At 65.9% G+C, this 115,343-nt stretch carries 106 protein-coding genes, 1 tRNA gene and 5 pseudogenes (2 of these 112 running past the window's edge); 59 read left to right on the forward strand and 53 right to left on the reverse strand.

The genetic code is table 11. The features are described 5' to 3' along the window. From pknB to ACZYZ9_RS11040, 7 genes are all read right to left on the reverse strand, one after another. On the reverse strand, positions 1-1,193 hold the 5' portion of the coding sequence (gene pknB, locus ACZYZ9_RS11010) for a Stk1 family PASTA domain-containing Ser/Thr kinase (protein WP_463826289.1). It extends 688 nt beyond the left edge of the window; 1,193 of the gene's 1,881 nt are visible here — the first part of the coding sequence; the start codon lies at positions 1,191-1,193; its stop codon lies off the left edge, out of view. Next, entirely contained in the window at positions 1,190-2,413 is a 1,224-nt protein-coding gene (locus tag ACZYZ9_RS11015; RefSeq protein WP_463826290.1) for a serine/threonine-protein kinase, read from the reverse strand. The genes pknB and ACZYZ9_RS11015 overlap by 4 nt, the downstream gene beginning before the upstream one ends. Then, positions 2,410-3,888 carry a D,D-transpeptidase PbpA gene (gene pbpA, locus ACZYZ9_RS11020; RefSeq protein ID WP_463826291.1) on the reverse strand — a complete coding sequence of 493 codons (1,479 nt, stop codon included), beginning with the start codon at positions 3,886-3,888 and terminating at the stop codon, positions 2,410-2,412. Before pbpA ends, ACZYZ9_RS11015 begins: the two co-directional genes overlap by 4 nt. Beyond that, entirely contained in the window at positions 3,885-5,297 is a 1,413-nt protein-coding gene (locus tag ACZYZ9_RS11025) for an FtsW/RodA/SpoVE family cell cycle protein (protein WP_463826292.1), read from the reverse strand. The genes pbpA and ACZYZ9_RS11025 overlap by 4 nt, the downstream gene beginning before the upstream one ends. After that, positions 5,294-6,796, reverse strand: coding sequence for a PP2C family protein-serine/threonine phosphatase (locus ACZYZ9_RS11030; RefSeq protein ID WP_463826293.1), 1,503 nt, complete (start codon positions 6,794-6,796; stop codon positions 5,294-5,296). The genes ACZYZ9_RS11025 and ACZYZ9_RS11030 overlap by 4 nt, the downstream gene beginning before the upstream one ends. Next, positions 6,793-7,260, reverse strand: a complete 468-nt coding sequence (locus tag ACZYZ9_RS11035; RefSeq protein WP_463826294.1) for an FHA domain-containing protein FhaB/FipA — start codon at positions 7,258-7,260, stop codon at positions 6,793-6,795. Before ACZYZ9_RS11035 ends, ACZYZ9_RS11030 begins: the two co-directional genes overlap by 4 nt. A gap of 123 nt (positions 7,261-7,383) precedes the next feature. After that, on the reverse strand, positions 7,384-9,066 hold the full coding sequence (locus ACZYZ9_RS11040; protein ID WP_463826295.1) for a DUF3662 and FHA domain-containing protein: 1,683 nt from the start codon (positions 9,064-9,066) through the stop codon (positions 7,384-7,386). Between the two features lie 224 nt (positions 9,067-9,290). On the opposite strand from ACZYZ9_RS11040, the gene ACZYZ9_RS11045 reads away from it, so the two are divergent. Next, a tRNA-Leu gene (locus tag ACZYZ9_RS11045) sits at positions 9,291-9,373 on the forward strand. 370 nt (positions 9,374-9,743) lie between these two features. Here the strand turns inward: ACZYZ9_RS11045 and ACZYZ9_RS11050 are convergent. The 6 genes from ACZYZ9_RS11050 to ACZYZ9_RS11075 all read right to left on the reverse strand — a co-directional run bounded on the left by ACZYZ9_RS11050 (position 9,744) and on the right by ACZYZ9_RS11075 (position 18,179). Continuing rightward, entirely contained in the window at positions 9,744-11,621 is a 1,878-nt protein-coding gene (locus ACZYZ9_RS11050; protein WP_463826296.1) for a UvrD-helicase domain-containing protein, read from the reverse strand. Then, on the reverse strand, positions 11,618-13,825 hold the full coding sequence (locus ACZYZ9_RS11055) for an AAA family ATPase (protein ID WP_463826297.1): 2,208 nt from the start codon (positions 13,823-13,825) through the stop codon (positions 11,618-11,620). The genes ACZYZ9_RS11050 and ACZYZ9_RS11055 overlap by 4 nt, the downstream gene beginning before the upstream one ends. A 376-nt stretch (positions 13,826-14,201) precedes the next feature. Further along, a complete protein-coding gene (locus ACZYZ9_RS11060; RefSeq protein ID WP_463826298.1) occupies positions 14,202-15,662 on the reverse strand; it encodes an SAVED domain-containing protein in 1,461 nt (486 codons plus the stop codon). Then, complete coding sequence (locus ACZYZ9_RS11065; RefSeq protein ID WP_463826299.1) at positions 15,659-16,597, reverse strand: AAA family ATPase; 939 nt, start codon at positions 16,595-16,597, stop codon at positions 15,659-15,661. The genes ACZYZ9_RS11060 and ACZYZ9_RS11065 overlap by 4 nt, the downstream gene beginning before the upstream one ends. A gap of 75 nt (positions 16,598-16,672) precedes the next feature. Beyond that, entirely contained in the window at positions 16,673-17,176 is a 504-nt protein-coding gene (locus ACZYZ9_RS11070) for an HORMA-1 domain-containing protein (RefSeq protein WP_463826300.1), read from the reverse strand. Between the two features lies 1 nt (position 17,177). Then, on the reverse strand, positions 17,178-18,179 hold the full coding sequence (locus ACZYZ9_RS11075; RefSeq protein ID WP_463826301.1) for a CBASS oligonucleotide cyclase: 1,002 nt from the start codon (positions 18,177-18,179) through the stop codon (positions 17,178-17,180). A gap of 557 nt (positions 18,180-18,736) precedes the next feature. Between ACZYZ9_RS11075 and ACZYZ9_RS11080 the strand changes: the two genes are divergently transcribed. Then, entirely contained in the window at positions 18,737-19,177 is a 441-nt protein-coding gene (locus ACZYZ9_RS11080; RefSeq protein WP_463826302.1) for a hypothetical protein, read from the forward strand. Between the two features lie 259 nt (positions 19,178-19,436). Here ACZYZ9_RS11080 and ACZYZ9_RS11085 read toward each other — a convergent pair whose 3' ends face one another. The 3 genes from ACZYZ9_RS11085 to ACZYZ9_RS11095 form a co-directional block, all read right to left on the reverse strand. Then, positions 19,437-20,534, reverse strand: a complete 1,098-nt coding sequence (locus ACZYZ9_RS11085; RefSeq protein ID WP_463826303.1) for a hypothetical protein — start codon at positions 20,532-20,534, stop codon at positions 19,437-19,439. A 63-nt stretch (positions 20,535-20,597) separates the two neighbouring features. Further along, a complete protein-coding gene (locus tag ACZYZ9_RS11090) occupies positions 20,598-21,224 on the reverse strand; it encodes a GTP pyrophosphokinase (protein ID WP_463826304.1) in 627 nt (208 codons plus the stop codon). Then, positions 21,217-22,092 carry a hypothetical protein gene (locus tag ACZYZ9_RS11095; protein ID WP_463826305.1) on the reverse strand — a complete coding sequence of 292 codons (876 nt, stop codon included), beginning with the start codon at positions 22,090-22,092 and terminating at the stop codon, positions 21,217-21,219. Before ACZYZ9_RS11095 ends, ACZYZ9_RS11090 begins: the two co-directional genes overlap by 8 nt. A 370-nt stretch (positions 22,093-22,462) precedes the next feature. Between ACZYZ9_RS11095 and ACZYZ9_RS11100 the strand changes: the two genes are divergently transcribed. Continuing rightward, positions 22,463-23,131, forward strand: a complete 669-nt coding sequence (locus tag ACZYZ9_RS11100; protein WP_463826306.1) for a uracil-DNA glycosylase family protein — start codon at positions 22,463-22,465, stop codon at positions 23,129-23,131. 479 nt (positions 23,132-23,610) lie between these two features. Then, a complete protein-coding gene (locus ACZYZ9_RS11105; protein WP_463826307.1) occupies positions 23,611-23,895 on the forward strand; it encodes a hypothetical protein in 285 nt (94 codons plus the stop codon). Between the two features lie 61 nt (positions 23,896-23,956). Here ACZYZ9_RS11105 and ACZYZ9_RS11110 read toward each other — a convergent pair whose 3' ends face one another. Further along, complete coding sequence (locus tag ACZYZ9_RS11110) at positions 23,957-25,324, reverse strand: DUF6308 family protein (protein ID WP_463826308.1); 1,368 nt, start codon at positions 25,322-25,324, stop codon at positions 23,957-23,959. A gap of 523 nt (positions 25,325-25,847) precedes the next feature. Here ACZYZ9_RS11110 and ACZYZ9_RS11115 point away from each other — a divergent pair. From ACZYZ9_RS11115 to ACZYZ9_RS11125, 3 genes are all read left to right on the forward strand, one after another. Then, positions 25,848-25,994 carry a hypothetical protein gene (locus ACZYZ9_RS11115; RefSeq protein WP_463826309.1) on the forward strand — a complete coding sequence of 49 codons (147 nt, stop codon included), beginning with the start codon at positions 25,848-25,850 and terminating at the stop codon, positions 25,992-25,994. Between the two features lie 293 nt (positions 25,995-26,287). Further along, positions 26,288-27,364 carry a hypothetical protein gene (locus ACZYZ9_RS11120; protein ID WP_463826310.1) on the forward strand — a complete coding sequence of 359 codons (1,077 nt, stop codon included), beginning with the start codon at positions 26,288-26,290 and terminating at the stop codon, positions 27,362-27,364. Continuing rightward, entirely contained in the window at positions 27,361-29,142 is a 1,782-nt protein-coding gene (locus tag ACZYZ9_RS11125; RefSeq protein ID WP_463826311.1) for a hypothetical protein, read from the forward strand. Before ACZYZ9_RS11120 ends, ACZYZ9_RS11125 begins: the two co-directional genes overlap by 4 nt. Positions 29,143-29,547: 405 nt before the next feature. Here ACZYZ9_RS11125 and ACZYZ9_RS11130 read toward each other — a convergent pair whose 3' ends face one another. After that, positions 29,548-30,540 carry a hypothetical protein gene (locus ACZYZ9_RS11130; RefSeq protein WP_463826312.1) on the reverse strand — a complete coding sequence of 331 codons (993 nt, stop codon included), beginning with the start codon at positions 30,538-30,540 and terminating at the stop codon, positions 29,548-29,550. A gap of 212 nt (positions 30,541-30,752) precedes the next feature. On the opposite strand from ACZYZ9_RS11130, the gene ACZYZ9_RS11135 reads away from it, so the two are divergent. From ACZYZ9_RS11135 to ACZYZ9_RS11145, 3 genes are all read left to right on the forward strand, one after another. Beyond that, positions 30,753-32,000 (forward strand): ammonium transporter, encoded by a 1,248-nt coding sequence (locus ACZYZ9_RS11135; protein ID WP_463826432.1) that lies wholly within the window; start codon positions 30,753-30,755, stop codon positions 31,998-32,000. A 79-nt stretch (positions 32,001-32,079) separates the two neighbouring features. After that, a complete protein-coding gene (locus ACZYZ9_RS11140; RefSeq protein WP_463826313.1) occupies positions 32,080-32,346 on the forward strand; it encodes a YdeI/OmpD-associated family protein in 267 nt (88 codons plus the stop codon). 88 nt (positions 32,347-32,434) lie between these two features. Beyond that, positions 32,435-33,916, forward strand: a complete 1,482-nt coding sequence (locus ACZYZ9_RS11145; protein ID WP_463826314.1) for a PPE domain-containing protein — start codon at positions 32,435-32,437, stop codon at positions 33,914-33,916. 9 nt (positions 33,917-33,925) lie between these two features. Here ACZYZ9_RS11145 and ACZYZ9_RS11150 read toward each other — a convergent pair whose 3' ends face one another. From ACZYZ9_RS11150 to ACZYZ9_RS11165, 4 genes and pseudogenes are all read right to left on the reverse strand, one after another. Next, entirely contained in the window at positions 33,926-34,267 is a 342-nt protein-coding gene (locus ACZYZ9_RS11150) for a GNAT family N-acetyltransferase (RefSeq protein WP_463826315.1), read from the reverse strand. Beyond that, a complete protein-coding gene (locus tag ACZYZ9_RS11155; protein WP_463826316.1) occupies positions 34,264-35,256 on the reverse strand; it encodes a pirin family protein in 993 nt (330 codons plus the stop codon). The genes ACZYZ9_RS11150 and ACZYZ9_RS11155 overlap by 4 nt, the downstream gene beginning before the upstream one ends. A 22-nt stretch (positions 35,257-35,278) precedes the next feature. Next, positions 35,279-36,661 (reverse strand): acyl-CoA dehydrogenase family protein, encoded by a 1,383-nt coding sequence (locus ACZYZ9_RS11160; RefSeq protein ID WP_463826317.1) that lies wholly within the window; start codon positions 36,659-36,661, stop codon positions 35,279-35,281. Between the two features lie 88 nt (positions 36,662-36,749). Continuing rightward, positions 36,750-36,980 (reverse strand): annotated as a pseudogene (locus tag ACZYZ9_RS11165) (transcriptional regulator); the annotation flags it as partial. 100 nt (positions 36,981-37,080) lie between these two features. Between ACZYZ9_RS11165 and ACZYZ9_RS11170 the strand changes: the two are divergent. After that, the gene (locus ACZYZ9_RS11170) at positions 37,081-37,716 is read left to right on the forward strand and encodes a hypothetical protein (protein ID WP_463826318.1); all 636 of its coding nucleotides are present in this window, start codon (positions 37,081-37,083) and stop codon (positions 37,714-37,716) included. Positions 37,717-37,782: 66 nt separating this feature from the next. On the opposite strand, the gene ACZYZ9_RS11175 is transcribed toward ACZYZ9_RS11170, so the two are convergent. Together ACZYZ9_RS11175 and ACZYZ9_RS11180 are read right to left on the reverse strand one after the other, a co-directional pair. Further along, a complete protein-coding gene (locus tag ACZYZ9_RS11175; RefSeq protein WP_463826319.1) occupies positions 37,783-38,556 on the reverse strand; it encodes a TIGR03084 family metal-binding protein in 774 nt (257 codons plus the stop codon). A gap of 13 nt (positions 38,557-38,569) precedes the next feature. Further along, entirely contained in the window at positions 38,570-39,898 is a 1,329-nt protein-coding gene (locus ACZYZ9_RS11180) for an MFS transporter (RefSeq protein WP_463826320.1), read from the reverse strand. A 95-nt stretch (positions 39,899-39,993) separates the two neighbouring features. Here ACZYZ9_RS11180 and ACZYZ9_RS11185 point away from each other — a divergent pair, with 95 nt between their 5' ends. Beyond that, on the forward strand, positions 39,994-40,602 hold the full coding sequence (locus ACZYZ9_RS11185) for a YqgE/AlgH family protein (RefSeq protein WP_463826321.1): 609 nt from the start codon (positions 39,994-39,996) through the stop codon (positions 40,600-40,602). A 23-nt stretch (positions 40,603-40,625) separates the two neighbouring features. Here the strand turns inward: ACZYZ9_RS11185 and ACZYZ9_RS11190 are convergent, their stop codons facing one another. Together ACZYZ9_RS11190 and ACZYZ9_RS11195 are read right to left on the reverse strand one after the other, a co-directional pair. Beyond that, the gene (locus tag ACZYZ9_RS11190) at positions 40,626-40,973 is read right to left on the reverse strand and encodes a hypothetical protein (protein WP_463826322.1); all 348 of its coding nucleotides are present in this window, start codon (positions 40,971-40,973) and stop codon (positions 40,626-40,628) included. Positions 40,974-41,028: 55 nt separating this feature from the next. Continuing rightward, entirely contained in the window at positions 41,029-42,162 is a 1,134-nt protein-coding gene (locus tag ACZYZ9_RS11195) for an LpqN/LpqT family lipoprotein (protein WP_463826323.1), read from the reverse strand. 195 nt (positions 42,163-42,357) lie between these two features. On the opposite strand from ACZYZ9_RS11195, the gene leuS reads away from it, so the two are divergent. After that, positions 42,358-45,252: a leucine--tRNA ligase gene (leuS, locus tag ACZYZ9_RS11200; protein WP_463826324.1), complete on the forward strand. Its 2,895-nt coding sequence runs from the start codon at positions 42,358-42,360 to the stop codon at positions 45,250-45,252. Between the two features lie 97 nt (positions 45,253-45,349). Here the strand turns inward: leuS and ACZYZ9_RS11205 are convergent, their stop codons facing one another. The 9 genes from ACZYZ9_RS11205 to ACZYZ9_RS11245 all read right to left on the reverse strand — a co-directional run bounded on the left by ACZYZ9_RS11205 (position 45,350) and on the right by ACZYZ9_RS11245 (position 53,637). Further along, positions 45,350-46,015 carry an SDR family oxidoreductase gene (locus ACZYZ9_RS11205; protein ID WP_463826325.1) on the reverse strand — a complete coding sequence of 222 codons (666 nt, stop codon included), beginning with the start codon at positions 46,013-46,015 and terminating at the stop codon, positions 45,350-45,352. Between the two features lies 1 nt (position 46,016). After that, the gene (locus ACZYZ9_RS11210) at positions 46,017-46,520 is read right to left on the reverse strand and encodes a MarR family winged helix-turn-helix transcriptional regulator (RefSeq protein WP_463826326.1); all 504 of its coding nucleotides are present in this window, start codon (positions 46,518-46,520) and stop codon (positions 46,017-46,019) included. 67 nt (positions 46,521-46,587) lie between these two features. Beyond that, the gene (locus ACZYZ9_RS11215) at positions 46,588-47,316 is read right to left on the reverse strand and encodes an amino acid ABC transporter ATP-binding protein (protein ID WP_463826433.1); all 729 of its coding nucleotides are present in this window, start codon (positions 47,314-47,316) and stop codon (positions 46,588-46,590) included. Further along, the gene (locus ACZYZ9_RS11220; RefSeq protein ID WP_463826434.1) at positions 47,316-49,127 is read right to left on the reverse strand and encodes an ABC transporter substrate-binding protein/permease; all 1,812 of its coding nucleotides are present in this window, start codon (positions 49,125-49,127) and stop codon (positions 47,316-47,318) included. Before ACZYZ9_RS11220 ends, ACZYZ9_RS11215 begins: the two co-directional genes overlap by 1 nt. Before the next feature lie 52 nt (positions 49,128-49,179). Then, the gene (locus tag ACZYZ9_RS11225; RefSeq protein WP_463826327.1) at positions 49,180-49,980 is read right to left on the reverse strand and encodes an LLM class F420-dependent oxidoreductase; all 801 of its coding nucleotides are present in this window, start codon (positions 49,978-49,980) and stop codon (positions 49,180-49,182) included. Positions 49,981-49,997: 17 nt separating this feature from the next. Next, positions 49,998-50,891: an alpha/beta fold hydrolase gene (locus ACZYZ9_RS11230; protein ID WP_463826328.1), complete on the reverse strand. Its 894-nt coding sequence runs from the start codon at positions 50,889-50,891 to the stop codon at positions 49,998-50,000. Positions 50,892-50,939: 48 nt separating this feature from the next. Further along, positions 50,940-52,034, reverse strand: coding sequence for an inositol-3-phosphate synthase (locus tag ACZYZ9_RS11235; RefSeq protein ID WP_463826329.1), 1,095 nt, complete (start codon positions 52,032-52,034; stop codon positions 50,940-50,942). An 81-nt stretch (positions 52,035-52,115) separates the two neighbouring features. Beyond that, positions 52,116-52,658 carry a PadR family transcriptional regulator gene (locus ACZYZ9_RS11240; protein WP_463826330.1) on the reverse strand — a complete coding sequence of 181 codons (543 nt, stop codon included), beginning with the start codon at positions 52,656-52,658 and terminating at the stop codon, positions 52,116-52,118. 124 nt (positions 52,659-52,782) lie between these two features. Beyond that, positions 52,783-53,637 carry a DUF1707 SHOCT-like domain-containing protein gene (locus ACZYZ9_RS11245; protein WP_463826331.1) on the reverse strand — a complete coding sequence of 285 codons (855 nt, stop codon included), beginning with the start codon at positions 53,635-53,637 and terminating at the stop codon, positions 52,783-52,785. Between the two features lie 110 nt (positions 53,638-53,747). Between ACZYZ9_RS11245 and ACZYZ9_RS11250 the strand changes: the two genes are divergently transcribed. The 14 genes and pseudogenes from ACZYZ9_RS11250 (at position 53,748) to ACZYZ9_RS11315 (ending at position 66,932) form a co-directional block, all read left to right on the forward strand. Beyond that, on the forward strand, positions 53,748-54,179 hold the full coding sequence (locus ACZYZ9_RS11250) for a DUF5318 family protein (protein WP_463826332.1): 432 nt from the start codon (positions 53,748-53,750) through the stop codon (positions 54,177-54,179). Further along, positions 54,172-56,631 carry a transglycosylase domain-containing protein gene (locus ACZYZ9_RS11255; protein ID WP_463826333.1) on the forward strand — a complete coding sequence of 820 codons (2,460 nt, stop codon included), beginning with the start codon at positions 54,172-54,174 and terminating at the stop codon, positions 56,629-56,631. The genes ACZYZ9_RS11250 and ACZYZ9_RS11255 overlap by 8 nt, the downstream gene beginning before the upstream one ends. Continuing rightward, on the forward strand, positions 56,628-58,280 hold the full coding sequence (locus ACZYZ9_RS11260; RefSeq protein ID WP_463826334.1) for a glycosyltransferase family 87 protein: 1,653 nt from the start codon (positions 56,628-56,630) through the stop codon (positions 58,278-58,280). Before ACZYZ9_RS11255 ends, ACZYZ9_RS11260 begins: the two co-directional genes overlap by 4 nt. Then, on the forward strand, positions 58,280-58,918 hold the full coding sequence (locus tag ACZYZ9_RS11265; protein WP_463826335.1) for a DJ-1/PfpI family protein: 639 nt from the start codon (positions 58,280-58,282) through the stop codon (positions 58,916-58,918). The genes ACZYZ9_RS11260 and ACZYZ9_RS11265 overlap by 1 nt, the downstream gene beginning before the upstream one ends. Positions 58,919-59,030: 112 nt before the next feature. After that, positions 59,031-59,321, forward strand: coding sequence for a 30S ribosomal protein S6 (gene rpsF, locus ACZYZ9_RS11270; protein ID WP_067415006.1), 291 nt, complete (start codon positions 59,031-59,033; stop codon positions 59,319-59,321). Positions 59,322-59,392: 71 nt separating this feature from the next. Continuing rightward, positions 59,393-59,908: a single-stranded DNA-binding protein gene (locus ACZYZ9_RS11275; protein WP_463826336.1), complete on the forward strand. Its 516-nt coding sequence runs from the start codon at positions 59,393-59,395 to the stop codon at positions 59,906-59,908. A 41-nt stretch (positions 59,909-59,949) separates the two neighbouring features. Continuing rightward, entirely contained in the window at positions 59,950-60,204 is a 255-nt protein-coding gene (gene rpsR, locus ACZYZ9_RS11280; RefSeq protein WP_463826337.1) for a 30S ribosomal protein S18, read from the forward strand. A 29-nt stretch (positions 60,205-60,233) separates the two neighbouring features. Further along, positions 60,234-60,692: a 50S ribosomal protein L9 gene (gene rplI / locus ACZYZ9_RS11285; RefSeq protein WP_463826338.1), complete on the forward strand. Its 459-nt coding sequence runs from the start codon at positions 60,234-60,236 to the stop codon at positions 60,690-60,692. Between the two features lie 497 nt (positions 60,693-61,189). Beyond that, positions 61,190-64,267, forward strand: a complete 3,078-nt coding sequence (locus ACZYZ9_RS11290; RefSeq protein WP_463826339.1) for a replicative DNA helicase — start codon at positions 61,190-61,192, stop codon at positions 64,265-64,267. A 468-nt stretch (positions 64,268-64,735) separates the two neighbouring features. After that, positions 64,736-65,599 carry a phytanoyl-CoA dioxygenase family protein gene (locus ACZYZ9_RS11295; protein WP_463826340.1) on the forward strand — a complete coding sequence of 288 codons (864 nt, stop codon included), beginning with the start codon at positions 64,736-64,738 and terminating at the stop codon, positions 65,597-65,599. Positions 65,600-65,775: 176 nt separating this feature from the next. After that, positions 65,776-65,820 (forward strand): annotated as a pseudogene (locus ACZYZ9_RS11300) (hypothetical protein); the annotation flags it as partial. Position 65,821: 1 nt separating this feature from the next. Beyond that, the gene (locus ACZYZ9_RS11305) at positions 65,822-66,130 is read left to right on the forward strand and encodes an alcohol dehydrogenase catalytic domain-containing protein (RefSeq protein ID WP_463826435.1); all 309 of its coding nucleotides are present in this window, start codon (positions 65,822-65,824) and stop codon (positions 66,128-66,130) included. Continuing rightward, entirely contained in the window at positions 66,039-66,305 is a 267-nt protein-coding gene (locus ACZYZ9_RS11310; RefSeq protein WP_463826341.1) for a zinc-binding dehydrogenase, read from the forward strand. Before ACZYZ9_RS11305 ends, ACZYZ9_RS11310 begins: the two co-directional genes overlap by 92 nt. A 396-nt stretch (positions 66,306-66,701) precedes the next feature. Then, entirely contained in the window at positions 66,702-66,932 is a 231-nt protein-coding gene (locus tag ACZYZ9_RS11315) for an aminotransferase class III-fold pyridoxal phosphate-dependent enzyme (RefSeq protein WP_463826436.1), read from the forward strand. Positions 66,933-67,141: 209 nt separating this feature from the next. On the opposite strand, the gene ACZYZ9_RS11320 is transcribed toward ACZYZ9_RS11315, so the two are convergent. Then, entirely contained in the window at positions 67,142-67,831 is a 690-nt protein-coding gene (locus tag ACZYZ9_RS11320; protein WP_463826342.1) for a transporter, read from the reverse strand. A 251-nt stretch (positions 67,832-68,082) separates the two neighbouring features. Between ACZYZ9_RS11320 and ACZYZ9_RS11325 the strand changes: the two genes are divergently transcribed. The 4 genes from ACZYZ9_RS11325 to ACZYZ9_RS11340 all read left to right on the forward strand — a co-directional run bounded on the left by ACZYZ9_RS11325 (position 68,083) and on the right by ACZYZ9_RS11340 (position 73,149). Further along, positions 68,083-69,594, forward strand: coding sequence for a flavin-containing monooxygenase (locus ACZYZ9_RS11325; protein WP_463826343.1), 1,512 nt, complete (start codon positions 68,083-68,085; stop codon positions 69,592-69,594). Further along, positions 69,587-70,504, forward strand: a complete 918-nt coding sequence (locus ACZYZ9_RS11330; RefSeq protein ID WP_463826344.1) for an alpha/beta fold hydrolase — start codon at positions 69,587-69,589, stop codon at positions 70,502-70,504. The genes ACZYZ9_RS11325 and ACZYZ9_RS11330 overlap by 8 nt, the downstream gene beginning before the upstream one ends. Further along, on the forward strand, positions 70,488-71,876 hold the full coding sequence (locus ACZYZ9_RS11335; RefSeq protein ID WP_463826345.1) for a flavin monoamine oxidase family protein: 1,389 nt from the start codon (positions 70,488-70,490) through the stop codon (positions 71,874-71,876). Before ACZYZ9_RS11330 ends, ACZYZ9_RS11335 begins: the two co-directional genes overlap by 17 nt. A gap of 124 nt (positions 71,877-72,000) precedes the next feature. After that, positions 72,001-73,149 carry a PucR family transcriptional regulator gene (locus ACZYZ9_RS11340; RefSeq protein WP_463826346.1) on the forward strand — a complete coding sequence of 383 codons (1,149 nt, stop codon included), beginning with the start codon at positions 72,001-72,003 and terminating at the stop codon, positions 73,147-73,149. A 221-nt stretch (positions 73,150-73,370) separates the two neighbouring features. On the opposite strand, the gene ACZYZ9_RS11345 is transcribed toward ACZYZ9_RS11340, so the two are convergent. Together ACZYZ9_RS11345 and ACZYZ9_RS11350 are read right to left on the reverse strand one after the other, a co-directional pair. Beyond that, positions 73,371-74,513, reverse strand: coding sequence for an acyl-CoA dehydrogenase family protein (locus tag ACZYZ9_RS11345; RefSeq protein WP_463826347.1), 1,143 nt, complete (start codon positions 74,511-74,513; stop codon positions 73,371-73,373). Between the two features lie 50 nt (positions 74,514-74,563). Then, entirely contained in the window at positions 74,564-75,199 is a 636-nt protein-coding gene (locus ACZYZ9_RS11350; RefSeq protein ID WP_463826348.1) for a TetR/AcrR family transcriptional regulator, read from the reverse strand. A 125-nt stretch (positions 75,200-75,324) separates the two neighbouring features. Between ACZYZ9_RS11350 and ACZYZ9_RS11355 the strand changes: the two genes are divergently transcribed. From ACZYZ9_RS11355 to ACZYZ9_RS11370, 4 genes are all read left to right on the forward strand, one after another. Next, positions 75,325-76,407 (forward strand): alpha/beta hydrolase, encoded by a 1,083-nt coding sequence (locus tag ACZYZ9_RS11355; protein ID WP_463826349.1) that lies wholly within the window; start codon positions 75,325-75,327, stop codon positions 76,405-76,407. A gap of 153 nt (positions 76,408-76,560) precedes the next feature. Beyond that, entirely contained in the window at positions 76,561-77,481 is a 921-nt protein-coding gene (locus tag ACZYZ9_RS11360) for a ferritin-like domain-containing protein (RefSeq protein WP_463826350.1), read from the forward strand. A 14-nt stretch (positions 77,482-77,495) separates the two neighbouring features. Continuing rightward, positions 77,496-78,977, forward strand: a complete 1,482-nt coding sequence (locus ACZYZ9_RS11365) for a flavin-containing monooxygenase (protein ID WP_463826351.1) — start codon at positions 77,496-77,498, stop codon at positions 78,975-78,977. Between the two features lie 9 nt (positions 78,978-78,986). Continuing rightward, the gene (locus ACZYZ9_RS11370; protein ID WP_463826352.1) at positions 78,987-79,757 is read left to right on the forward strand and encodes a MerR family transcriptional regulator; all 771 of its coding nucleotides are present in this window, start codon (positions 78,987-78,989) and stop codon (positions 79,755-79,757) included. Positions 79,758-79,784: 27 nt separating this feature from the next. Here ACZYZ9_RS11370 and rnhA read toward each other — a convergent pair whose 3' ends face one another. After that, a complete protein-coding gene (gene rnhA / locus ACZYZ9_RS11375; protein ID WP_463826353.1) occupies positions 79,785-80,234 on the reverse strand; it encodes a ribonuclease HI in 450 nt (149 codons plus the stop codon). A gap of 91 nt (positions 80,235-80,325) precedes the next feature. Between rnhA and yaaA the strand changes: the two are divergent. The 3 genes and pseudogenes from yaaA (at position 80,326) to ACZYZ9_RS11390 (ending at position 82,182) form a co-directional block, all read left to right on the forward strand. Then, positions 80,326-81,076: pseudogene (yaaA, locus tag ACZYZ9_RS11380) on the forward strand (peroxide stress protein YaaA). 92 nt (positions 81,077-81,168) lie between these two features. After that, positions 81,169-81,525, forward strand: coding sequence for a type II toxin-antitoxin system prevent-host-death family antitoxin (locus ACZYZ9_RS11385; RefSeq protein WP_463826354.1), 357 nt, complete (start codon positions 81,169-81,171; stop codon positions 81,523-81,525). A gap of 12 nt (positions 81,526-81,537) precedes the next feature. Continuing rightward, positions 81,538-82,182: a zeta toxin family protein gene (locus ACZYZ9_RS11390; RefSeq protein WP_463826355.1), complete on the forward strand. Its 645-nt coding sequence runs from the start codon at positions 81,538-81,540 to the stop codon at positions 82,180-82,182. 2 nt (positions 82,183-82,184) lie between these two features. On the opposite strand, the gene ACZYZ9_RS11395 is transcribed toward ACZYZ9_RS11390, so the two are convergent. Both ACZYZ9_RS11395 and ACZYZ9_RS11400 read right to left on the reverse strand, forming a co-directional pair. Then, positions 82,185-83,210, reverse strand: a complete 1,026-nt coding sequence (locus ACZYZ9_RS11395; RefSeq protein ID WP_463826356.1) for a fused (3R)-hydroxyacyl-ACP dehydratase subunits HadA/HadB — start codon at positions 83,208-83,210, stop codon at positions 82,185-82,187. 51 nt (positions 83,211-83,261) lie between these two features. Further along, positions 83,262-84,062: a DNA-formamidopyrimidine glycosylase family protein gene (locus tag ACZYZ9_RS11400; RefSeq protein WP_463826357.1), complete on the reverse strand. Its 801-nt coding sequence runs from the start codon at positions 84,060-84,062 to the stop codon at positions 83,262-83,264. 179 nt (positions 84,063-84,241) lie between these two features. Here ACZYZ9_RS11400 and ACZYZ9_RS11405 point away from each other — a divergent pair, with 179 nt between their 5' ends. After that, a complete protein-coding gene (locus ACZYZ9_RS11405; protein WP_463826358.1) occupies positions 84,242-85,057 on the forward strand; it encodes an SDR family oxidoreductase in 816 nt (271 codons plus the stop codon). A 25-nt stretch (positions 85,058-85,082) separates the two neighbouring features. Here ACZYZ9_RS11405 and ACZYZ9_RS11410 read toward each other — a convergent pair whose 3' ends face one another. Then, positions 85,083-86,003 carry an SDR family NAD(P)-dependent oxidoreductase gene (locus tag ACZYZ9_RS11410; protein WP_463826359.1) on the reverse strand — a complete coding sequence of 307 codons (921 nt, stop codon included), beginning with the start codon at positions 86,001-86,003 and terminating at the stop codon, positions 85,083-85,085. A 61-nt stretch (positions 86,004-86,064) separates the two neighbouring features. After that, entirely contained in the window at positions 86,065-87,198 is a 1,134-nt protein-coding gene (locus tag ACZYZ9_RS11415) for a glycosyltransferase (RefSeq protein WP_463826360.1), read from the reverse strand. A 121-nt stretch (positions 87,199-87,319) separates the two neighbouring features. Between ACZYZ9_RS11415 and ACZYZ9_RS11420 the strand changes: the two genes are divergently transcribed. The 4 genes from ACZYZ9_RS11420 to ACZYZ9_RS11435 all read left to right on the forward strand — a co-directional run bounded on the left by ACZYZ9_RS11420 (position 87,320) and on the right by ACZYZ9_RS11435 (position 90,449). Further along, positions 87,320-87,658 carry an ArsR/SmtB family transcription factor gene (locus ACZYZ9_RS11420; RefSeq protein ID WP_463826361.1) on the forward strand — a complete coding sequence of 113 codons (339 nt, stop codon included), beginning with the start codon at positions 87,320-87,322 and terminating at the stop codon, positions 87,656-87,658. 2 nt (positions 87,659-87,660) lie between these two features. Continuing rightward, positions 87,661-88,146: an SRPBCC family protein gene (locus ACZYZ9_RS11425; protein WP_463826362.1), complete on the forward strand. Its 486-nt coding sequence runs from the start codon at positions 87,661-87,663 to the stop codon at positions 88,144-88,146. 109 nt (positions 88,147-88,255) lie between these two features. Next, positions 88,256-89,257 carry a glycoside hydrolase family 6 protein gene (locus tag ACZYZ9_RS11430; RefSeq protein WP_463826437.1) on the forward strand — a complete coding sequence of 334 codons (1,002 nt, stop codon included), beginning with the start codon at positions 88,256-88,258 and terminating at the stop codon, positions 89,255-89,257. Further along, positions 89,229-90,449: a cytochrome P450 gene (locus tag ACZYZ9_RS11435; RefSeq protein WP_463826363.1), complete on the forward strand. Its 1,221-nt coding sequence runs from the start codon at positions 89,229-89,231 to the stop codon at positions 90,447-90,449. Before ACZYZ9_RS11430 ends, ACZYZ9_RS11435 begins: the two co-directional genes overlap by 29 nt. A gap of 40 nt (positions 90,450-90,489) precedes the next feature. Here ACZYZ9_RS11435 and ACZYZ9_RS11440 read toward each other — a convergent pair whose 3' ends face one another. Then, complete coding sequence (locus ACZYZ9_RS11440) at positions 90,490-91,104, reverse strand: hypothetical protein (RefSeq protein ID WP_463826438.1); 615 nt, start codon at positions 91,102-91,104, stop codon at positions 90,490-90,492. A 90-nt stretch (positions 91,105-91,194) separates the two neighbouring features. On the opposite strand from ACZYZ9_RS11440, the gene ACZYZ9_RS11445 reads away from it, so the two are divergent. From ACZYZ9_RS11445 to ACZYZ9_RS11460, 4 genes and pseudogenes are all read left to right on the forward strand, one after another. Further along, positions 91,195-91,770, forward strand: coding sequence for a TetR/AcrR family transcriptional regulator (locus tag ACZYZ9_RS11445; protein WP_463826364.1), 576 nt, complete (start codon positions 91,195-91,197; stop codon positions 91,768-91,770). Positions 91,771-91,797: 27 nt separating this feature from the next. Continuing rightward, positions 91,798-91,917 (forward strand): annotated as a pseudogene (locus ACZYZ9_RS11450) (SDR family NAD(P)-dependent oxidoreductase); the annotation flags it as partial. A 50-nt stretch (positions 91,918-91,967) separates the two neighbouring features. Next, entirely contained in the window at positions 91,968-93,200 is a 1,233-nt protein-coding gene (locus tag ACZYZ9_RS11455; RefSeq protein WP_463826365.1) for an acyl-CoA dehydrogenase family protein, read from the forward strand. After that, entirely contained in the window at positions 93,201-94,325 is a 1,125-nt protein-coding gene (locus ACZYZ9_RS11460) for an acyl-CoA dehydrogenase family protein (RefSeq protein ID WP_463826366.1), read from the forward strand. A gap of 18 nt (positions 94,326-94,343) precedes the next feature. On the opposite strand, the gene ACZYZ9_RS11465 is transcribed toward ACZYZ9_RS11460, so the two are convergent. Then, the gene (locus ACZYZ9_RS11465; RefSeq protein ID WP_463826367.1) at positions 94,344-94,511 is read right to left on the reverse strand and encodes a hypothetical protein; all 168 of its coding nucleotides are present in this window, start codon (positions 94,509-94,511) and stop codon (positions 94,344-94,346) included. A 106-nt stretch (positions 94,512-94,617) separates the two neighbouring features. Between ACZYZ9_RS11465 and ACZYZ9_RS11470 the strand changes: the two genes are divergently transcribed. The 7 genes from ACZYZ9_RS11470 to ACZYZ9_RS11500 all read left to right on the forward strand — a co-directional run bounded on the left by ACZYZ9_RS11470 (position 94,618) and on the right by ACZYZ9_RS11500 (position 101,092). Next, positions 94,618-96,087 (forward strand): amidase, encoded by a 1,470-nt coding sequence (locus ACZYZ9_RS11470; protein ID WP_463826368.1) that lies wholly within the window; start codon positions 94,618-94,620, stop codon positions 96,085-96,087. 110 nt (positions 96,088-96,197) lie between these two features. Next, positions 96,198-96,608: an ATP-binding protein gene (locus ACZYZ9_RS11475; RefSeq protein WP_463826439.1), complete on the forward strand. Its 411-nt coding sequence runs from the start codon at positions 96,198-96,200 to the stop codon at positions 96,606-96,608. Positions 96,609-96,803: 195 nt separating this feature from the next. Next, positions 96,804-97,811, forward strand: a complete 1,008-nt coding sequence (locus tag ACZYZ9_RS11480; RefSeq protein ID WP_463826369.1) for a GGDEF domain-containing protein — start codon at positions 96,804-96,806, stop codon at positions 97,809-97,811. A gap of 35 nt (positions 97,812-97,846) precedes the next feature. Beyond that, entirely contained in the window at positions 97,847-98,296 is a 450-nt protein-coding gene (locus tag ACZYZ9_RS11485) for a YiiD C-terminal domain-containing protein (protein WP_463826370.1), read from the forward strand. Positions 98,297-98,299: 3 nt separating this feature from the next. Further along, a complete protein-coding gene (locus tag ACZYZ9_RS11490) occupies positions 98,300-99,283 on the forward strand; it encodes a 2-hydroxyacid dehydrogenase (protein WP_463826371.1) in 984 nt (327 codons plus the stop codon). A 79-nt stretch (positions 99,284-99,362) separates the two neighbouring features. Next, positions 99,363-100,340, forward strand: coding sequence for a methylenetetrahydrofolate reductase (locus ACZYZ9_RS11495; protein WP_463826372.1), 978 nt, complete (start codon positions 99,363-99,365; stop codon positions 100,338-100,340). Beyond that, positions 100,337-101,092 carry a class I SAM-dependent methyltransferase gene (locus ACZYZ9_RS11500; RefSeq protein ID WP_463826373.1) on the forward strand — a complete coding sequence of 252 codons (756 nt, stop codon included), beginning with the start codon at positions 100,337-100,339 and terminating at the stop codon, positions 101,090-101,092. Before ACZYZ9_RS11495 ends, ACZYZ9_RS11500 begins: the two co-directional genes overlap by 4 nt. Here ACZYZ9_RS11500 and malQ read toward each other — a convergent pair. The 5 genes from malQ to ACZYZ9_RS11525 form a co-directional block, all read right to left on the reverse strand. After that, positions 101,083-103,077 (reverse strand): 4-alpha-glucanotransferase, encoded by a 1,995-nt coding sequence (gene malQ, locus ACZYZ9_RS11505; protein WP_463826374.1) that lies wholly within the window; start codon positions 103,075-103,077, stop codon positions 101,083-101,085. The two genes, ACZYZ9_RS11500 and malQ, sit on opposite strands and share 10 nt — an antisense overlap. 115 nt (positions 103,078-103,192) lie before the next feature. Further along, a complete protein-coding gene (locus tag ACZYZ9_RS11510) occupies positions 103,193-103,621 on the reverse strand; it encodes a pyridoxamine 5'-phosphate oxidase family protein (RefSeq protein ID WP_463826375.1) in 429 nt (142 codons plus the stop codon). Positions 103,622-103,683: 62 nt separating this feature from the next. Further along, positions 103,684-104,484, reverse strand: coding sequence for an SHOCT domain-containing protein (locus tag ACZYZ9_RS11515; RefSeq protein ID WP_463826376.1), 801 nt, complete (start codon positions 104,482-104,484; stop codon positions 103,684-103,686). Positions 104,485-104,577: 93 nt separating this feature from the next. Next, positions 104,578-105,789 carry a thiolase family protein gene (locus tag ACZYZ9_RS11520; RefSeq protein WP_463826377.1) on the reverse strand — a complete coding sequence of 404 codons (1,212 nt, stop codon included), beginning with the start codon at positions 105,787-105,789 and terminating at the stop codon, positions 104,578-104,580. A gap of 28 nt (positions 105,790-105,817) precedes the next feature. Beyond that, positions 105,818-106,228: a Zn-ribbon domain-containing OB-fold protein gene (locus tag ACZYZ9_RS11525; protein WP_463826378.1), complete on the reverse strand. Its 411-nt coding sequence runs from the start codon at positions 106,226-106,228 to the stop codon at positions 105,818-105,820. A gap of 255 nt (positions 106,229-106,483) precedes the next feature. Between ACZYZ9_RS11525 and ACZYZ9_RS11530 the strand changes: the two genes are divergently transcribed. The 3 genes and pseudogenes from ACZYZ9_RS11530 to ACZYZ9_RS11540 form a co-directional block, all read left to right on the forward strand. Continuing rightward, the gene (locus ACZYZ9_RS11530; RefSeq protein ID WP_463826440.1) at positions 106,484-107,185 is read left to right on the forward strand and encodes a Crp/Fnr family transcriptional regulator; all 702 of its coding nucleotides are present in this window, start codon (positions 106,484-106,486) and stop codon (positions 107,183-107,185) included. Positions 107,186-107,203: 18 nt separating this feature from the next. Beyond that, the gene (locus ACZYZ9_RS11535) at positions 107,204-108,163 is read left to right on the forward strand and encodes a dipeptidase (protein ID WP_463826379.1); all 960 of its coding nucleotides are present in this window, start codon (positions 107,204-107,206) and stop codon (positions 108,161-108,163) included. 2 nt (positions 108,164-108,165) lie between these two features. Further along, positions 108,166-109,398 (forward strand): annotated as a pseudogene (locus ACZYZ9_RS11540) (DNA polymerase); the annotation flags it as partial. Between the two features lie 15 nt (positions 109,399-109,413). Here ACZYZ9_RS11540 and ACZYZ9_RS11545 read toward each other — a convergent pair. Continuing rightward, complete coding sequence (locus ACZYZ9_RS11545) at positions 109,414-110,640, reverse strand: L,D-transpeptidase (protein WP_463826380.1); 1,227 nt, start codon at positions 110,638-110,640, stop codon at positions 109,414-109,416. Positions 110,641-110,715: 75 nt separating this feature from the next. Here ACZYZ9_RS11545 and ACZYZ9_RS11550 point away from each other — a divergent pair, with 75 nt between their 5' ends. Continuing rightward, positions 110,716-111,531: a hypothetical protein gene (locus ACZYZ9_RS11550; protein WP_463826381.1), complete on the forward strand. Its 816-nt coding sequence runs from the start codon at positions 110,716-110,718 to the stop codon at positions 111,529-111,531. A 71-nt stretch (positions 111,532-111,602) separates the two neighbouring features. Then, positions 111,603-112,865, forward strand: a complete 1,263-nt coding sequence (locus ACZYZ9_RS11555; protein ID WP_463826382.1) for an alpha/beta hydrolase-fold protein — start codon at positions 111,603-111,605, stop codon at positions 112,863-112,865. Positions 112,866-112,873: 8 nt separating this feature from the next. On the opposite strand, the gene ACZYZ9_RS11560 is transcribed toward ACZYZ9_RS11555, so the two are convergent. Both ACZYZ9_RS11560 and ACZYZ9_RS11565 read right to left on the reverse strand, forming a co-directional pair. Continuing rightward, on the reverse strand, positions 112,874-115,057 hold the full coding sequence (locus tag ACZYZ9_RS11560; protein WP_463826383.1) for a molybdopterin-containing oxidoreductase family protein: 2,184 nt from the start codon (positions 115,055-115,057) through the stop codon (positions 112,874-112,876). Between the two features lie 43 nt (positions 115,058-115,100). After that, positions 115,101-115,343, reverse strand: partial view of a MarR family winged helix-turn-helix transcriptional regulator gene (locus tag ACZYZ9_RS11565; RefSeq protein WP_463826384.1) — the end only. The gene runs 246 nt beyond the window's last position; the window shows 243 of its 489 coding nt (coding positions 247-489); its start codon lies beyond the right edge, outside the window; the stop codon is at positions 115,101-115,103.

Below are 115,343 nucleotides of genomic sequence, written 5' to 3' on the forward strand. Positions count from 1 at the left end.
TGGTCGGGCAGGATCGTCGAGTCGGGTTTTTGTTGGGTGCGCGTCTTGAAACCCTTGTTCTGCAGCGCGGCGATCGCGTCCGCCGACGCTTGGCCGCGCACGTCGGGAACCTGGACGTTGCGGGGATTGCCACCGAAAGTGTTGATCGCGATGGTGACCACGATCGTGAGCACCGCCAGTACCGCCACCGCGGCCACCCAGCGACCCACTGACCCCGCACCCCGGTTGTCGGATTCGTCGAAGTTCTGCCGGGGCAGCGGGTCGGTCCGCGGTCCGGTGTGGCTGGGACCCGAGTAGGACATATATGCCTTGCGCTCGGCGCCGGTCAGCACCTTGGGAGCTTCAGGGGCCTCGCCGTTGTGCACCCGGACCAGGTCGGCCCGCATCTCGGCGGCCGTCTGATACCGGTTCTCCGGGTTCTTGGCCAAGGCTTTGAGCACGACGGCATCGAGGTCGGCGGAAACTCCTTCGTGCCGTTCCGAGGGCGGCACCGGATCTTCGCGGACGTGCTGGTAGGCCACCGAGACCGGTGAGTCACCGGTGAAAGGTGGCTCCCCGGTGAGCATTTCGTAGAGCACACAGCCCAGCGAATACACATCAGAGCGGGCATCCACCGGGTCGCCGCGGGCCTGCTCGGGCGACAGGTACTGCGCGGTCCCTATCACCGCGGCGGTCTGGGTGACGCTGTTGCCGCCGTCGGCGATTGCCCGGGCGATGCCGAAGTCCATCACCTTCACCGCGTTGTTGGCGGAACTGATCATGATGTTCGCCGGCTTGACGTCGCGGTGGATGATGCCGTTCTGGTGGCTGAAGTTCAGCGCCTGGCAGGCGTCGGCGATCACCTCGATGGCCCGCTTGGGCGTCATCGGGCCTTCGGTGTGCACGATGTCGCGCAGGGTCACGCCGTCGACGTACTCCATCACGATGTACGGCAACGGTCCGGCCGGTGTCTCTGCCTCGCCGGTGTCGTACACCGCGACGATCGCCGGATGGTTGAGCGCGGCGGCATTCTGCGCTTCACGCCGGAACCGCAGGTAGAAGCTGGGGTCGCGAGCGAGGTCGGCGCGCAACACTTTGACCGCGACGTCGCGGTGCAACCGCAGGTCGCGGGCGAGGTGAACCTCGGACATACCTCCGAAGCCGAGGATGTCGCCCAGTTCGTAACGGTCGGACAGATGCTGAGGGGTTGTCATCCTGGGGTCCCGAATTGAGCCGGCATCCCAGGGATACCCGTTTCCCCACTGTCAGTCCAATGACTGACCGACGCGCTTCCGGTGTTGTTCACCGTCGGCGGCACCTGTTGCTGCTGTGCGGTGTCGTTCTTCGAAATGACGATCAGCACCGCGATGATGATCGCCAGCGCGCCGAGTACCCCGGCCGCCCACAGCAGCGCCCGCTGGCCGGAGGAGAACGTCCGCCGGGCCGGCGGCGGCCGGCGACCCGAGGTGGCCTGCGAGCGGCGTGGCGCGGCGGTGCGGCTGGTGGAGGACGCGGGCGCGATCCGCGCCGGGGCGGCCGACGGGACCGCCGCCGGGGCGGCCCGGCCGGCCGGTGGGGACGCGCTGGGTCGGGGTGGTCGCCGGCCGGCTCGCACCGCGGCCACCGCGTCGGCGAACGGTCCCCCGCTGCGGTAGCGCTGGCTGGGATTCTTCACCAGGGTGATCTCGATGAGCTCGCGCACATTGGGCGGCAGATCATTGGGCAACGGTGGCGGCGGCTCCTTGATGTGCTTCATCGCCACGGTCAGCGCGCCGTCCCCGGTGAACGGCCTTTTGCCCGAAACCACTTCGTAGCCAACAACTCCCAGCGCGTAGACGTCACTGGCCGGTGTCGCGTCGTGGCCCAGGGCCTGCTCGGGCGCGATGTACTGGGCGGTGCCCATCACCATGCCGGTCTGGGTGACCGGTGCGGCGTCGACGGCCTTGGCGATACCGAAGTCGGTGATCTTCACCTGACCGGTAGGGGTGATCAGGATGTTGCCGGGCTTGACGTCACGGTGCACCAGACCGTTGGTGTGCGCGATCTGCAGCGCGCGGCCGGTCTGCTCGAGCATGTCCAGGGCGTGCCGCAGCGAGAGGCGGCCGGTGCGTTTGAGCACCGAGTTCAACGGTTCACCGTTGACCAGCTCCATGACCAGGTAGGCGGTGCGGCCTTCGCCGTCCAGCTGGCTTTCGCCGTAGTCGTGCACCTGGGCGATACCGGGATGGTTGAGCATCGCAGTGGTGCGGGCCTCGGAGCGGAACCGTTCGATGAACTCCGGGTCCTGTGAGAATTCCTGCTTGAGCACCTTCACGGCGACGCGCCGACCCAGGCGGCTGTCCACCGCTTCCCAAACCTGGCCCATGCCGCCGGTGGCGATGAGCCGCTGCAGGCGGTAACGACCCGACAGCGTCACCCCGACGCGCGGACTCATGGTCCCCCCTGCAACGCAGCTTCGATCACTGCCCGTCCAATCGGCGCGGCGACCGCGCCGCCGGTCGCGGACAGGCGATCACCACCGTTTTCCACCAGCACCGCCACGGCAATCTTCGGCGCCTGCGCGGGCGCGAAGGCGATGTACCACGCGTGCGGTGGCGTGTTCCGCGGGTCGGAGCCGTGCTCCGCGGTGCCCGTCTTCGATGCGATCTGCACGCCGGGGATGGCCCCTTTCTGCTGTGCGACTTTCTCGGCGCCGACCATCAGCTCTGCCAGCTTAGCGGCGACCTGCGGCGAAACTGCGCGGCGCTGCTGATATGGCGCAGTGCTGCTGATGTTGGCCAGGTCGGGTCCCTTGAGGCTTTCTACCAGGTAGGGCCGCATCAAAATGCCGCCGTTGGCGATCGCCGCGGCAACCTCGGCGTTCTGCAACGGTGTGAGCGCGACGTCCTTCTGCCCGATGCTGGTCATGCCCAGCGCGGCACCATCGGCGATGGGGCCCACGGTCGATTCGGCCACCTGCAGCGGGATCGGCGCCGGGGTGTCGTCCAGGCCGAACGCCCGGGACACGCTGCGCATCGCCTCGGCGCCGGTGAGCAGTCCGAGCTGGACGAAGGCGGTGTTGCAGGACTTGGCGAACGCCTCGTTCAGCGGCACGGTCTGACCTGGCCCACACGGGGTGCCGTCGTAGTTCTCCAACGTGGCGGTGCTGTTGGGCAACGGAATTTTGGCCGCTGCCGTCAGCGGCGCGGTCTCACTGGTGCCGGCGGCCAGGGCCGCGGCGGTGGTGATCACCTTGAACGTGGAACCGGGCGGGTATGTCTCCGAGATCGCCCGGTTGACCAGCGGATTGTCGGCGCTGTCCCGGAGGCGCTGCCAGGCTTGCGCCTGGATGTCGGGATTGTGCGACGCCAGCAGGTTCGGGTCGTAAGACGGTGCGGACACCAGGGCCAGGATCTTGCCGGTCGAGGGTTCCAGCGCGACGACGGCGCCCTTGCACGGGGAGCCGCTGCAGCCTTGCCGCATCGCGTCCCAGGCGGCCTGCTGCACACGCGGGTTGATGGTGGTGTCCACGTTGCCGCCGCGCGGGTCGCGACCGGTGAAGAAGTCAGCCAACCGCCGGCCGAACAACCGTTCGTCGGACCCGTTGAGCAGCGGATCCTCGGCCCGTTCGAGGCCGGCGCTGGAATAGCGCAGCGAGTAGAAGCCGGTGACGGGCGCGTACACCTCGGGGTTGGGGTACACCCGCAGGAAACGGAACCGGCTGTCGGTGGCGACCGAATACGCCAGCAATTGGCCGCCCGCGATGATCTGGCCCCGCTGGCGCGAGTATTCGTCGAGCAGCACACGCTGATTGCGCGGGTCGGCCCGCAACCCGTCGGCGGTGAAGACCTGCGTCATCGTGGCGTTGAGCAACAACAGCACGATCAGCGCCATCACGGTCACCGAAATCCGGCGCAGCGAGGTGTTCATACGCGCTCGATGACCTCGGTGCTGGCCGCCGCGATCGGCGACTTCTTGCGGGGACGGGTGCGCACCGGACGCCGGGCGCCGTCGGAGATGCGGGCCAAGATGGCCAGCAGCACATAGTTGGCCAGCAGCGACGACCCGCCGTAGGACATCCAGGGCGTGGTCAATCCGGTCAACGGAATCAGCTTGGTGACCCCGCCGACCACGATGAACAGCTGAATCGCCAGCGTCGAGGCCAGACCGGCGGCCAGCAGCTTGCCGAAGCTGTCACGAGTGGCGATCGCGGTGCGCATGCCGCGGATGATGACGATGGTGAAGAGCATCAAAATGCTGGCCAGGCCCACCAGACCCAACTCCTCGCCGAACGCGGCGATGATGAAGTCGGTGGACGCCGCGGGCACGGTGTCGGGCTGGCCGTTGCCCAGACCGGTGCCGAAGATCCCACCGGTGGCGAAACTGAACAGCGCCTGCACCATCTGGTAGCCGTCCCCGTCGGGATCGGCGAACGGGTCCAGCCAGGTCTGGACCCGCACCTGGACGTGGCTGAACGAGTAGTAGGCGACCACACTGCCGAGCGCGAACAACACCAGCCCGAGCACCACCCAGCTGAACCGTTGCGTCGCCAGGTAGACGAGCACCAGAAACGACGAGTACAGCAGCAGCGAGGTGCCCAGATCCTTTTCGAAGACCATCACGCCCACCGAGATCGCCCACGCGGCCAGCAGTGGGGCCAGGTCGCGGGGGCGCGGCAGGTTCATCCCCATCACGTGCTTGCCGGCGCTGGTGAACAGGCTGCGTTTGGCGACCAATACCGCGGCGAAGAAGATCAACAGCAAAATCTTGGAGAACTCGGCGGGCTGGATGGAGAAGCCGGGCAGCCGGATCCAGATCTTGGCACCGTTCTGCTCGGACAGCGACTTGGGCAGCAGCGCGGGAATGACCAGGAAGACCAGACCCGTCAGGCCGCAGATGTAGCCGTAGCGGGCCAGTTGGCGGTAGTCCTTCAGAAGCGCCACCACCAGCGCGAACGCCACGACACCGAGCAGGGTCCACAGCATCTGCTGATTGGCGCTGGGGTGACCGTGCCGGCCCACCTCTTTATCCACCAGGTCCAGGCGGTGGATCATCACCAGACCCAGACCGTTGAGCAGCGCGACCACCGGCAGTAGCAGCGGATCGGTGAACGGCGCGAAACGCCGGAGAACCAGGTGGGCGAAGATGAACAGCGTCAGGAAGCCCAACCCGTAGCTGACCAGGTCCCAGTGCACGCCGCGCTCCTGGTTGGTCTCCACGATCACCAACGCGGCGACGGTGATCACCGTGGCGAACACCAGCAGCAGTAACTCGGAGTTGCGCCGGGTCGGCAGCGGAGGAGTCACCGCAACCGGTGCGGGCAATTCCGTTGTGGTCATGCCGCTGCCCGGCAGTCCACGCCTGGTGTCTGAGAGGGTTGCTGGGTTTCCGTTGCCGGCGGAGACGGCGGGGCGGGCGCTACCGGGGTGGTGCTGGACGAAGGCAGCGAGCTCTGCGCCGGCGTGGTCGGAGTCGTCGACGGGGCCGTGGAGCTGGTGGCCGGCGGCGTCGAGCCGTTGCCGGGTTCGGGGGTGCCCCTGCTGTTGGTGGACGGGGCTGTTGGCTCTGTCGACGACGTGCGCTGCTGCGGGCACTCCGGCAGCAACTGCTTGGACAGGTCGCGCAGCTTCTGGCGAGCACCGTCCAGCGAGTCGGCCAGAATCCCGTCCTGCACCGATTTCCGGGCCGACGGATTGAGGTACTCCAGCTTCACCGGCCGGCACTGCTGTCCGGCGGGAGCCTCGGAGATCTCGTTGCCTTTCAAGCAGCTCGACGAGTGCGTGTCGTGCAGGGAGATACCCAGCAGCGATCCCTGGACCCCCCGCATGATGACCACCGTGCCGTTGTCGTTGGCGACGTAGTAGTTGTTGCCGATGATGAGCTTGGCGATGAACACGCCGGCCAGCAGCACCAGCACCGCCAGCACGGCGGCCAGAATGATCCGGCGCCGCGGCCAGCGCGGCTTGCTCGGCGGTTCTGCTTGCGGCGCAACGCGTTTGGTGACCTCTTTGCGGGGTCGGATCGCTGATGCGCGGCCGGCCGCGGTGTTGGGGAGCGTCAGCTGGTCCTCGTCGCTGTCGCCGGACACCGCGCCGGCCAGGATCGGCTGGGTCTGGCCGAACTCGTCGTCCACGACGTCGGCGACCACCACCGTGACGTTGTCGGGCCCCCCGCCGCGCAACGCGAGTTCGATCAACCGGTAAGCGCTTTCGGCGACATCGGCGATCTGCAGTGCTTCGGCGATGGTCTCGTTGCTGACCGGGTCGGACAGACCGTCCGAGCACAGCAGGTAGCGGTCACCGGCGCGGGCTTCGCGCATCGTCAGGGTCGGCTCCACCTCGTGACCGGTCAGCGCCCGCATGATCAGCGACCGTTGCGGGTGGCTGTGGGCCTCCTCGGCGGTGATGCGTCCTTCGTCGACCAGGGTCTGCACGAACGTGTCGTCTTTGGTGATCTGCGTCAGTTCGCCGTCCCGGAACAGGTAGCCGCGCGAGTCACCGATGTGGGCCAGTCCGAGACGGTCCCCGGCGAACAGGATCGCGGTGAGGGTGGTCCCCATCCCTTCCAGATCGGGTTCCATCTCGACCTGCGCGGCGATCGCGGAGTTGCCCTCGCGAACCGCGGCGTCGAGCTTGGCCAGCAGATCGCCGCCGGGCTCGTCGTAGTCCAATGGCGCCAGCGCGCCGATCACCAGTTGCGACGCCACCTCGCCGGCGGCGTGCCCGCCCATGCCGTCGGCCAGGGCCAACAACCGTGCACCGGCATACACCGAGTCCTCGTTGTTGGACCGCACCAGGCCGCGATCGCTGCGGGCCGCATAGCGCAATACCAGCGTCACGGGCGCAGCTCGATCGCCGTCTTGCCGATCCGAACCGGCGTACCTATGGGAACTCGTACCGCAGTCGTCACCTTCGCCCTGTCAAGGTAAGTGCCGTTCGTCGACCCTAAATCTTCCACATACCATTCCGAACCGCGTTGAGACAGCCTGGCGTGCCGCGTCGACGCGTAGTCGTCAGTCAACACCAGGGTCGAATCGTCCGCGCGTCCGATCAACACCGGCTGTCCGCTGAGGGTGATCCGGGCACCGGTCAGCGCGCCCTCCGTCACGACCAGGTAGCGCGCGGAGTCGCGCCGCTGCCGCGGGGACAGCAGACTGCCCCGCAACGCCAGCCCGCGCCGCACCATGACCGCTCCGGTGGGGGCGTAGATATCGGTGCGCAGGATCCGCAGCACCGACCAGATGAACAGCCACAACAACATCAGGAAGCCGGCACGCGACAGCTGCAGTACCAACCCCTGCATCTGACGGTCCTTTCCGTGCCGGCATTGCCCACCCCCTGCCCGCGAGACCGAGCACCTCAGCAAAGACACGATACTGGGACGGTGGTCGCCGTGGGGAGAGGCTCGACAGCGTGAGCGTGTGGCTCAGTGGATGCGGACGATGATCTCGGAGTGACCGAGCCGGATCACGTCGCCGTCAGCTAGTTGCCACTCCTGCACCGGTGCGTTGTTGACGGTGGTGCCGTTGGTCGAATTCAGGTCCGAGAGCAATGCGACCTGACCGTCCCAGCGGATCTCCAGGTGCCGGCGGGAAACCCCGGTGTCGGGCAGCCGGAACTGGGCGTCCTGGCCGCGCCCGACGATGTTCGAGCCGTCGCGAAGCTGATAGGTGCGGCCGCTGCCGTCATCGAGCTGCAGGGTGACCTGCGCTGCGGCGGAGCCGTAACCGCCCTGCCCGTAGCCGCCGTAGCCACCGCCCTGCCCGTAGTCCGAAGCCGGCGGCTGCCCGTAGTCGGAGGCCGGCTGCTGGCCCTGAGCGCCGTAGTCGTAGTCCCGGCCGGCGGGGTCGCCGTAACCGCCCTGTTGAGGCGCGTATCCGGCCGGCGAGGCTTCGGCGTACTGGGTGTAGGCCCCGGCGTCGTAATCCTGTCGGCCGTAGCCGCCGCCCTGCTGATAGCCCTGGTCCTGGTAGCCGCCCCCCTCGGGGTAGGCCGAGCGCTGCGGCTCCGGCGGAGCCGGCGGGGCGCCGTAGCCGGCGTCCTGGCGGGCGGGCTCACGGCCGTAGTCACCGTAATCGCCGTAACCGCCGCCCGGTGGCTGACCGTACCCACCCTGCTGGTAGCCCTGGTCCTGGCCGTAGCCGCCCTGACCGCCGTAGCCGCCACCGGGCGGACCTTGGGGCGTAGCGGGTGGCGCAGCTTCGTGGGTGGGCGCGTAGCCGCTCTGGCCCGGCTCGCCGTACCCGCCGTGCCCCTGGTCCGGGTAGCCGCCCTGGTCGCCGTAGCCACCCTGCTGGCCGTAACCGCCTTGCTGGCCGTAGCCGCCCTGGTCGCCGTAGCCACCTTGCTGGCCGTAGCCACCTTGCTGGCCGTAACCGCCCTGGTCGCCGTAACCGCCCTGGTCGCCGTAACCGCCCTGCTGGCCGTAGCCGCCCTGGTCGCCGTATCCACCCTGCTGGCCGTAGCCGCCCTGGTCCGGGTAACCACCCTGCTGGCCGTACCCGCCCTGCGGCGGGTATCCCTGCTGCGGTGGGTAACCGCCCTGTTCCGGCGGGTAACCGCGCTGGTCGTCCTGCCGTCCGTAGCGGTCGTCGTAATACTCGTCGGGCCGCCCCTGACCGCGGTAGCCTGGGTTGTCAGTCATCGGTCGTACTCCTGGTTCTGCGCCAAACGCATCATCTGATTGTGGCGGGGCGGAATCGGTATCCGTCGGGCGGGGCTCGACGTCGGGGTTGACAGCCCCGCGGGCGCGGAACTGGCCTGTATGCAGGTTCGCGGAATGCTCGAACCGGACGACCACATCACCATACGTTTGCCACCCCTGTTCCTGGATAAAGTCCGCCAAGTACCGAGCAAAAGCGCTCGACGTGAGATCCGGATCGGCGTTCAACTTCTCCGAGTCGTGCACACTGAGGGTAATGATGTATTCGTTGGGTGCCAAAAGGCGATTTCCCTGCAGTGACCGGACGCCGTCGCTCGCTTCGCGCCGCAGCAGCGCCTCCACCTCTTGCGGCACAATCGATCCGCCGAAGACCCGAGCAAACGCATCACCGACGGTCGCCTCGAGTTTGCGCTCGATGCGCTGAACTAGCCCGCGTTGGCCACCCATCGTTGCGCGCTCGCTTCACTCTGTGCCAGGGATCGTCGGCGGAGGGCAAACGACTCGGCCGAGTGCCGTCATCGTATCGGGATACCGCCATGCTGCGGCACCGTGAGATTCCTGGGAATCACATCGATACTGATCAGAGACCTTATTACCGCGGCGACGCCGGTCGAGCCCGCCGAGCGGTTGGGGCGCGCGGCTACTAGAGTGATATGGTCCTCCGGTTGTTCGGGCGAGTGGCGGAATGGCAGACGCGCTGGCTTCAGGTGCCAGTGTCCTTCGGGACGTGGGGGTTCAAGTCCCCCTTCGCCCACAGTGAGCGGTTGTACGTAACCGCAGCGCTAAGGTCACGAACTCGAAAGGGTTCGTGACCTTTGTGTTGGGTGGGGTTAGTTGCCGGATTCTCCGAATTTTTCGGTTCCGGGATGTGCACTCTTGAGTCCCTTATTGAGGCCCTTCTTCTGGGATCGTCATCTCCTATCAACGAGTTTCCAACTATCGAGGTGCGGTAAGGCTGGGTCAGATGACCGAGCTCCTGATCCGTCAGCATGTCGATCGCGAGAAACGCGGTGGTAGTTCCACGTGACTTGCCTCGAACGCGGGTCCTTGGCCCGAGATCGCTTTACCCGCGGCCACTCCGGGCAGGTCTAGTCGGTGCTGCAAGCTCGTTCGATCGGCTTGGCTCAGCACCCCAATTGCTGTGGCGTCACGACGTCGACGAGAGAGCCAATTGCGGATGCACGCATCACCTCGGCGGCATGCGCGGGGTCTTGGGCAAAAAGCACGATGGCCAGCGACTCCTTGGCTCGCGAAATGCAGACGTAGAACAGACGCCGCGTCCGTTCGAGCGCCGAGTCCTTGCCCTGAGATTGGTTTTCGAGGTCAGTTGCCGAGAGAGGTTTCAGGCCGAAGAGTTTGTCGTACGAGTACAAATTGAACCTGCCCTCGTCGTCGTCAAGAACAACTACTACTCGCTCGAACTCGGCGCCCTTTGACCCGTGTTGCGTGGAGTAGGGAGATTCCTGGTTGACGTAGGTGTAGTAGCCGCTGAGCTCATCGACGGTGCACTGAGTCATCGCATCGAGCACGCGGTGCGTCCGCTCATCGAGGACGACGTCTCGGTGTTCGCCTGCCGGCTCCAGGTAGGCGCTCATCCGCGGATCGACTTCAAGGAGCCCACGCGTAACGGAAAACTTGAGGAGTTCCCCGAGCGTCGCGTGCGCCTCATCCCCCGCAAGTCCCTTAAGTTCCTCTACCGCTGAGCGGGTTTCAGCGAGCGCGGTTCTGAGTTCGCGTGACGTTCGTGCGTTCCGGATTTTAGGGCTGTGCTGTTTGAGGGTGGCCAGCACCGTTGGCGAACCAGGTGTATCAGCCAGATGCAGCGGAAGGATGACATCGCGGAATGGGGTGAGCGGCCACGCGTTGCCTTCGGTAAACGTTTCCGAAAGGCTGCTGGACCCGTGGTCGTTGAATGCCGCATATAGACCGTCGAATCCGAGCCGGCGTGCGGCCATGCGGTGCGCGATCATGAGCACTTTCGTGCCGCCCTCGCTGGCGCTGCGCGTCCAGTCGCCAGCACGAGCGTGGTCGGTGAGCCAGACGCGGGCCCGCTCAAGGTTCTCACTGCGATGGTCGTCGGACGGCAGGACGAAGCAGAAGGTATGACCTTCGGACTGCCGATCTGGGCGACCGCTGACCTGTTGGACGGCGTCGCCTTCGGCTCGCACTGCGTTGACGCATGCAAGCACTCGCCGAGACGAACGGAAGTTCTCCGGTTTGTCGATGTTGCCCCAATCAGGTTCTCGCTCGATGCGTCCGATGCCTTGCGAATAGATTTGCTGCATCGGATCCCCAAAGAATCCGAGACACATCTGACCCTGCGCAAGTGCGCAGACGTGTTTCAAGCAGGCCACTACTTCCGGGAAGGTGTCCTGGCTTTCATCGACGAACACATACGGGAACTGACGGAAAACCAGACGAGCCAACAGGTCTCGCGACTGGATCAATTCTGGGACCATGTTGAGTATGTCGGTGTGCCCAAGGACGCCACGGGTGTAGTCGCTGCCTACGCCGTAGGTCCAGTGCAACACGCTCGGCACTGCATTCTTTTGGTTGAGCCGCCTCTCGAGGTCGGCTGAGTCTTTGTCAATTGTGGTCTGACGCGTTCTGCTGGAGTATTTAGCCTGTTTGTCCTTCAGCTCGGAAATTTGGTCCGCGATTCGTCCCAGTACCCACAGACCTATGTCCTTCTGAAACGGCCGCACCAAGGCCCACAGAAAGCTATGAATGGTGGACACAGAGGCCAGCGGATCGTTGCCGAGATCGGCGTGGATCTCTTGCGCGGCTACCTCGGTATAGGTAATACAAGCGACCCGCTGCGTCTTCTTAAGTAGCGTTGGCCCCCGCGTCGCGGTGATGTGAGCGAGCGCTTTGACCAGAGAGGTCGTCTTGCCGGAGCCAGCGCCTGCGATGACACAGAAGCCGACGGCGTGGTCGAGATCAAGTATTTCTCGGATCTGGCGGTCTGCCTCGGTGTCCGGCGCGTCGAGTCTCGAGGTCATTGCGTGACCGTGGGTTGTGCCGCATCGCCGACGGCATCGTTCGTGATTGGGATTGGGACTTCGAGCTTCGCCCGTAGCCACTCCAAACCCTCAACGATGTAGGCAGGCGCCGTCCACGGGCGGTCGACTGTGGCGATGACACCTATGGCAAATCGTGTCTTATCGAAACTCGGACTTTTGACGCGGTTGAAGAGTTTGGCGTGTAACTGCGAGATCGATAGATCAATTGCTTTCGGAATCTTAAGACCCAGAGTCTTTCCGGCAGCACTTTGCGTCCATTCGAGGTTCTGCAGTGCGAAAGCCTCTTCTAGGGTGCGTCCGACGCGCTCTTCCGTCTCTGTCTGCCACGACACCGGTTGCAAGGTCTGAAATGCCACGCGCACCAGACCGACCGATCCCCCTGGTCCGAGGGGTGCCTTGGCGTCCTCATCGGCAGCCAATAGGTCATCAATCGTGTCCAACTTCGGAAGCCATTGTCGAAGCGTCTGATTGGACGACAAGGCGCCAGGTGTATCGACCATGCACGCTGCCCCATTCGCGTCACTGTCTTCCTCGTCCTGCTCCTGATCTTCGTGAGGCGAAGTCGGCGGCACAACGCTATCAAGGTCGGTGATGACGAGGGTCGGGAGGCCTAGGAACGCAACAAGATTCTCGAATCGATGCGCGAAGGCACCGCCAACTTCAAGAATCGTCAAGTGGCGTGAGCGCAAGGCAGGCACGAATCGCTCGATCACTGCGGGCAGAATTAGACGCTCAACGTTGCCTTCAACTAAGACAGCTGCATCCGCGAAGAATAGGTCGCAGTGAGTGAGCTTAATGTACTGCTGGAGGAATTCGCGAGTCGCCTGCTCCTCATTCTGATGAAACGTCGAAAGGTTTTTCACGTCGGTGAGGTGTAGACCGTTCGGCGAGGATGACCGGCAGAAGTACCGGATCGGCGTGAAATTGCTCTCATAGATTATGTGCGGCGAGTGCGTGGTGACGACCAATTGCGTATCGAAGCCGGTTTCGGGAGCGGGAAGAATCTGCAATATCTTGCGGATGAAGACTTGCTGTAGCTGCGCGTGAAGGTGAACCTCGGGCTCTTCGATCACCACCAGATGAACTGGAGGGCGGTCCATCTCGGCGTCGGCCCACGTTTGATGGAAATCAAGTACTTCGACCACCATATAGATGAGGTTTTTGAAGCCCAGACCATTGTACTGATCGGGCAGTGTCTGATCGGGGGTCTGTGGGCCGGTTTGCCCGGCAAGAGAGTAATGGATCTTGGCACTTGTGTTGAGAATGTTGTGTGCGTCGAAGGAAGCCTTGAGAACTAGACCTGGGTTGGTCACGCCCGGATAACCGAGTTCGCCTAGGCGATCCAGTGTCGGACCGAAGACATCAGCGAAATGTGCGTTTAACTTTTCTTCGGAATCGGCGATCGCCGCCAGCGCATCCAGATCATTCTCTAGTTTTTGCAGATTCCGCTCGTAGAACCGGCTCATCCGTTTGGAGAGATCTTCGCTGCGGCCCCGGGAATCGACGTCGGACAAATGACGCTGGGCGTTGAGGAAGTCAACCCGCACGATCGAGTCGATAACTTTCGCAGCCCCACTGCTGTGCGTTCCCATGAAAAATGGTTCGTAGCCGTCGTCGGGTCGAAAGTCGTCGTCATGACGATTGAAATCCAGAACAAAATATTTGATCTCGTATTCTTGAGGCAACCGTTTGGTCAAGTAATCCAGCATGGTCTGCGGCCAGGGCTTATATGCACTCGCGTTTTCTCCGATTTCCCTTTCCGCTTTCGCGCGGGCCTCAATGTAGTTGCTAACGAGTTGTTGGCCATCGCGGGGCGCGTAGGTCATACGGACGCCGACCGGTTCTCCTGCCCAGTCGAGACTAGGAAGGATATTCAGCACGCGATGCAGGTTGTCATCGTCAACGTCGAACCAGAGGTCGAAGGTAATCTGAGGGAAGTCGGTGTCGGGGTTTCCTGTGGAAGGTTGGAAAGAGCTGAACTGCTCCCAGCAATCGCCAGTAAAGTCGTAAACCTGGAACGGCACCCGTGGTTGACCTAGAAACATCTGAAACAGTTGGGTGGCCGATGTCTTGCCGCTATTGTTCGCGCCGACGAAGATCGTTCGTTCCGGGTCTAGGTGGACTAGCACCTCCTTGAGGCGCCGAAAGTTTGTGGCACGGAAGCATTTGATCTGCACAACCATCTCCAAATTTGGCTCGGCCGAGCCAGTCGCTGTGAACCTCGAGTACCGCTAGCGGAGCAAGGCGGCGACCCCTGCGGGCAAAAAAGAGCACACGATGATGGTCGGATTTCTGCCCCTCCCCAGCGCCACCGCCTGGTCCTGCAGTAGCTCCGCATGGCGAGCACTGAGTTGACCCCCTGAGGCGAAGTCAGTACGCACGGCACGTTGACCCCCACAATCAAGCACGTGCTTAGCTGGTGAACGAAATGAGACCCTACCGGCTTGTACAGCGTCGCCGGCGCGGGATCGTGGATTCGGATCAACCGAGGGGTGTGCCAGCGAGAAGGCGCTCTACAGCGGCATGCGCCGTTGGTCAGCCTGGTGGCAGCTCCGCCTCTCAGCCGGGAAGCGTCATCGTCGCGATGTACTCGTCGTCCTTCACGTGGTCGTAGAGCGCAGTGTCGGGCATTAGATTCCAATCGTGGCCGAGGAACAGCGCCACGCCAGCCGGCGCCGACATAAACAGGTGCACACGCAGCGCCCGCAACTCTCTAACCTCGGATCGGGCGAGATCCCTTGCCTTTCTTGCCCAGTCGACGCTCCACTCGGGTCCCGGTACCGAACTGCGGCCTGGCCCCGACGGTGTGGATACCGTTATTAGCTTTCCGACGGGTAGGCCGGACTGCTTGATATAGCCTCTGACGTCCTCGGTGGGGTCGTAGGTCAAGCCGATCGCGACGGCGAGGTCAGCACCGAGACCGAGGTCGGCTGCAGCAAGCAGGTGCAACTCCGCCGGCTTGTGTTGGACAGCGGTTGACCACAGTGTGCCGTGCTGCGTCGAAGACAGCACCCAGTTTCCAACGGAAGGAAACGTCCGGCCCACCGCGAAGTACATCGACAGGCGCATGTTCGCCTCGATATGCAGGTTCTTTGTTCCGAACGGTTCTAGGCTTGTCTTCGCGGCCTTAAGAGCGGGCAAGACCCGTTCGGTCCATGCCGAGGGGTCCTTGAGCTGTCGGCGATTGAACGGGTCGTCTCCCTCGTACAAGTCCAGGATGTCGATGGTGGCGTTTGCGGCGGTCGAGAGGGCAGAGCGGTCGATGGCGTTGACTGCTAAAACGAGTTCACCTTCACGGGCCAGCAGGTTCCTCGCGGTCAGTTCGCGCTGAAGGTCGGCCCGGGTGCGGATTCCTGCGCCTTCCTTGACCCATGTCCGGACGATGTCGACTCCGAGCGTGACGGCGTCTGAATCACCACGGAACCCGGCGTTGCGCAGCTTCGCGCCAGCCCGATCTCGCCATGAGGACTCGGCTTCGGCGCGCACGAAGTCGATGGCCGTCAGGAAGTTCTTTAGATCGACCACAGTGATGTCGAGATGGCTGGCCCACTCCTTGAGGCGCTTCCCTCCGGTTGAGCGCGGCCCGAGGTTGTCGAGCTTCTCCCGAGGGATTCGGTTGGTTGTACCGCTGATGCATTTGAGAACAGGATCGGCATGATCGAAGTTCTTGTTCGACATCAACCGCAGAACGAACGGCCTTCCTTGCGCGGTCAGACTCTCCCAAGTGGCATAAAAGTGCTGCAGAGGGCTTTTGCCGCGCTCGGTTCGCTGTTTGAGGAGCCAGTCGTTATCGATTGCGGCTTCCAGGTACACACCGGACTTCACCTGGTCATACTCATGCGGGCCTCCCGAGGAGTCCGTTGCTCGCAGGACGATGTCGTCGAAGGCGCCGCCATTGGCGTCCTCGACGCTGACTGACTCGTAGGTGGCGTCGGTGAGTACCTGTGCAGCTCGGTAGAGGCCGATCGCGTAGTGGTAGTCGTCACCGCGGACGATGGCGCCGTGCGCTGGAATGCTCACAACGCGGCTACGTCACTGAAGGCGGGCGACGGGGGGAGGTCTTCGGCCACCGTGATGACGAGGTCCGCTGTGATCGGCGAGTCTGGGTATGCCGCAATGATTACGGTCGGCACAAGACGCTGGGTCAGGTCCGAATAGGTGAAGCCCGGCCGGTCTTGGCGTTCTCCCGTAGCGATCACCAGCTTTTCGATCGTATCTTCTGCGAGATCGAACCCAGTGAATGCGCTCGTGAGAACATGACGGCGCTGCTCTTCGTTCGGGCGATCGAAGACGAAAATTTGAGCCGCCCGTCGCTTGACCGCGGGGTCGATCGCGGCGAGGCGATTGGTGCACATAACGATCAGCAGCGGTATGTCGCTGCTGGCGAATCCGTCGATGCCGGCTAGAAAAGCATCGACGCCAGCGCGGTCTTCATGGTGCATCTGGCTTGCCTCGCGCGATTGCACAAGCGCGTCGGCTTCATCAACTACCAGGATGGTGACGGCACGCAGTTTGCCGTCGGTCGATCGGCCGAGCCGGGCCTCTGTGCCGACCTTGTCCAAGGCCTCGCTAATGAGAGCAGTCATCTCGCCCACGTGTCCGGTGCCGCGAGCCGAAAGTTTCAGCCGATACAGGTTCACCTCCACGTCGAGAAAGGCGGCGAGATCGCAGCCGAAGCTCTCGGCGAGCGCGGACTTCCCGCACCCGACGTCGCCAGCGAACAGCAGTAGCGGAGCGCGGTCACGTAGCAGCGCGAATGCAGGGTGGTGGGGCTCGATATGGCAGTGATGCGTTGTGGCCCAACGAGTTAGCACAGTGGGGTCGGCGAGTATCGACGCCTCCTTCCGGAGGCGCTGTTTCACATCATCGAGGCCGATAAGCCGGTTGTACCGGTCCAGACGGACGGGTTCGGGCAAGGAAATGACGGGATGGAAGAGCTCATTGCTGCTGGTCACCTGAGTGACCTCCTTCGTATTGGGTAATCAACGCGTGCTGCGGGAGGGCGTGCGGCCCCACCGCGTGCGGGAGTGTTAGAACGCGGTGTAGACATTGCGACTGATGCCGTTACCGCTTCGGGAGTACTGGGAGGCGCCACTAAAACTGCCGGAGTTCGCGGTCGGTTCGATGCCCGGGGTACGGCATACGGGACTGATCCGCTCGAATTCGGCCCGCTGAGCGTCGGTTAAGGCACGGTAGGCCGAGCTCCGAGTGAGGTAGCTGCCGAATGAGTGGCCAGCGATGTCGTATGCGCTGGGTAGCCCGCCGGGGGTCTCGTCGCGGAGCTGGCCGCCGGCTGCGGCGGTATAACTCAACCGGAGGACCCAGCGTTCGCCGTCTTGAAACCCGAAGTCGACCTTTTCCAGGTAGCCGTGCTGGAGGTGTAGCGCGACCTCCTCGACGTACGCCTCAATATCGGGGCGCGAGGGGACCCCGTAGCGTGCGTTCAACCCGAGTAGGTCTGCGCCGAGCTTACTGGCGACGTACTTGGCGTCGGTATAGGTGAAGGTCGAGGACCGGGTCATTGACGAAGTCATGTCATGCTCCTTGGAAGCTTGGACCGAACACGGTCTGCCACGCCTCGACGGAGGCAGTTTTGGTCGGTGACATGCCGGCCCATGTGACCTGATCGAGCGCCTGAGAGCATCGATTCACGATCCGTTGACGGTCGTCATCCGTGTAGGACTTCGCGACGTTATTGGCTGGATTGACGGGGTCCCACACTTGCAACGAATCGTATGAAGTGGGGATTTCCGCCGGGTCGTAGTTGTCGCTGAACGTGATCGGCTCTTTGAGGCCGCTCTGAACGATGTAGCCAAGGAACTGCTCGAATGCCCGCGGATAGTCTTTGACTGCAAAGGGTTCGCTGTTCCAGCCGTTGTCGTAGAGATGCGCGACGATCAGCTCTGCCATAAAACTCTTGAACCGCAATTCCGGGCCGACGGCGGAGGATTCAAGCTTGGCTCGTTTGATGTATTGCTTGATCAGCCGAATGAGTTCCCGGTACTCGGCGCCGGCCTGGTCTTTGCGCTTCTTTAGGAAGTTCAGGTGCAACGTAACCGAGGTGAGGACACGGTCGCCGTTGCCGGTGATTAGATAGCCAAGATCGTCGGGCTCGTCCTCGTACAACACCGGCGCGACATCGATTTTCAAGCCCGAGCTGCGCATCGTGATCGCAACGGCGTGTTCAGAGATCTCGAAATCTGAGGCATCCTTCGTCGCCCCATAGACCTCTACGCAGCGCTCGCGCAGCCACTCGAGGAGCCCAGATTCATCGGCATTGACGCCCCCGACCGCCGAGGCGCGTACGTATGCCGCAATGTCGGTATCCGAGCTGGCACTGATAGCGGTGTGCTTCGCGACGCTGCCTGCAGCGCGCATCTTTACCAGGTTGTAGTCCGGATGTTCGGCAATGTACGCCTCGAGGCGGCTTCGCAAATGCGCGACCTGCTGCCTCCTGGCCTTCGCTTTGTCGCTCGGGACATTGACCCTCGCGACCGCGTACGCCGCGAGGTCTCGATGGGTTACGAAATCGTGCACTGTTCTCCTCAGATCGCTTCGAGCACTCGACGCAGAAGTTCGCCATTTGGAGGGGGTGATGTTGATCTCGCCAACTCAATGGGGCGGGGATCTTCCGCACCCTTCGTGCCTCACCTACGATCGAAGGCGACCAAGCAATACGACGTAGGCCCTGAGATCAGACATCGCGCCGACCTCAGGGCCTTCGTTTTGCCTGGAACTGCGGCTTCAGCAAAGCTGCTGAAGCTCGCTCTTACGTACTTCTCCGCTCTGACACGACGGCAGCATCGCTGCCCGGCCAATGCGGGATGAAGCCGGGGGCAACCCCTCCTTTCGGGCTTGTGGCTCCGATGTATAGGTGTCAGTCCCAAGACGTCCGTCGGGACTAAGCGGGTTTCATGACACCCATATTCTCGCTCGTTCCATTTTCGCGCAGATTAAATGAAAGAGCATCGGCGAGTCGCGGGTGCGAAACGATGAGAGTGTCGGCGTGCCTGGCATATCTAGCTGCACTGATTAGTTACCCTGAGTTCACGCGCAACGCGCAAATAAACTCCGCAACATGACGGGAGCAGGATATGACTGGCGATGTGGTCGGGCTCGCAGAGCATCGTGACGAAGCAGATCTGCAGTACTTGCAGGCAACCTGCGCGAATCCGAAGTGCGACGAACAGTTCCTGCGTGCCGTCGGTCCGGGTCGGCGAAAGGACTTCCACAGTGAAGAATGCCGCCGGACCGCAGAGCGAGAGCACCGCCGCATTGCCAGCTTGCTGGAGCACTACAACCGACAGGCCGACCAGATGCGCGCGCGCATGGCTGCGTATCTCCGTACCAACGGTGACGGCGAGCTGAACTCGCTCGGGCCGTCGGCGGCGGAGCTCGACCGGGCGCGAGTCGTGGTAGCAGAGGTACGAGGCATGGCACGGTTCCTGCAGAACCACCAAGAGGACTTCGCGCAGGACCTGTTGAGGCTTCTCGAAGCTGTTGAACCACTTGTGCGGTCGCCGCAGCTCACGTAGTCGGTGGCCCGAATCGAACGCAGGATTGTCACCGTTGACTCTGGTTTCGTTAGCCACCGTTCGTCGCCATCGGGAGAGCGTTGTGAGCCGGCCACGCTAACTGCAATTGGGATCCACCGTTTAGCGCCTACCGTGCGGCGGCCGGGGCGAACCTACCTAGGACCGGCAGAGCCACCACGCGTTCGAAGGTGCGGAACTAGATCAATCGCACAGGATTACGGCTTCGAAGCTGGGCATATTCGCGGGAGCGCGGCGATCTTCACAGTTGGCCGCGGTGCTTCACGATTTGATTGAGTGCTTGTCGTGCAGCGGCGGCACAGTCGATCGGCGGGCCGGCTGGGCGCACCCGTTTGCCAGCGTCGTTGACGTGAAACCATTGCGCCCGCATGGCCACGAAATCGACGGCGACGACGTGGACGACGATGCCCGAATAGCCTTCTCCTACATCGAGATGATCGTTGAGCCGTTCCGCTACGTAGGGCTGGCTGGCCTGGCGCCCTCCGGGGTTGCGGGAGCGCTGCAAAGGGGGCCGCAGCAGGTTACCGGCCTTGGTGAGTCGGCCGGCTTTCGTTGATGCGTAACGGGTCTTGATTTCGTGTGCGATGAGCTCGCCGTCGACGATGGCGAGCAGATCCAGGTCCTGCAGGGGTCCGTCGCGCGGTAGTCCGGCATCGCCCATCGCGACGAGGGTGGCATCAAAGACGTCGGTGAGCAGTACTGAGGCAGTTTCTTCTCCAAGCGCCCCGACCTGTGCGTTGGTTGCCCCGGGCAACACGATGGATAAATCGCGTCGATTCGCGCCGTCCGGGCCGGGGTCATACCGGTTCCTGAATGTGTGCACGGTGACGCCGTTGCTCGTGGCGACGCCGAGGTCGATGAAGCCGGGCACGTCGCCGTCATCGATATAGCGAGGCCGGGCGAACATCAAGGTATTGGGAGAGCCGGCTACGGCGGCACGTTCCAGGGTGCGGTAGCCGCGTCCGTCGCGCGACCAGCCTCGATTCAGTGCGCGATCTTGGACGAAGAGGTTCGGCCCGTACTGGCCGCCGCCGGCATACGGGATCAAATGTCCACGATCTACGGGCCTCCCGGCGAACGTCTCGGGCAGCGGGTAGCCCCGTTGGTAGGCGACATCACGAACCTCGCGCGGCGGTTCGGGATGACCAATCGCCAGCAGTGTCCGATCGGCGTGGGTATCACCGGCCTGGGCGAAAAGAAATGTCGTAGGACCGTCGTTGAACTCGATGAGTGGTCCGGGACACGCTGTGCGCCAGTGGTCCTCGGCCACCGATTGCTGCAGTGTCTCCGTGAAGGCCGTGAGGTCAAGGATCCCGTCGCGGGTGGCTGCCGCGGCCAACGCCGCATACTGCCCGGCTGGCACCGGGTTGTGCGGCCACCTCACCACGACAGCTGCGCAGCTCTAGGCGTGCTTGGCGGCAGGGTCGTCACCCGTTGCTGCGGCCAGTCGTCGGGCGATGTCGTTGAAGGTGCGGTCGGCACCCCACGCCGACGCCGCTACCCACGCCAGTTCCCGTTTTGTGTTGTGGTCCAGTTCGGTCCCCTTGTAGCCGAGGTCGTGTTGGGGTTCGGCCCAGGCGTGCATGAACAGGGTGCGGACTTGCAGCTCGAACGTGGTGGGCATCTGGTCGATGTCGGTCCAGCCCCCCGGCTTGTAGTGCTCGGGGATGATCAGAACGAAATGCTCTGACTCGTAATCGAATTCCGTAGGCTCTTCAGGTTCTTTTGTCTGGCGTTCCACCGGGCCGAACCACTCGGCTAGTGCGGTGCAGACCACGGCGATGTCGTCGCGGAAGAAGGTAATGACGCGGCCCGCGACCTGATCTTCCAATTCGGACAACGGGTGGGTGTATTTGGGATTGGCGGCCTTCACGACGAACGACCTTTGCTCTTTGGCGCGGAATGCGATCCGGTCGATGTGGGCGACCCCCTCGAGGGCGTCCGCGGTTGCCTGCTGCAGGGTGGCCACGAGCGCATCCAGAAGCGGGCGGCGCTCTTGGTAGGCGGCCACCAGTGCGCTTTCATCCACGGCGTCTCACCTGCTCTTCCTGAATCTCGCCCTCGGCGCGCAGTCGGCGCTTACCGTCCACCTCGAACAGCTCGACGCCCCCGTCGGAGTCCATTTGAACAAAGGGTGCCGACACGATCACGCCGTTGTCGAGGACAAACCGGGTGTAGTGAATTAGCTGGTCGAAGGTTTCGTTATCCAGACCGAACATGGCCGTTCGCTCCTCAGGACGAAGATTGTGGACCAAGGCTGCGGTGGCGGTGTCGTCGAGGTGGTACTCCGAAGCGATGGCGTTGATCGACCACCTCCGCGGCGGAGCGACCCGCAATCCCATGATGGCTGCGGTGATCTGCTCCTGTGCCTCGGGCTGCTGCCCGGTTCTGGCGTGTGCTGATCGCAGCACCCGTGCCAACAACTTGGTGCCTTCTGCGTTGCTCATCTGCAACCGCGCACCGAGAAACTTCTCGATCCACAGGTCAGCGGCCGCCCGCTCAGCGTTCGTAGCCTGAAAATCACGCACCCGGGCGGTTAGCATCCCGGTCGCAATGTTCTTGCCTTCGATCATTGCCACCTTGCGCAAGTGCGACTCCGTGGTGAATGCGTCCATGACCTCTAGGTTCGTCTTACCGTCGGCCACGGTCAGGTTGAACACTTCCTGCTGAGGAAACGTCCACAGAATCAACCGCTTGTCCTGTGGCGTCGCGCATGTGTGCACGCTGGCCATCAACAGGGAAGGTTTTGACCGCAGATCCATTGCCGCGGCGAGTCGTTGAGCAAGCAGTTCGACAACCTCCGGCTGAGGCACCTCGGCAAATGCAATCGCCAGCGCCGCATCGCGTACCGGGTGCGCTCGCGACGGCGAGCTGTCGTCGACCTGAAAATTGACCACCGGTGCAACGGCGACGTTGGACCTATCAAAGCGATAGTCGAGGGCGGCCTGCAGCTGGGTGGTCAGCGGGACGACACCTCCGGTGTAACCGGAGACCTGCTGCGGGGCGACTTCGAAGGCGTACGCCCGTACCAACTCACCAGCTGCCACCATGCACTTCCTTCCCTGGGCAGAACGCTCGGTAATCTTGTCAGCCGGGAATGTATTCCACGGGCGTTTCGGGCGCCTGGCACCGTGTGCGTTGCATACCTCGCAAAGCGCCGAGCAAGCGATACACAGGTTCGACCCCGGTGTCGGTGGTGGGCCGTACTCTCGGCGTCAGCCGTGCCGGGTGTCGGGGGCTCGCAGTAAACCCGAGGGGAAGCAGCTAGTGACAATCGGCAAGGACTCTGAGGGTTCGCTCCAGCAGCGAAAGAATCTGCTCGACGACGAGATTCGCAGTTGTTCGCGCTGTGCAGGTATGAACAAGAAGGGCGTAACCCAGGCTGCGCCGGCTTGGGGCAATCTGTATTCACCGGTCGTGATCGTTGGGCAAAGCCTCTGCGAGCAATGCATGAAGCCGCAGGAGCCTTTCTTCGAGGGAAGCGGAAGCTTGCTCAACGAAAGTCTGCGGCTCGCCGGCCGCGCCAAGGACGAGACATTCATCAGCAACGTGGTGCATTGTCACCCGCCCAAGAATCGCGGGTCCCACGAGCACGAGATAGTGAACTGCTCGTCATATCTGCATCGCGAGCTCGAGATGGTCCGTCCACGATTGGTCATCGCCCTCGGTGTCGACGCCAAACGTGTTCTGTCATTCTTCTACCCCTCGGCGCGGGTCTCTCCATGGCCGTTCCGTGCGCCGAGCGGTCGGCCGCCGCGTTCGCCCTACTTGCTTTTCGCCAAGCATCCCGCCTGGATCAAGCGCCAGCACGACAGCGCACTCGAACAGGAGTACGTCCACAGTTTGGCCGACGCCATGCGGTGGGCCTTTGACGATGCTGCACCCGGTCTTGAGCCCACATGCGCTGGAATGGTCGACATCAACGCAACGGACTGACAACCGTCAGTGACACCAACTTCGCGTCACTCAACACAATCAAGCGCCGCTTCGATGGTCGCCATCGAGATCGCGGACGCCGTGCTCAACTCGGTCTTGGTCCGCGATCCAACCGGGATCATTTGGCCTGTTGAATAATTCGGCTATGTCGGACCATGTCCGCCACTCGCGTGGCGCCGGAGACTCTTCGGACGCCACCGTCCCACCTCCTTCTGGCTCAGCCCGTGACTGCCTCAACCGACACCCCAGGGTAGCGGCGTCGGTCACGCGAGGCGGTCATTGCTATGTGCTACCGCTCTTAGGTAACCGCACGGGGATCGACCATCTTGATACGCCAAGCGGATTCGGAGAATCCCCGCTGTGAGAGTAGGAGATACGAGGCGGATATTCAGATCGTGCCGTGAGCGCGGATGGCGAACAGCAGGTGGGCTGCCGCCGCTGCCTCTCACGTGTCACCCCTGCGGGTGAGACTGACGCATGTGAGTGACACCGAGCCGCAGTGGCGGCACATCTGCGAAGTGTGTGGGGCCGAGGAAATCCTGACCCCGGGCGACGCATTCGACCTCGGGTGGGACTATCCGCCGAGGATGGGCCAGTTCGGCGTGGTCGGACCCCGCTGTTGCCCTCATTGCCCCAACGTCAAAACGGCCTGGTGGGCTCTCGCGATCGACGGTTATACCGAGGACATGCTGACCGAAGCGCAGCGGGCGACGGTCAGCCGCATCGCTGGTGAGCCGCAATCGATTGCGGTGCTGGGTGATTGACTCGAAGGTGAGTCCGTGACGAGCGCCGTCGGGGAGTGAAAAGGCATCTGGCGGCATGCACCTACTGACCGTGCTGGGTCGCGGCCATCCAGAGCGCGACGTCTATGCGGCGGAGCAGGCTGACGTCGGCCGGTCCATCCGCGCAAACCTGGGCGACGGTCACGCGGCGCGACTGGTCGGCCAGTTCGTCCCACATCGAGATCCAGAACCTCGAAGTGGGTGGCTGAAGTAGGTCTTTGACCTTGTTGTCGAGGATGGGGATCAGGCGTGGTCGTTTGGCGGCGAGCAGCTTGCCGGCGATGACCCAGTCGACGCCCGGCAGGGTGCGCAACAGTGTGTGAAGTTCTGCCGTCGGACCGTCCTGCAGTGTCTGCCGGGAAGCGTCCCAGATGTCGACTGAGCGCGGTATCCGCCGAAGCAACGCGTTGAACCGATCAGGTTCGGTGACAAGCAGTTTGGCTGCTGCCTCGGGGGGCACCTGGACGCTGAGTGCCTCGACCGCGACCAGGTCGGAGGCGTCGAATCGGTTGGGGTCGCCGACGGCGCCGAAATGTTCAAACCAGCGGCCGGTGAAACTCGTGAAGTAGCGGTCGTAATCCTCGCCAATCTGCTTGGCGTTGGCTTCGAACCATTCGGCGAGGTCGAAAGCGAATCGGCGTTGCGACGACAATGCTGGTTCTGGTGTTGCGACGGTGTCCGCCTCGGACTCGCGGACCGCGTTGGCGAATGCCTGCAAGAAGTTCGTCTGCTGGCCGCTGCCGGGGAACGGGACGCGGACAGAGCTCACGGGCAGTCCGGCCGCGGCCAGTGCCGCGTATGCCGCGTCGTAGACCGTTGCTTTGATGAGCACGATGCGCTCGGGGCTAAGCCCGTGGACTCGGTGTACCAGCTCAGGCACATACGAATTCAGCGGTGTGCTGTCGACGGGATCGGGTTTGAGGTCGATGAGGAAGGTGCCCTGCTGTTGCAGCTGTGCGAGGAGTTCGGCCTTGTTTTCGCGGGTGGGTTCGACACCGAGTAGCGATCGGATGACGTGGCGAAACAGGGAGTCATGGACGTTGACCTCGTGGAAGTAGAAATAGCGATCGGGGTCAGCCGGCGGAGCTTCAGCGATAAGCAGGAGCCGGATGCGGTCTGGCCGGTATCGCTCAGCGGCCTGCGCACGTCTGCTGCGCTGTTGTGCGACATCTGTATCGACGTCCCCGGACTCCGTACTGCCGGGCAGGTACGTCTCGGCGATCCTTGATGTGGCCCTGCCCGTGTAATCCCGGCCGGAGCGGCTGGCGGCTCCGTGCTCGCGGCACCACTGGCGACCGGCTTTGCTCTTCACGTGAATACCGTCGCGGTAGCACTGGTCGTGATCGAAGGTGTTCTCGTCGGACTGGCTTTGGCCGCCGAGGTCAGGTCCCATGGACTCATGCTGCGCCATCACCGGCACTGGAAACCAGTCGGCTTCGCGTAGTGAGAGTGCGGCGGGCGCCTTCGTTGAAAGGGCAGCGCAGCACCACGCAGGGTTGAGGCCTCTGCGCCCGCCGAATCCTTGAGCGTCGACTTCACATGAATCCGGTGTGCGCCGATTGTGAAGCGGACATTGACGAGCTGCTCGCCGTGTGCCGCCGTCCTATCGAACTCACGTGGAATGCGGACGTCGCCGAACGCAGGTGACCTGCGTTGTTGGTGTGATGTGTAACACATTTATGGTGGCGTCGATTCGGCGATGTTGCATTTCCCAACATTGCCGTGTGCCAAGCTCCCCGCGTTCGTGAGCGATACATGGCTGCCCGGCGGAGAGAATTTCCGCCAGCGGTAAACATTCGGTTGCAGAGTCAGCCGACACGCCTGACGCGGCATTGACGCTGTTTGCTGGACTCGGCCGTTATTTTCCCGGATATGGACCGGTACTGCGTCGGGACGTTCCCGTGACTCCGCGCCAGGCGCCTCGCCTGCAGCGAGTGCGGGTGGAGCTGAGGCTGTTCCCGGCGACGGCGGAGGCGCTGTATCAGCGCGCGGCGGAGTGGAACGTGTCGGTCTCTGAAGCCGGCAACCGTCTGATCGATGCCGGCCTGGCGAACACAGCCAACCCCGGCGAGACGGCGTGATAATAGGCAATTTTCGAGATCGTGCCGTCGGCCACCAACTAGCCATATTCACCAACGAGGCAAGTGAGAGAAAGGAGACAGACCCGAAACCGACAACAGTGAACGGCCTCCATAGGAGGGCGTAGAGACCGTAAACGCAGACAAGGCCGGGGTTGCAGCCCCGGCCTGACGCGCGCGGCGCTGAGCCGCAATTTCAGTATTCAGATGTTCCATTGAGGAGGAACTGTGCTCATTGCACCCTGTTTGCTCAACCATGTCAACGACATGCCCGGTGTGTCGCGGCGGTGACCCTGATGTCCCGGTACCCCGCGATGGCGGCCGCGTCTGCTGAAGAACCCGGACCTGGCACACCGGGCGTGCAGGAGGCGATGCCGGACGTCCCCGTCGTCAAGGAGCCCGTCGAGCGTTTTGTGCTGCCACCCTTGAAGCCGGAGGTTGATCCGGAACGTTATGAGATGTTGGCGCGGATCACGACGCTGCGCGGTATCGACAAACGAGTCGCGGTGTGGGCGATCGAGGTGGCCAGACGCTTGTGGTGCTTGACTGCCGTGTCCACGGCATATACCGACCACCACGCAGTTCGTGCCGTGGCGCGGTACCTCGCCCTCGACGCGGTCCGGTTGGGTGCCTTTTCGTACAAGGCGTCCCTGCGTCGCGCTAACGTCCAAGCTCACCTGAAGTATCTCGAGGTGCGCCGGGGAGACCGCGGGCTCCGCACGCTTATGGGTCAGCTCTACGCCGTCGGCCGGCTGGTCCATCCCGGGGAGTACCCGGCGCCGCAATCATTGGCGCAGCCGCATCATTACCGAACACCTGCCGCGAGCCTGCGTCTGGTCGAGGAACTGTACGCACTCGCTCCGATCCTGCCGAGGGCGCTGTCAGGGCGTTTGTTCACCGTGCTCGACTGCTGCCTGGGCGCCGGTGCCCGACCCGCGGATTTCAAGGAGCTCACGGGCAATTCGATCACCGAGGCTAGCTGGGACGGTGACACCGTTGCGGTCGTGCGCCTGCCCAACCTCGCCGGCGGCACACGCCTGGTGCCGGTGGGAGACGCAAAGGCCAGCGAGCGTCTGCTGACGTTGGCCGACTGCAAGAAATCCGAGTACCTGCTGGGCTCCGCCGGCGGACACGTTGAACGCAACGCGGTCAATCGTGTCGCCGAGAATCTCCGCAAACGCGGCTACCCCGGTGTCGACGCAGTAGCACTGCGAAATCGGTGGGTTCTCGACATGGCCGCCCGGATCCCAGCAGCCCTGTTGCTGCAGCTTTCCGACAGCAAGACGACGCAACTGTTGTCCGATCAACGCGACCAACTACCCACCTTCGGCCTGCAACATGCCATCGCCCTGACCAAGGAGAACGTACTGTGATCAGCGACTTTCAGCCCGCATACCGGTTGTCGGACAACATGTTCCGCCAAGCCAAAATCATCATCCAACGATCCGGTGCGGCGCCGCTGATCGACAGCTATCACGAACCTGACAGCGACCGACCACACACCCGGCGGGGGGTCAACTACACCATCGACGCCGTACTGACCTGCGCACTGAGCCTGATCATTCTCGGCAGAACCCCAAGCTACAAAGCCATCCTCAACGCCATCGGCGACCTATCGGCGCGTCAACTCACCGAAGTCGGGATGTGCGGCCAGGACCTCTCCCGCCTGTTCGGGCCCCGAGAAGATCAAGACCGCGAGTATCACCGGTTCGAACGCTGGCTCACCCGCCGACTGAGCCCTCTGGATTCACAACCCGATCAGCCCGCTCAGCGAATCACCAACGACGAGCACCGAGCCATCGTGAACAGCCGCACCCCACAACAACTGCAGGACTATGCGCAAGCCACCGAGCGGCTGCGCATTGTGATGAACAAGATCGTCGCTGGATCGATCCGCGACACCCAACCCAAAGAAGCCCGCGGGGACATCGTCGCCGATGAAACGATCTATGACCTCGCCGGACCATCAGCAGGGCTGGGAGCCAAGGACCGTCTCCAACGAGGTGCCTGCTACTTCGGGTCTTACTACGCACGCGACGACAACCCCAAGGGGCCCTTCAGCGAAGACGCGAAAGGCACCGGCAAACGCGGATTCGGCGTCGGGGTGACCGTCGTCGTGCGTGTCGGACCACCACACAGACTGCACGCGGTCGCACCGGCCATCCTCGCGATGGATGTCCACCAGCCGACCTCCGGTAGCCTCGTAGCCCTCGACACCTGCATCGAGCACATGAAGGCCAACGGCCTTGACACCAGACCGACCGGTCACGACAGCCACCCACGGGTGACTGTCGACATGGGCTACAACCCCAAACGCGAGTGGGTCCCCTTCCTGATCAAGCACCGTTACAGCCCCGTCGTCCGATTCCCCAGCCACTGGACCCTGAGAGAAGCCTCCTCAAACCCGCCCGGATCATCGCTCACCGCGCCACCGGGGCCGATCCAGTTCGCCGGGTCCTTCTACTGCCCCGCCGCGCATGACCTCCTACGCAAGCACAGCGTTCCCAAGACCCGACAACTGCGTGAGAACGGCAAGTGGGCCGAGCACGATCGCCAACTCGCCGCCGTGCTCCCGTTCCTGATGGGCACAAACTCGCGCCCCATCATCAACGGCAAACCTGGACGCCCACGCCTGGGCGAAGAACGTGAACTGCAGGTTAAAGCAGAACTGGTCTGCCCCGCCGTCCAATTGCGCGTGCAATGCCCCCTGAAGCCAGCGTCCATGGATCGCGCCGGCTTCGGCACCCCGCTCGCGACACCGACCTGGCAGGCCCATGAGCGCACCTGCTGCCAGCAGTCCACGCTGCGGGTCACACTGACCAAGCCTCAACTCCAGAAAGCCACCTGGGGAGGCCCGGTTGTCAGCACCTGGGAGCACGCCATTTATTTCGAAGCCGCGCGCAGCGCCACTGAACAGCGCTTCTCGCTACTGAAGTCGCCCCACATCACCAACCTGACCCAGATGAAATCCGGGCCCAGGCGCGAACCGATAGTCAAAATCCTGCTGGCACTGGCCATCGCGGCGACCAACCATCAGATCCAGCAGACGCACTCCACCCGGAAACCGCGCGAAGAATCCGTCGACATCCGAATGCGCCAACTGCGCAAGTACCTCGGATACGAACCAACTCGGACCCCACCGAGAACTTAGGAAAGCCCCTCACCACGGAGCGGGCCGATGTGCTCAAGCATCGGCCCGCTCCTTTGCGTCTGCACCGGCAAGAAACCCTCTGGCAGAAACTTCCCGCCACAGGTAAATCGCGGCACGAGCCTCTGTACCGAGTCGTCCGGACCCACCCTTGACGCGTGCGGCGCGGCCGGTGATCGGACTCCGAGGCGCCCTCAGGGCTCGCCCGTCGCCGGGTCCAGGGCACGCCGAGCCGGGTCGAAACCCTCTGGATTTTTTCGAGAAACTCTCTGGACGAACCCGTCGATTCACCCCGTTGACCAGCGGCGATCGACCGCACACAGTGAGCGGTTCCGCGAACTGCGGCGCGCGAGGCCACGGACGTAGAGTCCGTGGCCTTTGTGTTTAACGGGTCCCCTGACCTCGTCGTCAGTATTCGTCCGCAACCGCCTGGGCGATCAGCCGGATCCGATCGGAGTCCTTCGCCGGATCGGTGATCGTGGCGACCGGGACCATCGTCTTGGTGCCGACCTGGAACTGCGGGCCGATCACCACCGTAAAGATGCCCGCCTCGCCGTCGCCGCTGACGGCGTGCCCGCCGACGTCGAAATGCTCAGGCTCGTAGGTGAGCCCGTCGGGCTCCGCGTAGTCCAATGAAAGGTAGACGTTCGGCCCGCCGTCGACGCCGAAGGCGCAGTCATGGGTGCTGAACTCTGCAATGTCCCAGGCAATGCCGTGCGCCGGGCGCAGTCGCGCCGGTGCCCGGCACGGGTCGGCGCCGGTGATCACGGTGCGGGGCACCGAACTCGTCGCCAGGGACGGCTTGCGGGCGAATTCGTGCAGGCCCACCTGCATGAGCTTGCGGCCAATGGCGCAGCCGTCGATTCGCGGTGGCGCCATCACCATGGCGGTCAGGCGCACACTGCCGGGATAGGTGGCTGCCCACTCACAGCCCGCCGACACCATCTGGTCGCGCGGGGGCATGTTGGGTCCGGCGAATGCGTCGGCGACGGTGACATCGGTGCCGTCGATCGTTTCGTGCTTGGCCCAGGCCGCCGGCTGAGGCAGCACCACCGGCCCGACCGCCAACGAGATGGTCGCCGTGATGTTGTCGCTGTCTTGGCCGATGCGGGAGCGGCACAGGATCGGCGAGGTAGGTGCCTCGATGGTGAGTGCCTTGCCCGCCACCGTGCGCGCCCCGCCGTACAGGGCGCAGATATCGACGCCACGGATCTGCTGGATCGTGCGCAGCCGCTCACGGTCGGCGTCGTTGGTGGGCGCGACCACGCTGGTATCCGGTGGCCCGGAGTCGGTGGCTTTCGGCGCAGGCTGATCGTGCGTGCATGCGACCACAGCGGCGGCAACGGCGAGCAGGCCGAGGCGGAAACGACAGCGATCCCTCACCGGCACGACATCCTTCATCGGCACGACAGTAGTGCTGCCGACGATGTCACCCGAGTACCCGTGAGTGGCATCGCGTGGTCGCTCACCCCGGCGCAAGCACCGCCCCTTCTGGCGGCCGCCCCACCCATGCCGCCTACATTCTCATCGACGACTATCGAGGGAGCCCTGAGTTGAACATCGATCCCGCCGCCACCGCGTGGCTGCTGGCCAGCACGGCGCTGGTGCTGCTGATGACGCCCGGGTTGGCAATCTTCTACGGCGGCATGGTGCGCACCACCGGCGTGCTGAACATGATCATGATGAGCTTCATCTCGATCCCGCTGGTCACCGTGGCATGGCTGCTCGTCGGGTACAGCCTGGCGTTCTCCGACGGCGGCGCCGGCGGATTCCTGGGCGGTCTGTCGCACGCCGGGATGAGTGGGATCGGTCCGCAGACGCTGCACGGCCAGGTTCCCGAACTGCTGTTCGCGACCTTCCAGCTGACTTTCGCGATCATCACCGCGGCCCTGGTCAGCGGCGCCATCGCCGACCGCGCCAAATTCAGCGCCTGGCTGATCTTCGTCCCGCTATGGGTGATCGCGGTGTATTCCGTTGTCGCGCACTGGGTTTGGGGGCCAGCGGGCTGGCTGTCCAAATTGGGCGCGCTGGACTTCGCCGGCGGTCTGGTAGTCGAGATCGTCTCCGGCACCTCGGCCCTGGCGCTGGCCCTGGTGCTGGGCCCGCGCATCGGCTTCAAGACCGAGGCCATGCGTCCGCACAACCTGCCGTTCGTGCTGCTGGGAGCGGGACTGCTGTGGTTCGGCTGGTTCGGGTTCAACGCCGGTTCGGCCCTGACCGCCGACGGGTTCGCTTCCGCGGTCTTCCTCAACACCCTGGTCGCCGGTTGCCTGGGCATGCTGGGCTGGCTGACGGTCGAACAGCTCCGCGACGGCAAGCCCACCACCTTCGGCGCCGCATCGGGAGTGGTGGCCGGGCTGGTGGCGATCACGCCGTCGTGCGGCTACGTGAACACCCTGGGTGCCGCTGTCGTCGGAATGGCGGCCGGAATCGTGTGCGCGTTCGCCATCACGGTGAAGTTCAAACTCAACTACGACGACTCGCTCGACGTCGTCGGCGTGCACTTCGTCGGCGGCGTGGTCGGGGTGCTGCTGATCGGTCTGCTGGCGACCGCGGTGATGACCAAGGGTCCGAATGGACTGTTCTACGCCGGCGGGGTGGGCCAGCTCGGCAAGCAGGCGCTGGCCATGGTGGCCGTCGGTGCTTACGCGTTCACGGTCAGCTATCTGCTGGCCAAGGTGATCGACCTCGTCATCGGCTTCCGCATCAGCCGGGAGGATGAGGTGAATGGCGTCGACCTCAGCCAGCACGCGGAGACGGCGTACACCGAGGGCGTTCTGGGGCACCAGCAGGTGCACCGGCCGCTGTTCGGGCAGCAGGAGACCTCCCGTACCCGGTTGGAAGCGGACGAGGACGGTTGAGCGCTGAGCTGTCGGATCGTCGGCCGGAACGTCTCATCGCCGGGTTCTCCCCGATGACCCTCTCGATTACCCTGGCCTCGTGAACAGCCAGCAAGTGCCCGGCGGTGTGGTGCACCCACTCCCCGCCGACCTGCGCGAGGCGTTGACCGCCAACTCCACCGCACTGGCCCTCTGGCACGACATCACCCCGCTGGCACGCAACGAGTTCATCTGCTGGGTCGAGGACGCCAAGCAGCAAAAGACACGCGAGCGCCGCATCCGCAGGACTCAAGAGGAACTGGAAGAAGGCAAGCGGCGGCCCTGCTGCTGGCCGGGCTGCAAGCACCGCGAGCGCAACGGCAGATAGCCGATCGGTTTAGCACCGGCCTACCGGGTCAACTTGCTCGATGGCGGGGAGACCACTGGTGGGTGTGATGTCGTGTGGGGGTTGACGGGTGACCGGTCCGATGTGGATGGCCTGGCCACCCGAAGCGCACTCGGCATTGTTGTCCGCCGGGCCGGGTCCCGGCCCGTTGCTGGCCGCCGCGGGGGCATGGCAGGCGCTCAGCGCGGAGTACGCTGCGGCCGCTGCCGAACTCACCGGCGTCCTGGGTGCGGTACAGGCGGGGTCGTGGCAGGGTCCGTCGGCTGCGGATTACGGCGCTGCGCACGGCCCGTACCTGGCCTGGCTTGCGGTGGCGCAGACCAACAGCTCCGCCGCCGCGGCTGCGCAGGAGACCGTTGCCGCGGCCTACACGACGGCGCTGGCCACGATGCCGACACTGCCGGAACTGGCCGCCAACCACGTCGTGCACGGGGTGCTGGTCGCGACGAATTTCTTTGGCATCAACACGATCCCGATCGCACTGAACGAAGCCGACTACCTGCGGATGTGGATTCAGGCAGCGACCACGATGGCTACGTACCAAACCGTGGCGACGACGGCGACCGCCGCGGTTCCGACGACCGGACCGGCCCCGATGGTGGTCAAGGCCGACTCGGCTACCGCGGCCGCCGAGCCCAGCCAACTTGCGGCGGCGGCCCCGGCCGCTGACGCGGGCTCCCAAATCGACATCGCCAACCTGATCAGCCAGCTGCTGCAGTGGTACACCGGCTACGTCCAGGACTTGTTCGAGCCGATCACCAATTTTCTGCAGGACCCGCTGGGCAACAGCGTCAAACTCGTCACCGACTTCCTCACCAATCCGTCGCAGGCGTTGGTGACATGGGGGCCGTTCCTGTCCGCCGTGGCCTACCAGGTGTTCTCCAATGTCGGGGCGGCGCTGACCTATCCGCAGCTGCTGCTCCAGCCGCTGCTGGCGATCACCCTCGGCGTGGTGGCCGGGGTGGGCCAGCAGCTGGTTGCGCTGGGACCGGCTGTCGCCGGCGCGTCGGCCGCTCCGACCCCGCTGACGTTGAGCGGGCATTCCACGGCCTTGCCGCTGGCGAGTCTGGCGCCGAGTGGGGTGACATCCGCCGCCGCGTCCACCGGGTCGGTCGGCGCGGGCGGGACTGCAGCAGCGCCTGCTTCGGCAGCACCCGCGGCCGGCACGTTGGTGCCGTATGCCGTGGCGGGCTTCGACCCGGGCGGTGGCGTCCCGCCGACCCTGCGAGAAGGGACCGGCGCGAAGGCGCCGGCGCAGGGAATTCCGGCCGCGGCCGCCGGGGTTGCGGCACGCGAGAAACGGCGGGCCCGGCGACGGCGCGCCGCGACCATGCCGGAGCGGCAGTACGCCGACGAGGTGCTGGACTACGACCTCGATCCCGACGGGGAACCCGCGGTCACCGCGTCGACTCGCGGCGCGAGCGCGATGGGCTTGGGCGGCACCTACCGGGGCGAGGCGGATGCCGCCGGCCTGATCACCCTGCCGGCCGACGGATACGGCGGCGGGCCGACCATTCCGATGTTGCCCACCACCTGGGACGACGAGCAGTAGTCCCGCGACTCAGTGACCCGGTTGGGAGTTCACCCAGCCCACCACCTCGGCCGTGACGGGATCGGTGATGTCGTCGTATTCGGGATGCTTCTTGAGCACGGTGACCACCATGGAACAGACCGGGACGATGCGCTTGCCGTCAGCCTTGGTGGCCTGCAGCGCCTCTTCCAACAGGATGGTCGCCAGTCCCCGACCGCCGAATTCGGGATCGATTTCAGTGTGGTGGAAGACGCGCTGATCACCGCGATCGGCGAAATCGGCGAAGCCGACGGATTGGCCGGCCACGGAAATGTCATACCTGTTGTCGCCGGTCGTGACGGTGGTCTCTGCGCCGGTCTTGTCGGTGGTCACGAGCGCTCCTTCGGTTGGGGCAGCGGCCTGGGCAGCAGCCGAGTGGTGGGCATCGGCGGCGCCGGTAGGCGTATGACCGATCCCTGATATCCCTCGACGGCACCGAAGCGGTTCTCCGGGCCGTCTTGGTCCTCCTGCCACAGCCGCCGATAGGTGACGATCTCGTCGTGACTGCGCGCGACGAAGTTCCACCACATCACCAACTGTTCACAGAACGGAGTGCCACCCAGCAGCAGCACCCGGGCCGGCCGATCCACCATATTGCGCAGCCGCAGGATGGAGTTTCCCGGACCCTGGTACCCGAGGTCGGCCGCCGCGAGAGTGGTTCGGCCGAGCTGGATGTCGCCCTGGTCGCACAACACCCCGTGTTCGAAGGCCGGATCGACGTCGAGCTCGAGCGACGCGGACGGGTCGAGATCGAGCTGCGCACCGATCAACGGAGTGAATGTGCTTACCGGCGAACGGCTTCCGGCTAGCTGGCCGAGAAAAACCCGGGCGATCGCGCCGGGCAGCGCGACTGGTTCAGGGCGGTGGTGGGCAAAGCCGCGGTCGGTGTCGCGGGCCGAATCCGGCAGGGCTATCCACAACTGCACACCGTGCAGTGACTGGCCAGGAATGGACACCTCCGAATGACAGATGCCGGCGCCCGCCGTCATCAAATTCAGTTCACCCGGCCGCACCGTGGCATGCACGCCGGCGCTGTCACGGTGTTCCACTTCCCCACTGAAAAGCCAACTCGCCGTTTGGAGTCCGGTGTGCGGGTGGGGCGGCACGTCCATGTGATGGTCCGTCGGCCCGTAATGGTCGACAAAGCACCACGCCCCGATCAGCGACCGTTGCCGTTGCGGCAGGGTGCGCTGCACGCGGATCGCGCGCGGTCCGCCCAGCGGCACCGCACGTGGGTTCAGCACTTCGACGATGTCGGCGTCAACCTCGACCGGCGAAGCGCTGCAGGCGACTTCGGCCGGAGCGGCCTCGAGATTGCTCACTTTCGCGTCTGCACTCGCGGGCTCACCTGCCCGGCGGCTGGATTGCCTTCATGGCGATCCGCATGATCGGCTCGGGAACGCGGTCCCGCAGGGACAGTGCGGTGTCGGCGGCGCGGGAACGCAGCGGGGTACCGCGTCCGAACATTTTGTTGAACGGCCCACCCGTCGGCTCGACCGTGATGTGCAGCGGCGGGGTGTCGACGGCGGCGCCCAGCGCGTTGGAGATCACCATGCGCTGGATTTCACTGGTCCCTTCAAAGATGGTGTACAGCTTCGCATCCCGATACCACTTCTCGACCGGATGATCGGTGATGTAACCCCAGCCGCCCATCGTCTGAATGGCTCGCTCGGTGGCTTTGACAGCGACCTCGCTCGCCGCAAGCTTGGACATCGAGCCCTCGCCCCGTTCGAACGACACGTTGTTGGCCGCCATCCAGGACGCCCGCCAGGTCAGCAGCCGTGCCGCATCGATCTGAGTGGCCAAGTCCGCCAACGGAAATGCGATTCCCTGATGGTCGATGATGGGCCCGCCGAAGGCCTCGCGTTCGGTCGCGTAGGCGGTCGCGTACTCCAGCGCAGCGCGGGCAATCCCGATGGCCTGGGCTGCCACCATCGGCCGGGTCTGCTCGAAGGTGCCCATGGTCGCCGAGCCGGACTTCTTGGCGCCGGCCACCACTTCGCGTGCCTTGGCGAGCTTGTGTTCCAGCTTGTCCTCGCCGCCGAGCAGATTCGCACCCGGAATCCGCACCCCGTCGAACTTCAGTTCGGCGGTGTGGGAAGCGCGGCAGCCCAATTTGTCGAGTTTGCGCACCAGCTCCAAACCGGGTGTGCCGCCCGGCACCACGAACAACGCCTGACCCCGATGGCCCAATTCCTCGTCGACGACCGCGTTGACGACGTGGACGTTGGCGATACCGCCGTTGCCGATCCACATCTTGTGACCGTCGATGACCCAGTCGTCTCCGTCGCGGCGGGCGCGGGTTCGCAGATTGCGGACGTCGCTGCCACCCTCGGGTTCGGAGATCGCCAGGGCGGCGAGCTTGATGTCGCCCGGGGTCCCGAAACATTCCGGCGCCCACTCCAGCATCTGTTCCGGCGAGGCGGCCTGGCCGATCGCCGACAGGGCCAATGCCGGCATGACGATGGCCAGACCGATTCCGGCGCATCCCCAGAACAGTTCCTCCATGAACATCGGCAGCGAGATGCCGGTGGGGTCCCCGATCAGGTCGCGGTAGAACAGCGGGCTGTAGAAGCCCCGCTGCGCAGCCTCTTCCAGAACCGGCCAGGGGAACTCTTGGCGTTGGTCGTATTCGAGGGCGACGGGCCGGATCACCTCTTCGGCGAACTCGTGGGTGCGCCGCGCCAGATCGTGCTGCGCTGCCGTCGGGGTCAGGTCGAAGGTCATAGGTTGCGCCTTTGCTCAGCTGCCTCGGCCCGAGCGGGGCCACTGTCGAATTCCCGTATACCCCGGGTGTGGCCCGACAATCCCTCGGTCAAGCCGCCGAGCGCGGGCCTACGCGGGCGGCGGGAAGATGCAACACCACGGCGCCGACGGCGAGATCGTCACTTTCCCGACGCTCCAGCAACGCCGCGTTCTCGGGCAGCTGCCGGGCATTGATGTCGCCGGCGGCGATGCGGCGCAACACCTCGTGGGCCGCGGCGAGCTGTTCGCGTTTGCGGTACTGACCGCCGGGCAACTTCACGCCGGCCCACACTCCGTATTTCGGTGAGCACTGGCCGCACAACTGCAGCGTCGGCTGGACCTACTCCGCGGCGCTCACCGCATTGATCGCGACGTTAGCCGTACCCCCGCCGGTCGCCCCGATGGGAGCTTCTCCGGCCGCCCCGGCGACCGCGGCGCAAGCGGTGGCCCAGGCCGCCGCCCAGACCGGTATGCAGAATGCCGTGCAGGCCTCGACGCAGGTCGCGCAGGCCGCCGGCCAGACGTCGGCCCCCGCCCAAGCCACCGAGCAGCTCAGTTCGCTCATGCAGGAACCGATGCAGATGGTGTCCGGCGTGACCGGGCCGCTCAACGAGATGGCGCAGGCGCCGATGCAGATGATGCAGGGGCTCACCAGCATGCCGCAGAGCCTGATGCAGGGCTTCGGGGGCATGTTCCCCACGGCCGGGGCGCCGAACGCCGCAGCGCTGACCGCCGAACCCGTGCTCGGCGCCGGCGCCTCGGGTGGTGGGGTCGCTACGGTAGGCGGTGCCGGTGGCGGGTTCCCCGGGGCCGGCCTGACCAGCTACACCCGTCCGACCAGCAGTTTCGAGCCAGAAGGTGGCAAACCCAGCAGCCTGCGCGCCGGGATGCTGAACGCCGCTGAGGTACGCGGTCCGACTGCATCGACCGGTGGCGCTCCGGTGCCGATGACGCCGGCCGGCATGCTTGCGCGCGGAAATGCCGCCGAGAAGGAAGACGTGGCCCGCGCTCGCGTCGTGGTCGGCGACCGTACCTAGCTGGGCGCGCTCATCGCCCGGCGCTTGGGTAGATGGCGCCGGCTCTCTTCGCGCGCTTGGGCGCGCTCATCGCCCGGCGCCGGGCGGCCCCGCGAACGCCTGAGCGATCCCCAGCCAGCGCTGCGCGTCCTCCCCCACCGCCGTCACATCCAGCGACCCCAGCGGCCGCCGCTGCGTCACCAGAAAGCAGAAGTCCTCCGCCGAACCGGTAACCCGCTGCGCCGCCTCTGCCGGACCCCACGACCACACGTCCCCGCCGGGCCCGCGCAACTCCACCCGAAACTGCTCGGCGGGCGGGGTCAAGTTATTGACCAGGTACGCGTAGTCCCGTGCGCGCACACCGATATGCGCGATCGACCGCAACCGGTCGGTGGCCGGCCGGGCGATGCCGAGCGTGTCGGCGACGTCCAACCCGTGCGCCCAGGTCTCCATCAACCGCGCGGTGGCCATCGACGTGGCGCTCATCGGCGGCCCGAACCAGGGCAGCTTGCGTCCGTCGGGAACCTGCAACAGCGCCGCGTGCAACCGACCGCGGGTATCGCGCCAGTCGGTGAGCAGTTCAGCGGCGGGCCTGGCCGCCAGCTCCTCCGCGCCGGCGTCGACGAATCCACCGGGATCGGCAGCCGCACCGGCCAGCACGTCGGCGAACCCGTTCTCGTCGGTGATCGACAAAAGCGACACCCGGTCGGTCCACAACAGGTGCCCGATCTGGTGGGCGATGGTCCAACCCGGCGCCGGGGTCGGCTCGGCCCAGCGTTGCGGCGGCAACGGCGCCACCAACGCGTCCAGGTCGTCGCTCTCGGCGCGCAGGTCGGCGACGAACGGACCTGGACCTGCCATGATTCCTCCTCGACTATTTGCTGACCGCCGCGCGTCGTCGGCCGACAAGACTATGCACCAGCAACCCGCCCAGATAGATCACCGAACCGTACAACGCGTACGCCGGCGCGCGGCCGTCGTCGGGAATGAACGCCGCCGCCACGGTGACCGCAACGATGAAGGACACCCAGAACAACGCATCCTGCACCGCGAACACGTGCCCGCGCAGCGCGTCGTCGACATCGATCTGCATCGCCGAATCGGCGCACAGCTTGACCACCTGACCGGCCAACCCGAGCAGAAAGCCGCACACCACCATCACCGGCAACAGCAGTGTGGCGCCGCCGCACTGGATGACCGCGGCCGCGACCAGCGCAGCGTTGGCCGTCGCGTAACGACCCCAGCGCCGCACCAGAGCCGGGGTCAGCACGTTGGCCAGGAAAGCTCCCAGACCAGTGGCGGCGAAGAACACCAGCGCGGTGCCGAAGCCCGTCTTGTCGGCGTCCTTGATGTGGTGGACCAGTAGCAGCACCACCAGCGAGTTGATCCCGACCACCATCCGGTGCGCGGCCAGGCCCGAGAGGGCGGCGGCCACCGTCGGGCGTTGTAAAACGGTACGAACCCCGTGCAACCACCCGGTGACCACCGCATAGACCGCCGAGCCGTGGATGGCGCGTTTGGTGTCGTCGGGTCCGAGCACCTTGGGCGCGAAGCGCCGCGACAGCAGCAGCGCCAGCGACACCGGGATCAGCGCGGTGAAGATGACCACCGCCGCACCCCGATCACCGGGGCCGCCGAGCCAGTGCGGCACCAGCATGAAGTTGGCGCCCAGGAACGCCGCCACCGCGCCCGAGGCGGTGGCCACCGAGTTCATCGTCACCACCTGTTCGCGCGGCACCACGTGCGGCAGGCTCGCCGACAACCCGGAGGCCACGAACCGGGCCATGCCGTTAGCCAACAGTGCGGCGCACAGCAACAGCACCTCCCCCGCGCTGACGGCGAGGATGACGCCGATCGCGCCGATGAAACAGAGCCGCACCACATTGGCCCGGATGAGCACCAGCCGCCGATCCCACCGGTCCAACACCGCACCGGCGAACGGCCCCAACAGCGAGTACGGCAGAAACAGCACCGCGAAAGCCCCGGCGATCGCCAGCGGCCCGACAGCCCGGTCGGGGTTGAACAGCAGCGCTCCCGCCAGACCCGCCTGGAACAGGCCGTCACCGAACTGACTGGCCATGCGCAGCTGCAGCAGTCGCCAGAAGTCGGGCAGCGCCCGCACCGACCGCCAGAGCTCGACGGGCGCGCTCGCCTGCAACCGGCTGCGAATCACGGGACCCACTTCCACGATCGGCGCAGGCAAAGGCTGAAGCGGCCGTGCGTCGTCTCAATACAGTACAAATCTTCGCCGGCGGCGGATGTTTGCACCGGTGAGGCGACTGCGAGTGCGATGATGTTGTGGTGGCTCAGCACGATGACCCTGACGACTCGGTCGCTCCAGCCGCGCAACGCGTGCGCGCCGGTACCCTGCTGCTGGCCAACACCGACCTGCTCGAGCCGACGTTCCGGCGCAGCGTGATCTACATCGTCGAGCACAACGACGGCGGCACCTTGGGAGTGGTGCTCAACCGGTCCAGCGAGACAGCGGTGTACAACGTCCTGCCGCAGTGGGCCAAGCTCGCGGCCAAGCCGAAGACGATGTTCATCGGCGGACCGGTCAAGCGCGACGCCGCCCTGTGCCTGGCGGTACTGCGCGTCGGTGCCGAACCCGACGGTGTGCCGGGCTTACGTCACGTAGCCGGGCGCATGGTGATGGTCGATCTGGATGCCGACCCCGATCTGATCGCGCCGGTGGTGGAAGGGGTGCGGATTTTCGCGGGTTACTCGGGGTGGACCATCGGTCAACTGGAGGGCGAGATCGAGCGCGACGACTGGATTGTGTTGTCGGCGTTGCCATCTGACGTGTTGGCGCCACCGCGGTCGGACCTCTGGGGTCAGGTGCTGCGCCGTCAGCCGCTGCCGCTTTCGTTGCTGGCCACTCACCCGATCGACCTCAGCCGCAACTAGCCCGTCTGCTCAGTGGCAGGACCTCAGTTGCAGGACAGTGTGCAACCCGCACAGTTACCGGCACAGCCGGCCTCGGCCGCGACGGCCTCACGACGCAGTGCGTAGCGCGCGCTCTGCCACGACCCGGCAGCCAGGGTGCCCAGCGCGCCGGTGACGCACACGATCACCACCACCAGCGCGGTCTGCGCCGGCGCGGCCAGCGCCACCACTCCCCCGGCGACCAGCATCACGGCCGCGGCCAGCTGGGTCGGCGCCATGGCGCGCAGGGCCAGCTGGGTGGGATCGGCGGCTGGCGGTTGGGCAAGAGACCAGATCCCGAAGGCGGCAGCGGCTAGCGCCGCACACACGCACAGCACGCCCGCGATAAGCATGCGCTCACAATACGAGCCCGCCGACGATTGTGCGCGCCGGGATCCGTGCCCGGGGTCAGCGCGATGGGACCACGGCCAGCAACGGTGGTGCCGCCTGCGCCGGGGCGGCGCCGGGCTGGACCGCCCCGGGGACCGCGGCCCGAGGTGCGGGCTGCAGCGGCTGGGCAGGAGCCGGTGACTGGGCAGGCGCCGGTACTGGTGCGGCGGGTACCGGCGAGGCCGGGGCAGGCGTGCCGACTCGTGCGGGAGCCGCGGCGGGCGGTGCCTGGCCAGCAGCGCTGGGTGCGCTGACCCGGAAGCCGCTGATGATCGCGTCGGTGGCGGGACCGTCGCTGACCGCCTGCGACGCGGCGGTGGTCACCGACAGCGACACCAGGTACCGCTCGGAGCCGGAACTGGCGATCACGTGCCGGCGCGAGGTGTTCAGCGTCATGTCGTTCTCGCGGTAGGTGCCCTCGATCACCGCCGACGGGAAGGTGCCGAGATTGGCCTGCGAGGCGTTGGTCGTCTGCCACGCCAGCAGCCGCTGACTGTCGACGAAGCCGTGGGTGATCGCCTCCGCAGGGTCGAAGTCGCCGATCAGCTTGTACACGACTACCTGCGCATTCGATGTGTACACGCTGTTGCCGCCCACCCGGTCGGCGATCACCACGAAGGCGTCGGGCACGTTGGGGTCGGGTACCTGAGTCCAGCGGGGCGGCATCGGCACGGTGATGTCGAGGGCCTTGAATCCCAGCGGTCGTTGCGCTTCGAGCTTGACGCCCTTGCCCTCCAGGTATTCGCGCAGGGTCCCGGTGACGGCCGGTGCCGTGGCCGCCGGGGTGGGGGCGACGGCCGCGGGCGCCTGGACCGGGACGGCGGCGGGTGCCTGGACCGGGACCGCGGCGGGCGCCTGGACCGGGACCGCCGCGGGCGCTTCGACCGGGACGGCGGCGGGTGCCTGGACCGGGACGGCGGCGGGTGCCTGCGCGGGGGCGGGGGCGAATCTGTTGCTCGTCACGCCGCCCGGGAAGATCGCCGATCCTTGAGCCGGCGGGCTGGTCTGCTGCATCGGGACCTGTCCGGGATTGATCGGCTGAGGTACCAGCGGTTCCGCCGATGCTGTCCCGCCCGCCGCCATCACGACGCCGACGACCCCGGCGGCAACACCGCCGGCGAAGGTCCGCCAACTGCACGCGATTCGAATCATTTCGCCCCGGTCCCTCCAGAAGAGCTGCTTGTTCAAGCCCGCCATCGAGGCTGAATGTAACCACTGCTCACAGCGCCGACCACGCTCGAAACACAGCTGGGATGAACCTCTGATCGCTGTGCAACGCAACCGAGACCAACCCGTGGCCGGGCGATCGGGGCCGGGTCGGCGAAAGGCCCTTATACCCTGTTGGGCGTGACCGAATCGCCGCCCACCGCTCCCGTCGACCCGCCCGGCGCCAAAGACGCCGACGCGCCGCGGTACCGCTACACCGTCGAGGTGGCGGCTGCGCTGGAACGCACCTGGCAGGACAACTGGGCCGAGCAGGGCACGTTCAACGTGCCCAATCCGGTGGGCAGGCTGGCGCCGGCGGACGGCGCGGCGGTCCCGGACAACAAACTCTTCGTGCTGGACATGTTCCCCTACCCGTCGGGGGACGGGTTGCACGTCGGTCACCCGCTGGGGTACATCGCCACCGACGTCTACGCCCGGTATTTCCGGATGAACGGCCGAAACGTGTTGCACGCGTTCGGTTTCGATTCGTTCGGGCTACCCGCGGAGCAGTATGCGGTGCAGACCGGCACCCACCCGCGCACCCGCACCCAGGCCAACGAGGTGAACATCCGTCGGCAACTGCGTCGGCTGGGTCTCGCCCACGACAGCCGGCGCAGCTTCTCGACCACCGACGTCGAGTTCTACACGTGGACGCAGTGGATCTTCTTGCAGATCTACAACGCCTGGTTCGACCCCGCCGCCGGCAAGGCCCGCCCGATCGCCGAACTGGTCGCCGAATTCGATTCCGGTGCAAGGACTCTGAGCGATGGTAGGGACTGGGCGACGCTGCCGGCGGGGGAGCGGGCCGACGTCGTCGACAGTCACCGGCTGGTCTACCGCGCCGACTCGGTGGTGAACTGGTGCCCCGGGCTGGGTACCGTGCTGGCCAACGAAGAGGTCACCGCCGACGGCCGCAGCGACCGCGGCAACTTCCCGGTGTTCCGGAAACGGTTGCGGCAGTGGATGATGCGGATCACGGCCTATTCCGATCGGCTGCTCGACGACCTCGACGCCCTGGACTGGCCCGAACCGATCAAGACCATGCAGCGCAACTGGATCGGACGCTCGACCGGTGTGGCCGCACTGTTCTCGGCCACCGGGGCCGACGGGGATGCCCGGGACATCGAGGTGTTCACCACCCGGCCCGACACCCTGTTCGGCGCCACGTATCTGGTGCTGGCCCCCGAGCATGAACTGGTCGACGGGCTGGTCGTCGCCGCCTGGCCGGACGGTACCCACCCGTCCTGGACATACGGGGCCGCGACGCCCGGTGCAGCCGTCGCCGCCTACCGGCGCGCCATCGCGGCCAAGACCGACCTGGAACGCCAGGAGAGTCGCGAGAAGACGGGTGTCTTCCTCGGCGCCTACGCCGTCAATCCGGCGAACGCCCAACCGGTGCCGATCTTCATCGCCGACTACGTGCTGGCCGGATACGGGACCGGGGCGATCATGGCCGTCCCGGGACACGATCAACGCGACTGGGACTTCGCCCGGGCGTTGAACCTGCCGATCGTCGAAGTCATTGCCGGCGGCGACATTTCGCACTCGGCGTATCCCGGCGACGGGGTGCTGGTCAATTCCGACTACCTCGACGGCCTGCACGTCGCGGATGCCAAGCGTGCCATCACCGAGCGCCTCGAGGCGGCCGGCCGCGGCCGCGTCCGGATCGAATACAAGCTGCGGGACTGGCTTTTCGCGCGGCAACGGTATTGGGGCGAGCCGTTCCCGATCGTCTACGACGCCGACGGACGCCCACACCCGCTCGATGAGGCCGCGCTGCCCGTCGAACTGCCCGACGTCCCGGACTATCTGCCGGTGTTGTTCGATCCCGACGACGCCGCCAGTGAACCGTCACCGCCGCTGGCCAAAGCGACCGACTGGGTGCACGTCGAGTTGGATCTGGGGGACGGTCTGCGGCCCTACAGCCGCGACACGAACGTGATGCCGCAGTGGGCCGGCAGCTGCTGGTACGAACTGCGCTACACCGACCCGCATAACTCGGAGCGCTTCTGCGCCAAGGAGAACGAGGCCTACTGGATGGGGCCGCGCCCGGCCGAGCACGGCCTCGATGACCCGGGCGGGGTGGACCTCTACGTCGGTGGCGCCGAGCACGCGGTGTTGCACCTGTTGTATTCGCGCTTCTGGCACAAGGTGCTGTACGACCTCGGCCACGTCAGCTCCCGCGAGCCGTTCCGGCGGCTGGTCAACCAGGGCCTGGTCCAGGCTTACGCCTACACCGACGCGCGCGGCACCTACGTGCCGGCCGCCGAGGTGATCGAGCGCGACGGGACCTTCCGGTATCCCACACCGGACGGCGAGATCGAGGTGTTCCAGGAATTCGGCAAGATGGGTAAGAGCCTGAAGAATTCGCTGACGCCGGACGACATCTGCGACGCGTACGGCGCGGACACCCTGCGGGTCTACGAGATGTCGATGGGCCCGCTGGAGACGTCGCGTCCGTGGGCCACCAAGGACATCGTCGGTGCGCACCGTTTTCTGCAGCGGGTGTGGCGTCTCGTCGTCGACGAGGACACCGGCGAACTTCGGGTGGTGGACGCCGAATTGGCCGCCGAGACGTCCCGTGCCCTGCACCGCACGATCGCCGGCGTGTCCGAAGACTATGCGGCACTGCGTAATAACACCGCGGCCGCCAAGCTGATCGAATACACCAACCACCTCACCAAGGTGCATCGTGACGGTGTCCCGAAGGTGGCCGTCGAACCGCTGGTGTTGTTGCTGGCGCCGCTGGCTCCGCACCTTGCCGAGGAGTTGTGGTCACGGCTCGGCCACACCACCTCGCTGGCGCACGGCCCGTTCCCGGTCGCTGACCCGGCGTTTCTGGTCGACGACACCGTCGAGTACCCGGTGCAGGTCAACGGCAAGGTGCGCGGCCGGGTGCTGGTCGCCGCCGACGCCGACGCCGATGCCGTGCAGGCCGCGGCGCTGGCGGACGAGAAAGTGCTGGCCTTCCTGGCAGGCGCGGAGCCCCGCAAGGTCATCGTGGTCCCCGGCCGGATGGTGAACCTGGTGATCTAACGCCATCGGCAACACCGACTGTGCATGTGACGACGCGACTCGCGGAAATCCCGTCGCAGGCCGCACATTCGGCGGGCAGTGGGGCCGGGGGACGCGGCTACCGCTGCCGGATCACCACTTCGTGCACGTGTCCGTCCGGCGGCGTGGCCACCACATTGGCCACCACCTCGGCGACGGTCTGCGGCCGCAGGAACTTCGCCGGATCGTAGTCACCGCCCTGGTACGCGACGAGTTCGCGCTGCATGTCGGTGTCGACGCGACCGGGGTAGATCGAGGTAACCGAGAGCCGCGGTTCGTCGGCGCGCAGCGAGTCGGCGAACGCGCGCAGGGCGAATTTGCTGGCCGAGTAGGAGGCCATGCCGGCGGACACGTTGCGGCCCGAGCCGGAGTTGATGAACACCACGTGGCCGCGGACCGCGCGCAGCGCCGGCAGTAGCGCCAGCGTAAGCGCAACCGCCCCAATGACATTGACGCTGAACGTGGCGCGCCACTCGTCGACGTGCGACTCGGCGACATGGCCCGGGACGGATACCCCGGCGTTGTGGACCAGCACGTCGAGTTCGTCGACGACCTCACAGCTGGACTCGATCGAGTCGGTGTCGGTCAGATCCAACGGAAACGTGGTGGCGCCGAGGCGCTCCGCGACGGCATCCAGACGTCCCGACGGACGGCCGGCCAACAGCAGGGTGTGGCTGGGTGCCAACGCCGTGGCGATCGCCGAACCGATGCCGCCGCTGGCGCCGGTGATCAACGCGGTGGGCATCTCAGACCTGGTTCGGCAACGGCGAGGCCGGGGCGGGACCCGTCGGCTCACTGGAGGCGAGCCGGTCCAGCGGCGCCAGCGCCTTCATCAGCACCTCCAGGTCGGAGTGGGGGAGTTGGCTGAGCATCGCGGCCAGTGAGGCGTGCCGGCTGGCCAGGGACTCGGCGTGCACCGCCCGGCCCTGCGGAGTGATGTCGACCAGCACGGCGCGCAGGTCGGACGGGTCGCGCGAGCGTTTCACCAACCCGACCTTCTCCAACCGGCGGATGGCCACGGTGGTGGTGGGTGTGCGTACCCGTTCGTGTGCGGCCAGGTCCGTCATCCGGATCGGGCCCCGGTCGAGCAGCGTGATCAGGATCGACAGCTGCGCCAGGGTGAGGTCACTGGCCACCGCGCCGGTGGTGGGGTCGCCGCGGCGCAAGATGGCGAACAGCTTGGATAGCGAGCGGTGCAACCCCTCCGCCAGGTCCGCCAGCGCTGGGGCGGTGGGTTCGCTGTCCGACATAAATCGGCAGTCTAACCCGACCATGGGGCGAAGGAAGACCCTGTCTGGAAGGGTGTGCCCGCCCTGTTCACAGCACCTGGGAGAGGAATCGCTGCAGCCGCTCGGTCTCGGCGGTTTCGAAGATCTGCTCCGGGGGGCCGAACTCCACGACTTTGCCGTGGTCCATGAACACCACGGCATCCGAGGCGGAGCGCGCGAAGCCCATCTCGTGCGTGACTACGACCATTGTCATGCCGTCGGCGCCCAGGTCGGCGATCAGCGCCAGGATCCCCTTGACCAATTCGGGGTCCAGTGCCGAGGTGGCCTCGTCGAAGAACATCACCTGCGGGGCCATGGCCAGCGCGCGAGCGATCGCGACCCGCTGCTGTTGGCCACCTGACAGCGCCCCGGGGCGCGCACCCGCTTTGCCTTTGAGCCCCACCCGGTCCAGGTGGTGCATCGCCAGCTCGCGGGCCGCCGCGGCGGGTAGCCCACGCAGCTTGCGCGGCGCCAGGGCGACGTTGTCCAGCACGCTGCGGTGCGGGAACAGATTGAAGTGCTGGAACACCATGCCGATGCGCTGGCGCAGCTCGTTGGGGTCGTCGCGCAACACCGACCGGCCGTCCAGCAGGATGTCGCCGCTGTCCGGCTCGTACAACCGGTTCAAGGTGCGCAGCAACGTCGACTTGCCGGAGCCGGACGGGCCGATCACCGCGGTCGTGGTACCGGCGGGGACTTCCAGGCTGACCCCGCGCAATACGGTGGTGCCACCCAAGTTCTGGTGAATGTCGTTGGCGGCCAACGAAACTTGCCGGATCACGTCATCTCCGTGCCGATGGTCGAGGTGACGACTTCGGCGGGATCCGCCGGATCGAGTTTGGCGCGGCCGCGGCGCAACCGGGCGTCGATGAAGTTCACCAGGTGCGTCAGCGGCACGGTCAGGATCAGGTAGCAGATGCCGGCAGCCACCAGTGGGGACAGGTTGCCGGTCTGCGCGTTGAGATCCCGGCCCACCTGGAACAGCTCGCGCTGGTTGGCGATCAGACCGAGGAAGTAGACCAGCGCGGATGCTTTGAGCAGGGCGATGAACTGGTTGACCAAGGCCGGCAGGACGCGCCGGATCCCCTGCGGCATCACCACCAGACGCATCGCGGCCGGGTAGCTGAAGCCGAGCGCTCGGGCGGCTTCCAATTGGCCGGGGTCGACGCTCTGGATGCCGGACCGCAGTATCTCCCCAACGTAGGCGCCGGTCATCAGACCGAGCGCGGCGATGCCCAGCGGATAGGGATTGCTGTTGGTCACTCCGCTGAGCAGCGGTCCCACCCCCAGCCCGATGATCAGGATGATCACCACCTCGGGCAATCCACGGAAGATGTCGGTGTAGACGCGGGCCGGCCAGCGCAGCCAGCGGCTGTGGGAAATTCCTGCGACGGCCAGGACAATGCCGATCGCCAACCCGATCACGCTGGCACTGCCGGTGAGGATCAGCGTGTTGGGCAGTCCGGTGGTGAGCAGCGTGGGGATGGCCTGGCGATACATCTCCCAGTCCAGGAACGATTCGCGCAGCTGGGTCAACGTCGACTTGGGGGCGGCCGGGTCCGCCGGTTTGCGGTGGTGGTGGGCGGCGATGGCGGCGAAGTCGGGCAGTTTCGGCGCCGGTGCGGCGCGGGAGCCCGGTTTCCAGCCCGGCGGCAGATTGCGCGGCTTCCACTTGCTGTAGAGGTCGGCCCAGGTGCCATCGGCGACCACGGCATCCAGGCCCGAGTTCAACGCGTCCACCAGCGGTTGGTTGTCCTTGGCGACGGCGTATGCGACGAAGTCGTCGGCGCCGAAGGTGTCGGCCACCACGATGGCCGGGTCACCCGGCCGGATCGCGCTCGATGCCTGACCTGCCGGTGCCACCCACGCGTCGAGCTGGTGGGTCTTGATGCTGGCGTACACGGTGGCGAAGTCCGGGTACTTCACCGGCTGCAGGTGCAGGACGTCCACCACGTAGGAGTCTGCGACGGTGCCCTGGACGACGCCGATGCGCTGGCCTGCGGCCAGATCAGTGAAATGCTTGATCGGCGATCCCAACGGAACCACCAGCGAGTGGTAACCGAAGTCGTAACCGTTGGTGAAGGCGACGGTGTGGCGACGTGCGTCGGTGGCCTTGACCGACGATGAGCCGACGTCGAAGCGTCGTGACGCCACCTGGGCCAGCAGGCCGGAGAAATCCGTTCCGACGAAACGCACCTGCAAGCCCAGCTTGGCCGCGACCGCGCGCAGCAACTCGTTGTCGAAGCCGGTGAAGCGGCCGGTGGCGTTGATGCAGGTGCTGGGCGGTGCGTCGGACAGGGTGCCGACCAGCAGCATGCCGGGGGTGCCCAGCCCCAACTCTGCGATGTTCACCGAGCTCAACGGCACCACGGTGGCAGTGGTGTCGGAGTCGTCGTCGCCGGCACCACCGCGCGCGGAGACCAGGTCTGTCGGCAGCACCGTCGCGCTTTCCACGCCCGGCGGTGCGCACTGGTTCTGGTCGGCCAGGGCGGGAGCGGCCCCGGCTAGACCGGCCACCAGCAGGATCGTCGCAACGAATCCGAACAGCTTGGCGCTGCGTCCGGCGGTGGGGGCGAAGCGGGCACTCATCACCGCCACCGTAGCGAGCGGGACATCGGTCAGAGCGGCAACGCGGTTGAGCTCAGCGTGCGCTGTCGCGCCACCGGCACAGCGCTTCGGCATCGCTCAGGTCGTAGTCGGGTCCGTTGACACCCACGGTCAGCAGCGTGACGCCGAGGGCGGTGAGAGCTTCGGCATTGGGGACCACGTCTTTGCCACTGCCGGCGGACGCCGAGCGCTCGATGGTGGCCGGGTCGCGCCCGACGGCGTCGCAATGCTCAGCAAGTACGGCGGCTTTGCCGGGAAATTCTTCGGCGTCGCTGAAGCTGTGCCACACGTCGGCATGCTCGGCGACCAGGCGCAGGGTCTTGCGTTCGCCACCGCCGCCGATCAGCACCGGGATATCGCGGGTCGGCGCCGGGTTGAGTTTGGCCAGCCGCGAGGTGATTCGGGGGAGTGCGCCGGCCAGGTCGTCGAGCCGGCTGCCGGCGGTACCGAACTCGTAGCCGTACTCGTCATAGTCCTTCTGCTTCCAACCGGAGCCGATGCCCAGGATGAGCCGCCCGTCGGAGATGTGATCGACCGTGCGGGCCATGTCGGCCAGCAGTTCCGGGTTGCGGTAGGAGTTGCACGTCACCAGCGCGCCGATCTCGATGCGTGCGGTCTGTTCGGCCCAGGCTGCGAGCATGGTCCAGCATTCGAAGTGCGCGCCGTCCGGGTCGCCGTACAGCGGGAAGAAATGGTCCCAGTTGAACGCGACGTCGACGCCGATGTCCTCGCAGCGGCGCACCGCGTCGCGAATGTCGCGGTACTGCGGTGCGTGCTGGGGCTGCAGCTGCACGCCGATGCGGACGGGGAAGTCGGGGAGCACGGGGGAGGTCATAGAGACCACCGTAGGCCTCAGCGGCCGTCGATCACCGCGCGCAGGAGGTCGATCAGAGTGCGGGGCTGATCGCTCTGCACCGAGTGGCCCGAGTTCTCGACGACGTGAACACCACGGAAATTTGTTGCGCGCCTTTGCAATTCAGCGACATCGTGGTCGTTGACGAAGCCCGAGGTGCCGCCGCGCACCAGGGTCACCGGCGCGGCCAACGCATCGACGTCCTCCCACAGGCTGTCGAAGTCGGGGAATTTGCGGATGGTGTCGTACCGCCACGTCCAGTTGCCGTTGTCCAGCTGCCGGGAGTTGTGGAACACGCCGCGGCGCAAGGCTTTCACCTCGCGGTGGGGAGCGGCGGCGACCGTGAGCTCCAGCATCGCCTGGAAGCTGGGGAATTCCCGCTCCCCGGCCATCAGTTCCACCGTGCCGCGCTGCTCCTTGGTCATCTCCGAGTGCCGCGCCAGCGCCGACGGGGTGACGTCGACGAGCACGAGTTGGTCGACCAACTCCGGTGCCAGCGCACTCAGCCGGATGGCGGTCAGTCCGCCCAGCGACATGCCGACCACGAACTCCGCATCCGGTGCCAGCTCGCGTAACACCGGCGCCAGGGTGTCGGCGTTGTGCTGCGGGGAGTAATCGCCGTCCGCGCGCCAGGCGGAGTGACCGTGACCGGGCAGGTCAACGGCCAGCGCCGGTTCCCCGAGACCGACGATCACGGTGTCCCAGGTGTGCGCGTTCTGCCCGCCGCCGTGCAGGAAGATCACCCGCGGGTCAGAGTCGCCCCAGCGCAACGCGCTGATTTCGCCTACCGTCACGCGCTCGGCGCGGGGCAGCGGTCCGGTGACACCGGCCTGTTCGGCGTTCTCAGCCAGCAGGTCGAACTCAGAAAGCCCGGTCAGATCGTCGTCGGTCACGCCTAGTGACTCTACGAGTCACGCCGGCGTGCCGTTCGGGTCAGGCGGTCAGCCCTCGCTGATGAACTCTTCGAGCTGGGTGCGCGCGACGTCGTCGGGCAGCTGCTCGGGCGGGCTCTTCATCAGGTAGGCCGACGCCGGGATCACCGGTCCGCCGATGCCGCGGTCCTTGGCGATCTTGGCCGCCCGCACCGCGTCGATGATGACGCCCGCGGAGTTCGGGGAGTCCCATACCTCGAGCTTGTACTCCAGGTTCAGCGGCACGTCGCCGAAAGCGCGGCCTTCCAGGCGCACGTAGGCCCACTTGCGGTCGTCGAGCCAGCCGACGTGATCGGACGGGCCGATGTGGACGTCCTTGGAGTTGAATTCACGCTGAACATTGGAGGTCACGGCCTGGGTCTTGGAGATCTTCTTGGACTCCAGGCGCTCCCGCTCGAGCATGTTCAGGAAGTCCATGTTGCCGCCCACGTTGAGCTGCATGGTGCGGTCCAGCTGCACACCGCGGTCCTCGAACAGTTTGGCCATGACCCGGTGGGTGATGGTGGCGCCGACCTGGCTCTTGATGTCGTCACCGACGATCGGCACCCCGGCGTCGGCGAACTTCTTGGCCCACACGGGGTCAGAGGCGATGAACACCGGCAACGCGTTGACGAACGCAACGCCGGCGTCGATGGCGCACTGGGCGTAGAACTTGTCGGCCTCTTCCGAACCGACAGGCAGATAGGAGACCAGCACGTCGACCTCGGCGTCCTTGAGCACCTGGACCACGTCCACCGGCTCGGAGTCGGACAGCTCGATGGTGTCGGCGTAGTACTTGCCGATGCCGTCCAGGGTCGGGCCGCGCTGCACCAGCACGTTGGTCGGCGCGACGTCGGCGATCTTGATGGTGTTGTTCTCCGAGGCGAAGATCGCGTCGGACAGATCGAAGCCGACCTTCTTGGCGTCGACGTCGAACGCCGCCACGAACTTCACGTCGCGGACGTGGTACGGGCCGAAGCGCACGTGCATCAGGCCGGGGACCGTCGACGTGTCGTCGGCGTTGTAGTAGTACTCAACGCCCTGGACCAGCGAGGACGCGCAGTTGCCGACTCCGACAATGGCGACTCGTACCTCGGACGCCTGTGACGCGTTCTGCTCACTCATGGGGCGTTCTCCTAACCTCGTAACTCTCTGGTGTCTTGGCAATTCGTGTCGTGCAAGGGGTTCTGACGTGCTGCGAGCGGGTCACGTCTGTTCGACGTGGTTGGGGGCTGCTCGTTCGGCGGCGATGAGCTCGTTGAGCCATTTGACTTCCCGCTCGCTGGACTCGAGCCCGAGTTGGTGCAGTTGACGGGTGTAGCGATCGAACGAGCTACTGGCCCGCGCCACCGCGTCGCGCAGACCTTCCCGACGCTCTTCGACCTGGCGCCGCCGACCCTCCAGGATGCGCATCCGCGCCTCCGCCGGGGTGCGGTTGAAGAACGCCAGGTGCACACCGAATCCGTCGTCGGTGTAGTTGTGCGGCCCGGTGTCGGCGACCAACTCGCCGAAACGACGCCGGCCCTCCTCAGTGAGCTGGTACACGCGGCGGGCCCGACGCACCGGTGTTCCGGCAGGCGCGGCGTTCTCCGCGATCAGACCCTCGGTCTGCATGCGGCGCAGAGCGGGATACAGCGACCCATAGGAGAAGGCGCGGAAGGCGCCGAGCAGGCCGGTCAGCCGCTTGCGCAACTCGTAGCCGTGCATCGGTGACTCGATCAGCAGGCCCAGGATGGCCAATTCCAGCATCGAGTCACCTCCTTTTGACGGACTGATTACGACGGTACGACGCCTCGCGTCATCGTATCGTCCCGATATATTAGCGACAACACCACCGGGTGTTTATGCGCTGTTAGTCACACCGCCGGTTCGGTCAGCTCACGTAACGGACCTGCTTGGGGGTACCGTCGGGCGCCAACTCGATACTGCCGCTGCCGTAGTCACTGGAAATGTAGATGGACAACGACAGCGCGCCCGGCGTGGTCGGGTCCTTGGCCGGGTCGACGATCAGGTAGCTGGACTTGACGTCCTGCTGTTTGATGCCGACGGTCTCCGGCGCACCACGCAGCACTCCCACCACCGTCTTGACGTCGAACTTGCTCAGATCGACGAGCGTGGTCTGGGTGCTGGCGTTCTTGGCCGAGCTGCTCGGATCACCCCAACCGCCGCGGTAGGTGTAACTGAGGACCCGCCGCTCGTCGGTGGGATCACTCCGGTCCATCGAGGCGTACTCCGGGTAGACCAGCAGGCGGTAGCCCATGGTGTCGCCGAACCGCTTGCGGGTCTGTTCCAGCAGACCGGTCAGGCCGCCGAGGGATTGCAGTCGTTTGGGCGGCGTCAGCACCACGGGCGCGATGCCGTCGGATTTGGCGCCCGGATCCGAGGTGAAGTCCAGTGGCGAGGTGGTGTTGCCGTAGAGCCCCCAACCGATGGCGATGCCCAGCAGCACCGTCACGACGAGGGCCGCCACGGTCAGGCCCAGGCCGTTGGGCCGGCGCACCCTGGTCCCGGGCCCCGGCGTCTTCTCGGCGGCGCCTTGCGACTGTAGGTCTGCGACCAGGCGCTGCAGTTCGCCCAGTGTCACCGCATTGGTGGCCGAGCGGATGCGCTCACGGTGTTCCTCCGAAGAGATCTCACCGTCGTTGAAAGCATTGTCCAGAATCCGGCACGTGTCCTGCCGGTCGCTGTCTTTCGCCCGCGTCGACCCCGACCCTGCCCATTTCGCCACGAGGAGATCGTAGAAGTTCGGGCAGCGACGTAATCATCCGTACCGGCCCGGCCGCCACGAGAGTGTTAGTTGCATATCGGCGCCGGGGATGGCGACGTACTCTGGTCAGCGTGCGACTGCAGCGACAGGTGGTGGATTACGCGCTTCGACGGCGCTCACTGCTGGCCGAGGTGTACTCGGGACGCACCGGTGTGTCCGAAGTCTGCGACGCCAACCCATATTTGCTGCGTGCGGCGAAGTTTCACGGGAAACAAAGCCAGGTGATGTGTCCAATCTGCCGCAAGGAGCAGCTCACGCTGGTGTCCTGGGTGTTTGGCGAGCATTTAGGCGCGGTGTCCGGCTCTGCGCGTACCGCCGAGGAGCTGGTGCTGTTGGCTACCAGGTTCTCCGAGTTTGCTGTGCACGTGGTCGAGGTGTGCCGGACGTGTAGCTGGAATCACCTGGTCAAGTCGTACGTGCTCGGTGCGCCGCGTCCGGCGCAGCCGCCCAACGGGTCGAAGACCCGGACGGCGCGCAACGGCGCCCGGACGGCCAGTGAATAACGAAGGGCGCCATCACCAGTCGTCGAGCGACACCCCGGACGAGGCGACAGCTGCCGGCGGGCGGCACTCGCGCGGTGCGGTGCCCCCCGACGACCGGATGACGACGATCATCCCGGCGGTGCCCGACAGCCGCCCGTCTCGGCATGTTGACCCCGTCGACGAAGTCAAGGCCGCACTCGACAACCCGCCGCCCGAAGGCGATCACCTCGACCAGGTCAAAGCTGCGTTGGACGCCCCGGTGCGCCGACCTGCGCGAGACCGGCCGGCCGGGGGCCCGCGCCCCCCGGACGGACCGCCGCCGTCGGGGCCGACGATGGGCGGACGCCCACGCCGACCGCGGCCCAACTGGACCGAGCAGATCAACTGGCGCTGGGTCAAACGCGCGGCGTACCTGAGTGCGGCGGCCCTGATCCTGCTGCCGATCGTCACCTTCACGATGGCGTATTTCATTGTCGATGTGCCGCGACCCGGCGACATCCGCACCAACCAGGTGTCCACCATCCTGGCCAGCGACGGCACCGAGATCGCGAAAATCGTTCCGCCCGAAGGCAACCGGGTGGACGTCAACCTGAACCAGGTGCCGGTGCATGTGCGCCAGGCGGTGATCGCCGCCGAAGACCGGGGCTTCTACTCCAATCCGGGTTTCTCCTTCAGCGGCTTCGCTCGGGCGGCCAAGAACAACCTGTTCGGCGGCGACCTGCAGGGCGGATCGACGATCACCCAGCAGTACGTCAAGAACGCGCTGGTCGGTTCGGCCCAACACGGGCTGAGCGGCATGATGCGCAAGGCCAAGGAACTGGTCATCGCGACGAAGATGTCGGGGGAGTGGTCCAAAGACGATGTGCTGCAGGCGTATCTGAACATCATCTACTTCGGGCGCGGGGCCTACGGAATCTCGGCGGCCGCCAAGGCCTATTTCGGTAAACCCGTCGAACAGCTCACCGTGTCCGAGGGCGCACTGCTGGCCGCGCTGATCCGGCGACCGTCCACCCTGGACCCCGCCGTCGACCCCGACGGTGCCCTGGCGCGCTGGAACTGGGTGCTCGACGGCATGGTGGAGACCAAAGCCTTAGCCAGCGGCGACCGTGCGACGCAGGTGTTCCCCGCTACCGTGCCGCCGGAGCAGGCGCGTGCGGCCAACCAGCCCTCCGGACCCAACGGACTCATCGAGCGGCAGGTCACCCGGGAACTGATGGAGCTGTTCAATATCGACGAGCAGACGCTCAACACTCAGGGCTTGCAGGTCACCACCACGATCGACCCCCAAGCCCAGCAGGCCGCGGAGAAGGCGGTCGCCAAGTATCTCGATGGCCAGGACCCGGAGATGCGGACCGCGGTGGTGTCGATCGACCCGCACAGCGGCGCGGTGAAGGCGTACTACGGTGGCTCCAACGCGCAGGGTTTCGACTTCGCCCAGGCCGGGTTGCAGACCGGGTCGTCGTTCAAGGTGTTCGCCCTGGTCGCTGCGTTGGAACAGGGCATCGGGCTCGGGTACCAGGTGGACAGCTCCCCGTTGACCGTCGACGGCATCAAGATCACCAATGTCGAAGGCGAGAGCTGCGGCACCTGCAACCTGGCCGAGGCGTTGAAGATGTCGCTGAACACCTCGTACTACCGGCTGATGCTCAAGCTCAAGGGCGGGCCGCAGGCGGTGGCCGATGCGGCGCACCAGGCGGGCGTCGCCGAAAGCTTTCCCGGGGTCGCACACACGCTGTCCGAAGACGGCCAGGGTGGCCCGCCCAACAACGGAATCGTGTTGGGCCAGTACCAGACCCGGGTCATCGACATGGCCTCGGCCTACGCCACACTGGCCAACTCGGGCATCTATTACCGGCCGCATTTCGTGCAGAAGGTGGTCAACGCCGAGGGCCAGGTCCTCTTCGATGCCGGCTCCACCGACAACAGCGGCAACCAGCGCATCCCGAAGGCGGTGGCCGACAACGTCACCGCGGCCATGCAACCGATCGCCGGATACTCCCGCGGCCACAGCCTGTCCGGTGGGCGGCCGTCGGCGGCCAAGACCGGTACCACTCAGTTGGGCGACACCACGTCGAACAAGGACGCCTGGATGGTCGGGTACACACCGTCGCTGTCCACCGCGGTCTGGGTGGGCACCGTCAAGGGTGACCAGCCGTTGGTCACCGCCTCCGGCGGCGCGGTCTACGGATCGGGCCTGCCGTCGGACATCTGGAAGTCGACCATGGACGGTGCCCTCAAGGGCACCCAGAACGAGACCTTCCCCAAGCCCACCGAGATCGGCGGCTACGCCGGCGTCCCCGCACCACCGCCGCCCCCACCACGTCCAGCGCCACCCTCCGAGACGGTGATTCAGCCCACGATCGAGGTGGCGCCGGGAATCACCGTGCCGGTGGGTCCGCCGCAGACGGTGACCGTCGCGCCGCCCGGGCCTGTCGCACCGCCGCCCTCCGACGTGCCGCAACCGCCGCCGTGACCGGGGCCGGCACCGAGCGGGTGAAAATTTCGCCGCAGCCGCTGGCTGCCGACCGCCGAAGTGCTGACAGCCGCGATTGCCCCAGTCGCAACGACGTTCTGGGTGCCGCGCTGGCGAACCTGGCCGGCGGGCCGGTTGGGCGGCACGCGTTGATCGGTCGCACCCGGTTCATGACGCCGCTGCGGGTGATGATCGCGATCGCATTGGTGTTCCTGGCGCTGGGTTGGTCGACGAAAGCGGCCTGCCTGCAGAGCACCGGTACCGGTAGCGGTGATCAGCGGGTGGCCAATTGGGGCAACCAACGCGCCTACTACGAGTTGTGCTACTCCGACACGGTGCCGCTTTACGGCGCAGAGTTGTTGAGCCAGGGCAAGTTTCCGTACAAGTCCAGCTGGATCGAGACCGACGCCGCGGGGGCGCCGCAGATCCGGTACGACGGCAAGATCGCCGTCCGCTACATGGAATATCCGGTGCTGACCGGTCTGTACCAATACGTGTCGATGGCGCTGGCGAAAACCTATACCGCGCTGGGCAAACTGGGTGTGGTTCCGGTGGTCGCCGAGGTGGTGATGTTCTTCAACTTCGCGGCGATCGGGCTGGCGCTGGCCTGGTTGGTCACCGTCTGGGCCAGTGCGCGTCTCGCGGGGCGCCGGGTCTGGGACGCCGCGTTGGTGGGCGCCTCCCCCTTGCTGATCTTCCAGATCTTCACCAATTTCGACGCACTGGCAACGGCTTTGGCGATGGGTGGGTTGTTGGCGTGGGCGCGGCGAAGACCGTGGCTGGCCGGTCTGCTGATCGGCCTCGGTGCCGCGGCCAAGCTGTATCCGCTGCTGCTGTTGGGTCCGCTGCTGGTGCTGGGGATCCGGTCCGGCCGGCTCGGCGGCGTGTGGCGCGCCGCGGTGGGCGCGGCGGCGACCTGGTTGGTGGTGAACCTGCCGGTGATGGTGCTCTACCCCCGAGGGTGGTCAGAATTCTTCCGGCTCAACACCCGTCGCGGCGACGACATGGATTCGCTGTTCAACGTGGTGAAGTCATTCACCGGCTGGCGTGGCTTCGACTCCACCCTGGGCTTCTGGGAGCCGCCGACGATACTCAACGCCGTCGTCGCCGTACTCTTCGCGTTGTCCTGCGCGGCAATCACTTACATGGCTCTGACCGCCCCGCAGCGTCCGCGGGTGGCTCAGCTCGCATTTCTGGTGGTGGCGGCGTTCCTGCTGACCAATAAGGTGTGGAGTCCGCAGTTCTCGCTGTGGTTGGTGCCGTTGGCGGTGCTGGCCCTCCCGCACCGACGGGTGCTGGTGGCGTGGATGACGATCGATGCGCTGGTCTGGGTGCCGCGGATGTACTACCTGTACGGCAACCCGGGTCGTTCGTTGCCCGAGCAGTGGTTCACCACGACGGTGCTGGTGCGTGATATCGCAGTAATGGTGTTGTGTGCATTGGTGATTCGCCAGATTTACCGACCCGACGAGGACCTGGTGCGCTGGCAGGGCCGGGTCGACGACCCGGTCGGGGGGATTTACGACCTGGCGCCCGATGCGCCGCCCGGCTGGTTGCCGCAATGGTTGCGTCCGCGTGCCGGCCGCCGGCCGCCGGCCGCGACCTCGCCCGCTGATGCTGTCCCCGGCCTGGCGCTCGGAAAAACCTGATGCAGGTTGCGATTCCGGTCTTCCCGCGGTTCACGGCGCTGGACGCGGTCGGACCTTATGAAGTGCTGCAACGCATTCCGTCGATCGAGGTGGTGTTCCTCGGGCATCGGCGCGGGGTGGTCCGCACCGAGAACGGCATGCTCGGCGTCAGCTGCGACGCCACCTTCGACGAAGTGACCGCGCCCGACGTGGTGGTGGTACCCGGGGGCATCGGAACGCGCGTGCTCGTCGACGATGAAACCATCCGTGGTTGGTTGCAATCGGTGCACCCGGGTGCCCGGTTCACCACCTCGGTGTGCACCGGCGCGCTGCTGCTGGCCGGCGCGGGTCTGCTGGACGGACTGACCGCAACGACGCACTGGGCCGCGGCCAAGGAGCTGGACGCGCTGGGTGCGCGGTATGTCCCGGAGCGGGTGGTCGAACATCTGCCGCAGCGCATCATCACCGCCGCCGGGGTGTCCAGCGGCATCGACATGGCCCTGCGTCTGGTCGAGCTGCTCGTCGACCGGGAAGCCGCGCAGGCCGCGCAGTTGATCATCGAATACGACCCGCAGCCGCCGTTCGACTCGGGCGCGCCGGCCAAAGCCGACGAGGGCACCCGGGCCAGGGTGGTCGAGTTCCTGCGGTCCCGGAAGTGAATTTCGAGCTCAGCCCGTCATCCGGTAGCCTAGGGCGGTTGCCGACGCAGGCGACCCTCCTGCCACGGACACGCCGTGGCCGCACCAGACCAGAGGAGGTGATGAGGTCCCTATGCGTCCATACGAAATCATGGTCATCCTCGACCCCACGCTTGACGAGCGCACCGTTGCCCCGTCGCTGGAGACGTTCCTGAACGTCGTCCGCAAAGACGGCGGCACGGTGGAGAAGGTCGACATCTGGGGCCGTCGGCGGTTGGCGTACGAGATCGCCAAGCACGCCGAAGGCATCTATGTCGTGATCGACCTGAAGGCCGCCCCCGCGACGGTCTCCGAGCTCGACCGCCAGCTGAGCCTGAACGAGTCGGTGTTGCGCACCAAGGTGATGCGCACCGACAAGCACTGACTGTCGGCGTCGCTGCGTACAGTCACTCATGACCCACACAGGCGGAAATAGGCCGAACAAGGAGGGCACTCATGGCTGGTGACACGACCATAACCGTCGTCGGAAACCTCACCGCGGACCCCGAACTTCGGTTCACGCCGTCCGGTGCTGCGGTGGCCAACTTCACCGTGGCCTCCACGCCGCGGATCTATGACCGGCAGAGCGGGGAGTGGAAGGACGGCGAGGCGCTGTTCCTACGCTGCAACATCTGGCGGGAAGCTGCCGAGAACGTCGCCGAAAGTCTGACCCGGGGGTCGCGCGTGATCGTCACCGGACGGCTCAAGCAGCGGTCCTTCGAAACCCGCGAAGGGGAGAAGCGCACCGTGTTCGAGGTCGAGGTCGACGAGATCGGGCCTTCGCTCAAGTACGCCACCGCCAAGGTCAACAAAGCCAGCCGCAGCGGCGGTGGAGGCTATAGCGGTGGCGGCGGCGGCGGGGGATCGCGGCAGTCGGCGCCCGCCCAGTCCGGCGGCTCCGGTGACGACCCGTGGGGCAGCGCCCCGGCGTCGGGATCGTTCGCCGGCGGTGACGACGAACCCCCCTTCTGACTTAGAGAACTTCAGAGAACGAGAACGGAAGAAACACACTCATGGCCAAGTCCACCAAACGGCGTCCGGCTCCGGAAAAGCCGATCAAAGCGCGCAAATGCGTCTTCTGCGCCAAGAAGGACCAAGCGATCAACTACAAAGACACCAACCTGCTGCGGACCTACATCAGTGAGCGCGGCAAGATCCGGGCGCGCCGGGTCACCGGTAACTGCGTGCAGCACCAGCGCGACATCGCGATCGCGGTGAAGAACGCCCGCGAGGTCGCGCTGCTGCCCTTCACCTCCGCAACGCGCTGAGCGCCGCGCGTCTAACGAAAGTACTCACGATGAAGCTGATTCTCACGGCTGACGTCGACCACCTCGGTTCCGTCGGCGACACAGTCGAGGTCAAGGACGGTTACGGCCGCAACTTCCTGCTGCCCCGCGGTCTGGCGATCGTCGCCTCGCGCGGCGCGCAGCGGCAGGCCGACGACATCCGCCGGTCTCGGGAGACCAAAGCGGTCCGCGACCGCGAGCACGCCAACGAGATCAAGACCGCCATCGAGGCGCTGGGTTCGGTCTCGCTGCCGGTGAAGACCGCCGCCGACGGAGGCAAGCTGTTCGGTTCGGTGACCTCCGGCGATGTGGTGGCCGCCATCAAGAAGGCGGGTGGCCCGAACCTCGACAAGCGGATCGTCCGGCTGCCCAAGGCGCACATCAAGGCCGTCGGCACGCACCCGGTGGTGGTGCACCTACACCCGGAGATCGATGTCGAGGTGTCGCTCGACGTCGTCGCCGAGAGCTAACTTCTGACCTTCCCCGGCACGGTCGTCATCGGCCGTGCCGGGTTTCGCATGCCCGACATCTCGCGGCGCAGACTTCGCGCCGTGTCCCGCTGGCGAACAAAACCGAAGTGCTCTGCGGACAGCCCCCGTAACCGGGCATTTACTTCGCGAAAATCTGGCCGAAAACCAACACGCCCGGCGCGATAACCTGGCCCGACACGCCGACGAGATTGTTGTCCACACCATGCCGCAGGCGGTGTATGCCGGTTAGCAGCGGTGATGTCGTCCTCAGCCATCTCGATACACAGGTTGTCCACAGTCCGCTCAACACGGGTGTCGACGGCTATGCACACGCGATGCACAGCTTCATGAACAAGTGCGCTTGGACCGGGACCCAGCAACGTTTACGTTCGTCGAGGCCAGTCGAGCAGGGGGTGGTGTCGGTGCTTTGACTTACGCTCTGAACGTCAGAGATCGAATGTATGTTCGGTGCCGTAGTCAAAGGGAGGTGACGGCCTGTGGCGGTCGTCGATGACCTGTCGCATCCGGGGATGGATGCTTCGCCACCCAGCGAAGATTACGGCCGGCAGCCGCCGCAAGATCTCGCGGCCGAGCAGTCGGTGCTGGGCGGGATGCTGCTGAGCAAGGACGCCATCGCCGATGTCCTGGAGCGGTTGCGGCCCGGCGACTTCTACCGTCCGGCCCACCAAAACGTCTACGACGCCATCCTGGATCTGTACGGGCGCGGCGAACCTGCCGACGCGGTGACCGTGGCCGCTGAACTCGACCGCCGCGGGTTGTTGCGCCGCATCGGCGGGGCGCCGTATCTGCACACCTTGATCTCGACCGTGCCGACGGCCGCCAACGCGGGCTACTACGCAGGGATCGTCGCCGAGAAGGCCCTGCTGCGCCGCCTGGTCGAGGCCGGCACCCGGGTGGTGCAGTACGGCTACGCCGGTGCCGACGGCGCTGATGTGGCCGAGATCGTGGACCGGGCCCAGGCCGAGATCTACGATGTCGCGGACCGGCGGACCTCGGAAGATTTTGTCCCGCTGGAAAAGTTGTTGCAGCCGACGATGGACGAGATCGATGCCATCGCCTCCAACGGCGGTATCTCGCGCGGTGTGCCGACCGGGTTCACCGAACTCGACGAGGTCACCAATGGACTGCATCCGGGGCAGATGATCATTGTGGCGGCGCGGCCGGGGGTGGGGAAGGCACTGGCACTCGATACGCCGCTGCCCGCACCTGACGGCTGGACCACCATGGGTGACGTCTCGGTCGGTGACTGGCTGCTGGATGCGGACGGCCTTCCAACCCAGGTGACGGCAGCGACTCAGATTTTGTTGGGACGGCCGTGCTTTGAGATCGAGTTTTCTGACGGCACAACGATCGTCGCCGATGCGCAGCACCTGTGGCCCACCCGCGATGGCGTCCGGGCATCGGCCCAGTTGCGCAGCGGCCTGGACACCATCGCGCCGGCGGGATCGGGACCGCTCGGGCGGCACGTGGCGGTCATGACTCCGGTGTTGCAGATCGTGTCCGTCCGGCGGGTGCCCAGCGTTGCGGTGCGCTGCGTCGAGGTGGACAACGAGGAGCACCTGTACCTGGCCGGCGAGGGGATGGTGCCGACACACAACTCCACCCTCGGGTTGGACTTCATGCGGTCGTGCTCGATCAAGAACCGGATGGCCAGCGTCATCTTCTCGCTGGAAATGAGCAAGTCCGAGATTGTGATGCGTTTGCTGTCAGCGGAGGCAAAGATCAAACTCGCCGACATGCGTTCGGGCCGGATGACCGACGACGACTGGACTCGGCTGGCACGGCGGATGAGTGAGATCAGCGAGGCACCGCTGTACATCGACGACTCGCCGAACCTGACCATGATGGAGATCCGTGCCAAGGCGCGCCGGTTACGGCAGAAAGCCAACCTGAAACTCGTCGTGGTCGACTATCTACAGCTGATGTCCTCCGGCAAGAAGGTCGAGTCCCGTCAGATCGAAGTGTCCGAGTTCTCCAGGCATCTCAAGCTGTTGGCGAAGGAACTCGAGGTTCCGGTGGTCGCGATCAGTCAGCTCAACCGCGGTCCCGAGCAGCGCACCGACAAGAAACCCATGCTGTCGGACCTCCGTGAGTCGGGGTGCGTCACCGCTGCGACGCGAGTGCTGCGCGCCGACACCGGTGCCGAAGTCACGTTCGGCGAGTTGATGCACACCGGGGAACGGCCGCTGGTCTGGTCACTGGACGAGCGTTTCCGCATGGTCGCGCGGCCGATGACCAACGTGTTCCCGAGCGGGCACAAGGAAGTGTTCCGGCTGCGGCTGGCCTCCGGGCGCGAAATCGAGGCCACCGCCAACCACCCCTTCCTGAAGCTTGAAGGCTGGACAGCGTTGGAAGAGCTCAAGATTGGTGATCGCATCGCGGCGCCGCGGCGGGTGCCGGAACCCGTCGACACCCAGCGGATGGACGATGCCGAGGTAATGCTGCTCGCGCACATGATCGGCGACGGATCGTGCGTGAAGCGGCAACCGATCCGCTATGCATCCATCGACGAGGCGAATCTTGTCGCAGTGACGGTGGCTGCCGCGCACTTCGGCGTGCGGGCCGTCCGCGACGAATATCCGCCGGCACGAGTGACTACCCTGCGGTTGCCGGCACCGCAGCGATTGGCGCGCGGGCGGCGCAACCCGATCGCGGCGTGGCTGGACGGACTCGGGTTGTTCGGAAAGCGCAGCTACGAAAAGTTCGTTCCCGAAGCGGTTTTCCGCGCTCCCAACGATCAGGTGGCGTTGTTCCTGCGGCATCTGTGGGCGACGGACGGTTCGGTGCGCTGGGATGCGACGGCGGGTATTGGGCGCATTTATTACGCGTCGACGAGCCGGCGTCTCATCGACGATGTAGCGCAATTGCTGCTGCGGGTAGGGGTTTACGCGCGGATCAAGCGCGCGAAAAAGCTGGGCTACCGCGACTCGTGGCACCTGTACATCTATGGCGCGCAGAACCAGGTGCGTTTCCTGAATCATGTCGGTGTGCACGGCGTAAAGGCAGCGGCGGCGCGAGAGGTGTTGTCGCACCTCGACGGGAGAGTCCGTAATCCCAACCTAGACACAGTGCCGGCGGGAGTATGGACGCAGGTCCGGAATGCGTTGTCCGACAAGCGCATGACGCACCGTCAGTTCGCGACCGCGATGGGCACGCACTTCTGCGGATCGACCATGTGGCGGCACTCGCCGAGCCGGGCCCGGTTGCACCGCGCGGCGGCACTACTCGAGGATCGCAATATTCATGCATTGGCGACCAGCGACGTCTACTGGGATGCGGTCGTGGAAATTACGAGCCTAGGCGGACAAGATGTTTACGACGGAACAGTAAGCGGCACACATAATTTCGTTGTGAACGGTATTGCAGCACACAACAGTTTGGAACAAGATGCGGACATGGTCATATTGCTCAACCGTCCAGATGCTTTCGAACGGGATGACCCGCGCGGGGGAGAAGCGGATTTCATTCTCGCCAAACACCGTAACGGCCCAACCAGGACGGTGACCGTGGCGCACCAGCTGCACTTGTCGCGCTTCGCCAACATGGCGCGGTAAGGGCCGAGCCGAGGTCAGTTGCAGATGGTGCCCGCGGGTTGCGTTCTTAGCCGAGAGAATGAGACGCGACGACTGGCGACGGGGGGCGGTGACCGTGGCAGCAGTGATTCAAAGACCCTGCCCGAGGGTGCTCGAATCCTCAGAGCTGACAACGGTTCCGAGGTACTGCGGTGCTCTGTAGCCCGGTGACCCCACCAGCACGCCAGAGTACTGAGCCGGCAATCTGATCGAGTTGTTTGGCGCCATCAGTCGTGATGGGCGGCATGCGCAGACCGCGTTCCGGGGTCATGGTCATCTGACGTCCTCGATGCGGCACGTCCACTGGGAGCGGATATACGTCACCCGGGGTAGTGCAATGTGCACCCGTGCCACCGAAATCTGCGACGGGATGCTGTAGTCCCGTGGGTCGAGCTTCGTCCATTGTGGAGTCCCCGGATCACACCGACCACAGCAAGGAATGTCGCCGCCATGTCTGCAACTGCCACCGCGAAATTACGCACGATCGCCAGTACCGCTCTGATCGACGAGATTCTGTCGATCGTCCGCGAGGATGGCGGCGTCATCATTCAACGACTTCTCACACCGGATCAAGTCGCACGATTCAATACCGAGATCGACCCGGCTCTGCACGAGCTGAATCCCGGTTCCAAGCACGACAACGAAATCATCGCTGAGTTCCACGGCCGGAACACCAAGCGCCTCACCAACCTGGTCAGCCGAAGCGAGACGTTCCGCCGCGAAGTGATCGATCACGACCTTGTTCATGCGCTTGCCGATGCGGTGTTTCTCGAAGAATCGGGAACCTACTGGATGACGACGGCTCAGGTGATCGAGATTGGTCCGGGCAATGCCGCCCAGATGCTCCATCGCGACCTGGAGAACTGGTTTCCGTTCGTCGGTTTGGGGCCCGCAGGCCCCGAGGTGACCGTCAACTTCCTGATCGCCCTGACCGACTTCACCGAGGAGAACGGCGCCACCCGAGTGATCCCGGGTAGCCACAAGTGGGATGACTTCGAGGACCGCGGCACGCGTGAGCAGACCGTTCCAGCCGAGATGAGCGCTGGCGACGCGCTGTTCTTCAGCGGCAAGACCGCCCACGGCGGCGGCGCGAACCGAACTTCCGACGAGTACCGCCGTGCGGTCAGCTTCGCACTCAACCCGGGCTTCCTGGTAGGCGAGGAGGCTTACCCGTTTCTAGTCGACCGCGAACTTGCACGATCACTCCCGCCCCGCGTTCAGAGCCTCATCGGATTCCGCTCGCAATACCCGACCGGCTCTCCGGGACTTTGGCAGGTCGACTACAGCGAGCTCGCGGACTACCTCGACCTCTGACCGATAGTGCGGCCAGACGGGCGGGGACTCCGTATTGCGGTCGGAATCCAACCTCGTTTAGGAGATGTCATGACGATCGAATTCGACGCCGCCGTGTTCCGGACCGCGAACGCGCCACTCAACATCGAAAAAGTTTCGGCCCCTCGACTCCGCCGCCCGGCGACGTACTCGTGCGGATGCAGGCGAGTGGGTTGTGCCACAGCGACCTGCATGTGATCGCCGGTGAATGGGACGCGCCCAACCCCACGATCCTCAGCCACGAGGGCGCCGGGATCGTCGAGAGCGTCGGGGAGGGCAGTCACGACGCTGGCGCCCGGCGATCATGTTGTCCTCTCCTGGACGCCCTCGTGTCGCCGGTGCCGCTACTGCGTCAGCGACCGGCCCGTCTTGTGCGACATGGTGAGCCAGGCATTGTGGCGGCGTCGGGCTGAATGCGATTATGGGTGCTCGTCTCGTCGGCGCGCAGAAGATCATCGCTGCCGATATCTCCAACGAAAAGCTCAACCACGTAAGCATTTTCGGAGTCACTGAGGTCATCAACAGCGCCCGCCACGATCTGGCGGCGAAGGTCGCGCACTTCACTGACGGTCGGGGCGTGGAAGTCGCGATTGAGGCCATCGGGCTGCCGCAGACCATCGAGGCCGCCTACGCCGTGTTGGCCCGCGGCGGCACTGCCGTGGTCGTCGGCCAAGTGGCGGACGCGTGACGGTCACGATCGATCCGTTTGTCATGTCCGGCCAGGAGCTTTCGCTCATCGGCTCGAACTATGGTTCAGCAAGGCCGACGCCGATTTCCCCATGCTCGTCGAGCACTACATGCACAGACGCATCGATCTCGACTCACTCATCACTCGGGTCATCGACCTGGAAGACATCAGCGAGGGGTTCGACGAGATGAAGCGTGGCGTCGGAATTCGTTCAGTGATCAAATACTGATGAACATCTCGTCCGCCCGCCGGAAGCCTGCAGAAGAACAAGCAAGGGAGTCGCGCGGTGGCGTTGAATAGTTCGCGTCTTGCCTTCGAGCGTGCTCGTCGCAGTCTCGGCGGGGGAGTAGGGTCCGGTCTTCGCGCCGCCATGCGCCCCACCCGCTTTTCGTGCGGGTGCGCGGCGCGTACGTCTGGGACTTGGACGGTGACCGCTACGTCGACTACCTGATGACGTGTGGCCTAATACTTCTCGGGCACAGTGATCCGCGCATCGTGGATGCCGTCCGACAGGTTGTCGGTGCGATGCAGGTGGTCTGCCGGCTATTGCGATCGGCACGGAGTTGTGCTCATCGTCGACGAAGTGATCGCCGGATTCCGGCTGGCGGGTGGCGGCACCGCCGATAATACGTTGTGCTGCCGGATCTTTCGGTGTTCGGCCAGGCGATGGCAGGTGGATCCACCCAGAGCGGCGTCGTCGGCCGCACCGAGCGCACCCCTCCGCTGATGTCGAGGCGACCGCCGAGACTCTCAATCACATACTCCGACAACCCCACTGAAGAAATGAGATCGTTGGTCAGAGCCGGTAAAGATGCTGTACTCCACGCTGCCGATCTTCATGACAGTGCAGTCACTTTCTGATCCGGCTTCGCATCGGCGGAAATGTTGTGGGTGTGCATTGCGCGGTAGGCGAGGTAGTAGACCAAGCCCTGAGCGCCCCACGTCGTCAGCGCGGCGGTGTAGAAGATCGTGCGAAGTTCGTCGTCGAAGGGGAGCGGAAAGAAGTCGTAGGTGACCGCGATCGCGGTCCCCGCAGCCGTGACCAACGCCGCCCAGCCGGCAAGATGCTTGACGCCGATGCCCCACAGCCGCGTCACGAAGTACGCGAGGAACAGCGTGGTGAGCAGGTTCATCACGACGAAGAAGCTGGCGGGGCCGACGTGCAGCGTCGAGTGGTCCAGCCCGCCCAGGACGAGTCCGCCCACAACGGCGAGCCCGAACGCGCCGACCTCGACCGCCAGGGTCGGCTTGTACCGGTGGGTCACCACCATCAGGCCTAACACCGGGACGAGTGTGAAGCCGAATGACCGGGAGAACGCGTCGAGGAAGAAGGCGACGGAAAACGGGACGTTGCCGGCTTCGGGGCCGAGCAGCGAGCCAACGAGGAAGTTTGTCGCCGATACACCGACGACCATGCATTCGAGGCCGAGCAGCCAGTTGCCGTAGTTGCGGAGGAACTTCCAGCCGCACGAGAAGCCGACGACGATCAGCCACACATCGGAAAGGAGGAACGCGATGTCCTTCATTTGCCAGGGTTCCTTTCAAGATTCAGGTGCCTTTACTGTCGCCAGCTGGTCACTGCGGTCACAACGACAATGCGCACCTGTTCAGGGGCGCACCAAGGGCACCGTGCACCCGTCAGACACCCCGGTACCGCTCCCGGTGCACCATGCACTCGCTCGGACGAAAGGAGGTGCGCAACGTCGTAGTGAGCAACGCCATACCTCAGCCACTGTGGACGTCACGAAGTCACCAGAACGACGAGGAGTTGGCAGCCATGACAACTGAGGTATTGGGCGAGGTCGAGGAGTTCGACGTCGTCATCATCGGAGCGGGAATCTCGGGAATCGGCGCGGCAACGTATTTCACCCGCGAGCTTCCGGACAAGTCCCTCGTCGTGTTGGAGGGCCGCGGCAACATCGGCGGCACATGGGATCTCTTCCGCTACCCGGGCATCCGCTCCGACTCCGACCTGCACACCTTCGGGTACGAGTTCAAGCCGTGGCGCCACGAGTCGGCGATCGCCGACGCACACCTGATCCGGGAGTACCTCCAGGAAACGGTCGACGAGAACAACCTGGCGGGCCTCATCAAGTTCCGGCACCGCGTCGTGCAGTCCGAATGGTCCTCGACGGACTCGAAGTGGACGCTCACCGTCGAAGCGACAGACCCCGTCACCGGCTGGACTGCCACGAAGACGATCCGCACTGGGTGGGTTTTCGCGGCCACCGGTTACTACCGCTACGACCAGGGGTTCGCTCCGGAGTTTGCCGGCCGCGACGACTTCGAAGGGCTGGTGGTGCACCCCCAGCACTGGCCGGACAACCTCGACTACCGCTGCAAGAAAGTCGTCATCATCGGCAGCGGCGCGACCGCGGTCACGATGGTGCCGGCGATGTTGACCGGCGCTGGTGCGGCCCAACACGTGACGATGCTGCAGCGCACTCCGACCTACATCATGCCGATTCCCCGGGTCGACAGCGTCGCGGTCGCGCTCACGAAACTCCTAGGCGCTAAACGTGGATACGCCGTGACTCGGTTCAAGAACATCTGGATCGAACGCGGGATCGTCAAGGGGCTTCGGATGTTCCCGCACGCTGGGCGAAAGCTGATTCGCCGCGCGAACATCAAGCGGCTCCCCGAGGGTTTCGACGTCGACAAGCACTTCAACCCGCCCTACAACCCATGGGACCAGCGACTGTGTGCAGCGCCCGACGGCGACTTCTTCGACGCGATCAAGGACGGCAGCGCCTCGGTGGTCACTGACTCCATCGTGCGGTTCAGCAAGCACGGAATCGTCTTGAAGTCGGGCGAAGAGCTCGAAGCCGACATCATCGTGACCGCCACCGGACTGAACCTGCAACTGTTCGACGGAATGCCGATCGTGGTCGACGGGCAGCAGGTGGACCTCGCCGACTCCTTCGCCTATCGCGGGATGCTTCTGAGCGGAATCCCCAACTGGGCGATGGCCATTGGCTACACGACGTCGTCCTGGACTCTCAAGGTGAGCCTGATGTGCCGCTACTTCATCGACCTCGTCAAGCACATGGATGCCCATGGTTACGACCGGGCGGTCCCGGTTCCGCTGCCCGGAATGGATCGCAGGCCTGTGATGGACCTTCAATCCGGCTACGCCAAGCGCGGGGCGAAGTTCCTACCGAAGCAGGGCGCGGTCGCCCCGTGGCGGATGGCGATGTCGTACCAGGAGGACGCCAAGGCGCTGCGCGGTCCGGTCGCCGACGAGCACCTCGAGTTCGGCGTCAGCGAGAGGGCACAGGCCTATGTCTGACTCAGACCGGTACGCAACCCTCTCATCCGGAGTGACGATCTGCTTCCGTGAGTCCGGAGATAAGGCCGACCCCGCGATCCTGCTCATCGCCGGGCTAGGGGAGGACCTTACCTTCTGGACCGAGTCATTCGTCGGATCGCTTGTCGGCCAGGGTTTTCGGGTCCTTCGCATGGATAACCGGGACATCGGCCAGTCCACGTTCGCGAGCAGCCCGCCACCCTCGAGCTGGCGCCAGGTGCTCGCGCGCCCTCGCAGCGACGCCTACACGCTGGCGGACATGGCAACTGACTGTGTTGAAGTGCTCGACCATCTCGGGATCGCGCAAATTCACCTCGTCGGACGATCGATGGGCGGCATGATCGCGCAGACGATCGCGGCGACGAAACCGGAGCGGGTGCTGTCCCTGACGTCCATTTTCTCGACCACCGGCGCGCGCAAAGTCGGCCGGCCTGCGCTGTCGACGATGCGACTGCTCCTCGCTGCGCCGGCCAAGACCAGAACTGCAGCCGTGCGCAACCACCTGCAGATCACTCGGCACATCGCCGGAACGGCGTACCCCATCGACGACGCCGCGGAAGCCGCCGTCGCAGCGCGTGGTTGGGATCGGTGCGCCGGGGACCAGGCCGCCGGAATCGCCCGCCAGATTCAGGCGATCCAGGCATCCGGCGACCGGACCGAACAGTTGCGCAGGATCACTGCACCGACCGTGGTCATCAACGGTGATCGCGACGTCTTGGTGAACCCCAGTGGCGGCGCAGCCACCGTGCAGGCAATCCGCTCGGCCCAACATGTCGTCATTCCCGGGATGGGCCATCACATTCCCGAGGCCCTAGTCGATCCGATCACCCAATACATCTCACAACATGCAGACCGCGTGAACCAAGGAGGGAATCATGTCGAAATCTCGTGAAAGCAGTTCCGGCGCTCCGACTGTCGATGTCGTCATCGTCGGTGCGGGCTTCGCCGGCCTGAGTGCAGCAGAGCGCCTGGTCAGCATGGGGCTTTCAGTCATAGTTGTCGAAGGTCGGGACCGGGTCGGGGGCCGATCGTTCTCCGGTGAGGTCGCTGGCGTCGAGGTAGACCTCGGGGCAACATGGGTTTCACCGCAGCACACCGCAATCCGCGACCTCGCCAAGCGAATGGGATGCACGACGACCGGTCAGTTCAACGAAGGCCGCAACGTCCTGTGGATGGCCGGTCGCCGTCGCACGTACAAGGGCACCATCCCTGCCGTCTCCCCGGCAGTCTTGGTTGACATGGCCCGCATGCAGCGGGCGCTGGAAAAGTTGGTACGGACCGTCCACGTCGATGCCGCCTGGGAGTCCCCGGACGCCGTCCAACTCGACGCCGTCTCGTTCGGTGAATGGCTCGATCGCAAAAGGGCGCTGTCCAGTACTCGTGCGCTGATGGCGATTGTCAGCAAGGTGCAGTGGGGCTGCAGCCCGGCAGACGTCTCGCTGCTTCACGTACTGCGCTACATCCGCGCCGCAGGGGGGCTCAGCCATATGCTCGACGTCGAGAACGGGGCCAATCAGGACCGAATCACCGAAACCACTCAGGAGATCGCCAAGCGGCTCGCCGAGCGGCTCGGTGACCGAGTTGCCGTAGATGCTCCGGTTCGCCGTATCACTCAAGACGACAACGGCGCAACCGTCCAGACCGACTCGGCAACAATCAGAGCCAAGTACGCTATCGTCACGGTCGCCCCGCCGCACCGCGCCGACATCGAGTTCCAGCCTGCGCTTCCAGAGAAAGCTGCGGGACTCACGAGAACCTGGCCCATGGGCGCGCTCAGCAAGGCGTTCGTTGCCTATGAAAAGCCATTCTGGCGGGCTGACGGGCTTTCGGGTGAAGGGCTTACCGACACCGGAACGGCGTTCATCACCTTCGATGTCTCGCCGGACGACAGTGGACCCGGAATCCTGATGGTGTTCTGCTCCCCGCGCGTGTTCGACGGCTTCAGTCCCGAGATGCGGCGCAGCCGAGTGATCCAACAGCTGGCCGACTTGTACGGCCCACAGGCGATGACCCCCATCGATTACATCGACCACTGCTGGGGCACAGATGCGTTCGCCCCTGGTGGACCGCACCCCGCCGCGCCTCCCTATGCGTCCGTGAGCTACGGCAGCGCCCTCACCGACCCGCACGGGCGGATTCACTGGGCTGGCACCGAAACCGCAGGCGAGTGGGCCGGAACCATGAATGGTGCCATTCTCGCTGGCCTGCGGGCCGCAGAACGGGTCGCCGGGCTGGTCAGCGTCGAGGAAAAGGCGTCGGTGTAAGCGCCTCGTCCCGCACGGTCAGGGGAGACTTGTCGGTATGGAGGATTTGTGGCCCCTGCCCACCGTCGAGGCCGCTGACGCAATCCGAACACTGTGTCAGCGGCTCTTGACGGAGACGGATGCGATGACTGAGGTCATCGCGGGGGCCGCACTCATGGCGCAGTACGAGCCTGCCCTGCTTCCGGATGCGTCGCTGGTCGAGGAGGACCGCCACCTCAACCGCTCCGATCTCGTCCAGTGGCTGACGTCGAACATCCAGCAACCGGGGCGAAGGGTCGAGCCTTACATCGGCCCGAGGATAGCGGAGTACATCCGCGACCTCGTTTCCCGCGGCATCGCCCCGGATTTCGCGGGAGGATGGCGGGTGGCGCTCGGTGTCGGCTGGCGCCGATGGCTCGAAGAATGCGTGTCGCATTGCACAGACCCTGGCCTCCTCGTGGAGGTTCTCGACGTGTCGGCGAAGTCGTTGGTGCAGTACGCCCTCGACTCGGTCTCTGCCCTGCGTGAGGCCAGCCTTGCGGCCGCGATGGGTACTGCAAGTGCCGACGCGATTGCGCTGATACAGCTGATCGCCAGTGGGGCCCCCATGACCGAGGACCTCGCGGAAGGGCGGCTGAGGTACCGGTTGGCCCGCTCGCACGTGGCACTCGTCGTATGGACCGACGATCTTCAGCGGGCCGACGCGTTGGACGACGTGGTCGCGGCCGTGCGTTCCGCTTCGGCGGGGGGAAGCGCCCTGATAGCCCGCGCAAGTGCTGCGTCGCGTTGGATCTGGCTATCCGGGACCGCGACACCTGACGTCCGCCACGTCGAGAAGATCGTGGCGAAGGCAGCGGATATTCGAGCGGCCGTCGGAAGGCCGGGAAAAGGACTCGACGGGTTCAGGTCCAGCCACCAGGACGCCCTCGCGGCTCAGGCGCTGATCGTTCGGCTCGGATCCGACCGGCGCTTTACGGCGTACGCAGACGTCGAGCTCATCGACAGCATTACGACGGACCCCGCCAGCGCACGACGGTTCGTCACCAAGACTCTCGGCCCGTTGGCCGAAGCAGACGAAGCGTTGCGGCTGGCGCTGCTGACCTACGTGCAGTGCGGCTTCAACACCACTCGGGCGGCGGCCAACCTCTATGCGCACCGAAACACCGTCGAGCGCCGGGTGTCGCGTGCTAATGAACTCTCCGTGGTCAAAGTGGAAGACAACCCCACACACGTCGCCGCGGCACTCTTGGTGCTGGATATTGCGCCCAATATCGCGACGACCATGCCCTCCTGATTGCACGAGACGGGGCGTCAAGATGACACCGCGAACAGCATCCGCAGGCGTATGCCACCGGCAGGTGGGGAGCGGTCGACCTAACACTGGCCGCTTCTGTGTAGACGCCGCCAGAGACGACACCACCGTGAGCGCAACGCCTGTCGCGCTGCCACCCGCTTGGCTCCCGCGGTCGCGGTTTCGTAAAGCTGGCGAATATCAGGTAGGAAGCACCGGCCGCTTCACAACGTCCGCGCGATGATCTCTTTCATGATTTCGTTCGTGCCGGCGTAGATCATCTGCACCCGGTTGTCCGCCCACATGCGGGCGATCGGGTATTCGGTCATGTAGCCGTAGCCGCCGTGCAGCTGCAGGCACTGGTCGGCGACGTTCATGGCTCGTTCGGTGGTCCACCACTTGGCCATGGCGACGGTCGGGATGTCGAGTTCGCCGCGCAGGTGTTTGGTGATGCAGTCGTCGAGGAAGACGCGCGCGATCTTGGTCTCGGTGGCAGCTTCGGCGAGTTTGAACTTGGTGTTCTGGAATCCAAAAATAGGCTTGCCGAAGGCTTGTCGGCTCTTGGTGTACGCAATGGTCTGCGCGACAGCCGATTCCATTCCAGCAACCGATCCCACGGCGATGATGAGGCGTTCCTGGGGCAGCTGCTGCATCAGCTGGATGAAGCCCTGCCCTTCGGTGTCGCCGAGCAGGTTGGTGGTGGGGATGCGCACATCGTCGAAGAACAACTCCGAGGTGTCCTGGCCTTTCTGGCCGATCTTGTCCAGCACGCGACCGCGGCGGAACCCGGGCCGGTCGCCCTCGACGAGCACCAGCGAGATACCGCTGGCGGCTTCGTTGACCGAGGTTTTGACGACGGTGATGATGAGGTCGGCCTGAGAGCCGTTGGTGATGAACGTTTTCGAGCCGTTGACGACGTACTCGTCCCCGTCGCGGATGGCCCGGGTCTTGACGTTCTGCAGATCCGATCCGGTGCCCGGCTCGGTCATCGCGATGGCGCCGACGACTTCGCCGGAGGCCATCCGCGGCAGCCACGTCTGCTTCTGCTCTTCGGTGCCGTAGGCCAGCAGGTAATGCGCGACGATGGTGTTGTGCAGGCTCACTCCCCAGGAGGTGTCCGCAATGCGGGCCTGTTCCTCGATGAGAACCGCTTCGTGGGCAAAGGTTCCGCCGCCCCCGCCGTACTCCTCGGGGATCGACATGCACAGCAGGCCGACCTCTCCGGCCTTGGTCCACAGGTCCCGGTCGACGTGGTGTTGGTCGATGAACTTCTCGACGTTGGGTGTGACCTCCTTGGCGAGGAAGTCACGGACCAGGTCGCGTAGTCCGTCGAGTTCTTCGGTCATCCAAGCCGAGCGGTGTGCCATGAAAATTCCTATTCTCGTACAGGTTCGATGCGGGATGGGTGGTGCCAGGGCTAGGTGCTGAGCCCGAGCAGGGGCGGTAACAGATAGCGGCGGGCGAAGCTGCGTGCCGCGTCGTCGTCGCCGAGGGCGATGTGCTGGGAGGGCGTGAGCACGAACGACAGACAGATCCGCACGGTCACTTCGGCGATCTCGAGGAGTTCCAGTTGCGTGCGGTCGTCGTGCGGCAGTTCCGAGGACAGTTGGCGGGCCAGGAACGCCGACGCCGTCTGCATGGTGCTGGACCCCTCAGTGGTCAGGAAGGGAAGTACCGCTTCGGGCTCGGTCGCCAGCAGGCGCTGCAACAGGGTGTGTTCGCGCAACGTGTTGAGGACGAAGACGAACCCTTCGACGAACTTGTCCTCGACGGTGGACTGCTGGCCTGCGTAACTGTTCAGCTCCCGCAGGAACGTCTCGAGTTCGCGAACCAGGACCGCCTCGATGATCGCGTCCTTGCTGGAGAAATACCGGTAGAGGGTGACCCGCGACAGCCCGGAGCGACGGGTGATGTCCTCCACCGTGGACCGGTTGATGCCGAACACCTCGAACTGGCTCAGCGCGGAGTCCAGAATGCGCTCGGCGGTGGTTCCTTCGGCCGGTATCGATCCGACTTTCTGCACCGCCTTGGCGAGTAGCCCGGTGTACCTCACCGCCGCACCACCCGATTTGAAACAAACACACCGATAATGTTACATCGATACATATGCAACACAACGACGTAGTGCATCGGCCCAGTCGGCAGAGTAGAGCTCTGTTTGCGCTCAGCCGTTCGACGATGCGGCCGTTGGCCGGCGTGCTGCCCGGCAACCCGATGGGCGTGGCCGGATTGGACGCGACGCTGCGGGTATTCCTGGCGGCGGCGTCCGCGCCGCGGCGCGGATTGCGCGTCGAACCGGTCGACATGCCTGGCGTGGACGGCCGGATCCGTGGCGAATGGGTCTGTGCGGCCGGAGTCGATCCCGGCGGGCCTGCGGTGCTCTACATTCACGGCGGCGCCTTCGTGGCGTGCTCCCCGCGGACCCATCGCGGGCTGATCGGCGAGTTGTCCGCCGCGGCCGGCCGTCCGGTTTTCGCCGTCGAATATCGCAAGGCACCGCTGTACCCCTTCCCGCACGCGGTGGACGACGCCGTACGGGCCTACCGGTGGTTGACAGCATCGGGGCGGCCAGTGGCGGTGGCCGGCGATTCTGCCGGCGGCCAATTGGCCGTGGCCACCACCCTGGCAGCGCGCCGGCAAGGTCTGCCGGCTCCCACCGCGGTGCTGTTGTTCTCGCCCGCGCTGGATCTGACCGGTGGCCTCGCGGTCAGCAGGGATCGCCGCCGACGTGACGCCTTCGCCCCGGCGCGGCGGGTGGGAGCGACGTTCGCGTTCTACATCGGCGAGGCGGACCCTCGCCACGAGTTGCTGGATGTGCTCAATGCCGACGTCGACGGATTTCCGCCGACGATGATCCATGTCGGCGGCACCGAAATGCTGCTTGACGATGCCCGTTCGTTCGCTGCCCGGCTAGGGGCGGCCGGCGCGGCGGTCAGCCTGCACGTCGCGCGGGGACAAATACATGTCTTCCCTGCCATGTTCCGCGCCATTCCCGAAGCGCGGACCGCGCTGCGCCACAGCGGCGACTTCTTGGCCGCTGCCCTCGCGCCCGGGCGCTGCGACCCGCCGCAGGCGGTCCCGCCTACCCAAAGAGTTGCTGCCCGGGGGCGATTGCGACGAGGCGTGCAGAACCTGCGCGGCCGCAATGTTCTCCGGCATCCGAAAGGGGTTGCCGCAACGCCTGATTCAGGCACGCTCCAGCACGTCATCCGCGCGGCGGCGGCGGACGAGGCCCGACCGCAGACCGTCCGCGAGCGATAGTGCCATTAGCTGTTGGCACATTGACAAATGGCAGAGTCCGTGGTGGGCTCGGGACATGACGGTTCCCGTCCGAATGCCGCTCGGTCCTTGTTCGCGGCCGGTTCGGCACTGCAGGCCGATCTCCGAGTGAATCCCCGAAAGGACTGATTGATCGTGGCGATGGATCTGGACAGCATGTTGCAAAAGATCAAAGACAAGCAGTGGGCCCTGGTCGATATCGACTGGGACGCACCGGGAGCCGAGCTGATCGATCCGGAGTTGTGGGCCAAGCTCAAGCCGTTCATGAGTGACCTGATGTGGATCGAGAACGTCGGCGCCCGTGGTTTCGCCGCGTTAGCCAAGAAGGCACCCAACCCGACGCTGAAGAGCATCTACCAGCATTTCCATGCCGAAGAGCAGAAGCACGCCAATGCCGAACTCGCGCTGATGCGTCGGTGGGGGATGCTCGATGACGACGAGATCCCGGCGCCGAATGTCAACGTGCAGTTGATCATCAACTTCCTGGACAAGCACGCCGACGATCTGAAACTGCCCTTTCTCGGCACGGTGATTCCGATGCTCGAGGTGGCGCTGGACGGGGCCCTGATCAAGTTCATCACCGACGAGATCAAGGACCCGGTGGCCCAAGAGGTGTTTCAACGGATCAACTCGGACGAGTCCCGGCATTTGGCAGTCGACTTCGAGGTGATCGATCTGCTGGGACACGCCACCATGCGCAAGATGCTCATCGACACCGCCGCAGGCTGGCTCAACCCCCAGATCCTGGTCGGCATCTTCAGCTATTTCGCGCTGCTGAACAAGATGCGCGACAACATCGTTGCGATGGGCGTCAACGAACAACGCCTGAACGCAGCGGTACGCCGATTCCAAAGTGTCGGTGAGCGAAGCGCTTTCGCCCGCAAGCTGCCGATGTATCGGCTTGTCGCCTGGCACGGCAAGAAGGTGATCGACCGCACCTCCAAGTACCACTGGTTCGCCGATTCGTTGGTCAAGGTCACCAGTGTCATCCCGATGCCCCTGGTGCACCGCACACCCACCTGGTCGCAGGAACTCACCTACGAACCAGTCGCCTGATGGAGCCCCACGACATGATTTCCGTAGCAATCATCGGTGCCGGGTTCGCCGGCATCGGCGCCGCAATCCGCCTCAAAGACCGCGGCATCACCGACTTTGCGATCTTCGAGCGGGATACCCGGGTGGGAGGCACCTGGCGAGACAACACGTATCCCGGTGCGGCGTGCGACATCCCGTCTCGCTTGTATTCCTACAGTTTCGCGCCGAACCCGGACTGGTCGCGCACCTATTCGGGCAGTGCCGAGATCCTGCAGTACATCGACGGCATGGTCGAATCCCGCGGCATCGCACCGCACATCCGCTTCGCGCACAACGTCACCGGCGTCGTCTACGACGAGGCGCAGGGACAGTGGACGCTCAGTTTTGCCGACCGTGAACCGGTCCGCGCCCGCACCGTCATCGTTGCGTCGGGCCCGCTGTCGAACGCGAGCTTGCCCAACCTGCCAGGCATCGACACGTATGCGGGACGCAAAATCCACAGCGCCCGTTGGGATCACGACTACGACTTCACCGGTAAAAAGGTCGCGGTGATCGGTACCGGCGCCAGCGCCGTGCAGATCATCCCGGAACTGGTCAAGGTCGCCGAATCGGTCAAGGTGTTCCAACGCACGCCGGGGTGGGTGCTGCCGAAGTTCAACGGCGAGGTCAGCGGGTGGATCAAACGTGTCCATAAGGAACTGCCGCTGGCCGGCAAGCTGGTCCGGTCCGCCTGGTACTGGGGACACGAGTCGGTCGCACTCGGCGTGGTGTGGGATACCCCGTTCACCCGGGTGGTGGAGGCCGTGAGCCGGGCCAATCTGCGGGTGCAGGTACGGGATCCGTGGATGCGGCGCCAGCTGCAGCCGGACTTCTCGGCCGGTTGCAAACGGCTGCTGATGACCAGTGACTACTATCCGGCGCTGCAAGCCGAGAACTGCAAACTGGTGACCTGGCCGATTGCCCGGTTGTCGCCCAAGGGAATTCGGACGGTCGAGGGCATCGAGCATCACTTCGACGCCATCGTGTTCGCTACCGGCTTCGACGTGTCCACGACCGGATCGCCGATCCCGGTCACCGGGATCGATGGCAGGGAACTGGCCTCGGAGTGGAGCAAAGGTGCATACGCCTATCGCAGCGTTGCCGTATCCGGTTATCCCAACCTGTTTTTCACCTTCGGGCCGAACTCCGGACCGGGCCACAGCTCGGCGCTGGTGTACATGGAGGCCCAGATCGACTACATCGTCGCGGCGATTTCCAAGCTGCTGGAATTCGGGTGGAAGTCGCTCGACGTCCGGCCCGAGGTGCAGGACCGGTACAACGAGGACATCCAGCGGCGCCTGCAAGCCACCACCTGGAACTCCGGCTGCCAGAGCTGGTACCTGACCGAGGACGGCTTCAACGCCACCATGTATCCCGGCTTTGCCACCCAGTACGTGAAACAACTGAAGGCACTGGATCTGCAGGATTACAAGATCACCGCAGCACTGAACACCGCCGATCCGGTTCTCACCGGATAGGCTCCCCCGGTGACCGAGTACCGCATCGACGACCTTGCGCGCGAAGCGGGTACCACCACCCGCAACGTGCGGGTCTACCAGGAGAACGGCCTGCTGGCTCGTCCCCAGCGGCGCGGCCGGGTGTCGATCTACACCGACCGGCACCTCAGCCAGTTGCAGGCGGTCACCCGACTGCTCAAAGAAGGCTTCACCGTCAAGCACATCCTGAAATTCGTGACCGGTCTGCAGAGCGGTCAGGAGTTGGTCGAGGTGCTGGACCTCGCGGACCTGGGCGAGTTGGTGACCTCGCCGTGGTCACACCCGGAGTCGCGGGTCATGTCGTTGGAGCAGTTGCAGGACAAGCTCGGTCCCCTGGACGCAAAGACGCTTCGCCGGCTGTGCAGCAGCGGGGTAATCGAACCTTCCGGTGACGGCTACCTGGTGCCGGACCGCCGGATCATCAACGACTTTGCGACCCTGATGTCTCGCGGTATGCCGCTGGCCGCCATCTTGACGACATCCGGGGCGGTGGACAAGAAGCTCGACGACGCGGCGCGTGCGCTGGCACGGCACGGACACACCGAAATCGTCCGGCAACGGGGCAGCGGCTGGTATCCCAGCAACGATGCCGAATTGGCCTGGGCCGCAGACATTATCGATGTCATGCGGCGGGTGGCACGACGTTCCGCCCAGGCCAGCCTGGACCGGGCACTCGATGAAGCAGTGCGCGCCGAAATGCGCGAATACCGCCAGGCGGCAGTACAAACCAGCGCCCCGGACGTGTCGACGGCTGCCCGGTAATCGGGGAGCCTCGGCCCGGGGAATGCGTCACGCCGACGCCGCGACCGCTTCCCGCAACCCCCGGGTCGCCAACACGTCAGCCAATTCGTTGTCCGCGACGCCGGAGTGGCCCTTCACCCAGAACCATTCGACTTGATGTCTGGCACAAGCGATCTGGAGCCGGCGCCACAGGTCGACATTCTTCACCGGCTGCTTTGCCGCGGTCTGCCAGCCGTTGCGCTCCCAGCCGAGCACCCACTTGGTGATGCCGTTGCGGACGTAGGTGCTGTCGGTGTAGAGGTGCACCAGCACGGGTCGGGTCAGGGCTTCGAGCGCCATGATCGGCGCGGTCAACTCCATCCGGTTATTGCTTGTCGGACCGGGCTCACCGCCACACATCTCGCGGACGTGCTGTCGTTGCCGCAGCACCGCGCCCCAACCGCCGGGGCCGGGATTGGGGCGGCAACCTCCGTCGGTGTGGATGACAACGGGATCCATCGGATCAGTTTCGCACCTCGACCGATGGGTCCCGCTGACGCACCTGGGACGTGTCGCGCGAGCCGCGGTCGACGGCCTAGAGTCGGCTCCCGTGATCGTGCTGCTGCCGCCGTCGGAAACCAAACGGGACGGTGGCACCCCAACCCCACTGCACCTCGAACAACTCAGCAATCCTGGTCTCAACCAGCTGCGTTCTGCGCTGATCGGCGAACTCGTCGACCTCGCATCCGACCCAGCGGCATGCAGAGCGGCACTGGCGATCTCATCTGGACAGGACGCCGCGATCGCGCACAACGCCGCCCTGCGTACGGCGCCGACGCTGCCGGCCATCCGCCGCTACACCGGCGTCCTGTATGACGCCTTGGATATCGACTCGCTCAACGGCGCCCAAGCAGCGCGCGCGCATGCCCGGCTGGCCATCGGCTCGGCGTTGTTCGGGCTGCTTCGCGCCGACGATCAGGTGCCCACCTATCGGCTTTCGGCGACGTCGAAACTGCCCGCGAAACCCACGCTGGCCGCCCGGTGGCGGCCCCTGCTGGAGCCGCTGCTTGCCGAACTGGCCGGCGAACACCTGATCGTGGATCTGCGTTCCGGATCCTATGCAGCGCTGGGCAGGACACCGACTGCGGTCCGCGTGGAGGTACTGAACGAGCACCCTGACGGTCGCCGCACCGTCGTCTCCCATTTCAACAAGGCCCACAAGGGCCGGTTGGCGCGCGCTGGCCGCCAGCCGCGCCGAGCCCGACAACGCGGCCGCGGTAGCTGCCGTCGCCCGTCGGGCGGGTATGTGCGTGGAGCGCAACGGAAATGACCTGACCGTCGTCATCACCCCGGACCGATGACCACGGTGGCCGACGAATGAGCTTTTTTAGCCAAAATAGACAATTCGGCTAGAATCAGGGTCAAGAGTCACAAACTCGGCAGAGGAGGCGCAATGTCCACCGTCACGTTCCGCAACCGCGAGGGCCGGCTGGTCGATGTGCCGACGGTGGCTGCCAGCCGGCTCAAGAATGAGTTCGGCTCGGTCTTCGAACAGGCCGCAGTGGACGGCGCGGTCGTGATCACCAAACACAACACTCCCAGAGCGGTGCTGGTGGCGTTCGCAGAGTTCGAAGCATTGGTCAACTCGGTCACCCCGGACCTGAACGCGCTCGGTGGCCAGTTCGACGAGCTGCTGGCGGCGATGCAGACGCCGCAGGCCAAAGCGGGTGTGGCAGCGGCGTTCAACGCCACCCCCGAAGAACTCGGCACCGCGGCGGTGGCGGCGGCCAAGCCCGCGAAACGGCGGTAGCCCGGCCGGCCCGTGGCTCGCAAAGCACCTGTCGCGCCGCGACTGTATGTTCTGGCGGGCGTCAACGGCGCCGGCAAAAGCAGCATCGGCGGTGCCGCGATCCGCGCCGCCGGGGGTGAGTACTACAACCCCGATGAGGCGGCCCGTGCGCTACGGCGGTCCAATCCGACCTGGGACCAAACCGAGGCGAACGCCGCGGCGTGGCAGCAGGGCCGAAAACTGTTGGAACGGGCGATAACTGAACGACTCGATTTCACCTTCGAGACCACCCTCGGCGGCAACACCATGCCGGCTCTGATTTCCCGGGCCGCCGCTGAGGGAATCGAGGTTCGGGTCTTCTACGTGGGGCTGGAAAGCGCCGAAGCCCACATCGAACGGGTGCGGCACCGGGTCCGATCCGGCGGTCACGATATCCCGGAAGCTGCGATCCGCCGCCGCTACCGGCACAGCCTGCTCAATCTGGTGCACGTGCTGCCGGTACTGACCGAGCTGCGGGTGTACGACAACTCGGCGGATGCCGATCCCGCAACCGGCCACACCCCACTTCTGCGACTGGTGCTGCACGTGGACCGAGGTCGCATCGTGGGACCACCCGATCTGGCTGCGACCCCTCGCTGGGCGAAACCCGTTGTCGCCGCGGCCCTTCGAAATGGGTGAGGTCAGCGGAACCGCACGTTGAGCGTCGCCAACCCGAAGATCTTCTTGCCTGCAGATTTGGCGCCGACCAGGACAACACCGGACCGGGTCGCCGGGTCCAGCGATTTGATCCGACCGCTGAATTCGATGTCGGCGCCCTCGATCGCAGAGACGATAGCGGGCGCCGACAACCGGACCGCGAATCGGGTCACCGCACCGGGGTCGCCCGTCCACGCGGAGGCGTAGCCGGCACCCAGACCCATGGTGAGCATGCCGTGGGCGATGACGTCGGGCAGCCCGGCGAGCCTGGCCAGGTTCTCGTCCCAGTGGATCGGGTTCGCGTCGCCGGCGACGCCGGAATAATTCACTACGTCACCGCGGGACAGGTGCGCGTTGTGCAGCGGTAGCTCATCACCCACCTGCACGTCGTCGAAGGACGGTGTGCCGGGCATCCGGTTGCCCCCGTCGGCGATGCGGAACTCGCCGTCGGGACGCACGGTCTTGCGGTAGTCGGTGTCGGATTCCTCGTTCACCAGCACTTTCACGTCGTGCATCATGGCGTTCTGCACAGCGGCTTTGATGGCCGGATCGACCTCTTCGGTGGTCACCCCCACCACCGTGGTGTGCAGGGTGTGCACCCGCTCGCCGGACTGGTCGGTGAAGGTGTTGGTGACCGTGATCAGCTCCCTGCCGGCGACTTTGCGCACCGCCGTCAGCTCGACGTCGACGTGCAGTTCGTCGCCGGCCACAATTGGCCGATGCTGCTCGAAGACTTCTTCGGTCTGCACGTACGTGTCGTAGCCGACGACCACGGTTTCGAACATGCGGCGATTGCACGCCATACCCGGGACCGAGGTGAACGTCAGCGGTGCCACCAGGTCTGAATAGCCCAGCGCGCCCGCGGCAGCCACGTCCCAGTGCGCGGGGTGGTAGTCCTGCACCGCGCGTGCGTATTCGCGCACTTTCTCGCGGCCGACCAGGTAGGTGTTGTCCATCTGGTAGTAGTGGCCGACTCGTGCCTCGATCGCCGACGCCTCTGCTGTCGTCATGAAATGCCCAACTTTTCTGTCGGCTTGTTCACGGAAGCCGACCAAAGCACACTAACGTGCCGGGCCTGGTTGGCAGTTCGGACACCACCAGGTCCGACGCCGTTCCGGGTCGTTGGGCACCTCGGCGACCACCTGCACCTCGGTGCCGCAGCGCAGGCACGGCCGGCCCGCGCGTCCGGCCACCCAGTGCTGCCCACCCTTACCCCGGCGGCCGGTCGTCACCTGCATCGCACCGGGGAAGGTCGCCGAATGGCGCAATGCGCGCGAACCCACCTCCAGCAACGCGGGGACGTCGACCGCCCCGATCGGCGTCCACGGGTTGTGCCCGCGCAGGAAGCACAGTTCGTTGGCCCACAGGTTGCCGAACCCGGCAACACACCGCTGGTCGAGTAGCGCGGCGACCAGGGGCCGACCGGGATCAGCGGTGAGTCGCCGAGTCGCCTCGGCGGGATCCCAGTCCGCACGTAGCGGGTCGGGGCCGAGGTGACCGACCACGCACGTCTCGTCCCTGGTGCGCAGCAGTTCGACCACCGGCAGCCGGATGCCGTAGGCCGCGGGGCCGTCCGTGCGCAGCACCACCCGGACATCGGGCATCACCGCCGACGGCAGCCGGCGACCGGTCAGGGAGATGGTCCACGAGCCGGACATCTTCAGGTGGGTGTGCAGGGTGAGGCCGCCGGACAGCCGGGTCAGTAGGTGCTTGCCGTGTGTGACGTGCGCCTGCACCGTTCGCCCGACCAGGTCCGCCGTGGCATGGGACGGCACGCGTAGTTCGCCGTGGGTCAGGACGCGATCGACCAGGGCTGCGTCGAGGCGGCGGGCCAGGGCGTACACGGTGTCGCCTTCAGGCATGCGGCCTACACACGGCCCTTCCGGACCAGGTTCCCGACAGCCACTTCGGGGACTTACCCGTGTTCGAGGCCGGCGAATCTGGCCGGAGCTCTATCCCTGGACGCGATTGGACGGTATTGGTCATGGAACGGGTATATGTGCCGGAGAATCGTCGACGCCCCCACAGGAGGAGCAAAGCTATGGAATCGGTCAAGGGAACCAACGTCCTGGTCACGGGGGCCGCCATGGGCCTGGGCAAGCTGTTTGCCACCCAGGCCGTGCAGGAAGGTGCTTCCGCGGTGGTGCTGTGGGATGCCAACGAAGCCGCGCTCAAGGACACTGCAGCCGAGTTGGAAGCAGCCGGCGGCACGGTTCACTACGAAACCGTCGACGTCACCTCGCAGGAGAAGGTGGCCGAGGCCGCCGAGCGGACCCGCAGCGAGGTCGGCCGGATCGACGTGCTGTTCAACAACGCCGGCATCGTGCGCGGCAACGGCTACTTCTGGGAGAACGAGCCGAAAGACTTCACGCTGACCATGGAAGTCAACTCCATCGGCCCGATGTTGGTGACCCGCGAATTCCTGCCCGCGATGATCGAGTCCACGGGGCAATGCCGCATCGTCAACATCGCCTCGTCGGCCGGGCTCAACGCCATCCCCCGGATGGCCGCCTATTCCGCCTCCAAGTGGGCGGCGATCGGCTTCTCCGACTCCGTGCGCCTGGAGCTGGAACAGGCCGGCTTCGACCAGGTCAAGGTCACCACGGTCTGCCCGACCTACATCAACACCGGCATGTTCGACGGTGCCAAGGGCATCCTGTTCACCCCGATGCTCGAGCAGGAGGACGTGGTAGCGCGCACGTGGACGGCGATGCTCGCCGGTGACCCGTTCGTCGTCATGCCGTGGACGTCGAAGATGAACAAGGTACTCACCGCGGTGTTGCCGATCCGGCTGCGCGACTTCTACTTGCGCCGGGTCGGTGTATACAACTCGATGGACGAGTTCTCCGGGCACTGACGCGGCTCAGCGACACCGGGCGAAGTCAATTGTCGTTGTCCTCGGCCTGCATCCGCTCCCGGATGCCGCCGCCCACCGTGGTGCCTTCGGCCATCGGTTCGTAGATGGATCCGGTGGTGGGCGGAAGGGGGGCCGCTTTCTCGGCTTCTGACTGAGCCGTCTTGGCGGACAGCCGCTCGGTGAGACCCGGGAAGAGGTTGTGGGAGATGTTGGCGGCGTGCGCTTTTGCGCCGACGGGTTGCTGTTCCTTGGGGTCGGTGCAGGCTTTGACGATGGCGTCCACCACGATCTGAGGGTCGTCCATCGCCGCCATCCGCGGCGCGTGACCGGTGTAGTTCGCCGCATGGGTCCACCACGGTGTGTCGACCGCCCACGGCATGATGGTGCCGACCTTGATGTCGGTGTCGCCGGCCAGTCGCAGTTCTTCGGTCAGCGAACGTCCCAGGCTCAGCACCGCCGCCTTGGTCGCGGCGTAGGTGTTTTGCAGGGCCAGGGGAACTTCGCTGTCGACCGAGCCGATATTGATCAGCGTGCCCTTGCCCTGTGCGCGAAAGTGCCGCAACGCGGCGTGGGCGCCGTAGATCAGTCCCTTGAGGTTCACGTCCACGAGGCGGGCGTGATCCTCGATGGGAATGTCCCAGAACAGTCCGAGCGCTCCCACTCCGACGTTGTTGATCCAGACGTCGATGTTGCCGAACCGTTCCATCGTCACCGCGGCGAGGTTTGCGATCTGGTTGGCGTCGCTCACGTCAGTAGGCACCACCAGCGCGGTGCCACCCGTCCGGTCGATTTCAGCGGCCAGTTCGTCGAGGACGTGCTGACGGCGCGCCGCCAGCACGACATTCGCGCCCTGACGGGCGAGTTCCAGCGCCACACCGCGGCCGAAACCACTGGAGGCACCGGTGATCACCACCGTGGTGCCTGTGACAGAAGTGGAATCGCTCATCTCAGATCCTTCGGCTCGGAGCACTGGATAACGCATGCGCGTATACCCGCAATGCAACGGACTACTCGGCGTGTGCGAGTCCGCTGACTGTGTGACGCGGCACCGAGGTGCGCGCCGGTCGCCTTCGCCGGAGGATCAAACTGCGGTACAGCGCAATGTATTTGGCGACCATCGCGTCGAGACCGTGACGCTCGACGGCGATCCTGCGTACTGTCGCGCGGGACAGGGCAACGGCCGCGGGAATGGCCGCCGCCATGGCCGTCACATCGCCGCCGGCCACCAGGCGACCGCAGGATTCGTCCAGCAGCTCGGGGATGCCGCCGCGCGCGAAAGCCACCACCGGAGTCCCGCACGCCATGGCTTCGGCAACCACCAAGCCGTACGGTTCGTCCCATAGCGGCGTCGCCAGTGCCGCGGCGGCACCTCCCACCAGTGCCGCCAGGTGTCGCTGGTCGAGGTGGCCCGCGTAGCTGACGCCGTCGCCGAGGTGCGGCGCGATCCGCCGCCGGAAGAAGTCACGATCCACCACGGGCCCGGCGAGCACAAGCCGGTACCCCGCCCGTCGCGCCGCCTCGATCGCGAGCTGCGGACCCTTCTCCGGGACCAGCCGGCCCGACCACACCAGATACGTCCCACCGGTACCCGCCGGCCAACGCTCGACGTCGATCCCGTTCGGCACCAACGCTATTCGGCTGGCGCCGGCATCTGCCCACGCGGCAGCTGCCCGGCGGCTGACCGTTGCGTAGGCCATACCGCGGACCGCACCGACCGCGGCCTCCAGCAGGGGCAACGGCGGGGTGTGGAGGGTGGTCAGCATCGGGGTGGCCAGCCGAGGCGCCATCATGATCGGGACGTAATGCAGGGTGTGATTGTGCACCACGTCGAACCGGGCGCCGCCGTCCCGGATCAGCTCGGCCATCAGGGTGACAAACGCGCGGTGATGAGATTCCTTCACCGCTCCGGGCCGCGGAAACGGTTGTGCGGCAGCGGGACTGCACGTCAGGTCGATGAGCGACAGGCCGGGGTGTGACACTTCGGGGGCCGAACCCGCCGCCGCGAACAGGGTCACCTGGTGCCCGTGCCGGGCCAGGGCACCGGCCAGGTGCCCGATGTGCGCCTCCAGCCCACCGGCAAACGGCTCGCGGATCGGGAAGTGATTGTGCGCGAGCAGTGCGATACGCAGGGCTGCGCACACCAGAACTCCTGACGGATCGACGGACAGGACACCGGTGTGTCTGTACCCGCGCTGAACGACTTCCTGCAGCGGCTCGGCGACCTCTTGACAACATACAACCAATTGGTTGTATGTTAGTGCGGTGACCGTGGATCTCGAGGACCGGGCTGACGCTCTGTTCCATGCGCTCGCCGACCGGACCCGGCGCGACATCATGCGTCGGGTGTTGACGGGCGAGCATTCGGTTTCCGCGCTCGCAGTGAAATACGAGATGAGTTTCGCGGCGGTGCAAAAGCACGTCGCGGTGCTGGAACGAGCCGGCCTGCTCACCAAGCGACGTACCGGTCGCGAGCAATTGGCCAGTGGCGACGTGGCAGCGGTGCGATCGGTGGCATCGATGCTCGCGGAGCTGGAATCCCTGTGGCGTCACCGGGTGGCGAGCATCGACGAACTCATCTCATCGGACCCGAAGGAGGACTGAACATGCCCGTGATCGACGTCCAGCAGGACCTCGACAATCTGACGCTGACCATCACCGCCGACTTTGCCGCGCCGGTGCAGCGGATCTGGCAGGTCTACGCCGACCCGCGTCAGCTGGAGAAGGTGTGGGGGCCACCGGAGTACCCGGCGACCTTCGTCGACCACGATCTGTCGCCCGGCGGTCGCATGACGTACTACATGACCGGCCCGCACGGGGAGAAGTACGCCGGGTACTGGCAGATCACCGCCGTCGAGGAGCCGACGAGCTTCTCCTTCGACGACGGCTTCGCGGACGAGGACTTCACGCCGAACGCCGAAATGCCGGTTTCCAAGAACGTCTACACCTTCGCCGAGCACGACGGCCACACCCGCGCCACGTTCGTCAGCACCTACGAATCCGCTGCGGCGCTGCAGCAGGTGCTGGACATGGGCGTGGTCGAGGGCAGCACGGAGGCGATCAATCAGATCGACGACCTCGTCGCTTCCTGAATCCGGCGTAGCTTCACCACTGCGCTGCGGCGCTGGGCCGGTCTCATCGCTGCGTCCGCGCCCGCATCGGCTGGCGATTATCACGATTCGGCACTATTTTGCTTTCGTGATGATCTCAGCTGCGCGCGCAGCCGCACGATGGATGGTCCCTTTCCTGGCAGCCGTGGCCGTTGTCGCCGCAGGCCTGACCGCGCCGGTCACGTCCACCCCGGCGATACGTCTGACCGATTCGGGCAACCCGCTGGCCGGACAACCCTTCTATGTCGACCCGTCGTCGGCCGCGATGAACGCCGCGCGCGGCGCCAATCCGCCCAGCGCGCAGCTCACCGCGATCGCCAACACGCCGCAGTCGTACTGGCTCGACCAGGCTTTTCCTGCCGGTTCGGTCGGTGGCCGGGTCGCCAGCTACGTCGGCGCGGCGCAGGCGGCCGGCAGCATGCCGATCATCACCCTCTATGCCATCCCGCATCGCGACTGCGGCAGCTACGCGTCCGGCGGCTTCGGATCTGGCGCGGACTACAGCGCGTGGATCGATTCGATCTCCGCTGGGCTCGGCGCCTCGCCGGTGGCGATCATCGTCGAACCCGACGCGCTTGCCATGGCCGATTGCTTGTCCGGCGACCAGCGTCAGGAGCGTTACAGCCTGGTGCGGTACGCCGTCGACACCTTGACCCGCGATCCGAACGCCGCGGTGTACGTCGACGGTGGACACTCGCGCTGGGTGAGCGCGGAGGAAATGGCCAACCGGCTCAATGCCGCCGGCGTCGGCCACGCGCGCGGGTTCAGTCTGAACGTGTCGAACTTCTTCACCACCGATGAGGAGACCGGCTACGGCGAGGCGATTTCCGGGATGACGGGCGGAGCGCACTACGTGATCGACACCGGCCGCAATGGTGCGGGACCTGCACCGGATTCTGCGCTCAGCTGGTGCAACCCCAGCGGGCGGGCGTTGGGCACCCCGCCCACGACGGCCACCGCCGGTGGGCACGCCGACGCCTATCTATGGATCAAACGGCCCGGGGAGTCCGACGGATCGTGCAACGGCGGGCCGTCGGCCGGACGGTTCGTCAGCTCGTACGCAATTGAGCTGGGCCAAAACGCCGGTCAATAAGGACGCCGCCCCCGACGTCGACCTCACCGACGGGCGGTTCTACGCGAGTGGTGAAGCTCGCGCCGTTTACCGCTGGATGCGTACCCATCGCCCGGTCTTTCGGGACCGCAAGGGCCTTGCGGCCGCCGCGAGTTACCGCGCGGTGCTCGAGGCCGAACGCGATCCGGGCCTGTTCTCCAATGCCGGTGGTATCCGACCGGCGACGCCGCCGCTGCTGCACATGATCGACATGGACGACCCGGCGCACCTGCTGCGCCGCAAACTTGTCAACACCGGCTTCACCCGCAAACGCGTTGCCGCCCATACAGATTCGATTCAGTCGCTGTGCGACGCCCTGATCGACGCGGTCTGCGAAACCGGCGGATGCGACTTCGTGACCGATATCGCCGCGCCACTGCCGATGGCGGTGATCGGCGACATGCTGGGCGTGCTGCCGCACGAGCGCGACATGTTCCTGGCGTGGTCTGACGACATGGTCGTCGCGCTGAGTTCGACGGCCACACCGGAGTTGCTCGCGCGCTCCGTGGCGTCGCTGACTGCGTACCACGCGCACATGCACGAGTTGATCGGGCGGCGGCGCCGCGATCCGGGTGACGACCTGGTCAGCGTTCTGGTGGAGGCTGAGATCGACGGGCGCCGCCTGTCCGACGACGAGATCGCCGCTGAGACCCTGCTCATTCTCATCGGCGGCGACGAGACCACCCGGCACACCCTGTCTGGTGGAGTCGCGGCGCTCGTGGCGCGGCCACGGCAGTGGGACGCGCTGCGCGCCGATCCGGGTCTGCTCGGAACAGCGATCGAAGAGATGCTGCGCTGGACCTCGCCGGTGAAGAACATGTGCCGCCTGGTCACCGCTGACAACGTGTTTCACGGAACGCAGTTGTATGCCGGGGAAAAGATCCTGCTGATGTTCGAGTCGGCCAACTTCGACGAGACGGTGTTCACCGACCCTGACGACTTCGACATTCGCCGAAATCCGAACAACCACCTGGCATTCGGCTTCGGTACCCACTTCTGCCTGGGCAACCAGCTGGCGCGGCTGGAATTGACCACCATGGTGGGCACGGTGTTGCGCCGGCTCCCGGACCTGACCCTGGCCGACGGCGCCGAACTTCCGCTGCGGCCGGCCAATTTCGTCAGCGGGCTGGAATCGATGCCGGTCACTTTCGCGCCGACGCCGCGCCGGCGGTGACGGTCGTCGCCGCAGGACAGCACGTCGTCCACGGCTGCGGCTATCCCGCCGGCACCGAGTCCAGTTGCGGCAGCAGGTATTCCAGCTGCCCGACCTCTTCGATGTTGTGTCTGATCCAGGCCTGGACCATATGGTCGGGAAAACGCCGGTGCAGCATGCGGTTGACCGGCGCGAACAACGCGTTGCGCGCTCCGAGGTCGAGGACCGTGACGTAGTGTGCACCGTCAGAACCGGCCGACCAGGTGTGCTCCAGTTGGATGACGATGACGCCGGCGATGCGCGTGACCAGGCGGATACCTGTCTCGTCCAGCTTCTCCACCCGATCGGTCACGTCTACTTTGTATTCCGGCCGCGCGCCGAAGGCTTCGACGATCCGGAAGCGAGCGCCCTCGCCGGCGCCGCCACCCGGTGCGGGCTTCGCCAATTCCCAGCGGATGTGGTCAATCGGGTGCCAGGCGAGGTAGCGGTCGATGACTTCGCCTGCGTAGCGCATCGTCCCGTCCAGGTGGGTGAACCAATCGAGCAGCATCGCCGGGGTGATGCCGGTCAGCACTCGATGGTCGATGGTGACGCGGCGGCGATGGTGTGCGGCGGTGGTGCAGCGCACCGTCGCTGTGGCGACCGGGCGCAACGGGTAGCGGACGGGGCGACTCAGCATCACGGCCTCCAAGATACGGTATCGTTTCTAAAATTACGGTACGAGGCCATGCTGAGAAACGCAACCGTTTCTTTCTGAGGGAGTGTGATGCGTCGACGGCACGGTGCAGAACTCGACGCGGCAATCAGGGACGCAGTCCTGCGTCTCATCGGTTTGCACGGAGCCGCCGGCGTCACCATGGAGGCCGTCGCCGCTGCCGCAGGAACGAGTAAACCGGTGCTCTACCGGCGCTGGCCCGACAGCCGTGCGCTGGTGCGCGACACCTTGATGCGCGTCGCCGTCACCGCGATTCCGCACCGGGACACCGGCAGCTACCGGCAGGACATGCTGGCGGTCCTGCGCGGCTGGGCGCAGCTGTTCACCGGGCCGCAGGCGGACGTCATCCGGGCCGGGATCGCTGCCGCAGCTCACGATCCCGTACTCGCCGAAACATTCCGCACCGACGTGATCGGTTGGCGCAAGCAGGAAATGGCCGAGCTGCTGGCCCGAGGGATCGCTCGCGGCGACGTGCGCGCTGATGTGCCGATCGAGATCGCCCGCGAACTCGGGCAGAGCGTGCTGTGGCACCGGCTGCTGGTTACCGGCGATCCCATCGACGAGCAGTTGATCGTCCAACTGGTCGACGAGGTGCTGGTTCCGTTCGTCACGCCACGACAGGTCTGACGAAACGGTTTGCCGCAGCCGCGAACGACGAAAGATCCTCGGGGACCCCGCGACGTCGCCTCCGTGATCGCCTTCCTGGCCAGCGACGACGCCGCGGTCATCCACGGTGCGGTCTACCGGGTCGACAACGGTAAGGGCGCCGGCTGAAGCTAGACTCGCGCCGACGATTCGCCGACACGACGCCGAGGCCGGTACTGATGGATTTGCAGTGGTCACAGGACGAGCTGGACTTCCAGGACGAGGTCCGGCAGTTCCTCCACGAGAAGCTCACTCCCGAATTGCGACGCGCCGGGCAACTCATGACCAGCGTCTATGCCGATCACGAGGCCAGCATGGCCTGGCAGGCGATCCTGCACGAACGCGGCTGGGCGGCGCCGGCCTGGCCGGTGCAGTACGGCGGCTGTGATTGGAGCCTGACCCAGCACTACATCTTCACCCGGGAATCGATGCTGGCCGGTGCGCCCTCGCTGTCGCCGATGGGCATCCGGATGGTGGCGCACGCGATCATCCGGTACGGCACCGACGCGCAGAAAGACTATTTCCTCCCGCGGATCCTGACCGGCGAGGTGTTCTTCTGCCAGGGGTACTCCGAGCCGGAGGCCGGGTCGGACCTGGCGGCGCTGTCGATGGCGGCCGTGCCCGACGGTGACGACCTGGTGTGCACCGGCAGCAAGATCTGGACCACCCATGCCAGCGAGGCGAATTGGATGTTCGCCCTGGTGCGCACCTCGCGTGCGCAGAAGAAGCAGCAGGGCATCACGTTTGTGCTGATCGAGATGACCGCACCGGGCATCGAGATCCGGCCGCTGGTGATGACCTCGGGTGAAGAAGTGCAGAACCAGGTGTTCTTCGACGAGGTGCGGGTGCCCAAGGCCAACGTCCTCGGCGAGATCGACCAGGGCTGGACGGTGGCCAAGTATCTGCTGGAATTCGAGCGGGGTGGCGGCGCGGTGGCGCCGGGCCTGCAAGTGATGGCCGAGGAGATCGGCGCGGCGGCCAAGAGCCAACCCGGTCCGGGTGGCGGAACGCTGGCCGGCGATCCGGGTTTCACCCGGAAGTTGGCCGACGCCCGAATCCGCGCTGAGGTCCTGGAGATTCTCGAATATCGGGTACTCGCCGCGGTGGCGCAGGGGCGCAATCCGGGCGCGGCATCGTCGATGCTGAAGATCCTGGGTACCGAACTCAGCCAGACCCTGACCGAACTCGCGTTGGAGGCGGCCGGGCCGTGGGGACGGGCCTATCAGCCACACGTGACCGCACCCGGGGGGCGGGTCGCGGAATTCACGGCGCCCGCCGACGGATACGCCTCGGGCGAGCCGTGGCAGGCGGTGGCGCCGTTGCGTTACTTCAATGACCGGGCCGGCTCAATTTACGCCGGCAGCAACGAAATCCAGCGAAATATTCTGGCCAAAGCGGCATTGGGGTTATAGATGGACTTCAATTTGACCGAAGAACAAGAGCTGCTGCGCGACGGCCTGGCGAAGTTCCTTTCCGTCCGTTACGACCTCGACAAGAGTCGCGCCGCGGCCAAGACCGGCGTCGGCTGGCAGCCGGACATCTGGCGAGGCTTCGCCACAGAGTTGGGCATCCTGGGCGCGACGCTGCCCGAAGACGTCGGCGGGATCGGCGGCGGCCCAGTGGAACTCATGATCATCGCCGAGCAACTCGGTCAGGCGCTGGTCGTCGAACCTTACGTCGACACCGTCGTCGTGGCCGGCGGGCTGTTGCACCGCGCCGGCGGACCGCTGGCCCGTGCGCTGCTGGAAAAGATCTCCGACGGCAAGGCCGTGGTGGCGTTGGCGGCCGCCGAACCGGCGTCCGGCGATCGATGGCAGGACGTGTCGACCACGGCCGAACCCGACGGCGACGGCTGGGTGTTGACCGGCCGCAAACTGATGGTCGTGGGAGCGCCGCTGGCCACGCACCTGCTGGTCACCGCCGGCACGCCAAACGCCAACGGGCTCTCGCTGTTTGTCACCGAGGTCGACGCGTCCGGTATCGAAGTGCATCCCTATCGCACCATCGACGACCGCCGCGCCGCCGACATCGCGTTCGACAAGGTGCGGCTGGGGCCGGAGGCGCTGCTCGGCGAACCGGGCCAGGCGTGGTCATCGCTGAGCCGGGCGCGCGATGAAGGAGCGGCGGCAATCTGCGCCGAGGCGGTCGGCTGTATGCGAAAAGTTTTGGCGGACACCGTGGAATATTCCAAGCAACGTCAGCAGTTCGGTCAGCCGATCGGCAGTTTCCAGGTGCTGCAACACCGCATGGTCGACATGCACATGGAACTCGAGCAATCCGTCGCCGCGGTATACCTGGCGATCCTCAAACTCGACGAAGACGAGGCGATCCGCGCCCGTGCGGTATCGGCGGCCAAGGCGACCATCGGCCGCGCTGCGCGGTTCATCGGCCAGCAGGCCGTGCAGCTGCACGGCGGCATGGGGATGACCGAAGAGCTGGCGATCGGCCACTACTTCAAGCGGCTCACCGCAATTCAGTACGAATTCGGCACCACCGACCAACACATCGCCCGGTATGCGGAGCTGACGCAGGCGTAGTTCCGCCGGCGAGTCCGGTCAGCGCCTGCTCTCGTCAGCGAGCTGATCCGCGGACTGCTGCGCACCCGGGGCGTCGGGGTCGTCGCCCGCATGCTCCAGTTGCTCTTCCACTTCACGTTGTTCTTCGGTGGACTCCCTGGCGTCCTTCGGCACCGGTGCTGAGTGGTCGTCGGGGTGCTGATCCACGCGAAACCTCCTAGGTGCCGGCACATGCTTGCCGGCAGGATCGCCCGAAACCGACTCGGCGAAACCCGCAGGAAGTAGCGACGGGCGCCACATTTACGGTCGAACCATGAACTTCGACGAGTACCGCAGCTATGACGCCACCGGCCTGGCGAAGCTCGTCGCCGACAAACAGGTGACCGCTTCCGAGCTGTTGACCCTGGCCAGGGAGCGCGCCGCCGCGGTCAACCCGCGGATCAACGCGATCGTGCGGGATGTGCCGGCGCAACCCGTCGACGATGCCGGGGGCGCGTTCGCCGGCGTCCCGTTCCTGATCAAGGACATCGCGCAGGACTACGCCGGGTTGCCGACGTCCCAGGGATCCCGCGCCTGGATGTCGACGCCGGCGGCCGAACACGCAACCGTCGTCCAGCGCTGGATCGACGCGGGGTTGGTCATCTTCGGCAAGACCAACCTGCCGGAGTTCGGCGCGAAGGCGATCACCGAATCGCAGGCGTGGGGGCCGGCGCGAAACCCGTGGAACCTGCATCACACGCCGGGCGGTTCCTCGGGCGGGTCGGCCGCCGCGGTCGCAGCGGGCATCGTGCCCTGCGCAGGCGCCAACGACGGCGGCGGGTCGACGCGAATCCCGGCCGCCTGCTGTGGCTTGGTGGGCCTGAAACCGGGCCGCGGGTTGACGCCGATGGGCCCGGCGACGGGTGAGGCCCAGCACGGCGCCGCCGTGCAAGGCGTCGTGTCCCGGACGGTGCGCGACACCGCGGCCATGCTGGACGTCATCTGCGGGGGCGAATCGTCGGGTCCGTATCTGCCCGCGGTACCCGATTCGCCGTACTTGTCCGCCGTGGGACAGGACCCCGGCGCACTACGGATCGGGGTGCGGGTGCCGTCGGCGATCAATCCCGAACCGCACCGGGAAGCCTTCGCGGCGGTGGAGGCCACCGTGCGTAGCCTCACCGACCTCGGACACCATGTCGACGAACTGTCCGCAGCGCCGTACGACGACGCCGCCCTGGCCCGCGACTTCCTGCTGGCCTGGTTCGTCCACCTGGCCTGCGACGTCGACCAGGCCAAGCGCCACACCGGTGCCGGCGATGCCTCGTTCGAGCGCGACACCCTGATCATGGCCGCGCTCGGCCGGGCCACCAAAAGCGTCGATTACGTCGACGCGATCGAACGCCGCCACCAGCACACCCGCCGGCTGAGCACCTACTTCGAGTCGTACGACCTGTTGCTGACGCCCACGCTGGCGACCCCACCCCCGACGATCGGGGAGTTCGACCTGCCCGTCGCGTTGCAGCACGCCGCCGACGGCCTGATCAAGACCCGTGTCGCACGTCTGCTTCGATACACCAACATCGTCGACGACATGGTGGACAAGAATCTCGGTTGGGTCCCCTACACCCAGCTGGCGAATCTCACTGGCCGACCGGCTATTTCGCTGCCGCTGCACTGGACTTCCGGCGGCCTGCCGCTGGGGGTGCAGTTCGTGGCGCCGCTGGGCGGGGAGTCGCTGCTGATCAGGCTGGCCGCCCAGCTGGAGCAGGCGAACCCGTGGTGTGATCGCATCGCCCCGCTGTAAGGACACCTTTTTGTGGCCGACGCGATACTCGCCGCGGGGTTTCAGGCTCGCGACCGAGCGGGTATGTCCCCCTTATGAACTCATTGGTAGCGGCGGATCCCCGCCAGGTCATTGAAATGAGTTCTGCCGGTGCCGCCGATGCGACCACCGCAGGCAGGCTGCGCCGCGATTTGCAGAGATGGTTGCAGGACTTGGTTGACGAACCGGCAGAAGTCGACGACATCGTGCTGAGTGTGAACGAAGCCCTGGCCAACTGCGTCGAGCACGCCTACCGCGCCCATGATGCGGTGGGTCCGATGAAACTGCAGGTCAGTTACGACCGAGCCGCACGGTCCCTGCGCATTTGCGTCAGCGACCACGGCACGTGGCGCAAGCCCACGCTGCGGCCACGCAACGACGCTCGGGCGTCGCGCGGCATCATCTTGATGCACGCCCTGACCGAGCAGTGCACCATCAAGATTCGTCCCGAAGGCACCACGGTGTGCCTGGATTACCTCGCCCGTCCGCACCACGACGCGTAGTCCCTACCGCCGCAGCGTCCGATTCGTACTCACCCGATCGCCGCGGGAATCGCGGTAATCTTTTCGGCGGCGTCAGTTGGGGGCCGCGGATCAACTTCGATTTCGGTGGAAGCGATTAAGGGTTCAACGGGGACTGCGACGTCCAGCAGATGGCGTCGCGGCGATCAGTTCGACTGGTTATCCGGCTACTTGGCGGTGCGCGGACTCAGTGGTGCGACCCGCGCCCTGATGGCGTTCATCGCGTCGTCGATGGTGCTGTGCCTGTTCGCCCTGTTATGGGGCCCGGACGGTCCGCGCGGAGCCGGGCCGGTCGCCATGACCTGGATCGCGGTGATCGGTGGGGTGGCCGGGGCACTGTTGTGGATCTGGCGTTGGCCGACCCGGATCCTGTCGATCGCGTTTGCGGTGACCTGCAATACCGCGGTCGCGCTGGCATGCCTCGCCCACCCCAATCCGCTGCCGGCGCTGATCGGCTGCATTGCCTTCGCCACGTTCGGTGCCTACATCGCGTTCTTCCACACCACGGCGTTCGTGTTGTACAACTTCGTGGTCGCGGCGGGGGTGGGGGTATACGAAGCGGCGCGGCTGGCCGGGTCGGGGCATCCTTCTCTGGCCGGGGTCGATTTGTGGCTGGTGCTGGAGGTCAATATCGCCTTGCCGCTGGCCATCGGCATCCTGGTGCGCGCTCTGGCGGGTGACTTGCTGCGCGCCGACCGTGACCCGCTGACCGGCTTGCTCAACCGCCGTGCGTTCCAGCACAACGCCCTGGGCATGATGCTGGCCCGTCGGGGCATCGATGAACATCTGGTGGTGCTGCTGATCGACCTCGACAACTTCAAGAGCCTCAACGACCGGCGCGGTCACGCCGCCGGCGACAATGCGCTGGTCCAGGTTGCCCAGGTGTTGCTGGCCGCTGCCGAAGACCAGGCGGTGGTGGCGCGCAGCGGCGGCGAGGAATTCCTGGTCGCCGGAACTGCGGCCCAGTGCAACGCCGAGACGCTGGCCGCCCAGCTGTGCAAGGCCATCGGTGGATCGACGGCCGGGGTCACCGCCAGCATCGGCACGGCGTGTGCCCTGTTGGACCACACCGCTCCGGGCGACCACCAAGCGCTGCTCGAGCGGCTGATCTCTGCCTCGGACGCCGCGATGTATCAGGCCAAGCGCCTCGGCGGCAACCGGTGTCATCATCATCAGCTGTGTTGATCGGCCCAGCCGCAGGATGTGCGACGATCGACGGCATGGCTGACACCGTCGTCGAAATGATGAACGCCGGAATGGAATCGACCATCCCGATCGCCGCCCGGATGGGGGTGCGCGTGCTGGAGGCCCGGCGCGGCTTTGCCGCGGCCGCGGTGCCGGCCGAGGGCAACGGAAACCATTTCGGTGTCGTCTACGCCGGTGTCCAGTTCACTGTCGCCGAAATCCTGGGCGGCATCATCGCGTTGGCGACGTTCGATGCCGGCAGGTTCTACCCGCTGGTGAAAAACGTCGACATCGCTTTCGTCGGTCGGGCTACCAGCGAGCTCCGCGCCGAGGCAACCATGGACGATGAGACCATCGCGCGGGTGGAAGCCGAGGCTGCCGCGCAGGGCAAGGCCGACTACACGCTGGAAGCGGTCGTCACCGACGCCGCCGGCACGGTGGTTGCCACCACCCGCGGGTTGTATCAGTTGCGCGCACACCGCTGATCGGTGACAGTGCGCAAGTTGGGCGAGGTCCTGCAGATCGGCGGACTCGAACCGACCTTCCAGGACGAGTTGGATTGCCGTTACCAGCTGTCCAGGCTGCCGGCGGGACCGCACCGCGCCGCATACCTGGCCGAGCACGGCCCCGAGTTCCGCGTCGTGGTGACCTCCGGGCCCCCGGGCGTGGACGCAGACACCATGGCGGCGTTGCCCCGCCTGCAGGCCATCGTGAACAACGGCGCAGGGGTGGACTCCATCGATCTGGACGCGGCGCAGCGGCTGGGTGTCGGCGTCAGCAACACCCCTGATGTGCTGTCCGATACGGTCGCCGATACGGCGGTGGGACTGATTTTGATGTCACTGCGCCGGTTCGGCGCCGCCGACCGGTTCGTGCGGGCGGGCCAGTGGGCCGACGGACGTCAGTTCCCCTATGCCAGGGATGTCACCGGGCTGCAGGTCGGCATCCTGGGGCTGGGCCGCATCGGTGCGGCCATCGCGGCCCGGTTGCGCGGATTCGACTGCGTGATCGCCTATCACAACCGGCACCGGATCGAGGGGTCGCCGTATCGATATGCCGAGTCGCCGGTGGAACTGGCCCGGTCGGTCGATGTCCTGGTCGTTGCCACGACAGGTGGCCGCAATACGCGAAACCTCGTGGACCGCAACGTCCTCGAGGCGCTCGGTCCCGAGGGGTACCTGGTCAACATCGCCCGGGGCAGCGTGGTCGACCAGGATGCGTTGGTGGAGCTGATCACCGTCGGCGGTGTGGCCGGAGCCGGGTTGGATGTTTTCACCGACGAGCCCACCGTGCCCGCCGCGCTGCTCGACCTGGACAACGTGGTGTTGTTTCCCCACATTGGCAGCGCCACGGCGCGCACCCGCACGGCCATGGCGCTGCTGGCGATCCGTAACCTCGAGAGCTTCCTGGACACCGGCGAACTGGTGACGCCGGTACTGACGCCGCAACCAAGGCCGCCCGCCCGCGGCTGACGCGGTGCTTGCCCCGGCGGGTCACGGGGTATCCGCCCCTGCGTTCACCGATCACTGCTTGCCGCCGAAAGGGCCGACGATGTCGACGTTCGCCGGATGTCCGAAACGGATGACGTTCGGGCCCTGCGGGGGCGTGCGGCCGGACGGCCAGTGCGAGATGCGCGCCGGAGCCTGCGCGTTCGACGATGTGGTGCCCTGGGCTGGGCCCTCGCCCAGCACAGTTGCTGCGCGCGTTCCGCTGGTGCTGACCGATTTCAGCGCTACACCGTTCGATCGCGACGACATCGCCGCCACGGCCGCGATCCTGGGACCCGCCTGTGACGCCGTCCTGGTCGGCGAGCACCAGAACAAACCGGATTTCCCCCCCACGTTGATGGGGGCGATGCTGCTCGACGCCGGCGTCGTGCCGCTGATCACCCTGTCCTGCCGGGATCGCAACCGCGTGGTTCTCGAGCAGGAACTCCGGGGGCTGCGCAGCGTCGGTGTCGACACCGTGCTCTGCGTAACCGGTGACGGACGTGGTTACGACGTGCGCCCGGACGTCACCCAGACCTTCGATCTCGACGGGCCGCGCCTGGTCGCCCTGGCCGCCTCGGTCGGGATGGTCGCGGCGGTGCCGGAAACGCCGACGGCCCCGCCGGTGGCCGCCCGGCCCCGACGGCTGGTCGAGAAGCAACGTGCCGGAGCCAGCCTGGCGGTGCTCAACCATGTGCCCGCCCCGGACATGATCGCCGAGTTCATGGCGGCGGCGCGGGCAGCGGGGTTGTCGATCCCGGTCATTGCCGCCGTCGCGGTGTTCACCGACAGTGTGTCGGCGGCCGTCCTGGAGGGGTTGCCCGGCCTCGAACTCGACCCGGTTGTGGCCAGACAGGTGCTGGACGCGCCGGACCCGGTGGCCGCGGGCATTTCCGCGGCGGTCGACGAGGCGCACGCGCTGCTGGCCATCGAGGGTGTCGAGGGCGTGAACGTGTCGGGGCTGGCGTCATCGTCCGGGGCCCGCGTCGGTGCGCAGATCAAGGCCGAAGTTGGACGGCGGATTCGGGAGGGTGTCCGGTGACCGAGGCGATGGAGGCCGAATTCGACACGATCGCGGAGTGGACGGCACAAGTGGCCCTCGACTTGGGACCGGACCACTACGTGCCGGCGGGATGTCGGGGTAGTGGCAGTCCGGCGGCCCTGGACTGGCTGATCGAGCAGATGGGGCTGACCTCGGGTACTCGGTTGCTGGACTCGGGAGCCGGCGTCGGAGGCCCCGCCGCCTATGCGGCACAAGCACGTTCGGTGCAGCCCGTTCTGGTCGAGCCGGAGGCGGGCGCGTGCCGCGCGGCGAAGCTTTTGTTCAGCCACCCAGTGCTGTGTGCCGCCGGCGACAAGTTGCCGGTAGCGGACGCCAGTTTCGACGCCGCCTGGTCGCTGGGCGTGTTGTGCACCATGTCCGATCAGCTGGGGTTGCTCACCGAACTGCGTCGCATCGTCCGGCCACCGGGCCGCGTCGGGTTGCTCGTCTTCCTCGCTCACGACACGCTGCCGCCGGATTACCTTGCCGGCAACCATTTTCCGACTGTCGACGAACTCGACGACCTGGTGCACCGGTCCGCGCTACGCGTGCAGCAACGGCTGGGGACCGCAGAGTTGCCGCCGATCCCGGAGACGTGGAACGAGCAGGTGGACACCGTCACCGACACGCTCGCCGAACGCTACGGCCACACCGAGGCCTGGGAACTGGCCGAACGCCAGAGTTCCAGAATTGGCCGGCTGCTCGGCGACGGGACCCTGACCGGCGAGTTGCTGGTGCTACGTCACGCCTGAGTGCGGCCCGCGCCGAACAGGGCCGTCGTTTCGGCGACCCGTCCGTCGTCACGCAACTGCTCCAAGGTCTGCGGCAGCGGTAGCCGCCAGTTCGGATACTCATCGACAGTGCCCGGCAGGTTGGGCTGGCGGGTCTCGCCCAGGACGTCGTAGGGCGAGATCAACTTCAACCGGCTCGGGGTCGAGGCCAGGAAGCGGTGCATCGCCACGATGATCGCGTTCTCGTCCGGCTCGGTCGCGTCGTCGAGCAGCCCTTCGGAACGCAGCAGCGCCAACCATTCGGCGCGTTCCTTCGCGGCGTTGGCCTGCTCGGCGGGGACGTCGTCGAGCAGACCCAGATCAGCGCGCGCCCGCACATGCTCGGCGCTGAGGAAACCGGCCGCTGTCGGCAGGTCGTGCGTGGAGATGGTGGCGGCCGCCCGCGTCGGCCAGCGCGCCGCCGGCAGCAACGGCTCGTCCGGCGCGGACTGGTCACGGGTGAACCAGGACACCGCACAGCCCAACATCCCGTTGGCGGCCAGCGCTTCGGTGACCTCGGGTTCGACGGTGCCCAGGTCCTCGCCCACCACGGTGGCCCCGGCGCGGTGCGCTTCCAGAGCCAGCACGGCCAGCATCACGTCGGCGTCGTAATGCACGTAGGTGCCGCGGTCGGGGCTGTCGCCGGGCGGGATCCACCACAGTCGCCACAGCCCGGCCACGTGGTCGATCCGCAGCCCGTCAGCATGGGCGAGCACAGCGCGCACCATCTCCCGCATCGGTTGGTAACCGGTAGCGGCCAGCCGGTCGGGTCGCCACGGGGGCAACCCCCAGTCCTGGCCGCGGGGGGTGAAATTGTCCGGTGGCGCGCCGACGCTCACCCCGGTGGCCAGGACATTGGCCAGCGCCCACGCATCGGCGCCTTCGGGGTCGACGCCCACCGCGAGGTCGTGCAGCACACCCAGCGCCATGCCCGCCTCGCGGGCCGACTGCCGCACCGCGGTCAGTTGCTCCGCACATCGCTGCTGCACCCAGGTGTGAAAGGCGACCCGCGGCGCCAGCTCCCGGCGCGCCGCGCTGACCGCCTGGCTTCGAACGTCCCGCAGCGGCGCGGGCCACCGGCTCCACCGGCCGCCGTGCCGTTCGGCCAACGCACAGTAAGTGGCCCAGTCGATCAGGCCCGGCGGTGTGTCCTGGCGCGGAGCCGGCCGTCCTTCGGAACGCCACAACAACTCCAGCGCAGCCCGTTTGGCCGCCCACACCAGATCGTGGTCGATCCGCGGGATGCTCGCCGACACCCGCAGCGCGTCCACCTCCGCACGGGTGTCCGGGTCAGCGCGCCGGTACGCGCCGAGATCCTCGATGCACAGCGCCAGCGGGTTGGCGAACCGGCGGCTCGACGGGGTGTACGGGGAGGGCTGCACCGGGTGTGTCGGGCCCGGCGCGTGCAGCGGGTTGAGCAGCACGGCGCCGGCACCGTGTTCGGTGGCGGTCCACCGGAGGAACTCACGCAGGTCCGCGAGATCTCCGATGCCCCACGAGCGAGCCGAGCGCAGCCCGTAGAGCTGCAGCATCCATCCCCAGGTGGCCGGGGCCGCGGGCACCTCGGGAGGTGCTGCCACCACGGTCACCTGCTGGCCGTCCCGGGTGCGCAGCCGATACCAGCCCGGCTGCAGCTCGGCGGGCAGTTCGTCGCGCACCGCGGTCTGCGCACCGTCTTCGGCTTCCAGCAATACCGCGCCGGGCAGCGGATGCGACCGGCCGGTGAGACGCATCGCGATGGTGGGCGCCGGCGCGCCCCGCTCGTCGAGTGCGGCGAGCCTGGCCAATTCGCGCCGCCGGTCGGCTGCGGTTCCGGCCTCGATGTCCAGCAGCCCCAACACCCGGATGACGACGTCGGCGTCGACGTCGACGGGTTCGCGGCGCTCGTTGCGGTAACTGGTGGCCACGCCGTGCGCGTCCGCCACGCGGCGCAGGTCGTCGGGAACAGGCTCGGGACGTCCACTCATGCGTCGTGGCCGGCGCTCGCCCGCGCGGATGCGTTCACGGCGCTGGTATACCCGGGCGCCGTCTTCTCACACCGACGGGGGCCGAACTGTATTGCGCGCGAGGCAGATCCGGCGGTTACTGCTCATCGGAGAAATCGGCGGTGAGCCAGCGGTCAGGCCGGATGGTGAACAGCACGGTCTCTTCACCTTCCAGGGAACGAGCGAAGGCACGCCCACCTTCCTCGCCCAGGTAGCGGACGGCGATCTCCAGCTGCGCCGCTGCCGGGGCGGGCGAGGTGGTGTCCACGACGGTGCCTTCCACCACCACGTACTGGTACGGCGGCTCCTCGCGCTGCACCACCAGCGTCACCGCACCGGTTCGCTCGATCAATCTGGCTTTGCGAGTCGTGGGGCCGGTGGTGATCCGGATGTCTCCTCCGGGGGTGTAGTCATACCAGATCGGAGCGCTGGCGGGCGGGCGGCCGTCGGCGGCGTCGACGGACAGCACAGCGACATGCTTGTCGGCGAGGAATTGCTGACGCTCGGTCTCGGAGAACTTCTTCATGCGGGTTCAAACGCGGCCTCCCGCCCGGCCTATTCCGGCGCTCGGCGTGCTGGCCGCGCTGCTCAAAGGCGTCCGAGCAGCTCGGCTTTCTTCGCCGCGAACTCCTCGTCGGACAGGATCCCGCGCTGATGCAGCCCGGCCAGCGACTCGATGGCGGCGACAATGCTCGCGGAATCGTCGGAACCCCCGGGCGCGGCGTGGGCCGGTGATGGTGGCGCCGCCGGGGGGTGGGACTGCGGGGCGGGGGCAGCGGCGGGGGTTTCTGCCACCTGCTGCGCACCGAGCTCACGCAGACTCGACACGTCGAAGGTGCCGAACTGGCTGGTGAAGTGCACCGAACCGTATCCACCGCCCTGCTGTTGTTGCACCCCGTTGATCTGGTGCTCACCGGTGTCGAAAACCTTTGTCACACCGTTGATCTGCATCGCCAGCCGACGGGTGTTGGGAAAGACGGCGTAGCGCGCGTCGTTCTGCCCGCCGGTCGAACTCGGTACCCCCAGGTCCGCGGGCCACCAATTGGACGAGGTGAAGCTGGTCTGGAACCCGGCGCCCTGGGATTGCGACTGGGATTGCGAACCCGACCCGCGGAACACGGTGGTCGTGGTGATCAGCTGGGACAATTCGTTGCACAGCGCGTCGACCCGGGCTTTGAGCGCGTTGTCGAACATGTTGCCCACCATCGTCATCCCACCCCGCATCCATTGGCCGGAGCCGCCGAGTTCGGGGATGGAGAACTGGGCCATCGTGCCGCCCCCGGTGTGGATGGCGAACAGCATGGCCAGCACCGCTTCGCGGGAAAGGCCGTGACGCTGGGCGATCTCGGTGATCGCGTGCTCCGCTTCGGGGGTCACCGCTGCCTGCATGTTTTCGCGTCTTTCGTCGTCGGTACGGAATTGAGCGTCGGGACACACGCGTGTCGCGATATCTGGTTACCCAACTGGCGTCGGGATGATGTTTCAGACCGCCGACTTCTCCAACACATGGACGCCGCACGCGGAGCCCAGGCCGATCACGTGGGCGAGCCCCACCTTGGCGTTGTCGATCTGACGGTCGCCGGCCTCGCCGCGCAGGTGGTGGCAGACCTCCCAGATGTTGGCGATGCCGGTCGCGGCGATGGGGTGGCCCTTGGACTGCAGTCCGCCCGACACATTGACCGGCGTCGCGCCGTCACGCCAGGTGGCGCCGCTGTTGAAGAAGTCGGCGGCGCCGCCCTCTTCGCACAACATCAGATTGTCGTAGTGCACCAGCTCGGCGGTGGCGAAGCAGTCGTGCAACTCGACCAGGTCCAAATCGGCCGGGCCGATGCCCGCCTCGTCGTAGGCGGTGGCCGCGGCGTTGCGGGTCAGCGTGTTGACGTTCGGGAGCACCTGGCACCCCTCTTCGAACGGGTCGGTGGTCAGCACCGATGCCGACACCTTCACCGCCCGGCGGCGCTGTTCCAGGGACAGTGTTATCAGTGTCGTGCCGTTGCACACGATGGCGGCCGCGGCGCCGTCGCAGTTTGCCGAGCACATCGCCCGCGTATTCGGGTAGGCGATCATCACGTCGTTCATGATCTGCTCGAGGGTGAACCGTTTCTGGTAGGCGGCCAGTGGGTTCAGCGTCGAGTGCGCGTGGTTCTTCTCGCTGATCTTGGCGAACAATTCAAAGCTGGTGCCGCCGTACTTGTGGCCGTATTCGGTGCCGATCTGGGCGAAGACACCGGGCATGGCCTCGGTGCCGATCCGTCCGTCGACCGGCGCGACCGCACCGTAACGCCCCTTGGGCGCCCACACGTCGGCGTCGGACTTCTTCGTGCCGCCCCCGCCGAGTAGCCCCGCGCCGGACAGTTTCTCCACGCCGACGGCCATGCCGTAGGTGACCTCGCCGGCTTTGACAGCCATGATCGCGGTGCGCAGCGCGGTGGCGCCGGTCGCGCACGCATTGGCCACGTTGTACACCGGGATGCCGGTCTGGCCGATCTGTTTCTGCAACTGCTGACCGATCCCGGCGTTGGCCGCCATCAGGTTGCCCGCGGCGATGACACCGATGTCGGCCATGGTCAGCCCGGCGTCGGCGAGCGCTCCGGTGGCCGCTTCGGCGGCTAGGTCGACGGTGTCCAGATCCGGGTGCTTGCCGAACTTGGTCATCGTGATCCCGAGGATCCAGATGTCGTCGCTGGCGGCCATCGTCGCTGCTCCTTCTTCGGTGATCAGGTCAGGCGGCCGGCTCGAACCCGAAGCCGATCGCCTCGGTGCCTTCCGAGTCGGTACCGAGCGGGTAGGTGGTCAGCCGCACCTTCATCCCGTCGCGCACGTGCTCGGGATCAGGTTCGACATTGATGAGATTGGCCCGGACCTGAGTGCCGTCGCAGTCGACGACCGCGGCGACGAACGGGGTGGGTATCCCGGGTGCGGCGAACGTGACGATGGTGAAGGTGCGCACGGTGCCTTCGGTCGCCACCGGGACGGTGGTGAAGTCCGTCCGGAAACAACCCGCGCACGCGTTGCGCCGGTCGAAGAAGCGGGCGCCGCAGTTGGCGCATTCCCGCGCGACGAGGTGGGGTTCGCCGTCGTCGAGCACCAGATAGTCGACGATGGGGATCTGTCCAGCCTTCGAATCGGCCATGCAACCTCCGTCGTGTCCCTGGCAAAGCCTGCATGCAGCCTACGGATCTCCGGTGCCGGGAACGACAACCGGTCCCGACGGCGGTGGTAGGAAAATCCATACCCGTTGGGGTGCAATCGAAATGCGTGTCGGGCACACCAGATTGGACAAATCAGACAGATCGTCTAGTCGTGATGTAGGATTTGGTGCGCATCGCGTGGTAGATATCGACGCGTATCGAGGCGCGAGGGGCTGAGTCTGGTGAACGAGCTGGGCCTGGACGACGTGGTGGCGCGCGCCGGAGTCTTCCACGGTGTCGCCCGCGGATTGCTTGCCGAAGTCACCAAATCGCTGCGGTGGGTGACGTTCGCGCGCAGGCAGACGATCTTCGTCGAGGGACAGGCAGGTGACTGCCTGTACATCATCGCCGAAGGCAAGGTGAAGATCGGCTGTAGGGGCCGCGACGGCCGCGAGACGCTGATCACCCTGCTGGGCCCGTCCGACATGCTTGGCGAACTCTCGGTTTTCGATCCGGCGCCGCGCTCATCCACCGCGGTGGCCCTCACCCGGGTCCGGGCAGCGGTCATGGACGGCGACATCCTGCGGGCCTGGGTCGACGAGCGCCCGGAGGTCGCCGACCAACTGCTGCGGTTGTTGGCGCGCCGGATTCGTCGTACCAACGACATCGTCTCGGAACTGATCTTCAACGACGTCCCCGGCCGGGTCGCCCAGCAATTGGTCTTGCTGACAAAGCGATTCGGTGTCCGCGTGGGTACGGCGTGGCGGGTCGATCACGGCCTGTCCCAGGAGGAGATCGCCCAGCTCGCCGGGACGTCCCGCGAGACGGCCAACAAGGTCCTATTGGAATTCGCCGATTACGGGTGGGTCTCCATCGAGAGCAAGAGCCTGCTGATCCATGATTTCGAGCAGCTGGCGGGTCGGGCGACCCGGTCGGTGACACCGATGCGCTGGGCCTGATCGTGCACCATGGGTGTCATGGCGACCGTGCTGTGGGATCAACACACATGTCTGCCCCTGCTACTCACCGCCGACATTGAGCCGCTGACCCGCTATCGGCGGGAGAGCGGGGCCCTTTTGTCGGTCAATGTGGGCTATTCACCGCAGTCCTTCGCCGACACCATGGCGCTGCTGAAGCACTTTCGAGCCGCGGTCCGGGACCACCCGGAGCTGCAATTGGCCACGGGCACTGACGATGTCGCCGCGATCACCGGGTCCGGCCAGATTGCCGTGGTGTTCGACCTGGAAGACTCCGCGCCGTTGGACGACGACTTGAGCAACCTGGCCACCCTCGCCGAACTGGGGCTGCGCACGCTGTTGCCGACCTACAACCACGCCAACCGGGCAGGCAGCGGATGTCTGGACGCCGACGACACCGGCCTGACCCGGTGGGGCGCCGACATCGTCGCCGAAATGAACCGCGTCGGCATCGTGGCCGACGGGTCACACTGCAGCACCCGTACCGGTCTGGACATGTGCGAGGTTTCCACCCGGCCGGTGGTGTACAGCCATTCGTGCCTGCGCGCGGTGTGGGACCATCCCCGCAACATCACCGATGAACAGGCCCGTGCCTGCGCCGCCACCGGAGGTGTCGTCGGCATCACCGGCGTGGGAATTTCCCTGGGGCCCAACACTCCAACGCTGGAAGCCATGACCCGCCATCTCGAATACGCCGTCGATCTGATCGGCGTCGATCACGTCGGTGTCAGCAGCGACTTCTCGTTCGACCACGACGACTTCGTCGACGAAATACGGCGCAATCCAGCCCTTTTCGACGACAGCTACACCCGCTGGGGACCGATCCAGTGGATGCCGCCGGAAACCCTGCTCACCCTCGGTCAGCATCTGAGCGATCGCGGCTGGCCCGACGCCGACATCGCTGCCGTGCTGGGCGGCAACTTCTACCGGGTCGCCGAACAGACCTGGACCGGGGAGTGAACGTGCCGAGTGGTTTCGACGTTCGCGGGCGGGCACTGCGTGCCGGTGAACTCGCCCCGTGGCTGGCTGAGCACAGCCTGGGCAATCGGTTCGGCCTGGCCGTCGTCGGCGCAAACGGTGCTGCCGGCCCCGCGACCGCCCTGGCGGTGGTGGCGGCCGACGGCGACGGCCGGCATATCGACATTGCCGCGCTGAACCCGGACGACGAGGCGGCGCTGGCGTCGTGGCTGGCCGACCCGGGCCCACCCAAGGCGGTGCACGACGTGAAGTCGACGTTGCATGCGCTGGCCGGTTGCGGCTGGACACTGCGCGGGGTGACCTCGGATACGTTGTTGGCGGCTCATCTAGCGCGCCCCGAGCAGCGGCGGTTGGATCTCAACGACTTGCTGGTGCGCCACATGCGGTGCGCACTGCCGGCGGAAGCTGTTGACTGGCAATTACTTTCAGCTGCCGAGGACCGGTCCGCGATCCAGGCGCTGATGCTGCGGACCTGCGCGGTCCTCGACCTCGCCGACGTGCTGGACGAGGAACTGGCCCGTATCGACGCGTCGTCACTACTGGGCCGGGTGGAGCTACCGGTGGCCCGGGTGCTGGCACGGCTGGAGTCGACGGGCATCGCGCTGGACCACGCCCTGCTCGCCGGTACCGACCTGCTGAAATCGCATGCGCCGGACGGACGCACCCACGCCACCCTGCAGCAGACCGGCACCGTCACCGGCCGGCTGTCGTCATCGAAACCGAATCTGCACGACGATGCGATCGGTGCGCAGTTGCGCGCTGCGGTGGTGGCGGCTGACGGCTACCAGGTGATGACCGCGAGCTACCGTCAGCTCGAGACGCGGCTGTCGGCGTACCTCAGCGGCGGAGGTGGCGAACGCGAACTCGTCGCAGACGCCCGGCGCGTGGGATATGCGTCCACCCTGCTGGGACGCCGGCGCTACCTGCCCGACCTGGACAGCGGAAACAACCGGCTGCGCCGCGCGGCGGAGCGGGACGCGGTCGCCATGGCTGTGGAGGGCAGCGCGGCCGACATCCTCAAGCTGGCGATGATCGGCATCGACCAGGTGCTCACTGCCGCCCGGCTGACGTCGCGAATGCTGTTGCAGATCGGCGACGACCTGCTCTTCGAGGTGGCCGACGGCGGACGCGACACGCTGGCCGGATATGTCCGTGAACAGATGCTGGGCGCCTACGAGTTGCCGGAGCCGCTGGACGTGCACGTGCACATCCGGTAAACGGCCCCGAACGGGCTAGGAGCGCGGCAGCGCGCTACCTTTGCGCCACTCCTCCCAGCTGAGCGTCCAATCGCCGTTCTGCTCGATCTTCAGCGCCGCACCGCCGGTGTTGTGCACCTCGACGACGTCACCCGGCACGGAGAAGTCGTAAAACCATTTGGCGTTCTCGCCGTTGAGATTCAAGCAGCCGTGCGAGGTATCGGTATGGCCCTGGGCCCATACCGTCGAATCGAGCTGATGCAGATAAATGCCGTCGATGCTGATTCGGGTGGCGTAGTTGATGATCTCGCGGTAACCGAGCCGGGAATTCTTCGGCAACCCGAAGGTCGACGAATCCATCACCACCGGGTTTCCCCGGTCGAGCACGGTGTAGACACCCGGCGGTGTCCAGAAAGTCAAGGTCCGTCCGCCGACGGTCTCGGTGCCGCCCATACCCATGGAAGTGGGCATGGTCCGGACCAGTTTCCCGTTGTCGAAGACGCTGATGAGCTTGGTCGCGTCGTCGGCGATGGAGACGTGCGCATCGCCGATGCGAAAGGACACTCGGCTGTCCTCTTGCCCGAACATGCCGCCGCCCAGCGCAATACCGTAAATCCTGGCTTCGGCGGTCACGGTGGTGCCCGGCGCGTAGTAATGCTCCGGGCGCCAGTGCGCGTTGTGGGCGTCGACCCAATACCAGGATCCCGGCACGGCGGGATCGGTGGTGACAACCAGTTGGCGTTCGGCGGCGGCCCGATCGGTGATCTGCTCGTCGAAGTGCGCGACGACCACCGTTCCGACTCCATAGGTGCCGCCTTCGCGCAACGCCGCCTCCGACGTCATGGTGAACGACACCTTGGTCTGGTTGGACGGGCGCACCGTGGCGAACGACGAAACCTGCTTACTCTCAACCCCATTGGTTCCGCGGCTGGTGACGTCGAGGGTGTAGGTGTGGGCGTAGCCCAGCGGACCGGTCGGTTTCCACACCGTGCTGTCCGGTGTCAGGACGCCGTCGATCGGTTTGCCGGCGTCGTTGACCATACGCACCTCGACCAGGGTCCCGGTGTCAGCTTTGACCTGCACCGGGGCCGTCGGCTGGACATCACGTGCGTCCGGACTCGGCGTGACTGTCACCCGCGCCGGACCGGTCGCAGTGGATGCGCCGCCGGGTGAGTGGCACGCCGCGGCGCCGAGCAGCCCGAGGACGACGAGCACGGCCAGCACGATGTGGCGCCGTCGGTGGGCGAGATTGTTGGCTTTCATCACCGAACTACGTAGCCGCCGACGGTGGCTTCAAACCGTTGGATAGCTCACCCCACCGCGAGAGACTATGACGTCATGGCCGACGACGAGCTCGATGCCCTGTACTGGATTCCGCCGGATCAGTTCACTGCCGAGCGGAGGAAGCTATCCGCGGCGGCCAAACAGCGCGGCGATACCGATGCGGCCAAACGGATCTCAGCGGCCCGCAAACCCACCACAGCGGCGTGGATCGTCAATCGATTGGTGCTCGGGCGTCGTCAGGCACGGGCCAGCCTGGCTGAGCTGGGTGAGAGTCTGCGCACTGCGCACGCCGCGCTGGACGGCGTGCAGATCCGGGAGCTTTCGGCCCGCCAACACCACCTGGTCACCGAACTCACCGACGCCGCATTCGATGCCGCCGAGGTGAGAAACCCGTCGGCGGCGGCGCGCGACGACGTTGCGGGCACCCTGCAAGCTGCGATCGCCGACCCCGACGTGCGGGCGCGGCTCGGGCGCCTGGTCAAGGCAGAACGTTGGTCGGGCTTCGGCGACTTCGGCGACAGCGCGGCGGTGTCAGCGGCCACCCAACGGACCGCGCCGGCGGACAAACCGTCCCGGCCGGCCAAGACGTCGCAGCGCGACCAAAAAGTCGAGGCCGCCCGGCGCGAAAAGTTGACGGCAGCGGTAGCCGCCGCGGAGCGGACGGCCGCGCAGGCCGACAGCGTGCTGTCCGCCCGGCGTGCCGAACGAGACGCCGCCCGGACCCGTCGGGACCAGGCCGCGGCAGACCTCAGCAAGGCCGAGCGTGCCCTGGCCAGCGCCGGGAGCAGGTACGAAAAGGCGCGCCGGGACGGCCGTGACGCCGCGAACGCGCTGCAGGAAGCCAGGGCCCAGCTGAGGCAGCAGAAGTAAGTGCTGGCGCCGCGGGTTTCCCGGGCGCAGCTTCGGGTAAAACTCCCAGGCTGTTGATCGAAGGAACCACCGTGTGGCACGGCTCGCTGATGCATGGACCGATCCCAGCGGCGGTGCAGGTGGTGACCGTCGCTGCGCTGCTCTATGCCGTCGGGCGCCGGTGGCGCACGCGCTGGTTCGCCCTGACGGTGCTGGTGGGCGTCAGCACCGGGGTGGCGGTGCACTGGTACTACGGCACGCTCGGGCTGGCCAGCGAGCCGGCGCCGTGGCAGCTGTGGTTGTGGGTGTCACTGGCCGGCCTGGCCATCGCCGTCGCTGTGGCCGGCTGGGCGAGCGCCGGGGGGTGGCGGCGCAACGCGTCGGTGTTCGCGGCGTCGTTCTGTCTGCTCAGCATCGGTCTGACGATCAACGGGTGGCTGGGTTACTACCCCACCGTGCATGCCGCATGGAGCCAATTGGCCAACCGGCCATTGCCGAATGAGCTCGATCTGGACACCGCGCGAGCGATGCGGCGCGATCATGTCACCCCACGACACGGTGCGGTGGTGGCGGTGACCACGAGCACGGGCAAGTCGGGTTTCGCGCACCGGCGCGAGTGGGTGTACCTGCCGCCGGCATGGTTCTCGGGCAGGCCCCTGCCCGCCATCATGATGATCGGCGGTGAGTTCAACACGCCGGCGGACTGGGTTCGCGTCGGCAGGGCCACCGCCGCGCTGGACAGTTTCGCGGCAGCACATGGCGGTCAGGCGCCCGTGGCCGTATTCGCCGACGCCACCGGCGGATTCACCGTCGACACCGAATGCGTCAACGGGTCACGCGGCAACTCCGCGGATCACCTGACCGCAGAGGTGGTCCCGGAGATCGGCGACCTGTTCGCCCTCGGTGCCGAGACCAGATGGGGCATCGTCGGGTTCTCCTCGGGCGGCACCTGCGCGGTCGGACTCGCGGTGACACACCCGGAGATCTTCAGCGCTTTCGTCGACATCGGCGGCGACAGCGGTCCGAACGCCGGGACCCCTGCGCAGACTATCGACCGGCTTTTCGACGGCGACATCGACGCATACCGGCGGTTCGACCCGGCCACGGCAATGAACCGCCACGGCGGTTATGCCGACCTGTCCGGTCTCTTCGCGGTTCCCGGCTCAACCGATCACCGCAGAGGGGTGGGCCAGGACGCCGCCGAGCACCTGTGCAAAGTCGGTACGGAGCAGGGCATTTCGTGCCAGGTGGTCGCGCTGCCCGGCAGACATGACTGGCCGTCGGCCGCCACTGCCTTCGCGTTGACCCTGCCCTGGCTCGCCGAGCAGTTGGGCACCCCGGACCCGCGGGGGTGACGACCAGCTCACCTCGCGACGGCGTCGACCTCGACCGGCACACCGGTCAACCAGGACATGCCCGCCAGCGCCTCGAGGTCGTCGGGGTGGCTCGATGTCAGTTGGTTCACGTTCGCACCGCCGGCCCGGTTGGCCAATTGCCATCTCCCGGTGCCTTTGTGGCCCCACCCGTGGGGCACGGCGATGGTGCCGCGGACCAGGTCGGTGGTCAGGGTCACCGCAATCCTGATCTGCCCGAACGGCGAACGGACCATCACGGTGTCGCCGGCGGCGATGTGGCGTTGCGCGGCGTCGTCGGCGTGCATCACCGCGTGGTGAGAGCGGTTGCCGCGCATCAGCAATGGCGAGTTGTGCAACCACGAATTTTCCGACCGCGGCTCACGCATACCGATCAACCGCAGCGGGTAGTCATCCGGACTGCGGCGCCGGGTCAGCGCACTGATCTCGGCGTGGATGTCATTGTGCTGCAGCCGGATTCGACCGTTGAGGTAGGCCACCACCTCGTTCAGCACGCCGGTGCGCAGGTGTGGACTCAGCACTACACCGTGCGGGTGCTTCCCGGCCAACCGGGCGAAAGTCAGCCCGTGGCGCCGCATTCCGAACAGGTCGCCACCCTCGGACAATCGGATCATCAGGTCGACCAGAGGTCGCGGTTGCAACCGTCTGCCTCTCGAGACCGACACGCGACGCAGACCCGTCAGGGCGACGAAGGCGGGCGTCCGAGCCGTCGTCCGCGCAATCAACTCGGTGATGATGTCCCATTCCGTGCGTGCCTGACCCACCGGCTCCACCACTGCTTCGGTGACCTGACGAAACGGGGTGGCCTGGAACGTCTGGAAGGTGACTGCGAAGTCGTCGCGTTCGTACATCGTGGTGACGGGCAGCACGTAGTCGCAGTGGGCGGTCGTCTCGTTGACGTACAGGTCCAGCCCGACCATCAGGTCCAATTGGGAGACGGCCTGTTCCAGTTCGTCGCCGTTGGGGACCGAAAGCACCGGGTTGCCGGCCCCGACGAATAGCGCCTTGATCTGCCGATCGCCGACGGTGGTGATCTCCTTGGCCATCAGCGCCGCGGGTTCGGCACCGATGGCGGCGCCGAAGCCACCGATGCGGGTTCGGTTGCGCCGGTAGGTGCGCCGCAACGACCACCCCATCAACTTCAGTCCCCACTTCTGTCCGGGCATACCCAAGGTGCTGAAGACGCTGCCGCCTGGGCGGTCCAGGTTGCCCGCGATCAGATTGACCGCATCGATCAGATAGGTGGTCAGGGTGCCGTGTCTGCCCACACACGTGCCCAGCCGCCCGTACACCGCGGCGCGCGGGGTGTCAGATAAAGTTCTGGCCAGCGAGCGCACCACTGCCGGCTCTATCCCGGTGTGGCGTTCGGTGCGTTCGGGAGTGAAAGGCGCACACTGCATTTCCAGCCAGCGCACTCCGTCGGCATGCGCGCCGACATCGTGGGCCAGGCCCTCGGCGAACAGCACCTGCAGCAGCGACAGCAACAGGTAGGCGTCGGCATCCGGCGTGATGCCCAGCCATTCGAACTGCGCGGCGGTCTCGGAGCGGCGCGGGTCGACCACGATCACACGACCACCGCGCTTGACGATGTCGTGCATGCGGTCCTTGATCCGCGGCGCCGTCAGGAAGCTGCCATGGGAGACAACCGGATTGGCGCCCATCATGACGAGCAGGTCGGTGCGCATCAGGTCCGGGATCGGCACCGACATCGGCGATCCGTACAGCAATTGACTGGCGATGAGCCGACTGCTTGTGTCCTGTGAAGACGACGTGAAGAAGTGGCTGTGCCGGCCGATGCCCTTGATGAACGACATCGCCCCGAACAGGTGGGAGTAACTGAACGCCGCCGGGTTGCCCAGGTACCAGCCGAACGCTCCCGAGCCGTGCTTGCGGTGGATCGCGGCAACCCGGACCGCGATGTCGTCGAGCGCCTCGTCCCACGAGACGGGCTCGAAGCCGTCAGCGGTGCGGCGCAAGGGTGTCTGAATGCGGTCGGGGTCGTTGACTACTTCGGTGAACGCGATGCCTTTCTGGCAGGCGAAACCGGCGGACAGCGGATGATCCTTGTCGGGACGCAGCGCGACCAGCTTGCCGTCCTCGACGGTGGCCACCATGCCGCACAACGGCTCACAGATGCGGCAGAAGGTGGGTGTGTGGACGACACGGCCAGCCATCCCAGGAATCGTACTGTATGCCTTACAGTATTTTGGCCGACCGCTACGGGTCGAGCGGGGCGGTAGCCCGCGCGGCGGTATTGATCCCGGTCAGCAGCTCACGTAGCTGATCGAGTTCGGAAAGCTGCACGCCGAGGCGTTCCACTACGGCCGGGGGTACCTGCAACGCCGCCCGGCGCAGGTCGCGACCCTTCGGGGTCAACTCGACATGGGTGGTTCGCTCGTCGGTGGTGCTGCGGGTGCGCGTGATCAGGCCCTGTGCAGCCAGACGTTTGAGCATCGGCGA

This window comes from Mycobacterium sp. IDUB_28, assembly GCF_055419285.1.

Coding starts and splice junctions, on each gene's coding strand:
- ACZYZ9_RS11015 (WP_463826290.1), bottom strand. CDS start 2,413: ATGAGTCCGCGCGTCGGGGTGACGCTGTCGGGTCGTTACCGCCTGCAG.
- pbpA (WP_463826291.1), bottom strand. CDS start 3,888: ATGAACACCTCGCTGCGCCGGATTTCGGTGACCGTGATGGCGCTGATC.
- ACZYZ9_RS11025 (WP_463826292.1), bottom strand. CDS start 5,297: ATGACCACAACGGAATTGCCCGCACCGGTTGCGGTGACTCCTCCGCTG.
- ACZYZ9_RS11035 (WP_463826294.1), bottom strand. CDS start 7,260: ATGCAGGGGTTGGTACTGCAGCTGTCGCGTGCCGGCTTCCTGATGTTG.
- ACZYZ9_RS11040 (WP_463826295.1), bottom strand. CDS start 9,066: ATGGGTGGCCAACGCGGGCTAGTTCAGCGCATCGAGCGCAAACTCGAG.
- ACZYZ9_RS11050 (WP_463826296.1), bottom strand. CDS start 11,621: ATGACCTCGAGACTCGACGCGCCGGACACCGAGGCAGACCGCCAGATC.
- ACZYZ9_RS11055 (WP_463826297.1), bottom strand. CDS start 13,825: ATGGTTGTGCAGATCAAATGCTTCCGTGCCACAAACTTTCGGCGCCTC.
- ACZYZ9_RS11070 (WP_463826300.1), bottom strand. CDS start 17,176: ATGACTTCGTCAATGACCCGGTCCTCGACCTTCACCTATACCGACGCC.
- ACZYZ9_RS11080 (WP_463826302.1), top strand. CDS start 18,737: ATGACTGGCGATGTGGTCGGGCTCGCAGAGCATCGTGACGAAGCAGAT.
- ACZYZ9_RS11110 (WP_463826308.1), bottom strand. CDS start 25,324: ATGGCGCAGCATGAGTCCATGGGACCTGACCTCGGCGGCCAAAGCCAG.
- ACZYZ9_RS11120 (WP_463826310.1), top strand. CDS start 26,288: ATGTCCCGGTACCCCGCGATGGCGGCCGCGTCTGCTGAAGAACCCGGA.
- ACZYZ9_RS11130 (WP_463826312.1), bottom strand. CDS start 30,540: ATGAAGGATGTCGTGCCGGTGAGGGATCGCTGTCGTTTCCGCCTCGGC.
- ACZYZ9_RS11135 (WP_463826432.1), top strand. CDS start 30,753: ATGACGCCCGGGTTGGCAATCTTCTACGGCGGCATGGTGCGCACCACC.
- ACZYZ9_RS11160 (WP_463826317.1), bottom strand. CDS start 36,661: ATGACCTTCGACCTGACCCCGACGGCAGCGCAGCACGATCTGGCGCGG.
- ACZYZ9_RS11170 (WP_463826318.1), top strand. CDS start 37,081: ATGGGAGCTTCTCCGGCCGCCCCGGCGACCGCGGCGCAAGCGGTGGCC.
- ACZYZ9_RS11175 (WP_463826319.1), bottom strand. CDS start 38,556: ATGGCAGGTCCAGGTCCGTTCGTCGCCGACCTGCGCGCCGAGAGCGAC.
- ACZYZ9_RS11190 (WP_463826322.1), bottom strand. CDS start 40,973: ATGCTTATCGCGGGCGTGCTGTGCGTGTGTGCGGCGCTAGCCGCTGCC.
- ACZYZ9_RS11195 (WP_463826323.1), bottom strand. CDS start 42,162: ATGATTCGAATCGCGTGCAGTTGGCGGACCTTCGCCGGCGGTGTTGCC.
- ACZYZ9_RS11205 (WP_463826325.1), bottom strand. CDS start 46,015: ATGCCCACCGCGTTGATCACCGGCGCCAGCGGCGGCATCGGTTCGGCG.
- ACZYZ9_RS11210 (WP_463826326.1), bottom strand. CDS start 46,520: ATGTCGGACAGCGAACCCACCGCCCCAGCGCTGGCGGACCTGGCGGAG.
- ACZYZ9_RS11220 (WP_463826434.1), bottom strand. CDS start 49,127: ATGAGTGCCCGCTTCGCCCCCACCGCCGGACGCAGCGCCAAGCTGTTC.
- ACZYZ9_RS11225 (WP_463826327.1), bottom strand. CDS start 49,980: ATGACCTCCCCCGTGCTCCCCGACTTCCCCGTCCGCATCGGCGTGCAG.
- ACZYZ9_RS11235 (WP_463826329.1), bottom strand. CDS start 52,034: ATGAGTGAGCAGAACGCGTCACAGGCGTCCGAGGTACGAGTCGCCATT.
- ACZYZ9_RS11240 (WP_463826330.1), bottom strand. CDS start 52,658: ATGCTGGAATTGGCCATCCTGGGCCTGCTGATCGAGTCACCGATGCAC.
- ACZYZ9_RS11265 (WP_463826335.1), top strand. CDS start 58,280: ATGCAGGTTGCGATTCCGGTCTTCCCGCGGTTCACGGCGCTGGACGCG.
- rpsF (WP_067415006.1), top strand. CDS start 59,031: ATGCGTCCATACGAAATCATGGTCATCCTCGACCCCACGCTTGACGAG.
- ACZYZ9_RS11275 (WP_463826336.1), top strand. CDS start 59,393: ATGGCTGGTGACACGACCATAACCGTCGTCGGAAACCTCACCGCGGAC.
- rpsR (WP_463826337.1), top strand. CDS start 59,950: ATGGCCAAGTCCACCAAACGGCGTCCGGCTCCGGAAAAGCCGATCAAA.
- rplI (WP_463826338.1), top strand. CDS start 60,234: ATGAAGCTGATTCTCACGGCTGACGTCGACCACCTCGGTTCCGTCGGC.
- ACZYZ9_RS11295 (WP_463826340.1), top strand. CDS start 64,736: ATGTCTGCAACTGCCACCGCGAAATTACGCACGATCGCCAGTACCGCT.
- ACZYZ9_RS11310 (WP_463826341.1), top strand. CDS start 66,039: ATGGGTGCTCGTCTCGTCGGCGCGCAGAAGATCATCGCTGCCGATATC.
- ACZYZ9_RS11320 (WP_463826342.1), bottom strand. CDS start 67,831: ATGAAGGACATCGCGTTCCTCCTTTCCGATGTGTGGCTGATCGTCGTC.
- ACZYZ9_RS11325 (WP_463826343.1), top strand. CDS start 68,083: ATGACAACTGAGGTATTGGGCGAGGTCGAGGAGTTCGACGTCGTCATC.
- ACZYZ9_RS11330 (WP_463826344.1), top strand. CDS start 69,587: ATGTCTGACTCAGACCGGTACGCAACCCTCTCATCCGGAGTGACGATC.
- ACZYZ9_RS11335 (WP_463826345.1), top strand. CDS start 70,488: ATGTCGAAATCTCGTGAAAGCAGTTCCGGCGCTCCGACTGTCGATGTC.
- ACZYZ9_RS11340 (WP_463826346.1), top strand. CDS start 72,001: ATGACTGAGGTCATCGCGGGGGCCGCACTCATGGCGCAGTACGAGCCT.
- ACZYZ9_RS11345 (WP_463826347.1), bottom strand. CDS start 74,513: ATGGCACACCGCTCGGCTTGGATGACCGAAGAACTCGACGGACTACGC.
- ACZYZ9_RS11355 (WP_463826349.1), top strand. CDS start 75,325: ATGCGGCCGTTGGCCGGCGTGCTGCCCGGCAACCCGATGGGCGTGGCC.
- ACZYZ9_RS11365 (WP_463826351.1), top strand. CDS start 77,496: ATGATTTCCGTAGCAATCATCGGTGCCGGGTTCGCCGGCATCGGCGCC.
- rnhA (WP_463826353.1), bottom strand. CDS start 80,234: ATGGATCCCGTTGTCATCCACACCGACGGAGGTTGCCGCCCCAATCCC.
- ACZYZ9_RS11385 (WP_463826354.1), top strand. CDS start 81,169: ATGTCCACCGTCACGTTCCGCAACCGCGAGGGCCGGCTGGTCGATGTG.
- ACZYZ9_RS11395 (WP_463826356.1), bottom strand. CDS start 83,210: ATGACGACAGCAGAGGCGTCGGCGATCGAGGCACGAGTCGGCCACTAC.
- ACZYZ9_RS11400 (WP_463826357.1), bottom strand. CDS start 84,062: ATGCCTGAAGGCGACACCGTGTACGCCCTGGCCCGCCGCCTCGACGCA.
- ACZYZ9_RS11405 (WP_463826358.1), top strand. CDS start 84,242: ATGGAATCGGTCAAGGGAACCAACGTCCTGGTCACGGGGGCCGCCATG.
- ACZYZ9_RS11410 (WP_463826359.1), bottom strand. CDS start 86,003: ATGAGCGATTCCACTTCTGTCACAGGCACCACGGTGGTGATCACCGGT.
- ACZYZ9_RS11425 (WP_463826362.1), top strand. CDS start 87,661: ATGCCCGTGATCGACGTCCAGCAGGACCTCGACAATCTGACGCTGACC.
- ACZYZ9_RS11430 (WP_463826437.1), top strand. CDS start 88,256: ATGATCTCAGCTGCGCGCGCAGCCGCACGATGGATGGTCCCTTTCCTG.
- ACZYZ9_RS11445 (WP_463826364.1), top strand. CDS start 91,195: ATGCGTCGACGGCACGGTGCAGAACTCGACGCGGCAATCAGGGACGCA.
- ACZYZ9_RS11455 (WP_463826365.1), top strand. CDS start 91,968: ATGGATTTGCAGTGGTCACAGGACGAGCTGGACTTCCAGGACGAGGTC.
- ACZYZ9_RS11460 (WP_463826366.1), top strand. CDS start 93,201: ATGGACTTCAATTTGACCGAAGAACAAGAGCTGCTGCGCGACGGCCTG.
- ACZYZ9_RS11470 (WP_463826368.1), top strand. CDS start 94,618: ATGAACTTCGACGAGTACCGCAGCTATGACGCCACCGGCCTGGCGAAG.
- ACZYZ9_RS11485 (WP_463826370.1), top strand. CDS start 97,847: ATGGCTGACACCGTCGTCGAAATGATGAACGCCGGAATGGAATCGACC.
- ACZYZ9_RS11495 (WP_463826372.1), top strand. CDS start 99,363: ATGTCGACGTTCGCCGGATGTCCGAAACGGATGACGTTCGGGCCCTGC.
- malQ (WP_463826374.1), bottom strand. CDS start 103,077: ATGAGTGGACGTCCCGAGCCTGTTCCCGACGACCTGCGCCGCGTGGCG.
- ACZYZ9_RS11510 (WP_463826375.1), bottom strand. CDS start 103,621: ATGAAGAAGTTCTCCGAGACCGAGCGTCAGCAATTCCTCGCCGACAAG.
- ACZYZ9_RS11515 (WP_463826376.1), bottom strand. CDS start 104,484: ATGCAGGCAGCGGTGACCCCCGAAGCGGAGCACGCGATCACCGAGATC.
- ACZYZ9_RS11520 (WP_463826377.1), bottom strand. CDS start 105,789: ATGGCCGCCAGCGACGACATCTGGATCCTCGGGATCACGATGACCAAG.
- ACZYZ9_RS11525 (WP_463826378.1), bottom strand. CDS start 106,228: ATGGCCGATTCGAAGGCTGGACAGATCCCCATCGTCGACTATCTGGTG.
- ACZYZ9_RS11535 (WP_463826379.1), top strand. CDS start 107,204: ATGGCGACCGTGCTGTGGGATCAACACACATGTCTGCCCCTGCTACTC.
- ACZYZ9_RS11545 (WP_463826380.1), bottom strand. CDS start 110,640: ATGAAAGCCAACAATCTCGCCCACCGACGGCGCCACATCGTGCTGGCC.
- ACZYZ9_RS11550 (WP_463826381.1), top strand. CDS start 110,716: ATGGCCGACGACGAGCTCGATGCCCTGTACTGGATTCCGCCGGATCAG.
- ACZYZ9_RS11560 (WP_463826383.1), bottom strand. CDS start 115,057: ATGGCTGGCCGTGTCGTCCACACACCCACCTTCTGCCGCATCTGTGAG.